Source organism: Streptomyces sp. KR80 (genome assembly GCF_052245555.1).
Classification (GTDB): domain Bacteria; phylum Actinomycetota; class Actinomycetes; order Streptomycetales; family Streptomycetaceae; genus Streptomyces.
Genome location: NZ_JBQQCD010000025.1, coordinates 1 through 81,189, shown reverse-complemented (window position 1 = coordinate 81,189; position 81,189 = coordinate 1). Strand labels below are relative to the sequence as shown.

Below are 81,189 nucleotides of genomic sequence, written 5' to 3'. Positions count from 1 at the left end.
TCCTGGTCCTCCAGATAGCTGCCGGAGGACCACTGGTGGACGCGGACCGCCAGCACATTGCCGCGCGACCGCAGCAGCCTGCCGACCGAGAACTCGTGCGGCAGCCTGCTGCCCTTGAAACTGCCCAGTTCGTGCCCGTTGAGCCAGACCTTGGCGCAGGACTCGACGCCCTCGAAGCGCAGCACGCTCTCGCCCGCTTCCGGCCAGCCGTCCGGGACGTCGAAGGTGTGTAGATGGTCTCCGGTCGGGTTCTCGGTCGGCACCCGCGGCGGGTCGACGGGGAAGGGGTAGACGGTGTTCGTATAGGCGGGCGCACCATGCCCCTGCAGGACCCAGTGACCCGGCACCGCCATCTCGTCCCAGCCCGCCGCGTCGAAGCCGGGCCGGGCAAAGGACTCGTCCTCCGCGGTCGCGGTCGGCGAAAGCCGGAAGCGCCAGATCCCGTTGAGGCTCAACTGCGCGGCGTCGGAGGACGCGTACCAAGCGCGCGGCGAGAGGCCTCCGCTGCCGGGAGTCACATCCTCGTAGTAGGGGAGATCCTCGGGTGCGGAAGAAGCGGCGTCGTGCGTGCTCATCGGTCTCCTTGCTCAGCCCTTGATTCCGGTCTGCGCGACCCCCTGCACCAGCCAGCGCTGGAGGAAGGCGAAGACCAGGAGCAGGGGCAGGATGGATATGGCTGCGGCCATGAAGATCAGGTGGATGTTGATGGTCTGCGCGGTGAGATACGAGGACAACGCCACCTGCACCGTCCAGGACTCCTGGTCCTGTCCGATGACCAGCGGCCACAGGAAGGCGTTCCAGCCGCTGATGAAGGTGATGACCGCGATCGCAGCGATGAAGTTCAGCGAGTTGGGCACCACGATCCGCCAGTACGAGCCCCAGTAGCTCAGTCCGTCCACTCGGGCAGCCTCCTCCAGCTCCCTGGGGAAACCCAGGAAGTACTGGCGGAAGAGGAAAGCGGTGAAGCCGCTGAACAGGCCGGGGATGATCAGCCCGCGCAGGTCGGAGACCCAGCCGAGCGAGGAGACGAGCACAAAGCTGGGGATGAAGGTGACGGCGGCGGGAACCATCAGGGTGCCCAGGATCAGATAGAAGACCTTGTTGGCATGCCGGTACGGGATCCGGGCCAGACCGTAGCCGGCCATCGAGCACAGCAGCAGGGTGCCCACGGTGTGCAGCACACCGACGATCAGTGAGTTCCACAGCGCCCTGCCGAAGGGCACGGCCGGGTCGCCGAACAGCTCGGCGACATTGCCCCACTGCAGGTCCGAGGGGAAGAGCTGCCAGTTCTCGCCCGTGATGTCGGCATCGGTGGACAGGGCATTGCGGAGGATCAGATAGAACGGGACAAGGAACAGCACGGTGGCGACGACGAGGGCGGTGTACAGCCCGGCGTTGCCAAGGGCTTCCCGTACGCCGCGCCGCCGGCCGGCGAACTGCCCGGTGGTGGCGCTCACTCGTCGTCACCCTTTCCGAAACCGAGGATCCTGCCCTGGAGCAGGGTGACCATGCAGATGAGGAGGGCGAGGATCAGCGCGCCCGCGCTGCCGCGCCCGTAGTCCTGGTTCTCGCCCAGTGCCAGGTTCCACAGGTAGACCAGCGGCGGGCGGCCCCAGGTCGCCTTGTCCAGCAGGTTGTAGAACTCGTCGAAGGCCTGGTAAGCGGCAATGAGAAGCAGCAGGATCACCGCGGTGGAGGTGGCGCGCAGCTGCGGCAGGGTGATGTGCCGGAAGGTCTGCCAGCCGGACTTGGCGCCGTCGATGGCGGCGGCCTCGTACAGCTCGCGGGGGATGTTCTGCAGCGCGGCCAGGAACAGGATCATGTAGAAGCCGGACTGCAGCCACAGCCGTACGGTGACGATCACCAGCCAGTACCAGGGCGGGTCGGGCGAGGCCAGCCAGGCGATCTGGTCGACGCCGAACCAGCTCAGCACCGTATTGGCCAGGCCGAAGCGCACTCCGTTGAAGACCGACATTTTCCAGATCAGCGAGGCGGCGACGAAGCTGCACGCGGTCGGCAGGAAGAACACCGACCGGAAGAACCCCTTCATGAAGCGGATGCGGTGCACCATCAGCGCCAGCGCGAGCGAGAGGGCGAAGGTGAGCGGGACGGCGAACGCCGCGAAGACCGTGAAGGTGACCAGGCTGCCGACGAAGTCGCCGTCGGAGAGCATGGCGACGTAGTTCTCGAGGCCGACGAACTCGGTTGGGGTGACCGTGGAGCGTGCCTCGAAGAAGCTGAGCCACAGACTCCAGCCGATTGGTGCGTAGACGAAGATGATCAGGCCCGCGAGGAACGGACCGACGAACAGCCAGAAGTTGAGGGTGCGCCCTCGCACGCCGAGCCGCCGCCGGACGGCTTCCGTCGTGGCGGCGGTGCGGTGAGACACGCTCTGTGTAGTGGTGGCCATGTGAGTGTGTGAGTCCTAGCCGAAGAGCTTCTTGAGCTCGCGCTCGATCTTCTTGTCGGCCTTGTCGAGCTCGGCCTCCGGGTTCGCGGCGCCGCGTACCGCATTGGCCATGACATCGGTCATGGTGGTGATCATCGCCTGGGTCCAGGACGGGTTGTCGAAGATGCCCACGGTGTCGAAGAGCTTGACGCCCTCGGCAGCGAGACCGGACTTGAGCTTGTCGGCCTTGGCGGCCACGGACTTGCGCGGCGGGATGTGGAAGCCGTAGTCGAGGGCCCACTCCTCCTGGAAGTCCTTCTGGTCGATCCACAGCCACTTCACGAACTCCTTGGCCGCGTCGACGTCCTTGGCCTTCGCCGAGACGAAGGTGGACCAGCCGCCGTTGTAGACGACCTGGCGGCCCTTCGCGTCGCCGGACGAGGGCCACGGGATGATCCCCACGTCGTCGCCGTGCGCCTCGAGGATCTGCGGCATGGCCCACATGCCGCACCACTGCATCGCGCACAGCTCCTGGATGAAGGACGACGGGTCCCAGTGCTCGGTGGGGGCGCCCTTCAGCAGGGCCTTGCCCTTGTAGAGCTCGCGCATCTTGCGCAGCGCCTCGACGACCTCGGGGGCGTGATACGCGATCTTGTTGTCCGGAGTGAGCAGTTCGGCGCCGGTGGACCAGATCAGCGGGTTCTGGATCGGCTGCAGGGTCTGCCCGAGGTAGAGGCCCTTGACCTTGCCGGTGGTGAGCTTCTCGGCGGCGTCGATCAGCTCGTCGAGGGTGGTCGGCGGCTTGACCCCGGCCTTCTCCAGCAGGGACTTGCGGTAGTAGAGGAACTGCGGGTCGTCGATCATACGGACGCCGTAGACCTTGCCGTCGATCGTGTGGGACGTGATGTCCGCCTCATTGAAGTCGTCCTTGACGCCTTCGAGGATGTCGTCGAGGGGCACGATCTGCTTCTCGTGGGCCATGTGGATCTGCGGGTGGAACTCGAAGACGTCCGGCCCGTCGGATGACAGCAGTGCGGTGAACAGCTTCTTCTCGTACTCGCCCGGTATCCACTGGGTCGAGACGTTGGCCTTCTTGTACGCCTTGGCGAACTTCTGGGCGGCCTGCTGTGTCCCCGGCTCACCGTAGGCGTGGTACATCTGCTTGATCGTCGTGCTGGAACCGCCGTTCGAGCGGCCCGTGTTGGAGCCGCAGGCAGAGAGCGCGCCCAGGGCGGCCATTCCTCCGGCGGCGCGCAGCACGCTGCGGCGGTCCCACTCTCTCCTCATTGCCGGCATGGTGACTTCCTCATCTCGTTGCGGTCTCAACTCATGTCGTGCAGCGGGACGTTAACCATAGAAAAAGACTTCGGCAATGGATTGGACGAAGTCGCCTGGAGGGGATTTGCCGCGGTTCGAGACCCCGAACGACCAGCGGTTACGGGCCATCTGAAAGGGGCCCGTAACCGCCGGAATCACATGCGGCTAACCGATCACGTAAGTGGTGATCGAGCGGGCCGGCAGCGAGGCGGTGACCCGGTTGCCGTCCACCGAAGGCAGCCCGGCCGCTGCCCAGTTCTCGGTGGCCGAGGTCCGTACCGCCTTCTTGGCGGCGAGGCCGCTGCCGGGCAGGGTCAGCGTCAGCTCGGAGGCGGTGGCGTTGTGGTTGTTGACCACCAGCGTCCACCTGCCCTTGCGCTTGAAGGCGGAGACCTCGACGCCACTGGGCGCGCCCGTCACCTCGTGCAGCACCGCACCGGGCCGTACGAACCTGCTGTACTGGCCGAGCGCGTAATACCGCTTGGTGAGATACAGCTTCTGGTTGCCGTTGGCCGCGTACGTCGGGTCGTAGTAGATCAGCCCGTCGTTCCAGCCCTGGTCGTTCTTGGCCGAGGCTCCGGTCTCCGGGTCGACACCCATCATGTTGGAGAGCGCCACCCACCAGTGGAACGCCGAATCGTGCGCCACGGTGAAGTCCTTGTGCATGATCCGGGACATCAGCAGCGCATTGTCGATGGTGGGGTCGTACTCCTGCTTCCAGCCCGTGCCGCCCCCGCCGAAGCAGCAGATCTCGGTGGACCAGGACTCCTTGCCGAAGGACCTGGCCGTCTCGGCGACCTGGGTGCGCGAGGCGTCACTGGGGTTGTTGTACGTGTGGTGGGCGAGCTTGTCGACGTAACGGGACGTCCCGGGCTGGCTCAGCCACTGCGGGACCTCGCTGTTGAAGCCATCGGTGCTGCTCGACTCGTCGGCGATGATCCCGGTCCGGCGGCCGCGCGCGTCCAGCTCGGCGCCCAGGGTCCTGACGATGTCGTCGCGCTGGCCGACATCGACTAGCATCCCCTCCTGACCGCAGCCGTCGAAGCTGTTCGTCGGCTCGTTGAACGGGCTGATGTAGTCGAATCGGGCGCCCCTTCTCGCGAAGTGGTCCGTCACATCCGCGATGTAGCGGGCGAAGTCCTTCTCGTGGACGGCGTCCAGATGTCCGCCGCAGCTCTTGCCGTTGGTCTTCCACTCGGCCGGTGCGCTGTTGACGAACGCGATCAGGTCCTCGACGCCGTACCTGGCGGCGTACTTGAGGAAGGCCCGACCGCCGGGGTCTTTGGACCAGTCGTACGAGCCGTCGTCCTCGAGGAAGTCCTGCGGGGCGCGCTCTGGGGTGGTCACCCCGGTGCCGCCGCCCCCGATGTTGTAACGGTAGGCGCTCAGGTCGAGCCCGTCGGACCCGAAGAGAAGCCGTGCAACCTCGGCTCGGGCCCTGGGGGAGAAGTTCCCGAGGTCGTTGACCCACCAAGCGCCCGAGGCGCCGATGTTGTCGATGGCCTGTGACCGCCGGTCCGAGACGTGTGCCGCGGAGATCTCCTCGGCCGCCGAGACCGAGGGGGATATGAGGCCGGCCAGCGCGATCGCGGCGGCCCCTCCTGCGAGCAATGCGCGTGCGCGTATCCGTGCCATGGGCAACCCTTCTGTCGTCAAGAGGGTGTGCTGCGTTGCCTTGCGGTGGTACGGCGTGCGGTGTTCTGACCCACAGACGCCAGCGAGCCCTCGAGTGCGAAGGCCGCCGCGCCGAGGCTCACGGGGTTGGAAGGGATCGGGCACAGCACGATCTCGGTGCCGGCCAGCGGGCGGCGCAGCGCATGGCGGGCGACCGCCTCGCGCACCTCGTCGAGCAGCGGCTGCCCGAGCAGCCTCGCGACCCAGCTGCTGAGCACGATCACTTCGGGATTGAGCAGATTGACCAGGTCGGCGACCGCCGCACCCAGATAGCGGGCGGTCTCCTTGACCACCTTCACCGCCACCGGGTCGCCGTCCGCGACGCCGCGGGCGAGTGCCTCGATCGTCGCGGTCTGGTCGTCGGGGTGCAGCAGTGGGCTACCGGGGCTCAACTCGCGGAGGCTCTGCATGATGCCGGGCGCGCCGACGTAGGTCTCCACGCAGCCGTGGTTGCCGCAGTGGCACAGCCGCCCGTCGAGGACGAGCGTGGTGTGCCCCCACTCTCCCGCGCTGTTGGTCACGCCTCGGTACAGAGCGCCGCCGAGCGCGAGGCCTGCGCCCACGCCCGTACCGAGGTTGACCACTACGACGTCGCCGCGGCCGCGCGCTGCGCCGAACCACAGCTCGGCCACCGTGCAGGCGCGCAGCGGATTGTCGAGGTGCAGGGGATACGGAATGCGCTCGCCGAGGAGGCCGAGGAGGGGGACGTCGTGCCAGTCCCAGTTGGGCGCGTACACCGACACCCCGCCCTCGCGGTCCACCTGGCCCGGCATGCTCACCCCGACGCCCAGCACCCGCTCGCTCGCCACCGAGGCCTGTTCCACCACGAAGGCCACCGCGGTGGCGATGTGCGCCACGACCTGAGCGGGTTGGTTCTCGCCTGGGCGCAGCTCCTCCTCGGCCCGGGCGATCACGGTCATTGCGAGGTCGAACAGCTCGACATGGATGTACGTCTCGGCCACATCCACGCCGATGAGGGCGCCGCCTGAAGTGTTGACCGAGACCAGCCCGCGCGGCCGGCCGCCCTCGGAGTCCTCGTAACCGACCTCGACGAGCATGCCCAGCGCGAGGAGCTCGCCGACGAGATTGGCCACGGTCGCCAGGCTCAGACCCGTCGCCGCGGCCAAGTCCTGCCTGGAGACGGGGGATTCGGCCACGATGTGGCGCAGGACTCCGTACCGGTTCGCGGTGCGTATGTCACGGGACGTGCGCTTCACGGCGGTTCCCCCTCCGTGCCTGGGGTCCTCCCTGGCGGCGGCTAGGCTATGGCGTGGCGCGGGTATTCGACAACCCTTAGGAAAACGGCTGTAGGAAGTCGCCGGCGAAAGTCGGAACGCCTTCGTCGCTCAGCACTTCGCCGGATCGCAGGGCAACGAACTGCCCCGGCTCGGCCTGTGCGTGGCCGATGAACGGGAGCGTCTGCCAGGCCAACGAGCCTCTCTCACCAGCGCGTTGACCTTTCAGGAACGGTGACTGTGGGGCAGATCACGCCCCGCCTCTGCATAACCGGCCCGAGGCGAGCGGTGGGCATGACATGATCCCGCTTGCCATTACCCGCGGTAACAGCAGCCGGTAATGGCAGCCACCCCTCCACTCCACATCCCCCGAGGATCAGACGTGCGCAAGATCACCAGGAGCGTCCTGGTACCGGCGCTGACCGCCGCATCCCTCCTCACCGCCGGGTGTTCGGCAGCCGGCCCGTCAGCGCAGTCGGCCGGCGACGCCGGACCGACGACCACCGCCACCTCTCCTGCTCCCCGGCAACTCGACGTCGAGGCGGATCCGGCCGGAGCCGCCACACCGACCGCCGTGGCCCGTGCGGGCGGCGGCAAGCCGGCGGTGAAGTCCTCGCTGAAGGTCGCCTCGTACGACCGCCGCAGCGGACGGGCCGTCATCTCCGGCAAGGGCAGCGAGCCCAAGCCCTCCGAGACCACCCCCGACGGGTCCGACACCACCCCCCGTCCGAGCCCCACCGACTCATCCGGGACGACAAAGGACGTCCCCGTAGCCGCCGGCGACCTCATCGCGAGCGCCCCCGCTCCGGGCGCCCCCGATGGTGTCCTGGCCAAGGTCACCGAGGTGGTGGGGGAGACCGAGAAGGGCACCGAGGTCGCGACGGCGCCGACGACCCTCGGCGCGGTGCTGGGCGAGGACAAGGCCGACGGCACGGTGCCGGTCGACCCTGCGTCCGTCAAGGTCAAGCCGTTGGTCAACGGCGTGAAGGTCTCCTGGGCGAAAACCGGCGACGTGCACTTCGGACCCGAGGGCGCGAAGCTGCCCATGGGCAGCCTGCGCCTCGACGTCGGCGCCTCGGTCGCCACCGCCAAGGGCGCTCCGGCCTCCGCCGCCGCCTCCGTCAAGGGCTTCGTCCAGCTTGCCCCGCAAGTGGAGTTCGGCTACGACGGCAGCGGCTCCGGCAGCGGCACCTCGCCCGGCGCCGCGTTCCTGGGCCTGACCGGTGACTGGTCATCGCAGTGGGCGCTGAAGGGCCGGGCGGCCGGTGCCACCGAGCACGGGAAGCCGCTGCGGGTGCCGTTCGCCGAACTGCACACCGACCCAGTGATCTACGTCGGCCCGGTGCCGGTCGTGGTGAATCTCGACCTCACCTGCTACTTGCAGGTGGACGGCGACGGCCGGATCAGCGTCGACGTCAAGCAGAACGTGAAGGGTGCCTTCCGAGTCGGCGGCAACTTCAGCTGGGCCAAGGGCTGGACTCCGGTCAGCACCTCCACCGTGAAGGGCGTCCCGCTGAAGACGTCCGTGGCAGCCGCGGGCAAGGTGAAGGCCGCGCTGGGCGCCGAGGCGAGTATCGGCCTGTACGGCACGGTCGGCGTCACCGCCGACTTCGCCCCGTACCTGCGGGGTGAGGCCGCAAGCAGCGCCACCGGGAGCTCGGACGGAGGCGGCTCGGCGCTGGGTGCCTGGAAGCTTTTCGGCGGGCTGGACCTCAGGGGCACCCTGCGGATTCAGCTGTCCATCTTCGGCACGCCGATCTTCCGGCATGACATCCCGCTGGGGACACTGCACAGGGAATGGAGGCTCGCGGAGGGCAAGGGTTCGGCGATCACCACCGGGCCCCGCGGCAGCTGACAGCGGTCGTGGCGCGCCCCCATTCGGTGCCGTTCGTACCGCAGAGAACGCGTGGCACCGGCGGCGACCAGCCGCGGCTGCCGAAGCGCTGAGCGGCGCCGGTCCGGAAGGTTTCCGGACCGGCGCCGAGGCCCCGACATACTCGCCGAGCGCCGCGGCGCGTCCTTCGGGATTGCGCGCAATAGTCCACACGAGCCGCGTCATCGTCCACACGGCCCGCTCTAGCATCGTCGGCAGCCAGCCGCGCGGCTCCAGTGCACATACATGCACGCAACTGCTCTCCAAGAACCCCCACGGATGGAGAAACCCATGCGCAGGACGAGCGCAAGGTTCACACTGATGAGTGCCGCTGCCGGGACTGCCGGCCTGCTGGCCGTGACCGCGGCGACCATCGCCAACGGCGCTCCGGCGGAGTCGGCCCAGCCCCAGGCCGCCGCAGCGGCAAGCCCCATCGGCTTCGGTGCCGGAACGACGGGAGGCGCGGGCGGCAGCACCGTCACCGTCAACAGCGCCTCCGCCTTCACGTCGGCCGTTCAGAGCAGCTCGCCGATGATCGTGCGGGTTGCCGGCCCCATCGCGCTGAGCAGCATGACGAAGGTCGCCTCCAACAAGACCATCGTCGGCGTCGGCAAGTCGGCCAGGATCACCGGCAGCGGGCTGAACGTCAGCAAGGTCAGTAACGTGATCATCCAGAACGTCACGTTCACCGGCTCCAACGACGACGCGATCAACGTCGAGTACTCCACGAAGGTCTGGATCGACCACAACGACATCTCGGGCGCCAAGGACGGCGGCGTCGACATCAAGCGGGCCTCCACCAACATCACCGTGTCGTGGAACCACGCGCACAACCAGAACAAGAACATGCTGCTGGGCCACTCCGACGGCAACGCCGGCGAGGACACCGGCAAGCTGAAGGTGACGTACGACCACAACTGGTTCGACGGAACCACCCAGCGCAACCCGCGGGTGCGCTTCGGCAACCCGGTGCACGTGCTGAACAACTACTTCAGCAACATCAAGGACTACGGCGTGGCGTCCACGGAGAACGCGGGCGTGCTGGTCGAGGGGAACTACTTCGAGAACGTCGAGGACACGTACCACCGCGGCGAGGCCTCCTCCGGCCCCGGCGCACTCGCGGCCAAGAACAACCACTTCGTCAACGCCTCGCCGGGCCAGACCGGCGGCAGCGTGGCGAGCATCCCGTACAGCTACACCGCCGACGCCGCCTCCAGCGTGAAGTCGAAGGTCATGGCGGGCGCCGGGGTCGGCAAGATCTGACGGCCGATCAGCAGAACCCGTCAGTCAGCAGGACCTGATCGCGCGCCGCGCGGCGCCCCGCGCCGCGGCGCACGCTCCGGGGCAGGACCGCGGACGGAGTCGAGCCGCAGGTCTTGCCCCGGTAAGCGCTTTCCCCTACCTTCCCCAACTCGGTGGGATGTGCCGGGCGGTAGCCCGGAGCACCCCTGACGAGTGAGGCACGCATGGCGGAACAGGGACCCGCCGGGGCCGCGGGACAGCGCAAGCAGCCGGGCCGGCTCACGATCGGTCTGGTCACGGCGAACATTCATCTAGGCGTCGGGGCCACGCTGTGGTCCGGGGTGCGCAGGGCCGCGGAGCGGGCCGATGTGAACCTCGTGTGCTTCCCGGGAGGCCCGCTGCGGCCCGGCGCGTCGCGCAGCGCACTGTACGAACTGGTGGGCCCAGCACGGCTGGACGGGGTGGTCTGCTGGAGCTCCACCCTGGGGCTGCCGGCGTCCGGTGACCACGCCGAGCGGCTGCTGCGGTCGCTGGAGCATCTGCCGGTGGTCAGTCTCAATCGTGTCCTGGCGGGCCATGAGGCACTGAGGCTGGATTCGTGTGCGGGTATGAGAGAGCTCGTCGGCCATCTGGTCGCACGGCACGGTGTGCGGCGACCGGCATGCATCCGCGGGCCGCTCAACAACCCGGTCTCCTTCGAGCGGTACCGCGCCTACACCGGGGCGCTGGCGCAGTACCGTCTTCCAGCGGAGCGCTCTTTGGTCTGTGCCGCGGGCGAGTTCGGCGCGGGCGTCGGTGCTTCGGCGATGCGCGTGCTGCTGGACGCGCGCGGACTGCGCCCCGGCGCCGACTTCGACGCCGTGGTCGCATGCAGCGACGTCCTGGCGGCGGACGCGCTGCGGCTGCTCGCCGAGCGGGGGATCCACGTGCCCGAGGATGTCGCCGTGGTCGGGTTCAACGACTCCCCCGAGGCGTGGCTCTCCGATCCGCCGTTGACCTCGGTCGCGCTGCCCTTCGCGGAGCTGGGCGAGCTGGCCGTGGACACCCTGGTGGCGAGCCTGCGGGGTACGCGTCCGCCCGACCGTACGGCGGTTGCCGGTGCTGTTGTCGTCCGTCGTTCCTGCGGTTGCCCCTCGCCGCTGGTGGCGCAGGCGGTGCCGGACGGCGGGCCGTCCTCGCACGCCGACGCGTTCCCGCCGCCGGTCGACGCAGGGCAGCGCCGGGCATTGGAGGAGATCTTCGGGGTTCTGCCGTGTGCCGGGCGGGAACTGGCGGCGGCGTTCCGGGCGGACGCCGGTCCCACAAACCGCGCAGGCGCCGGTCACGCGACGGCACGGCGGCCCGCGGAGCCGGCCGGCGTGACCACCGGCGCTGCCGGCAGATCTCCCGGCGGCGTCCGCGGCTTTCTGCCCTTGCTGGAGTACCTGCTGGGCCGTCATGTGCACACCCTGGAGGAGGTGGCGGCGTGGGACCGGGCCCTGCTGGAGATACGCGACAGGGCGGTGTGGTGTCTGCCGGCAGCGGCTCGGGTCCGCGGAGAACGGCTCTTGGCGCAGGCGCGCCTGATGGCGAACGACACCTCCCGGCGGCTTCTGGAGTACGAGCGCTGGGCGGACGGCCGGGAAGCGGACCGACTGCGGGAGTTCGGCACCGAGTTGAGCACGGTGGTGGATCTCGACGGGCTCAGCGAGGTGCTGGAGCGGCACGCGGCAGCGGACGAGCTGCCAGGTTGCCGGTTGGTGCTGTACGAGGATGCCTGGGAGCGCCGCTCCGGTGCGGGCCGTGGTCTGGCACGAGCACTCCCGGCCCCCTCCGAACGCACACCGGGCGGCAGAGGCGAGGGTCCCGAGCCGCGAACGTACCCCGCGGACCTGCTGCTTCCCGATGAACTGATGCCCCGGACGGGCCGATTCACCTTCGTACTCGAACCCCTGCACATCGGTGCGGAGCATGTGGGCTTCGCCGTGTTCGAAGCCAGTGCCGGCCAGGGTTCAGACCGGCGCGGAGCCCTCTACCGGGCACTGGGTGACCAGATCAGCGCAGCATTGAAGGGCATCCGACTGTTCGGCGAGGTGCGCCGGGCCCGGGATGCCGCTGAACAGGCCAGCACGTTCAAGACACGGCTGCTGGCCCAGGTCACCCAGGAGCTGCGCGGACCTCTGGAGGAGATCCGGCGGCATGCGGGTGCCGAACTGGGCGGGTCCGGACCCGAGGTGCTCGTACGGGTCCACCGCGACGCCGGCCGGCTGCTGCGGATGGTCGACGATCTGCTGGACTGGTCCCGAACCGAGAGCGACGATCTCGGCCTGTGCAGGCGGCTGATCGACCCGCGTCCGGTGCTGGCGGAGGCGTTCGGTTCCGTCACCGCCGCGGAGCCGGGCGGAGCGGGCTGGACGCTGGCGCTCCCCCGTCGGCTGCCCGCCGTACTGGCCGACCGCGAGCGTCTGGGGCAGGCCGTCCATCATGTGCTGGCCGCCGCTGCCGCGTGTGCCAGTGTGCCGGAGTGTGTGGTGCTGGCGGCCCGCATGCTGCCCACGTCGGTCCGGATCACGGTCACGGCGCCGACCGATCGGCCAGCGGAGCTGTGGGCGGACGGTGCTGCGGGTGCGGGCATCGGGTCGGTCACGGCGCGTCGTCTGGTGATGCTGCACGGTGGTTCGTTCACTGTCGGCCACGGTCCGCGGCACGCCCGACTGACTGTGGATCTGCCGCTGCCCGCACCACAGGGGCCGCGGGTGCTGCCGGCCCGAGGGGGACGCACCCTGCTGACCGTCGGCGTGGGGCGGCCGGCCGAGGATGTGGCCGCCCTGGCCAGGCACCACGGGTTGCGGCTGTGTCGGCTCGATCCGGGTGCAGGCCCCGCCTCTTTCGCCGGGGAGCGCACGGTGGCCGCGGTCGTGTGGGATGCCGAGGCCGCCGGGCCCGAGGAGTGGCGGGTGGCACAGCGCCTGCACGACCATCCGGCACTGAGCGGCACACCGTTCCTACTGTTCGGGGCTACGGGCGAAGACCTCGCTGGGGCGCTGCGGGCGCTGCGGCCGGCGGAGACCCAGAATCCGGTGATCGTTGTCGACGGCTCGGCGCCGTCGAGGGAACGCCTCCAGAGTGTGGTGGCCACCGCGCTGCCCAGCCACCCGGTCCGTACGGCGGCCGACGGCACCGCGGCGCTCGCCCTGATCGCCGAGGAGGTCCCGCGTCTGGTGATCACGCAGCGCGCTCTCGCGGACATGGACGGGTTCGACCTGGTCGACCGCATACGTGTCGCCCCAGGGCGTCCGCACTGCCCGGTGCTGCTGTTGAGCGCCGAGGGGTTCACGTTCGCCGATGCGCACCGGGCCCGGTGCCATCCCGGTCTGGTCCTCCTGGACCGCGGCATCCTCACCCAAGGCGAGACCGCCCGCCTGGTCGTCGGGATGACGCAGAACAAGACGGCCGCCGCCGGACGGAACCGGATCCTCGTCCATCAGGCTCTGGCCTACCTTCAGGCGCACTACCAGCACCGGATCTCGCGCTGGCAGGTCGCCCAGGCCGTCGGAGTCAGCGCCGATCATCTGGGCAGGCTCTTCCACGAGCAGTTCGGCCTCACGGTGTGGGACTACCTGACGCGTCTTCGGATCCAGCGGGCCGGCGAGCGGCTGCGGAGCAGCGGGGACAACATCCAGAGCGTGGCGCGGGCGGTGGGTTTCAGTGACCGTGCCTATTTCAGCCGGGTGTTCCGCAAGGTGACCGGTGTGGCGCCGCGCGCCTTCCGCGCTGCCGCCGGGGAAGTGGCCGTCATCGATCCGCAGGACGGGGAGGGGGCCCCTGCTGCGGATGGGGGCTTCCAGCAGGCATCGGATGCGCAGCGACCCGCGCTCCCGGGACCGGCATCGGCGTGACGCGCGGCCGGCACCGCGCACGGTATTGACAACGCGGCGGACGCACCCAGCCGGGCTCTTCGCCCGCACCGGCCAGCGCCTCCTCGCCCTGGCCGGTGGCATCCGGCACCGTGTCTCTTCGATCAGACGCTTCGGCCCGGCCACCGTGGGATGGGTGGCCGGGCCTTCTCGTGTCCTGGTTCAGCAGGTGGAGTTGGTCTGCGTCAGCAGGCCCAGCCGCCAGGGCAGCTTGCTGTAGTCGCCGGTGGCAGCGGGGTCCATGCCCTGGTAGAGGTACCGCAGGCGGCACGGGTTGATGGTGAGGGTCTGGTCGATGCCGTCGCGGATCATCTCGCCGTGGCTGATGTCCCGGGTCCAGGCGGCAGTGTCGAAGGTGACATTGTTCGACCGCGCGAAGGGGTTGTTCTCGGTGTCGGCCAGCGGGGTCCAGGTGCCGGTGATGCTGTTCGACGTCCAAGACCTGAAGAACCGCTTACCGTTGCTGCCGATCGCCTCGACGAGCAGCAGGTAGGTGTTGGAGCCCTTGAGCCGGTAGACGTTGGCGGCCTCCCAGAGGCGGTACTTGTTGGCCTCCTGCATCACCATGACCGTGTTGGTGAAGCCGTTCGGGAAGTTCGCGACGGTGGTCTGCGACCGGTACAGGTGCCCGTTGTCGTCGGAGGAGAACAGGTAGCAGTTCGTGGTGTCGCAGATGACCCAGAAGTCGACCCAGTGGCCGTTGCCGATGTTCTGCCGGATGATGTCCGGCATCGACGAGTAGAAGTTCTTCGGCTTGCTCCACGTCTCCGGCCTGCCCGGGTCGTCCGCCGTGGAATAGGACCCGTTGCCGGTCTGGTAGACCAGGTACCACTTCCTCTGCGGGGCGAAGTAGAACATCTGGGGAGCCGCCCGGTAGCCGGTGCCGATGTTGGGGTTGCGGTCGAGGTGGTACTGCGGGGCCGAGGACGCCTGCGACCAGTCGCTGAAGCCCGTGTAAGTCAGGCTGTAGCGACCCGACGAGTTCGTCGTGGTGGCATAGACATGCCACTTGTTGTGGTGGAACACCACCGATGGATCCTTGACCGCGGTGAGCTTGTGGCTCGCGTCCGACTTCGGGGAGATCAGCACCCCGCTCGACTTCCACTGGAAACTGCTCGGCAGAGCGGCCGCCACGGACGACGACGTCGGCGCCCGGCCCTCGTTCTCCGACGCTCCGGCCGGCGCGGCCCCCAAGCCTGGCACCAGGGCACCGAACAACAGGGCGAGCCCGCCGACCATGGCCCCCACACGTCTTGTCACGCGCATCGTGACTCCTTTCGTGAAGCGGAGATGGTGCAACGACGAAGAGCGATGTCGGCCACCGCTATCGCCTCATGGTGTAAGTGACCAGTGACCGGGCCGGAATCGTGGCGGTCAGTGAGCCCGCGTTGACCGCGATGGCGGACTGCCGGGCGGTGTTGTGGGAGCTGTTGGTCAGGTACGGGGTTGCCGTCCCGGTGGTGATCCCGGTGTTCCGCAGGGCGAACGACACCTGGTTGGCGCTGGTCGAGGCGTTGAGCGCCACCACCGTCAGAGATCCGTCGGTGTTGCGGAACGCTGACAGTTTGAGGCTGGCGTCTGGTGTGGTGGCGCCGATGCGGGTGGACCCGGGCCGGATGAAGCGGCTGTAGTTGGCGAGCGCCCACAGCCGCTTGGAGACCCAGTAGTTGTCGCCGTCGAGCTGGATCAGTCCCCGGGTGGCGCCGGTCGAGGCGCCGTACCAGTACAGGTAGCCATTGACGTTGCCCTTGGTGAGGGCCTCGTGGACGGCGGAGGCGACGGTGAACCCGTCGTAGCCGCTGCCGTCGTCCCAGTTCTCGTTCCAGGTGGTGCCGCTGGGTGTCCACTCCGACATCCAGGTCCGGCGCTGGGTCGGCAGGGGCCCGTCGACGGGGCTGGCGTACGTGTGACCGGCGTGGGTGGTGACGAGATTGCGCGCGGTCGGGTCGGCCTCGATCGCCCTGCTGTAGTTCTTCTGCTGGGCCCAGCCGAAGGAGTCGCAGCAGACGACCTTGTATCCGGCCGCGTTCGCGATCGGGCCGAAGACCTTGGTGAACTCGACCGCCTGGGCGGGGGTGAGCCGCATGGAGGCGTAGGGGGCGGTGTAGTCGGGCTCGTTGACGAACCCGAGATCGGTGATCGAGATGCCCTCCTGGGCGTAGAACTTCGCGTACTGGACCAGGAAGTTGGCGTACGCCCTGCGCCAGTCGCCGCTCGCGCAGGATGCGCCCGCCAGGCCGCAGAGGGTCCCTCCGTTGGCATCGGTGCCGTTGGTCTTCATGTAGCCGGGCGCGCTCCACGCGTCGGCGTAGAAGCGGGTCACGCCGTAGGCCTTGGCCTGCTGGGCCAGCCACACCTGACCGTCGTCGTCGCGGTCCCACACGTACTTGGGGGTCGCGTTCGGCCCGCCGGGGTCGGTCGGCTGGATACCTGAGTCGATGCCCAGCCGCAGGATGCTCAGCCCGGCGCCGGTACTGCGGTTGAGCAGCAGGTCCAGCACCTCGCGCTGGCGCTGTGCCGGCAGGCCCTGGGAGCCGCGCATGATGTCGGCCCGCCCGAAGTGCTCGGAGAATCCGAAGCCGTCGATCGGCTGAAATCTGGTCGACCCGTTGATCGTCGCCGAGGTGGCCACCCAGGCGTTCGGGAGGCTGCCCGCGGTGACACCGGCGGCCATCACCAAGACCGCCGCGCACGTCACCGTCCACTTCCTGAGTCTGCGCAGCATGATCCGTCCAATCATGGGAGGACGGCGAACTGCCTGCTGGAGTTCACCGTCACCGTCGTGTTGTTCTGCACGTTGCAGTACGTGCCAGGGTGCTGCCGTTGCGCTCGGTGTCGTGGTTGTCCACGAGGACCCCGGCCACCGAGCTGTTCATGTAGCCCCAGCCCTCGCCGTAGTTCTTCAGGTAGGCGAGGGGCTCGTTGTTGAAGACGCGGCGGAGTCGTAGGCATCGAGCCGGCCGCACATGCCGAGCCTTGGGGCGCGCGGCCGCTGGAGCAGGTGGATGTCGGCCTCCTGTAGATGGTTCCAGTTCCCCTTCTGGAGGAGTTCCAGGTGGTCACCGGTGCGGAGCGCCGCGGCCATTGCGCCGTCCCGCCAACGCCGCTCCCACTCGGGGAAGCTGTCGGCCTTCAGCCGGACGGCGGCGCGGTAGAAGTCGTCCAGGGCCTCCCGGTCGCCGTCTGCGGTGCGCCGCCGCAACTCGGTGAAGCCCTCGACGGCGAGGTCGCGGCGGCACCTTGCGGCGTTCTCGTCGTCGGCGTACACGTGTCGGCCGTCAGTGAGTGCGGCAGCCCGCGCGTACGCGTCGGGGTCGGCGAGCGTGGCCGCAGGGAAGGTGAACACGGCATCACCGGCCTCCGGGAGGCCGCCGTTCTGCATGATGACGACGATCCGCAGGCGGCCGTCGTCGTTGACGAGCCGGTGGATCGTGCCGGGCGTGAACCAGGCGACCGTTCCGGCCCGCAGAGCGGTCTCGGCGAATCCGCGGTGCGTCAGGGTCTGTAGGCGGCCCTCGCCCGCGACGACGACATAGCCTTCCGCGCAGGCTAGGTGCACGTGCGGTGAGCCCCCGCACAGGCCGTCCTCGGCCGGCCAGTCGTAGACGCGCAGTCCGGACAGGCCGACCGCTCCGGGGAACGGTGTCACCACGGGTGGTCCTCCACGTAGGACTCCAGGCGTGCGCGGTCCCACGCCCCGTCCGCGACGACGACGCGGTAGCGCAGCCGCAGCGAGTCTCCGGGGGCCAGCTCGACCTCGTCGGAGAAGGCGATCGAGGGGTTGACCGCGGGGAACGGTGTACTCCGCACGAACCAACGCGTCGGTGCCTGCTTGTCGTTGCCCGGATGATCGAGGAAGAGCAGCGTGGACGAACGGTCGACCTCGTCGTGCTGGCCGGCGTACGCCAGCCAGCGTGCAGCCCTGCCCATCATCTCGGGGCCGCCCTGCCCGTCCGCCGCGATGACCTCGCCGTCGGTGAACGACCGCGTTCCCCGCCAGGACAGTCCGCTGTACCCAGCCAGGGGACGGCCGTTCGTGGTCGGGCTGCCGAACACGAGGGGTTCACCGCGCACGTTCGTCAGCTCGGTGCCGAACTCCAAGGCCCACGACACGTCGTCGACGTCGCGCACACTCAGCTCGCGGTTCTCGTCCACCCAGTGTTCCCCCGCCTGAGTGTGCCAGGTCAGTCGTTCGGCCAGGTGTACGCGGTTGTGGTCCGCCTCGAATGCGGTGAACTCCTCGTGCCGCATCGTGCCGACGTTGGCCAGGTCCACATAGCCCCGGTCGCGGACGTAGCTGCCGCCGCCCCAGAAGTTCTGGCCGGACACATACGATGCGGTCATCTGGATGCCCTTGTGCCAACGGTGGTCGTGCGGCCGGTAGGCAGTGACCACGTCGCCGGCGAGGGTGCGGACCGGATGGAGATACGGCTTCGGCCCCTCGAACGGTGGCATCTCGGGCCGGTGGACGTACCGCAGGATCTCCACGTCGCCGGCGTACACCGACACGGCGTTCCCCGCCGTTTCCTCATCCGCCCTGTCGACGGTGGTGACGAGTCGCAGCGTCATACCGGCACCTCGAGTCCGGGCCCGGACGGCCCTTCGTTCGCTTGTTCCGCGATCGCGATCGGCCGCCTAGGCAGCAGCCACGGAGCACCGGGGCCGTCCATCCGGTGGTAGAAGGGCGAATCCGGGCCGATCTGGCCGCGTTTGATCCGCTCTCCGGTGAAGGCCGATGCGTAGATCGCGGCGATGAGTTCGAGCCTCGCGCGGGACTCGGGCGGTGTCACCGGTGGCGGGGTGCCGGCCTCGACGGCGTTGAAGACGGCCTTGAACTGGGCGGCGTGCCCGCTCGGTTCGCCTTTCGGCCCCTTGTTCCAGGCGGCCGTGACCGCGTCCTCGTGGCCGTCGGCGCCGGTGACGGTCCAGGCCGCGTCGTCGTAGCCGTAGAGGTGCTCCAGCTCGACCGTGGCGTGCTCGAAGTCGAACCGGAGGTAGCTGGTCTGCCGCGGCGAGAGCAGGCTGTTCAGCACGGTGGCCACGGTGCCGTCGGCGAAGGTGACGAGCGCGGCCGACACGTCCTCGGTCGCGGTGGGCCGCGCCCTGCGGTCGGCGACTGCCACGACGTCCCGCCACGGGCCGAGGACCGACAGCAACAGGTCCATCTGGTGGATGCCGTGTCCCATCGTGGGGCCGCCGCCCTCCACCTCCCACCGGCCGCGCCACTGCGGCGCGAAGTAGTCGTCCGGGCGGAACCACAGCGTGTTGCAGACTGCCGCCATCGGACGGCCGAGGACCGGCGTGCCGGTGAGCCCGCGCAGCGTGCGGGCCCCGCTGCTGAACCGCTGCTGGAACACCGTCGCGAAACGGCCGTCGCCCGCGGCCTGTGCGTCGATGATCTCGTCGAACTCCGCGAGGCTCAGTGCGGGCGGTTTCTCGCACACCACCGTCACCCCGGCCGCCAGGCAGGTAAGGGCCTGAGGGTGGTGCAGGCCCGGGGGCGTGCACAGGTTGACCACGTCCGGCCGTGCCGTGGCGAGCATCTAGGCAAGGCCGCCGAAGCGGTGGAGCACGGCCCACCGCTGCGCGAAGGCGTCGAGCCGCGCGGCGTCGACGTCGACCGCGGCGACGATCTGTGCGCGGTCGCCGAGCAGGGTGAGATCCCGGGCGTGGGCCTCCGCGATGGCGCCGGTGCCGACGATCGCGACCCGGATCACGGCCCTACCACCGGGTGTGCGGGGCGCGCGGCCGCGTCCAGGACCACTGTGGTCAGCGAACGTGGCGCGAGCTTTGCGGACAGTTCGTCGCCGTCCGCGCTCACCGCATTCGTCCATGCGAGCGAGCGGGTGGTGTCGGTGACGTAGGCGGTGGGGTTTCCGGGGTCCTTGATGGTGAGGCTGGAGCGGCCCGGCCACGATGAGGGGTGAGCAGCCATGAAGCACCTACTTTCCGCCGACGCCGGCCGGCCCTGCGATGAGCCGGCGGCGTGCGAACAGGTAGCGGGCGAATACGGGAAGTGCCGAGAGCAGCACAGCGGCCATCAGGCCGGCACGTTGGATCCGAACTCGGCAGGTCCCTCGGGCCTGCCGCCCAGCCGGGAGGAAGTGGGCGGCAGGCCGACGCCGGGGGAGGGGGTCAGTGGACCGTGCAGCGCAGAGCGGGGGCGTCGCCCGCGGACTCTCCGGCGACGACATAGCCGAAGGTCGTGGAGGCTCCCGCCGCCAGCTTCCCGTTCCAGTTGGCGTTGTGGACCGTCACTTCCTGGCCGCTGACCGTATGCGTGCCGTTCCACAAGCTGTCGATCCGCTGTCCGGCCGGCAGGGTCCAGTCCGCCATCCAGCCGGGCATCGGCGTGCTACCGGTGTTGGTCACGGTGACCTCCGCCTGGTGGCCGCCATTCCAGGAACTGACGACCTTGTGGGTGGCGGTGCACTCGCCAGTCGGCGGGTCGGTCGGCGGATCGCCGGGGTCACTGCCGCCCGGCACCGTCACCTCGCCGTTGCCACCGTCGAAGACCACATCGGAGCAGCTGTAGAAGGTCTCCGCACTGTCCGAACGCTCCCACACCATGTAGATGATGTGGCGCCCGGTCTTGCCGGACGGCAGATTGCCGGTCCAGGTGTACTTGCCGTCGACCGTGCCCACTTGTCCTGACAGCGGCGGGTGGTCCGCCGTCAGGAAGGGCTGCTCCTCCATGTCGTCCCACGTGAGCGGCTGCGCCGGATCGTAGCCGTCCTTGGTGACGTACAAGTAGAACCAACCGGGGTGTGCGGCCCAGGCGTTGTAGGAGAAGGTCATCGTCGCGCCGGACGTGAGATGGGTGTACGGCCAGTCCTTGCGTTGCAGGTCGAACCCGGTGAAGGTCTGGTTGCCGCCGCTGCACAGCTGCCCGTCGGGGACGAACCCGCGGGTGCGGCCCGCACCGTCCGAGCGCAGGACGGAGAACCAGTTGTAGAACGGATTCGCCCCGCCCTTGTCGAGGGCCGCCTGGCAGGCCGGGTTGGAGGGTTTGATCTCCCCGGTGTCGCTCAGGCTGTACTTCCAGCACAGGAAGGTACGGCTGCCCGGTTGCATCGGCGCTCCGTGCGCGGCGGCAGAGCCGGGGGTGAAGAAGACCAGGGTGAGAGCGGGCAGTACGGCGAGCAGGAGGAGCAGCACCCGTCTGCGGGGCCGGCCCCCAGCGGAGCCGCTTAATCGACGTGTCATCGCGCCGTGTCCCTTCGACGTGATCGAGTGGGGATCGTCGGTCGGAGGAGGGGAGTTGGGAGCGCTCCCACTCCGTGTTTCGGAACGTAGCGCGAGCCGCACGCGCTGTAAACGCTCCAGAAGCGAAACGATTCAAGCGGTCAGGCAGAAACCCGCGACCCCGGCCGAGGCCGCCGCCGCCACGGCATCGCTCTCGACCCCTCGTCGGAGTCTGCGCTGCCGGCCGCACCACCTTGAATATGTCGCAGGCGACATATAGCGTTGTGGTGTGGATGCGCTCTTCAACATCGAGCTCGAGCCCGAGGTGCGGGACTGGCTGGAGACACTACCGGCCAAGCACTTCCTCAAGATCGACGAATATGTCGGGTTGCTCGCGGAACACGCCGCCGCGCTCGGCGAGCCCTACGCCCGCTACCTCGGCGACGGAGTGCGGGAGCTGCGCCCGACCCTCGACGGTGCTGCCATACGCATCACGTACTGGCTCACGCCTAACCGCACCGCGGTCCTGCTGACCGTCTTCCGTAAGACGAGAATGCGGGAGGACGCCGAGGTCAGGCGCGCCAAACTCGCACAAAAGATCTGCGAGGCGGAACATGGCCCTGCCCACGAGGAGTTCATCCGCATCATCGAGGAAGGAGAGGTGGAGCAATGAGCCACAGCCGCTGGAAGACCCTGCGCGAGCGGAAGCTCGTCGAGGGCTTCACCGAGCCGGAGGACGTAGCCGAGGCGCGTCGCGAGATCCGGCTGTCCATGGCTCTGGCGAAAGCCGTGTACGACCGGCGTACCGAGCTCGGGCTCACCCAGAGCGAACTGGCCGACCGCGCGGGCCTCACCCAGGCGAAGATCTCCCGGATTGAAGGCTCCGACACCGTCCCGACGCTGCCGCTCCTCGCCAGGCTGGCCAAGGCTTTGGACGCGACCCTGAATATCGCCCTCGACAACGATGACACCCAGGTGACTTTCACCGCGCACCGTCCCGACGCTGCCTGAGCGGGCCAGGGCATTGCTCCCACGTCCGCAGGTCGAGCACAAAGCCGGCAGGCACAGCAGCGTCGTAGCGCGTAGCCGGTCGTGGACGATCACGCCTTGGGGTCGGACGGGGCCTTGCGCCCCGTCTGCTTGCGCTCCCAGTGGTCGCCGACCTTCTCGTACGTGTGCTTGAGCGCGCTGTAGGCCACCCGGTGCGCACGCTCACCCTCGCCGTACTGTTCCACGGCCGAGTCGTGAGCCTTGATCCATGTGCACTGCGCCTCCTTCGGCGAGCGCTCCAGCGTCGAGGGCAGCTCTTCACGGCCGGGCACGTCATCACCTCCGCGCGGACGCAGGCCGTGTGCCCCTCGGTCCCCCTCTGAAACAGTGCGGATCCGAATCACTGCGGGCGTCACCGCCGGGATCTCGGCTGTTCGCGTGACGGGAGCCGATACGGGTACTCGGTCGTCGGCCGCTTAAGGCCACGGAGAAGACTGACAGCGGCCGCGGCGTCATCGAGGCGTGGCAGTGCCGGCGGTCTCCGGAGGAGACGTTGTCGGCGAGTGCGCCACGGCGGGAGAAGCCGTAACCGGAACTGGGAGGCTTGGATGAGTTCACCAGCCCGCGCCGGAGTGGCGGTGGTCACCGGAGGCTCTGCGGGTGCCGGACGGGCCACGGTCAGACGTCTCGCCGCGGACGGTTACGACATCGGTGTGCTGGCACGAGGCCGGGCGGGTCTGGAGGCCGCCGCCTCCGATGTCGGGGCCGCCGGGCGGAGGGCCGTGGGCGTGCCGACCGACGTCGCCGACGAGCAGGCGGTCGAGGACGCCGCCGAACGCATCGAAAGGGAACTCGGTCCCATCGACGTATGGGTCAACGCGGCCTTCACCGGGTATCTGGCGCCCTTCATGGAGGTCGATCCCAAGGACTTCCGGCGGGTCACCGACGTCACGTACCACGGGCTGGTGCACGGCACCCGGGCCGCGCTGCGGCGCATGCTGCCCCGGGACCATGGAATCGTCATCAACGTGGGCTCGGCCCTGAGCGGGCGCAGTGTCCCCTTGCAGAGCGCGTACTGCGGCGCGAAGCACGCCATCGTCGGCTTCACCGAGTCGGTCGTCACCGAACTCGAGCACCAGGGCAGCCGGGTCAGGGTGTGCATGGTTCAACTACCGGGACTGAACACTCCGCAGTTCACCTGGATCCTCAACCGGATGCCACGGAGTCCTCGTCCCATGCCGCCCGTTTACCAGCCCGAAGTGGCAGCCCGCGCGGTAGCGGAGCTGGTGCGGCGGCCGCGCCGCAACGTGTGGGTGGGGCTCCCCACGGCGTACACCATTCTCGGGAACCGGCTGGCTCCGCGGCTGGCGGACTGGTACCTGGCCCGTACCGGTGTGGATTCCCAGCAGACGGACGAGGCGATTCCGCGCAGGCCGGCGAACCTCTGGGCACCGGCGGACGAGGCCACCGACGCGGGCGCCCATGGTCCGTTCGACGATCAGGCCCACCAGCATGACACCGTGGGGTGGCTCAGTAGGCACCGGCGAGGCGTGGCCTGTGCGAGCGCGGCCCTCCTTGCCGTTGCCTGGGCAACGCCGCCCGCTCGTCTCCGCCGGGGGCGTCACCTCCCGGCCTGATCAGCTGGGGCGCCATGTGTCGCCCCAGCTCCGGTCCGGTGGCAGACCGGCGTTTACTCAGCCGCCGCACTGCGTCAGCATCATCCCCTTGTCCGCAGCCGTCACCGGCATGTCGTACTTCAGGGCGACCTGGGCGAACCGCACTGCGTACGAGCACCGAATCCTTTTGTTCGGGGGCAGCCAGGAGGCGGGACCGGAGTCTCTCTTTGCGCTGTTGGTCGGACCGTCCACGGGCAGGAGATTGAGGGGGTCGTTGGCCAACTGCTCGCGCCTGTCCTCCGTCCAGCGGGAAGAGCCCATCTGCCAGCTGTACGAGAGCGGCACCACGTGGTCGATCTGGACAGCCATCGCGTTCTGCTTCTTCCAGTCGATGTCCTTGCCGGTGTACGGGTCGTGAAGCGTCATCGACATCACCACGCAGTCCGAGCCGGAACGGAAGTGCACGTCCTGACCATCGCGATTCATCAGATCGTTTCGAGTGTCGCAACCATTGCGGGCAAGCGGAACCCCGTCAGCTGTGTCCATCCACGCATAGCCGAACTCGTCCCGCTCGTAGCCGGTCTTGGGGCCGCGTCCCTTCACCGCCAGCTTCTCGATCAGCCTTCGCGCCTCGCCCCGGTCCTCCTCCGACGTCACGGACGCAAGCCCGGGCTCGGTGCCATCCGCGTTCTGCAGCGGGCTCGCAGCTCGCCCCTCCGACACCTCAGGCGCCGCGCCCGAGGAGCCGTCTCCTCCCTCGAATGCATCGCATCCAACGACAAGCGACGCTGCCGCGGCCCATGCCAACATCGAGCGGGACCACGGCTTACGCGTCGCCGGCCTGCGGCTCATGTGCCTCTCGGTGCGCACGGCTCACCGTCCCCTCCACGTGCTGCCCGAACATCCGATCGCCTTGCGAAGCGTAGAGGTAATCCGCGTGATGCAGCCCTCTGGGTCCGCACCCACCCAGTGCCGGACCTCGTCCCGCGTGGAGCGGGGTGACGCGGCACGGAAGGCCTACGGGGATAGACGGGCAGAAACGAGGTAACCGCAGTCGGAGGAGGGACATCCTGATGTCGTCGGAAGGTCCGCTGGTCGTGGGGGTGGACAGCTCCACCCAGTCCACCAAGGTGCTGGTCGTCGACGCCAGGACCGGTACGGTCGTGGCGCGCGGGCAGGCGCCCCACCGGGTGAGCACCGGAGCCGGGCGGGAGAGCGACCCCGAGCAGTGGTGGCGCGCGCTGTGCGAGGCGCTGGCCCAGTGCGGCACCGCCGCTCGCCGCGCTGCGGCGATCTCGGTCGGCGGCCAGCAGCACGGGCTGGTGACCCTCGACGCCGGGGGCCGCCCCGTACGTCCGGCGCTGCTGTGGAACGACGTGCGCTCGGCGCCGCAGCGCGACCGGCTCGTCGCGGAGCTGGGCGGGCCACGGGCCTGGGCGGAGCGGATCGGCAGCGTGCCGGCGCCCGCGTTCACCGTCACCAAGTGGGTGTGGCTGTGCGAGAACGAGCCGAAGGCGGCCCGCGAGGTCGCCGCCGTCCGGCTGCCCCACGACTATCTGACCGAGCGGCTCACCGGGCGCGCCGTCACCGATCGCGGGGACGCGTCCGGCACCGGCTGGTGGTCGGCGGCCACCGAGGCGTACGACGAAGAGGTCCTCGACCGCATCGGGCTGTCAGCCGATCTCCTGCCGGAGGTCGTGCCCCCGGGATCGGCCGTGGGGGTCGTGCGGGACCTGCCGGAGCTGCCGCTTGCCCCGGGTGCCCTCGTCGCACCCGGCACCGGCGACAACATGGCAGCGGCCCTCGGGCTCGGGCTGCGGCCCGAGCGGCCGGTGCTCAGCCTGGGGACCTCGGGCACGGTCTACGCCATCTCGCTCCGTCGCCCCGCCGACCCGACCGGCACCGTCGCGGGCTTCGCGGACGCCCGCGGCGACTGGCTGCCGCTGGCCTGCACGCTCAACTGCACCCAGGCGGTGGACCGGTTCGCGGCCCTGCTGGGCCGGGACCGGGAGGCGGTGGAACCGGGCGGCGGTACGGTGCTGCTGCCGTTCCTCGACGGGGAGCGCACCCCGCATCTGCCCTACGCATCCGGGCTGCTCTACGGGCTGCGGCATGAGACGACAGCGGGTCAGGTACTGCAGGCGGCCTACGACGGTGCGGTGTTCGCCCTGCTGTCCGCCCTCGATCGGGTCCTGGCGGGAGACGCCGCCGCCGACGCGCCGATTCTGCTGATCGGTGGAGGGGCCAGGGGGACGGCGTGGCGGGAGACGGTGCGCCGGCTGTCGGGGCGGCCGGTCGTGGTGCCCGAGGCCTCGGAGCTGGTCGCCCTGGGAGCGGCGGCGCAGGCCGCGGGTCTGCTGTCGGACGAGGACCCCGCAGCGGTGGCGCGCGCCTGGGGTACGGACCGGGGACGCGCGTATGCGCCTGTCGCCCGGGACGAGGGGACGCTGGAGCGCCTCGCCGCGGCACTGGCCGCGGCGGACCCCCTGCTGAGTGCACCGCCCGGCGGTGGCGCGGCGAGCCGCTGACGCGGGGACCGGCGGCCGGACGCTCGAACCGTACCCGCGACCCGGGGCCGGGTGCCGGAGTCGGCTCAGACGTCGTACAGCGACAGCCGGGCCTGTGTGTACGCCTGCCGGATCCGGCGTCCTGCAGCGCCCCCGTCCGAGGGTGCCGGGACCTCCGTCCCGCCGGAGGCCGGCCACGCCGGAGGCTGGAGTGCGCCGCTCAGCGCCCAGGCGGCCTGGCGGGCGGCTCCGAGGGCGACGTACTCGTCGGGCCGTGGCACGGTGACGGCCGTGCCGAAGATCTCTGCCGCGGCCTCGCCGACCACCGGCGCCTTCGCGGCCCCGCCGATGAGCAGCACCCGCTCCACGCGGACGCCCTGGCCGCGCAGTTCGTCCAGCGCGTCGGCCATCCCGCAGAGCATCCCCTCGACGGCGGCGCGGGCGAGGTTGTGCGGATACATGTTGGCCTCGCGCAGGCCCAGCAGACTCCCGGAGGCGTCGGGCAGATTGGGGGTGCGCTCCCCGCCGAGGTAGGGCAGCAGGACCAGCCCTCCGGCACCCGGCTCGGCCTTCCGGGCGAGGGTGTCGATCTCCGCCAGCTCGGTGCCGAGCATCCGGGCGGTGGAGCTGAGGACCCGGGCCGCGTTGAGCGTGCAGACCAGAGGCAGGAACTGCCCGGTGGCGTCGGCGAATCCGGCGACCGCGCCCGAAGGGTCGGCGGTCGGGTACGGCGAGCGGGCGAAGGCCGTACCGCTGGTGCCGAGCGAGATCACGACGTCTCCGGGGTCGATGCCGAGGCCGAGGGCCGCGCCCATGTTGTCCCCGGTGCCGGCGGCGACGAGTGCCCCGGCCGAGGTGCGGCCCGCCGCTGCGCCGGGCGGAAGGACACGGGGCAGTTGGGGGGCGCGACCGCGGAAGGCGAGGCGGAGCAGGTCGTCGCGGTAGCGGCCCTCGGCCGGGGACCAGTAGCCGGTCCCCGAGGCGTCGCCGCGGTCGGTGACCGGCTGCGCACCGCTTGCGGGCCCTCCGCACAGCCGCCAGGTGAGCCAGTCGTGCGGCAGTGTCACCGTCTCCGTACGGTCGGCGCGTTCGGGCTCGTGGTCGGCCAGCCAGCGCAGCTTGGCGGCGGTGATCGCGGCGACCGGTACGGTGCCCACCGCGTTCGCCCACTCCTGCGGCCCCCCGAGGTCGTCGACGAGGTCCACGGCGGACCGGGCAGAGCGGGTGTCGTTCCACAGCAGCGCGTCGCGGACCGGCAGGCCCTCCGCGTCGAGCGCCACCAGGCCGTGCTGCTGGCCGGCGACCGCAATGGCGTCCACCCCGTCCAGCAGGCCCTGCCCGGCCTGGAGCAGCGCCTCCCACCAGGCCTCGGGATCCACTTCGGTGCCTTCGGGATGGGCCGCGCGGCCCCGCGCGAGGACCTCCCCGGTACGGGCGTCGCAGACGATGATCTTGCACGACTGGGTGGAGCTGTCCACCCCGGCGACGGTCGCGTGCATGTGTCTTTGATGGCCTTTCAGGTGAGGCAGGCGGCGGCATCCGCCGGTTCCGAGCCTGCCTGTGCACACACGGACGCGGCCACCTGGGCGCCGAGCGTCAGCACGCGCCGTGCCTGGTCGGCGGTGATGCCGGTCAGTGCTGTGCGGTGGAGCAGGTCCGCCCGGGCGAGGCCGGTCAGCAGCCCGGCGGTGAAGGCGTCCCCCGCGCCGATCGTGTTGACCACACGCACGGGGACCGGTGGCACGGCTACCCGGTGGCCGCGGGGCGTGAACGCGGTGCTCCCCTCCGCTCCGCGGGTGAGGACGACGAGACGGCCTGCGGCCGACAGCCTCCGGCAGGCGGCTTCGGCGGTCTCGCCCGGCCACAGCCGGCTCAGATCCTCGTCACTGGCCTTGACGATGTGGGCCTGTTCGCAGAGCCGGACGAGCCGTTGCCGGCACTCGGCAGGGTCGAGCGCCGGAAGTGTACGCACATTGGGATCGACGACGAGCACGGACTGTTCGGAGGCGGCGTGGGCCGTAGCGGCGACGGCGTCGGCCGCCGGGGCGACCACTGCCGCCAGGCCGCCGACGCAGACGGCCCGGAAGCCGTCCAGGCCGCTCGTCAGTGGGGCGATCCGGAAGGTGGCGGTGCCGTCGAGGTGGAAGTCGTACGCCGTGCCGCACTCGTCGCCGGCCGCCGCCGAGGGCCCTCGAGCGGTGGTCCCCCTGGGCCTGACGGGCGGGGTAAGGATCCCCTGGGAGCGCCCCGACCGGTGGCTGGGGGAGTGCCCCCAGGGGGAGGTAACCGGAGAAGTGCCCCCAGGGGAAGTACGCCCAAGCCCAGGGGGAGTGAGCTGGGGGAGGTGTGCCACTGCCAGAGCCGTGGGCCGGTCGGGGTGTGTGCAGAGCCGGAGGTCCACACCGGCAGCGGAAAGGCGGCGTTCGTTCGCCGCCCCGAAGGCGTCCCGGCCGAGCCCGCCGACGAAGCTCACCGGTACGCCGAGCCGGGCCAGGCCGGCGGCCAGGTTGGCCGGGGCCCCGCCCGGATGCGGGACGTAGCCCGGCAGGTCTCCCACCGCGGCAGGGACCAGATCGACCAGCGCCTCGCCCATCACCAGCACGGGAGCGGCCGTTGCGGTCACGGCTCCACCACGATCTTGCGTCCCTGTCCGGCCTGGAACTTCTCCAGTGCCTGCGGGTATTGCTCCAGCGGCAGTCGGTCGCTGATGAAGACCTCGGGGTCGAGGATGCCGGTGGCGAACAGGTCGGCGGCACGTTCGTAGCTGTGGAGGACCGCCATGGAGCCGGTGATGGTGATCTCCTGGTTGTAGATCTTGTACGGCTCGATGGTGGCGGTCGTGGCGTAGTCCGAGACGCCGAACTGCAGGAACGTGCCCGCCTTCGCCACGCGGCCGAGGCCGTCCTGGATGGCCGCCGCAATACCGGTGGCGTCGATGACCACGTCCCAGCCCTGCGGCCGGTCCAGCTCGTCGGCCGACGCGGCGGCCCGCGAGCAGCCCAGCTGCCGTGCAGTGGCGAGCCGTTCAGGGGCGATGTCGACGACGTCGACGCCGGCGGCCCCCGTGCGCTTGGCCAGTTCCAGCATCATCAGGCCCATCGTTCCCGAGCCGTAGATCAGCACCTGGGCGCCCAGCCGCGAGCCGAGCACGTCGTAGCCGCGGACCGCGCAGGACAGCGGCTCGATCAGTGCCGCGTCCCGGACGTCCACGTGCTCGGGCAGCCGGACGCAGTTGGCCGCGGGGGCGAGGGCGTACTCGGCCGCACCGCCGGCGACGGTGACGCCGATCGCCCCCCAGCGGTCGCAGAGGTTGTTGTGGCCGGTGCGGCAGTAGCGGCACTCGTGGCAGTACAGGGACGGGTCGACGGCCACCCGGTCGCCCACGGCCAGCTCCTTGACCTCCGAGCCGACCCCAACGATCTCACCGGCGAACTCGTGTCCGGGCACGACGGGCAGGGTGGGGGCGAACTCGCCCTGGAGGATGTGCAGATCCGTTCCGCACAGCCCGCAGGCGGCGATGTCGACGACGACCTCCCGCGGTCCTGGAGCCGGGTCGGGCACGGTGGTAACGGTGACCTTGCCGGGGGCTTCGATGAGCGCGGCCCTCATTTGACGGCTCCTAGCGAAAGGCCCTGGACGAGCTTGTCCTGGGCGGCGAAACCGGCGGCGAGCACCGGCAGGGAGATGACGGTCGAAGCGGCGCACAGCTGCGCCAGGAACAGGCCCTGGCTGGTGACGAAGCCGGTCAGAAAGACCGGTGCGGTCTGTGCGGTCACCCCGGTGAGCACCCGGGCGAAGAGCATCTCGTTCCAGCTGAAGATGAAGCAGATCAGTGCGGTGGCGGCGATGCCGGGCCCGGCGATGGGGGCGACGATGCGGGAGAGGATCGTCGGCAGTCGGGCGCCGTCCATCTGGGCGGCCTCGATGATGGAGAGGGGCACGTCCGCGAGGAAAGACTGCATCATCCACACCGCGATCGGCAGGTTCATCGAGGTGTAGAGAACGACGAGCAGCCAGATGTTGTCGAGCAGGCCGGTGTTCTTGGCGAAGAGGTAGACCGGAAGCAGCCCGGCGACCACCGGCAGCATCTTGGTGGACAGGAAGAAGAACAGGACGTCGGTCCACTTGCGGACCGGACGGATGGACAGCGCGTACGCCGCAGGGAGCGCGAGCAGCAGCACCAGCAGCGTCGAAACGACGCTCGCCGTCGTCGAGTTGATGAGCGACGGCCAGGGGCTGGCCCCGCCGCCCGCGCCCAAGAACGCGCGGTAGCCGTCCAGGGTGAGCGAGGCGGCCAGCGAGGGCGGGTTGGTCGCGGCGTCACTCTCCGAGTGCAGGGAGGTCAGCACCATCCACGCCACGGGCAGGAAGAAGGCGATGCCGGTCCCCCAGGCCAGCAGGCCCAGCACGGCCCCGCGGCGCCGCGCCCGGTGGACGGGCCCCGCCGAAGCGGTGAACGTGACCGCGGTCATGCGCGGGACACCTCCTCGCGGAACAGCGACGACACCACGCGCAGGGCGAAGGTCGCGATGACGATCGAGCCGATCACGACCAGCACGCCGGCGGCCGAGGCCAGCCCGTACTCGTGCGCCTGGTAGAACGTCTGGTAGATCGTGTACGGAAGGTTGGCGGTGCCCAGGCCGCCGGATGTGATCGTGAAGACCGCGTCGAAGTTCTGCACGATGTAGATCGAGCCGAGCAGCACGCCGAGCTCCAGGTAGCGCCGCAGGTGCGGCAGCGTGAGGTAGCGGAAGATCTGCAGGCTGGTCGCGCCGTCCAGCCGGGCCGCCTCCACCATGTCCAGCGGACGGCTCTGCAGCCCGGCCAGCAGGATCAGCATCATGAACGGCGTCCACTGCCAGATCAGCGACACCTCGACCGCGATGAGCGGCAGGTCCGAGATCCAGTCCGGCTGGCCGAGACCCAGCCAGTTCAGAACTCCGTTCAGCAGCCCGTACTCCGGGTTGAACAGCGCGTGCTTCCACAGCAGTGCCGCGGCGACCGGTACCAGCAGGAACGGGGCGATCAGCATGGTGCGCACCACGCCCCGCCCGGGGAACGTACGGTCCAGCAGCAGCGCGATCAGCAGTCCGAGGACGACGCTGACGAGGACGACCGTGGCCGTCAGCAGGGCCGTGGTCAGCACCGAGTCGCGCAGCTCCGCGTCACGGGCCACGGTGGCGTAGTTGGACAGCCCCGTGAAGCGGCGGGCGTCGGGAGCCAGGGAGTTCCAGTCGAAGAGGGAGATCACCAAGGTTGCCGCGAACGGCAGTTGGGTGACGACGATCAGGAACACCAGGGCGGGCAAGAGCGGGGCGCGGGTCGCCCAGGCCCGCGCGCCCCGCGGCCTCGGCCGCGGCGGCTGCGGTACGGCGGGTGGGGGAGGTGGGCCGGACCGGCTGCAGGGCAGCGCGGTGGCGGGGGTCGGGGTGGTCATCGATTCTGGTACTCCTTGCCGACCTTCTCGGCGAGCGCTTGCGACTTCTTGAGGGCCGTCTCGACGGACTGCTTGCCCGCGATGGCGGCGCTGATCTCCTGCGAGACCTTCGTGCCGAGGTCGGTGAACTCCGGGATGTCGACGAACTGGATGCCGATCGTCGGCCGCGGCTGCGTGCCCGGGTCACGCGGGTCGACGCTGGAGATGGCCTGCTGGGTGACCGCCTCGAAGGCGGCGGCGGCCTTCTTGTACTCGGGGTTGGAGTATGTGGAGGCGCGCTTGCCGCCGGGCACGTTGGCCCAGCCGAGCTCCTTGCCGACCAGTTCCTCGTACTCTTTGCTGGACGCCCAGGAGATGAACTTCCAGGCCTTGTCCGGGTTCTTGGACGCCTTCTGCAGGCCCCAGGCCCAGGTGTAGAGCCAGCCCGAGCTCTCGGTCTTCTCGACCGGCGCCTGGACGTAGCCGATCTTGCCCTTGACCGGGGATTTCGCGGCCTCGAGCGAACCGGCGGCGGCCGTGGCGTCGTACCACATGGCGGTCTTGCCCTGGGTGACGTTGTTCAGGCACTCGGCGTACCCGGCCTGGGCGGCGCCCGCCTCGCCGTGCTTGCGCACCAGGTCGACATAGAACTTGGTCGCCTTGGTGAACTCGGGGGAGGTGAGCTTGGCCTGCCAGTCCTTGGTGAACCAGGTGCCGCCCATGGTGTTGACGACCGTGGTGAGCGGTGCGATGACCTCGCCCCAGCCGGGCAGGCCGCGCAGACAGATGCCCTTCATGCCGGGCCGCGCGCCGTCGACCTTCGCCGCGAGGTCGGCCACCTGCCGCCAGGTGGGCTTCTCCGGCATCTTGAGCCCGTTCTCCGCGAAGACGTCCTTGCGGTACATGAGGAAGGACGACTCGCCGTAGAACGGCTGGGCGTAGAGCTTGCCGTCCTCGGCGGTCAGGGACTGCTGGATGGGCTTGAGAATGTCGTTCTGGCCGAAGGCTTTGTCGTCCGCGACGTAGTCGTCGAGCTGGTGCAGCCACTGGTTCTTGGCGTAGAAGGGCACCTCGAAGTTGCTGATGGTGGCCACGTCGTACTGGCCCGCCTGGTTGGAGAAGTCCTGACTGATCTTGTCGCGGACATCGTTCTCCGGCAGCACCGTGAAGTTGACCTTGATGCCCGTCTTCTTGGTGAAATGCTCCGCGGTGAGCTTCTGCAACTCGACCATCTGCGGGTTGTTCACCATGAGGACGTTGAGGGTGTCGCCGCCGGAGGGGCCGGTGCCGCCGGCTCCACTGCACGCCGCGAGGAGTGCCCCCGTTGCGGCGACCGCTATAAGGCTGGATATGCCGTTCTTTCGTCCCTGGATCGGCATGTGTGTCTCCGTCTCGATCGAGCTGTGTTTCGGGGGGCGGAGCGCCCGGTTCCGGGTGTGCGGAACCAGCCCCCCCGCGCGGGGTATTGGAAGGGTTGGAGTTGTCAGAAGTGGGTGCGGCTCACACCCGTAGGACCTTGGGGCCCAGGAGCGAGAAGCGATGAGCCTCGGACAGGGAGAGGCCGGTGTCGGTGACGATCGCCTCGAGGTCGGCCACGTCCGCGAACCGGCAGAAACTCACGGCCCCGAACTTGGTGTGCACCCCGGCGAAGACCCGCCGCCGTGCCACCCGCATCGCCTCGGACTTGACGTCGCTGACCGCCGGGTCGGGCGTGGTGAGGCCGTAGGTGCGAGAGATGCCGTTGGCACCGATGTACGCCAGGTCGATGACGAAGCCGGACAGCATGCGGACGACCCAGTGGTCGACGGTCGCCATGGTGCCGCCGCGGACCCGGCCGCCCAGGAGCAGAACGGTGATGTTCTCGCTGCTCGCCAGACCGCTGGCTACCGTGAGGGACGCCGTGACCACGGTCAGTGGCCGGCCCCGGGGCAGAGCCTCGGCGATGAGCTGCGGGGTGAAGCCCTCGTCGACGAAGACGGTCTCGGCGTCGCCGAGCAGCTCCGCAGCCGCGGTGGCGATCCGGGATTTCTCTGGCACATGCATGGTGGTGCGGAAGGCCAGGGTGGTCTCGAAACCCGCGCTTTCCACGGGGTATGCGCCGCCGTGCGTGCGCCGTACGAGCCCGTGCTCCTCCAGGACGCGCAGATCCCGTCGGACCGTCTCCTTGGAGACCCCGACCTCGGCTGCGAGCTTGGCGACATCGACGGATCCGGTGCGTCGGGCCAGCTCGAGCATCCTTCTCCGGCGTTCCTCGGCGTCCACGGCGCACCTCCCTCGCTCCTGGTCCCGTCGATGCCCGTTCGGGCTTGTGAAGTGATTTAACAAGCACCAGGGCGTGGTGACCAGGCTCGTTCCGTCGCAGGTCGTGACCGATTGTGCCCGTTCGGGGAGCGGCATCGCCCCAGTACAGCGCCCGGAGGGGCGGGCCGGGCAGGGTTTTCGGATGCCCGGACGGGGTGTGCGCGGGCCCATTCTCCGCCCGCTCCGGGCTGCCGGACGCGCGGCGTACGACCGACGGCAGCCGATGCGGCGGCCTATCGGTCTTATCGGTGCTCAGGCCGACGGCCGAAGTGCACCGTCTTCGCGGTCAGCAGGAACAGGTCGGCACGCCGGTCGACACCCGCCGGGTCGGCCGGGTCGAGCAGCCGGTCCAGCGTCGCCAGGTCCTCGGCGTCCAGAAGCTCACCGAGCATCTCGCGCTGCCGCTCCAGCGACCGCCGCACCGACTGCCGCGGCCCCTCGGCCAAGGGCGCCGGATGGTCCACGAGGAAGGTCCTGCTCCGCACCTCGGTGAGTCCCGCGGCCCGGAGCATGCCGGGCCAGTTCTCGACTACTGCCTCCGAGCCGGGCAGCTCGGCCCGCATCCGGCTGAACCGGTCCGCCAGTGCCGCATCCAGCCGGGCCTGCAGTCCAGGACGCCCGAAGCCCAGGTCACGCGGCAGCCAGCGGGCCGGCAGACCGCCCTCGACGATGGCCAGCACACCGCCGGGCTCGAGCAGCCCGACCAGCTGGTCCAGCGCGCCCTGCTGGTCGCCGACGTGGTGCACGACCTGTGCCGACCACACCAGGTCCGCCGGACCCAGGTCGGCGAGTCCCTCCGGAAACTCGGCCACCTGGGTCCGCAACCGGACGCCGAGCCGCTCGGCCCGTTCCTCGGCGCGGGCGAGCAGCTCCGGCGCCCCGTCCACCGCGGTGACCTCGGCCCGCGGGAACACCGCCGCCAACCGGCAGGCAGCGACCCCCGGGCCGCTGCCGACGTCCAGGATCCGCCCTGGGGTCAGGTGCTTCAGCTCCTCGAGGGCCTGTCGCACATAGGGGCTGTGCGCCTCACCCTCGAGCTCCAGCATGTCGGCCATCGCGGCCCAGTCGAAGTCGCTCATCGCACCTGCTTCCATGGTTGAAACACCTCCTGACGCCGACCATGCGCCCGGCGATGCCGACTTGACAAACCTTGTTGCCGTTTCTGCAATAGCCGGTATGGAAGACGTGCTCGCCGCTGTTGGACCGAGGCTCAAGCGCATCCGCCAGCAGCGCAAGTGCACCCTTGCGGCGCTGTCGGAGACCACCGGGATCTCGGTCAGCACGCTGTCCCGGCTGGAGTCCGGGCAGCGGAAGCCGAGCCTGGAGCTGCTGCTGCCGATCGCAAACGCCCACCAGGTGCCCCTTGACGAGCTGGTCGGCGCGCCGCGCGTCGGTGACCCGCGGGTCCGGCTGAAGCCGGTCAGGCACGGGGACTCGACGGTGGTGCCGCTGACCCAGCAGCCCGGCGGGTTGCGGGCGTTCAAGATGGTCATCGGCACCTCCCGCAGCGAACCCGATCCGCGTACGCACGAGGGCTACGAGTGGCTGTACGTGCTCAGCGGGAAGCTACGGCTGGTGCTCACCGAGCACGACCTCGTTCTCACGGCGGGGGAGGTCGCCGAGTTCGACACCCGGCTGCCGCACTGGTTCGGCAGCACTGGGGAGTCACCGGTGGAGATCCTCAGCCTGTTCGGACCGCAGGGCGAACGCATGCACGTCCGCGCGAAACCCCGCCGCACGTAGGGCACGGCGCACGGGAGATCCGCCTGTGGCGCGGTGTCAGCCGCTGTGGGCGAACCCCTTGCCCGTACGATCCAGGGGGTCCGGTCCGAGGCCGAGGAAGCGGGAGCGCAGCGCGTCCCAGGCGGCCAGGCGTGAGAAGTCCGGGGTTTCCCTGATGCCCTGACGGTCGGTGAGGAACGGGTTGGGCAGCAGGACCGTCATCATCTGCTCATCGCGGCCGTTGAACAGGCGCAGCCCCCAGGTGGTGGGGGCTCCGTCACGGCCGATGCCACGGTAGAGCTCGGCGCGCGAACAGCGCCGGATGCGTCCGAGTTCCGGCCCGGAGGCGGTGTGCTCCCCGATGCACAGATGGAAGTGCCAGGCGCCGAAGTCGACCGTGACGTAGCCGTCGTTCATCGTGATGGAGGTCGGGGCGCCCGGGGCACCGACCTCCCAGGCGGCTCCTTCAATGATCGGGCCGAAGTGGATCTGCGACCAGAAGTCGGTGAACACTGTGGTGACCAGATCGAGCAGCGTGGCCTCGTCGACGGGCAGCGCCCAGAGGTGCTGGATGCCTGAGCCCGGCGTCTCGACGACAGTCGGTTCGGATGACGGTCCCGCCGAGGGCGCAGGGGTTGCGGACATAAGGGGTCCTCACTTCGGTGTCGTGGAGCCGGTGGTACGCGGATGGCCGTTCCGGCTGCGTGGGCGGTTGCGGAGCACACAGTCACCGCAGGTTCCGGCGCCGGGCACGCGGTAGTACAGGCAGCAGCTGCGCCGGGAGAAGACCGGGAACCCGTCGGGGCCGCACCGGAAGCTGCCGGTCCCGTGCAGCGGTTCGCGGTCGAGAAGCGTGCCGACCAGTTCGAGCGCCGTGGGGACGACGTGCTTTGGGGCCGCTGGGGTGCGGGTGAGCAGGACCCGCAGGGCGCCGACGAGCGCCGAGGCGGCGTTGCCGTGCAGGACCTGATCCGAGACGCCCCCGACTCGGTGCACTGCGCGCCGCAACGGCTCGAGGTTGTGCACGGCGACCGTGGTGTGGACGGCCGCCGCCTGCGGAGTGCGTTCGCTCAGCTGAAGATCGCGGGGGTGCGGCAGCCACAGCTCGACCGGGCCCGCGAGGCTCGGCCGCCAGCTCAGCCGGCCGGGGGAGAGGTCGGGGACGGCCCCGGCCAGGGCGGCAGAGGCCAGGGCGATGGACCACAGTCGGGAGGCGATGCCGAGGTGGACGGTGGACGCGGCGACCCGGGTCTGGTCGGTGCCGAGGCGCTGCCGGACGCGCTCCACGTACTCCACCAGCGGCGCGGGCGGTCGCCCGTCCTCGCTCGCATACAGCTCCGCAAGCGGCCGGAATCCGGCGGCGTCGGCGATCTCACCACCACGCACTGCGAAGTACGGTCCGATCGCCGCCACGTCACGCAGGTACGCCGTGGTCTCCTTCATCGGAGCCCTCCCTTGCCCGCGATGTACCTGCGGACTGCGCGGGTCAGTTCATGGAAGGTGGGTACCCGAACATCCGCGTCACCCCGATGGAGCACCAGGTTCCCATCCCCGTCGACGGTGACGCGCAGTTCGGTGAGCCCGGGCCGCCCCAGACCGCCGCCGGGTTCGCCGAGGGTCAAACCCTCGCGTGCCATGGCTCGTTCCAGCAGCGGAAGCATGTCGCCGGGGGCGTCGAGGACCACCCTGCCCCTGGCCGGGCGGCGCAGGGCGAAACTCCCCGTGGCCGCGTCGAAGGCGAGATGCTCGGCGTCGAAGGCGGCGGCGACCGCCCCGCTACGGATCAGGTCCTCCGGCGCTCCGGTGTGCAGGCGGGCTTCCCGGTCCACCAGCCACACCGCGTCGGCGACCCGCAGGGCGAGCTCCAGATCGTGGGTGCTGACGACGACGGTCAGTCCACGGCTGCGGGCCAGGTCACGCAGCAGGACGGTGAGCGCCACTCGGGAGGCGACGTCGAGGAAGGCCGTGGGCTCGTCGAGCAGCACGACGCGGGGCTCCTGGGCGAGGGCGCGGGCGGTGAGCACCCGCTGGCGTTCGCCGTCGGACAGCTCGGCCGCAGGACGATCGGCCAGATGCCCGGCGGCCACCGCCTTCAGGGCCCACTCCACGGCCGCGTGGTCGGCCGGGGTGAGGCGGCCGAGGAAACCCGTGTGCGGGTGGCGGCCCAGCGCGACGACCTCACGAGCGGACAACAGCCCGGCGTCGATCCGGTCGGTGAGGACGACAGCGAGCCGCCGGGCCAGAACGCCCGGCGGTTCGGCAGCGATGTCGGCACCCCCGATGCGGACCGTCCCCGCCAACGGAGGCAGCAGGCCGCACAGGGTGCGCAACAGGGTGGACTTCCCCGCTCCATTGGGGCCGAGGAGCACAGTCAGTTCACCGGCGCGCGCGGTGAGATGCAGGTCCCGGAGGACCGCCGTCCGACGGTTGCGCCCCCAGGCCGAGCGGGCGCCGTAGCCGACCGTGAGCGCCTGCGTCGCAAGCCCGTCGGGCACGGCAACCTCCGTCCGCGGCATGCCAGGTGACGTAGCGTACGCCGGCCGAGAGGCAGCCTCCCCGGCCACAGCCCCGGCACGCAGCGCAGCGGGCAGCAGCCCTTCCTGCGTACGGTCGGCCATCACCCCACCCCCTGCATACCGCGGCGGCTGCGGACCAGGATGGTGATGACGACCGGAGCCCCGAACAGGGACGTGATCGCGTTCAGCGGCAGTACCGCGTCCGTGCCCGGAGGCTGACTGAGCAGCGCACAGGCCAGAGCCAGACACGCCCCCGCGAACATGGCCCCGGGCACCAGCACCCGATGGTCCGAGGTGCCCAGCGCGATGCGCGTCAGATGCGGCACCGCCAGTCCGAGAAAGGCCACCGGACCGCAGAACGCGGTGGCGGCCCCGGTCAGCAGCGACGTGCCCAGCAGGGCCAGGTCCCGGCTGCGCCGCACGTTCAGTCCCATGGTGCGGGCGTAGCCCTCACCCAGCATCAGGGCATTGAGCCGCTTGGTGATCAGCAGGGCCGCGGCCAGGCCGGCGCCGACCACCGGCAGCATCACCTGCAGGTCGGGCCAGGTGGTGGCGCTGAAGCTGCCCAGGCCCCACATCACGAACTGCTGGGCGTGCTCGGGGCGTGCGTAGACGAGCATGACGCTCACCACCGCAGTCGCGGCCGAACCGATCATCACGCCGATGACCAGGAGCGTGACCGCCGAGCGCACCCAGCGCGAGAGCACCAGCACCAGCGCAAGTACGCAGGCGGCCCCGAAGGCCGCCGCCACGACGACGCCGACGCGTCCGGCACCCGCCAGGTTCCCGGTGAAGCTCCCGGCGACGCCGCCGGTGCTCACCACGACCGCGGCGACACCCATGCTGGCGCCGGAGCTGACGCCGAGGGAGAACGGGTCCGCGAGGGCGTTGCGGAAGAGCGTCTGCATCTGCACGCCGGCCACGGCGAGTGCGGCGCCCACGGCGACCGCGGTCACCGCGCGGGGCAGCCGCACCTCTTCGACGATGACCCGCCAGCGAGGGTCGGCTCCGGCATCGCCCAGCAGGACCCGTACCACCTCGGTGAGCGGGACACGGTACGAGCCGAGCGCGATCGCGAGGACGAACAGGACCACGGTGCCCGCGGCCAGCCCGCCCAGAACCAGCGCGCGCCGCCGCCCCGTTGCCGACGCCGCCCGTGCTGCGGCGGCCCCGGCGCCGTCGCCGACCGCCGGGACCGGCGGGTGCGGAGCAGTGGTCCTCACGCTTTGGGCACCTTCTTGTAGAACGTGAAGGTGTGGCCCGGGGCCGCGTCCGGGTGCAGGATCGCGAACAGGTCGGCGAGTACCAGGTCGGGGCGGATGACGCCGCGCTCGTAGAAGTCGTTGCCGCCCTCGGGGCTCAGGGCTTTGGTGTTGGACCACACCTGTCCGTCGCGGGCGGCGGTCAGCTTGCCGTAACGGCGGTCCGCCTTGGTGGCGTCAGTAGTCGACTTCCACGACTGGTCCACCAGCCACGTCGGCGCGTCACCGCCCTTGGCGAAGACCGCTTCGAAACCGAGTTGCAGGTTGCCCGTCCCCTTGGTGCCCGCCCACGGGTAGGTGCCACCCGCATCCTTGATCAGCTTGCCGACGTAGGAGCCACCGGAGGCCATGTTCCACGTGCCCTGATACATGGTGCCCGGCAGCACCTTCGCCGCCTTTCCGGCCTTCGCGGCCTTGGCGGCGACCTTGGTGTAGTCCGTCTCGATGGCGTCGAAGACCGCACCGGCGCGCCGCTCGGCGCCGGTGAGGGCGGCCATGGCCTTGATCCACTCTGCCCTGCCCAGGGGAGTGGACTCCAGCCACTCCGCGTTGGCGACAACGGAGATGCCCGCCTGCCGCAGCTTGGGGTACTGCGGATCGTCCGTGCCCTGGGTCATCAGCACATCCGGCTGGGCCGCGATGACCTTCTCCGTCGCGATCGTGCGCTCCGGCGCGTACTCACTCACCCGGCCCGACTTCACGCGCTTGCGTACCTCGGCGGAGGTGACGAACGAGCCGTCGGCAACGCCGGTGAGAACGTCCAGGGTTCCCGTCTCGGTGAGCAGGGGCAGATGCGTGGTGGACGCGGAGTACAGGCTCTTGATCGGCGTGGTGATCTGTTGCGCCTTCGCCAGGTCGCCGCTGAGTTTCGGCTTGGGCGCACCGCACTTGACCAGGACGTACGACTCGGGCTTCCCCTTGGGGTAGGGCTCCTTGACCGTGAGGACCTGGTAGCTCTTCTCGTATCGGAGGGTGAAGTTCTTCGCGTGCCGCACCTTGGACTTGACGGGGAAGTAGTCCTTCGCCGGGTCGAAATCGTCAGTGCAACCCCGGCCCTTCCCGTGAGCCGTGGTATCCGCTGAGCGGGGTGCCGTGTCGTCACCGCAGGCGGTGAGGGCGAGGCCGACGACGACAACGGTCACCGCAGCCAGCGTGCGGCGACGAGGCATGACTGGTCTTGTGGGCATGACTGCTCCTGGCAGGAAGGAAACCGCACGGGCCGTCCCGGCGCGGGCAAAGGGCAAGGCGCCCCGACGGGCCGTAGGGCTGAGAAGGAGATCCGTCGGCGGTGAATCAGCGGGCGGATCAGAGTCTGCGGAGGCGCGACGCGCCCGCCCCGGGGCGGGCGTCGCACGGCGCAGTGGCCGCGTTGTGCGGACAGCCTTGCGGACAGCCAACAGCAGATCGCTGCGCGGAGATGGCGGACATACGGATGCCACCGGCCTCTCTCGGGGAGTTCCGCCCCGGACGTCGAGGTGCGACGGCGTGAGTCTCCTGACTCGGGGTCAACGCTTCCCCGGCCTTCCCGCCCGCTACGGGGCCGTGGCCGTGTCGGGGTCGCTCCCCACTCACAGTGGCGGTACCGTGCCGGAATCCCACCGGCTTCCTCGTTCCGCCGTCGCCTAACGAGGCCAAGAATCGCAGACGCACGGGCCGCCCCGCCAGACGCCCTGCCTGTGCGGAACGGCACACGCGGCGCGACGTGAGTGTCAGCGTCGGGCGGGCGGGGCGGTCGGCGTCTCCCACGCGCGTGAATAACGGCGGGCATCCGGGCCCTTCGGGTCCCGGCTGCGGTACACCACGTACGGCCGGACCAGATAGCCCAGCGGTGCGCTGAACACGTGCACCAGGCGGGTGTACGGCCAGATCGCCAGCAGGGCGAGTACGACGAGATTGTGCACCTGGAAGCTGATCGGGACGCCCGTCATCAGTTCCGGCTGCGGGTTCAGCGAGAACAGGCTGCGGAACCACGGCGCGACGGTGGCGCGATAGTCGTAGCCGCCGCCGATGAGGTTGTCGCCGACGGTGTTCAGCATCCCGGTCGCGATGGCGGCGGTCAGCAGCGTGTACATGATCTTGTCGTTGGTCGTGGTGGCTTTGCGCACGGCGGGCACGGTGATCCGGCGGTAGAGCAGAATCGCCAGGCCCGCGACCGTGGCCAGCCCGGACAGCGTGCCCGCTGACACCGAGAGGACGTGGTACGCCCCTTCCGAGACGCCGACGAACTCGGTCCAGCTCGCCGGGATCAGGATGCCCATCGCGTGCCCGCCGATCACCGCCAGCAGTCCGAAGTGGAACAGCGGGCTGCCCAGCCGCAGCAGCCTGCTCTCGTAGAGCTGCGAGGACCGCGTGGTCCAGCCGAACTGGTCGTGCCGGTAGCGCCAGATGTGCCCGAGGACGAAGGAGGTGAGGGCCACGTACGGTATGGCGAGCCAGAGCAGGGTGATCACCGGCGTCCTCCCAGCTCGGGCTGCGTCATGGGATCCATGGCGAACGGCTCCAGACCGACTTCTTCCTCGGGCGGGCCCTGTGCGGCCAGTTCGGCGATCCGGCGCCGGTCGGCCGTGCCCAGCTCGGGCAAGGTCGCACACACCGCCTCGAGTACGTACGTATATGGCGACCCGCCGTCCACCAGGGACAGCCGGAGCAGTTCCACGACGGCTCGGTGCTCGACGAGCAGCCGCCGACCGGACGTGGGGTCGACGGTCGCGGCGAACTCCAGCACCACGGCGAGATGGTCGGGGAGTTCGTGGTCGCCAAGCGTGACACCTGCCGTCTTGTAGGCGTGCTTGAACCGCAGCAGCGCCATGCCACGCTTGCGGGTGTCGCCGTAGGCGTAGTAGGTCAGATGCAGGCAGCTGCGACGGCGCAGGTCGAAGGTCTCCACATAGTGCGCGGCCAGGTCCATCGGCGACATCCGGCGAGCACTCTCGACGAACGACACTAGCGCCGGACCAGCCGGCGCGGGCACGGACCCTGCCGCTGCCGCCATCTCCTCCAGCAGGTTCAGCCTCTGGCCGGTCGGATAGTCCAGCAGCAGACCGGCGATCCGCCACACGATCCGCCGCTGCCGCTCGGACAGGTGCTGGGCTGCCGCGTTCCCGGTCCCTCGCTTGCCCACCCGGAGCGGGCTCATCGGACGCCCTCCGTCGCGGGGGCCTGCTCGGTCTGCTGACCGTCGTCAGGGGAGCCGCCCCGTTCCTGTTGGGCCGGGAACAGGCCGTCGGTGCGCTCGCCGTCCCAGTTCAGCAGGTTGATGCGGGTCCGCTTGTCCTCGGGCGCCGCGCCGTTGGTGTCGGTGAGGTGGAACTTCTCCGCCATCGCATCGAACGCGGTCATGCCAGGACCGCCGTCGCCGTCCAGGCTGCACCCCGTGGCGATCGCGTCCAGCCGGTGCGCGTCCGCGCCCGCGCCGCTGGGGATCACGTACCGCTCCTCGTACTTGGCGATCGCCAGCAGCCGGTACATGGCCTCGACCTCGTCGGGCGTGAGCCGCACCGACTCGGCGATCTCCGGCGTGGTCGGCTCGCCCAGGTTGATCCGGCGCATGTGCGCGCGCATCGCGGCAAGGCGTTGCAGCGAGGCACGCACCGGCCCGACGTCGCCCGCGGTGAACAGCTCCGCCAGGTACTCCACCGGGATGCGCAGCGCGTCGATCGCGCCGAAGAGGTTGCCCGCGTCCTCGCCGTCATGTCCGGTCTCGGCGAGCACGTCCACCACCGGCGAGAGCGGCGGCACGTACCAGACCATCGGCATCGTGCGGTACTCCGGGTGCAGCGGCAACGCGACCTGATAGTCGACGATCAACCGGTAGACCGGTGAGTTCTGTGCCGCCTCGATCCACTCGCTCGAGATGCCCGCCCGCTCGGCCTCCGCGACCACCCGCGGGTCGTGCGGGTTGAGGAACACGCCCAACTGGGCCGGGTAGAGGTCCTTGTCGTTCTCGACCGAGGCCGCGTCCAGCACCGCGTCGGCGTCGTAGAGCAGCACGCCGATGTAGCGCAGCCGCCCGACGCAGGTCTCCGAGCAGACAGTCGGGATGCCGACCTCGACGCGCGGATAGCAGAAGGTGCACTTCTCGGCCTTGCCGGTCTTGTGGTTGAAGTAGATCTTCTTGTACGGGCACCCGGTGACGCACTGCCGCCAGCCGCGGCAGCGGTCCTGGTCGACCAGGACGATGCCGTCCTCGCTGCGCTTGTAGATCGCACCGGACGGGCAGGACGCCGCGCAGGACGGGTTGAGGCAGTGCTCGCAGATCCGCGGCAGGTAGAACATGTACGTCTGCTCGAACTCGAGCTTCACCTGCTCGGACACCTTGGCCAGCAGCGGGTCCCGGCCGATCTGCTCCGGACCGCCGCCCAGGTCGTCGTCCCAGTTGGCTCCCCAGGTGACCTTGGTGTCCTCGCCGGTGATCAGCGACTTGGGCCGGGCCACCGGCGTGGTGTCCGACGGCGGCGCGGACAGCAGGTTCTCGTAGTCGTACGTCCACGGCTCGTAGTAGTCCGACACGGTGGGCAGGTCCGGGTTGGCGAAGATGTTCAGCAGTCGCTTCAGCCGGGATCCCGTGCGCAGCCGGAGCTTGCCGCGCTTGGACAGCTCCCAGCCGCCCCGCCACTTGTCCTGGTTCTCGTACTGGCGCGGATATCCCTGCCCCGGCCGGGTCTCCACGTTGTTGAACCAGACGTACTCGACACCGCCGCGGTTGGTCCACGCCTGCTTGCAGGTGACGCTGCAGGTGTGGCAGCCGATGCACTTGTCCAGGTTCATCACCATGGCCAGCTGTGCCATGACCTTCATCAGTACCGCACCTCCTGGCCCCTGCGCCGGATGGTCGTGACCTCATCGCGCTGATTGCCGGTCGGGCCGTGGTAGTTGATCGCGTACGACTGCTGGGCATAGCCGCCGATCAGGTGCGACGGCTTGATCATCAACCGGGTGAGCGCGTTGTGGATGCCGCCGCGTTTGCCGGTCTTCTCGGTGCGCGGCACATCGACCGCGCGGTCCTGGGCGTGGTACATGAACACCGTTCCCTCGGGCATCCGGTGGCTGACGATCGCCCGCGCGACCACGACCCCGTTGCGGTTGACGGCCTCGATCCAGTCGTTGTCCTTGACGCCGATCTTCGCCGCGTCCACATCGGACATCCAGATCGCCTGCCCGCCCCGGGACAGCGTCAGCATGTGCAGGTTGTCCTGGTAGGCGGAGTGGATCGACCATTTCGAGTGCGGAGTGAGGTAGCGGACGGTCACCCCGGCGTCCCCTGTGGCGCCGACGACGGGTTCGGCGAACAGCGCCGTCATGTCCAGCGGCGGCCGGAAGACCGGCAGTTGCTCACCGAGTTCGAACATCCAGTCGTGATCGAGGAAGAAGTGCTGCCTGCCCGTCAGCGTGTGCCACGGCTTGAGCCGCTCGGTGTTGATGGTGAACGGGGCGTAGCGCCGGCCGCCGGTCTCGCTGCCGGACCACTCCGGTGAGGTGATCACCGGCACCGGGCGGGACTGGGTGTCCGCGAAGGTGATCCGCTTGCCCTCGTTCTCGGCCGCGAGGTCGGCGAGCTTCGTGCCGGTGCGCCGCTCGAGAGCGTGGAAGCCTTCGGTGGCGAGCCTGCCGTTGGTGGTGCCGGACAGCGCCAGGATCGCCTCGGCCGCATGGGTGTCCTTGGCGAGCTTCGGCCTGCCCGCGGCGACCCCGGACGGGACGGCACCGTTGACGCCCTTGAGGTGGTCGACCTCCGCGTCCGGGTGCACCGTCACGCCCTTCGTGGTCAGACCGAGAGTGTCCACCAGCGGGCCGAGCGCTGCCATCTTCTCAGCCACAGCCGCGTAGTCACGTTCGACCACGACCAGCCGGGGCATCGTCCTGCCCGGTATCGGCTCGCACTCGCCCGCCTTCCAGTCGCGCACGCGGCCGCCCGGCTGCGCGGTGGCGTCGGCGGTGTCGTGTGTCAGCGGTACCGCGACGATGTCCTTGCGCGTGCCCAGGTGCTTCTCGGCGAGCCAGGAGAAGCCGCGGGCGATCCGGTGGAAGGCCTCGAAGTCGGTCTTGGCCTCCCAGGGCGGCGAGATCGCCGGGGAGAAGGCGTGCACGTACGGGTGCATGTCCGTGCTGGACAGGTCGTGCTTCTCGTACCAGGTGGCGGCGGGCAGCACCACGTCGGAGAACAGCGTGGTGCTGGTCATCCGGAAGTCCAGCGACAGCAGCAGATCCAGCTTGCCGACCGGTGCCTCCTCCCGCCAGGTGACCTCCTCGGGCCGGACCCCTTCGCGGTCGGTCGCCTGCAGGTTGGAGTCGGTGCCGAGTAGATGGCGCAGGAAGTACTCGTTGCCCTTGGCGGAGGAGCCGAGGAGGTTTGCGCGCCACACGGTGAGCACGCGCGGGAAGTTCTCCGGCGCGTCCGGATCCTCACAGGCGAAGCGCAGGTGTCCGGACTTCAGGCCGTCCACGACGTGCTGCGCACCGTCCTTGCCCAGCCGCTCCGCTTCGTCGGCCAGGTCCAGCGGGTTGCGGTTGAACGTCGGGTAGCTCGGCATCCAGCCCAAGCGGCTGGCCAGCGCGATGTTGTCGGCCGCGGTGCGTCCTGCGAAGCGCCCGGTGGCCAGCGGCGATGCCATCGCCTCGGAGGTGAACGGGTCGTAGCGCCACTGGTCGGTGGCCAGGTACCAGTACACCGTGCCCTGCATCTGGCGCGGTGGCCGCTGCCAGTCAAGACCGAAGGCGAGCGTCGCCCAGCCCGTGATCGGCCGGCACTTCTCCTGGCCGACATAGTGGGCCCAGCCGCCGCCGTTGACGCCCTGGCAGCCGGTGAGCATCGTGAGCGCCAGGAACGAGCGGTAGATCTGGTCGGAGTGGAACCAGTGATTGGTGCCCGCTCCCATGAGGATCATCGAACGACCGCCGGAACGCTCGGCGTTGTCGGCGAACTCGCGGGCGATCCGCTCGGCGGCCTTCGCGGGCACTCCGGTGATCGGCTCCTGCCAGGCTGGCGTGTACGGCTGTGACGCATCGTCATAGTCGGCGGGCCAGTCGCCGGGAAGCCCCGGGCGGTGCACGCCGTACTGGGCCAGCAGCAGGTCGAACACGGTGGTCACCCGATGCCCGTCGACGATCCGCGTGGGCACGCCGCGGTGCAGCACGCCCGGGTCGGCGGTGTCGACCGCGTCGAACCGGGGCAGGGCGACGGTCACCGCGTCGGTGTCGTCGCTGTGCAGCGACAACAGCGGGTCGACCGCACCGAGATCCAGATTCCAGTTGCCCTGCCCGGAATCGGTGAACCGGTGACCGAGCGAGCCACCGGGGACCACGGGGGCGCCGTCGGCGTCCAGCAGGACCGTCTTGAACTCGGCGCCCTCGCCCGTCTCGCCCAGGTCGGTGGCGGTGAGGAACTTGCCGGGAACGTAACCGTCATCGCGTTCGGTGAGAGTGACCAGGAACGGCAGGTCGGTGTAGCGCTTGACGTAGTCGGCGAACCGCGGAGTCGTCTTGTCGACGAAGAACTCTTTGAGGATCACATGCCCCATGGACATGGCCAGCGCCCCGTCGGTGCCCGGCCGCGCGGGCAGCCATTCGTCGGCGAACTTGGTGTTGTCCGCGTAATCAGGGGAGACCACCACGACCTTCTGGCCTCGGTAACGTGCCTCGGTCATGTAGTGGGCGTCGGGCGTACGGGTCACCGGGACGTTGGATCCCCACATGATCAAGTAGCCGGCGTCGAACCAGTCGGCGGACTCCGGAACGTCGGTCTGGTCGCCGAACACCTGAGGCGAGGCCACCGGCAGGTCGGCGTACCAGTCGTAGAAGGAGAGCATCGAGCCGCCGATGAGCGAGATGAAGCGGGCGCCGGCAGCGTGGCTCACCATCGACATCGCGGGAATCGGCGAGAACCCTGCGACCCGGTCGGGCCCGTGCCGCCTGATCGTGTGCACGTGCGCGGCGGCGACGATCTCGGCGGCCTCCCACCACTCGGCGCGCACGAACCCGCCCTTGCCGCGTGCGGACTTGTACCTGCGGGCCTTCTCCGGGTCCTCGACGATGTCTGCCCAGGCCAGCACCGGATCCTCGAGCCGCTGTTTGGCCTCGCGGTAGAGCTCGAGCAGCGTCGCGCGCACATACGGGTAACGGACCCGGGCGGGGGAGTAGGTGTACCAGGAGAACGAGGCGCCCCGCGGACAGCCGCGGGGTTCGTACTCGGGCTTGTCCGGGCCGATCGACGGGTAGTCGGTCTGCTGCGCCTCCCAGGTGATGATCCCGTCCTTGACGTAGACCTTCCAGGAGCAGGATCCGGTGCAGTTCACCCCGTGGGTGGACCGTACGACCTTGTCGTAGGCCCATCGGTCCCGGTAGAAGACATCGGCGGACCTGCCGCCGATCTTGTGCACCGTCCGGAGGTCCGCCGAGGTCTCGCCTCGTTGAAAGTGCCCGCCGATGCGGAGTAGGGAATCTTCGAAATCGGTGTCCGACCTGGCCCGTTGTACGCCGGCCGGGCCATTCGAGGAATCGGACACGAGTCCCACCTCTCCCAATATTCTAGAATTCGGGGCACCCGCCCTGGGCTGCGCAGGCCCAGTCACCGTAAGCGGCGTGTTTATGCCCTACAAGACCCCGCTCGACAGATCTGAGCATGCACACATAACGGCGACGATGCTGGTGCGGACGCTGTAACCCGGCGTTTACAACGCCGGGTTACGCGGCCGCCCCGTATAGGCCTCCCACCTCACGTTTTACCCGGGAGAACGCGCATCGGGCGGATGGGTCCTCGTGCCCTGAGCCATCGACTGTCGACAGTGGGCTGCGAAATTCCCCCGGATTTCGTCGGCGGTCCTGGTCCAGACAAATCGCCTGGGGGTCATTCTTGATGGGCGGGGGTTTTGTGGTGACCTGGTCGTGCAAGATCAGGTGGACCTCCGGGCCGGTTGGGACCTCGCCGTCGAGCTTGGGCCAGAATTTTCTGAACCCACGGCACGGTGTCGGCGGTGCAGCGCGCCGATGCCTGGGCCTAATGGGAGGCCATGGGCGGGACGACCTCGCCGGAGAGCGGCAGGCCCAGCTTGGCCACGGCCTCCGAGACCAGGCGGGCCATCTGGATGGCGCCCTTCTCCTGGAAGTGAGTGTTGTCCTGGACGCCGTTCGGGAAGTTCGGATACTCCCCCCGATCCAGCCACAGGAAGATCTCTTTGGACGCCTCCACGCCGATCGAGTTCAGATAGGCACGGCTGAGCGCCGACAGGTCGACCAGCGGCGCATTCTCCTCCGCCGCCACCGCCTTGGCCGCGTCCACATACGCGGGGAAGGACACGTTGAACCGGCCCGTGGACGGGTTGTAGTCGCGCCGCGAGACCGGGGTGACGACAACCGGCGTGGCACCGCGGGACCGGGTGGCCCGTATGTAGTCCCGGCGCAGGTACTCCTTGTAGTCCGCGGGCGGCGTGTAGCGGTCCGGCCTGCTCGCGCTGGCGTCGTTGTGGCCGAACTGAACGAACAGATAGTCGCCCGGCCGGATCACCTGGTGGATGGCGGCCAGCCGCCCCTGCTCGATGAACGTCCGTGAGCTGCGGCCGCCGATGGCGTGGTTGGCGACCGTGATGTTCCGGGTGAAATAGCGGGGGATCATCTGTCCCCAGCCCGCCTCCGGGTAGAACCTCGAGGCGTACGTCTGCGCCGTGGAGTCGCTCGCGATGTACACGGTGGCGGTGACCAGCTGGCCCGAGGCGTGTTGCGTGCCGGGCCCGGCACCGCGCGGAGCGGCGGCAGCGGAGCCGGGAAGACTCAGGGCGGTGGCGGCACCGGCGCCCAGCGCGGCGGCGGCGCCGGCGAGAACGCGCCTGCGGCTCGTGACGGTGGGGGTCATCAGGGGCGGTGCGGTACGGCTGCTCGTTCTGCGGCTCATCCGGCACTCCTGAAAGCGTGGGGGTGGAGTCGTCACCCTGGTGTTGCCGCCAGCGACGGAATGGTTGCAGGGGGTGTCGACGGCTCCGCTCGTAGGGTACGAGCGGCCGTCGGGATCGATACGCGGCGCGCCGCGGGAGATCACCGGTCGCCGGGCGACATGCTCCCGTTCGTCAGCCTCTGATCCATTTCTGGTTGTTCGCGCCGCTGCAGGACCACAGCTGAACGGCTGTGCCGTTCGCGGTGCCCTGGCCGGACACATCGAGGCACAGTCCCGACGGGACATGGGTGATCGATCCGTTGGAGTGGAGAACCCACTGCTGGTTGCCGGCGCCTGAGCAACTCCAGATCCGGGCCCTGCTTCCCTTGGTGGTTCCGGCGGCGTCCAGGCACTTGTTGCCGTAGACCGTCAGTTGTCTGCCGGAGGTGTACGACCACTGCTGGTTGGAACGGCCGCTGCAGTCCCAGATCTGCAGCTGCGTACCGTCGGCCGTGCTGGAGTTCGGCACGTCCACGCAGCGGTGGGAACCGACCCCGCGCAGCTGTGCGGTGATGCCCCCGAGCGCGACCCAGATCGAGCTGTACGCCAGCTTCTTCTCGAAGTTCTCGTCGTAAGGCAACGCCGCGCCCTGGCCGGGGAAGACGTCAGGGATCCAGGAGTGCTTGTCGGTGAAGTCCCACACGGTGATCCCGGTACAGCGGCTGATCGCCAGGCAGGCGTTGACCACGGTGGCGTAGTCGGCTGCCTGCTGGCTGTCCTTGTCGATCGTGCGCGGCAGGGTCATCCGAATGTCCAGCTCGGTGATCTGCACATCGACGCCCAGGTTGGCGAAGCGCTGGAGGTTCGACCTCATGTCGCCGGGTATCCGGCCGACGATCAGGTGTGCCTGTAAGCCGACACAGTCGATCAGGCCCTGTGAGCGCAGCGAGGAGACCAGGTGGTAGAGCGCGTTGCTCTTGGCGTTCACCCCTTCGACGTTGTAGTCGTTGAGGCACAGCTTCGCGGACGGGTCGGCGGCGCGGGCGGTGCGGAACGCCTCGGCGATGTAGGAGCCGCCCATCGCGTTGTAGAAGGGGCTGTTCCGGTAGGTCCCGTCCTCATTGAACGGCTCGTTGACCACGTCCCATGAGTGGATCTTGCCCTTGAAGTGGGTGACTTCCCTGGTGATGTGGTTGTTCATCGCGGCCTGCACCTGACTGGGCGGCAGGCTGCTCACCCAGCTCGGGAGCTGGGAGTGCCAGACGAGCGTGTGACCCCGCACGATCTGGTCATGATCGCCGGCGAAGTTCACGACCGTATCGGCCTCGCCGAAGCTGAACTGGTTCTGGCGTGGCTCGGTGAACTGCCACTTCATCCGGTTGCCAGGGGTGATCTGGGTGAACTCGCTGCCCAGAATCGACGAGTAGGGCTCATCGAACATGTGCGGGTTGTCGGTGGCAGAGCCGAAGTATCTGCCCTTGAACTTGGCCAGGCTGCCGAGCGAGCCGGGCGCTGCGGCGTGCACGGACGGGCTCGCGGCGAGGCCGGCTGCCAGCATCGCACCGATGCCCAGCAGCACACCGGCCAGGCGGAAGCGTTGACGACGATGTGCCATGCGGGGCTCCTCCTCTTCCAGACCCTTCTGCTGGGGGTGGTTTCCCGGTCGGTGAATGGTTGCCGCACGCGCCCAAGACGGCCCGCGCCACGGGCAGGGGCCCCCACCGAGGCGGTTTGCGTCGCGGACGTCGAGGTGTTCCCGGTGTGAGAGGACGATCACGTCCCCCTGTTCGAACCGGATGACCAGGGTGCAGGCTGTGCGCTGTACAGCAGGGGCGTCGCCGACAAGGTTGGTGTTCGTACCGGGCAGGCAGAAGGGATCGGGCATGTTCCGCAAGGTGCTGGTCGCCAACCGGGGGGAGATCGCGATTCGCGCGTTCCGCGCCGGCTATGAGCTGGGCGCGAGAACCGTTGCGGTCTTCCCGCATGAAGATCGCAACTCGTTGCACCGGCTGAAGGCCGATGAGGCCTATGAGATCGGTGAACCGGGGCACCCGGTGCGGGCCTATCTCTCCGTCCAGGAGATCGTTCGCGCGGCACGGAAGGCGGGTGCGGACGCGGTCTACCCCGGGTACGGCTTCCTGTCCGAAAACCCCGACCTTGCGCGCGCGTGCGAGGAGGCGGGTGTCACGTTCGTCGGCCCGAGCGCGGAGATCCTGGAGCTGACCGGAAACAAGGCTCGCGCGGTGGCCGCGGCGCGCGAGGCCGGCGTCCCGGTGCTCGGTTCCTCGGCGCCCTCCACCGATGTGGACGAGCTGATCCGGGCCGCGGAGGAGATCGGCTTCCCCGTGTTCGTCAAGGCGGTCGCCGGTGGTGGCGGGCGCGGTATGCGGCGGGTCGCGGATCCCGGAATGCTGCGTGAGTCCATCGAGGCGGCGGCCCGTGAGGCCGAGTCCGCATTCGGTGACCCGACGGTCTTCCTGGAGAAGGCCGTCGTCGACCCCCGGCACATCGAGGTGCAGATCCTCGCCGACGCCGAGGGCGATGTCATCCACCTCTTTGAGCGCGACTGTTCGGTGCAGCGGCGCCACCAGAAGGTGATCGAGCTTGCGCCCGCGCCCAACCTCGATCCGGAGCTGCGCGAGCGGATCTGCCACGACGCCGTGAAGTTCGCCCGGCAGATCGGCTACCGCAACGCGGGGACCGTGGAGTTCCTGCTCGATCGCGAGGGTCGGCACGTGTTCATCGAAATGAACCCGCGCATCCAGGTCGAGCACACGGTGACCGAGGAGGTCACCGATGTCGATCTCGTACAGGCGCAGCTGCGCATCGCCGGTGGTGAGACGCTGGCCGACCTTGGGTTGACGCAGGAGACCGTCTACCTGCGTGGTGCCGCGCTGCAGTGCCGGATCACCACCGAGGACCCGGCCAACGGGTTCCGCCCGGACACCGGCATGATCAGCGCCTACCGCTCGCCGGGCGGCTCGGGTATCCGGCTCGACGGCGGTACCGCCCACTCCGGCACGGAGATCAGCGCGCACTTCGACTCGATGCTGGTCAAGCTGACCTGCCGGGGCCGGGACTTCAAAACTGCGATTGGCCGGGCCCGGCGCGCTGTGGCCGAGTTCCGTATCCGCGGTGTGTCCACGAACATTCCGTTTCTGCAGGCCGTGCTGGACGATCCGGCCTTCGGGGCAGGCGAGGTCACCACGTCGTTCATCGAGCAACGGCCGCACCTGCTGACCGCACGGCACTCCGCCGACCGCGGCACAAAACTGCTCACCTACCTCGCCGATGTCACGGTCAACAAGCCCCACGGCGAGCGGCCCCGGCTGATCGAGCCGACCACCAAGCTGCCGCGGCTTCCCGAAGCCGAGCCGCCTGCCGGCTCCAAGCAGCAGCTCACCGCGCTCGGGCCGGAGGGTTTCGCGCGGTGGTTGCGCGAGTCGCCGACGATCGGCGTCACCGACACCACCTTCCGAGACGCGCATCAGTCGCTGCTCGCCACCCGGGTCCGAACGAAAGACCTGCTCGCCGTGGCTCCGGTGGTGGCGCAGACCGTGCCGCAGCTGCTGTCCCTGGAATGCTGGGGCGGCGCCACCTACGACGTCGCGCTGCGCTTCCTCGCCGAGGACCCCTGGGAGCGCCTCGCCGCCCTGCGTGAAGCGGTACCGAACGTCTGCCTGCAGATGCTGCTGCGCGGACGTAACACGGTGGGCTACACGCCCTACCCGACCGAGGTGGCAAGCGCCTTCGTGCAAGAGGCCACGGCCACCGGCATCGACATCTTCCGGATCTTCGACGCGCTCAACGACGTCGGACAGATGCGGCCCGCCATCGAGGCCGTGCGGGAGACCGGTTCCGCGATCGCCGAGGTCGCGCTCTGCTACACCTCCGACCTGTCCGACCCGTCGGAGCAGCTGTACACCCTGGACTACTACCTCAGGCTGGCCGAGCAGATCGTGACCGCGGGCGCGCACGTGCTGGCGGTCAAGGACATGGCAGGGTTGCTGCGCGCCCCGGCCGCGGCGAAGCTCGTATCCGCGCTGCGCAGGGAATTCGATCTACCGGTGCACATCCACACCCACGACACCGCGGGCGGCCAGCTTGCCACCTATCTCGCGGCGATCCAGGCCGGTGCGGACGCGGTGGACGGGGCGGTGGCCTCCATGGCGGGCACCACCTCGCAGCCGTCGCTGTCGGCGATCGTGGCCGCCACCGACCACTCCGACCGGCCGACCGGGCTGGATCTCCAAGCGATCGGTGATCTGGAGCCGTACTGGGAGAGCGTACGCAAGATCTACGCGCCCTTCGAGGCGGGCCTCGCCTCGCCGACCGGGCGCGTGTACCACCACGAGATCCCTGGCGGGCAGCTGTCCAACCTGCGCACGCAGGCCATCGCACTGGGCCTCGGCGACCGCTTCGAGGAGATCGAGGCGATGTACGCCGCCGCCGACAAGGTCCTCGGCCGCCTGGTGAAGGTCACCCCGTCATCGAAGGTTGTCGGCGACCTCGCGCTGCACCTGGTCGGAGCCGGGGTGCCGGCAGCGGACTTCGAGGCCCGGCCGAACGGGTTCGACATCCCCGACTCGGTCATCGGGTTCCTCCGCGGTGAGCTGGGCAACCCGCCGGGCGGGTGGCCAGAGCCGTTCCGCAGCAAGGCGCTGGAAGGCCGCGCCGACCCCAAGCCGACACAGGAGCTCTTCGAGGAGGACCGTGAACGGCTGGAGAAGGACCGGCGGGCGACGCTGAACCGGTTGCTGTTCCCCGGGCCGACGAAGGACTTCGAGACACATCGTCAGGCTTACGGCGACACCAGCGTGCTGGACAGCAAGGACTTCTTCTACGGGCTGCGCCCGGGGAAGGAGTACACGGTGGACCTTGAGCCGGGCGTCCGGCTGCTCATTGAGCTGGAAGCCATCGGCGAGGCCGACGAACGCGGCATTCGCACGGTGATGTCCACGTTGAACGGTCAACTGCGACCGATCCAGGTGCGGGACACCTCGGTGGCGTCCGATGTGCCGGCGACAGAGAAGGCCGACAAGACCAATCCTGGTCATGTCGCCGCCCCGTTCGCCGGCGTGGTGACGCTGACGGTCGTCGAGGGCGACGAGGTTGAGGCCGGTGCCACCGTGGCCACCATCGAAGCGATGAAGATGGAAGCGACCATCACTGCCCCGAAGGGCGGGACCGTCTCCCGGGTCGCCATCAACTCGATCCAGCAGGTGGAAGGCGGCGATCTCCTCGTCGAGCTTGCCTAGAGTTCGGGCCGACCGTCCCAGCCGGTAGATGCTCCAGGGCCGCCGAATGGCGCTCCGCATCGATTGATCACTTTGCCAGTGTTGGGGGAAGACTTTATTGAACTCTTAGAGGAGGACCCGTACGGTGGCGCACCATGGCTACTGAGAGCACCAAGATCACCGATGCCACCGATGGCAACACCGAGAACGAGGAGGAGACCCCGGATCCGGTCCAGCCCCGGGAGCCCTCCCTCGACAAGACCACGGACGAGGAGGGAGCGGACACCGGCGCCTCCGACGAGGTGAACGACGATCTCCTGGATGCCCCTGCCGACATCGCCCCCGCCGGCGGTCTCGTGGCGGGTGCAGCCGCCGTCGTCAGCGCCGGGCTGGGGCTCTGTTCCCTCACCGGTACGGCCCTCAGCGACATGCTGCGCTCCCGCACGGAGCTGATCGGCCAGATCAAGGCCAGCACCGGCGGTGGTGGCGACCAGATCAATGCCTTCTACAGTGCCCCCTGGCACACCGCGGCCCTCCTGAACGGCATCTTCGCCCTGCTCGCCGTCGTCATCGGCGGTGTGCTGCTGGCCCTATACGCCCGGCGGGCCGACACCCGGCCCTGGGTGAAGGCCGTCGCCCTCGGCGGCGGCATTCTCGGCGTGATCGGGCTGCTCGTAGCGGGCGGTATGTACCTCGATCTCTTCGCAAACGCGCCCGAGCTGCCACGTTCCTGAGGCACCGCCGCTCGCGAGCGGTGCGAACCCGCTACAGCAGCTGCTGGAGTACCGCGGGGGCGCTCATCCCGTTCGCGCTGGACCTGGATCTGGGCCTGATCCTGGCGCGGCTACACGTCGCGCCGCGGATGGCGTTCGCGGGCGGCGCTCAGGTAGGTGGCGAGGTGCTTCATCCTGGTGTCGTCGGCTCCGGCCACGGCCTCCAGAATCTCCGGTTGGAGCGCGATGGGGTGGCCGAGCCGGTCGAGTGCGTCCTGTGCCCGCTGGCGCCGCACACCGATGATCGGCTCGGTGTCGAGGAAGTACGGGAGACGGAGTCCGAACTCGACTGATGTGTCGACCCATTCGCTGGTGTACCGCTCGAGCGCCGTTGCGGGGGCCGTCGTCTCGATCGGTGCGCGGCCGGGTGTGAAGAGTGCCCAGGGCGACTCTTCCGACTCCGGCTCGGGGGTGGACCCCGTGATCAGGTCGGCGAGATGTCGGGCGATCACCGGCGAACCGTGGAAGCCGTCCCGGTACGTGGCGGTGGCGAAGAGCAGGCCCGGCAGCGGCGACCGGCCGATGAGCGGGAACGTGTCGAGGCTGATGGGCCGGCTGCCGTAGTGCCAACGACGTACCGACGAGGAGGCGAGGCGCTGGTCGAACTGCTCGACGGCGAACCGCATCAGGGACTGGGCAATGCCGAGCCGGGGGCCCTCCGGTGGGTCGAGCAGCACGATGTTGGTCGCCCCGATGTACTCGTGGCCCCCGGCCAAGGGAACGAGGTGGAGGCCGCAGCCTCCCGATCGGGTGGGGGTACGCACGACATGCCCGAATCCGGGGCCATCCCCGCGTCGGGTCTCCACCGCGAAGCCGGTGCCGTGCAGCATCGGCTGGACCATGCCGGCGGGCAGGTCCTCGATGAGCCGCTGGGTCGCGGAGCCCGCCGCGAGCACCACGGTGCCGGCCGGAACCGTCTCCCCTGAGGCCAGCCGTACCCCGGCCACGCCCTCGCCTGCGATCACCAGGCTCGTCACCTCGCCCGGAACGGCCTCGACCCCGTGGCGATCGGCCGCGGTCTCCAGCGCTGCGAGCACGGCCCGAGCGTTGACCGACCCTTCACGTTCCAGATACAGGGCACGCACGGGCCGCTCCTGGGGGAGCGGGGACAGGCCCTCGATGTCCTGCGGGTCCACGTCTTGGTGCGGCTCGCCAAGCGCGGCCGCGGCGGCACGGACGGCCTCGAAGTTCGTGGCCGTCGTCGGCGTGGACTGGAATGCCAGGAGAACGAAGGTGCCGGCTGTCCAGGTGTCCTGCAGGGCGGGGCCGTCCGCGCTCTCCGCCAGCCGGCCGAGCCATTCCGGCCAGGCGTCGAGCGCCTTGCGGGCGAGCGCGAACTTGGCGCGGCAGGCTGGATGCCGGTCGGTGAAGCCGGTGACTTCGGCGAAGCAGTTCAGCATGGCTCCGGCCGCCACCGTGGCGGAACCCGGCCGTGCCGGCGGACCGACCACGGCGATCCGCACGCTGGGCGAACGGACAGCCGTTTCGAAGGCGATCGACAGTCCCAGGACCCCGTTTCCCACGATCACCACGTCGTGCGACGCCCGCTCTGACACCCTCACACCACCTCGCCCGCGACACCGTCCTGCCTTCGATGCCCATGCGTACCCCGTCCGGGGTGACGGTCCTGCCCGGCAAACAGGTGACAGGCCTGCGGACACCGCGCTTCGGCGGCACCGCAGCCTTGCCTGCCAGTTTCGATACCGTTTGTGCAATGTTGTCGGTATATGCGGGTCAGTTGGGTGCAGCCCCCTGCCTCGGCCGCAGTCCGGATCGGACCTACTACGCGGCGAGCATGATGAAGGTGGCGGTGCTCGCCGCCCTGCACCGCAACGGTCACAACCTCGACGTACAGGTCCCGCTGCGCAATGCGTTCGTCTCGGCCGTTCCGGGGCCACGTTTCGCCATCACACCGGACTGGGAAGTCGATCCCGAAACGTGGGGACGGTTGGGGAAGCGCGCGTCATTGCGCTGGCTCGCGCGGCGGATGATTGCCCACTCATCGGATCTGGCCGCGAATACCCTGCTGGAGCAGGTGGGCATCGATGCCGTCAACGAGATCTGGAGTCTGGCCGGAGCCCAGCACAGCATCACTCGGCGTGGAATCCAGGATGCCGCTGCTCGTGCTGCGGGCGTCACCAATCTGGTGACCGCCGCTGATCTCGCTCGGCTGCTGTGCTGGCTGCCGAGTGAGCTCCTGGACCTGCTGGCCGCGAACGTACACCGCGTCGACCTGGCCGCCGGGCTGCCGGCGGGGACGCGGGTCGCTTTCAAGAACGGGTGGGTCCAGGGCCTTCGGCACAGTGCCGGGATCGTCTTCCCCCACGACGCCCCTCCGTATGTCCTCGCCATCTGCTACTCCGGTTCGCTCGCCCGGGGGCGCGCGGTCGGCGATCCGGCTGCGCGCCTGCTCGCCCGGATCTCCGCCGACATCTGGTCACGCCGCCATTCACTGGCCCGGCATTCGCTGGCACCCGACGGGCATTCCTAGCCGCGTCGGCTCGGGCGCACAGCCTGGGGTGGGCTGGTGCGGAAGCCGGGCGCAAGGAGCCGGATCCGGGGGTACCGGATCCGGCTCCGCACTCTGTGGAACAACCCGTCAGCAGGCGGACCGATGGCGGGTCCGGTGCCTATTCGCCGGTGAACAGCAGGCGATTCGGGGAGCCGGCACCGGGGTTCCTGACCTTCTCGGTCGACGCCTTACCGGTGAGGGCCTCGGCCACCTGCGCCGGAGTGGCCTCGGGGTGCTGGGCCAAGTAGAGAGCGGCGGCGCCGGTGACAGCCGGGGCCGACATGGACGTTCCGTCCAGGGTCGCGCTCGCGGTGTCGGAATCCAGACCGGCGGAAACGATGTCGACGCCGGGAGCGAAGATGTCGACGCACTTCCCATAGTTGGAGCCGTTGGGACGCCGGTCGACCTGGTCGCTCGCGGCGACGGTGATCGCCGAGGGCTCCCGGGCCGGGGACTGGCCGCAGGCGTCCGCGCCGTCGTTGCCGGCGGAGGTGACGACAGTGACGCCCTTGTCCACCAGGGTCCTGATGGCTGCGTCTATCGCGTCGCTCGGCTTGAAACCGCTACTGATGTTCACCACGGACGGGCCCTTGGCCGTGTCCGCGATCCAGTCCAGCGCCGCAAGGAAATCGCTGAGCTGGATGCTGCCGACGTCCTCACAGTTGCCCACCCGGACCGGGACCAGCTTCACGCCCTTGGCGACACCGTAAGTCTTCCCGCCGACGGTTCCCGCGACATGCGTGCCGTGCCCATTGCAGTCGTCGGGCGATGAGTCGTCGTCGACGAAGTCGCGACCCGAGCCGGCCCTGCTCTCGAATTCAGTGTGGCTGCCCCTGATGCCCGAGTCCACGACGTACGCGGTGACACCGTCGGCTGTCGTGGCGTACTGATAGCGCTTGTTGAGGGGCAGATCGGGCTGGTCTATTCGGTCCAGGTTCCAGGGGGCGTCGAACTGCTCGGCGTCGAGCCGGCCCAGCTGGTTCTGCTCGACGAACGCCACCGCCGGGTCTGCGGCCAGCCGTTGCGCCTCCGCCTTGTCGGCGTTGATCGTGAAGCCGTTGAGCGCGGAGCCGAAGGTATGGTCCAGCTTGGTGCCGAAGCGGGAGCTGAGGGTACGGGCCGCGGTGCGGATGCCCTTGTCACTCAGTAACGATCCCTGGTCCTTCAGCACGACGATGTAGCTCCCGTCGACCGCGTCGGGGCTGCCCGCGCCGCGGATCTCGCCGGTCTGCACGGGATCCCCCGCGAACGCGGAATTGACCGTAATTCCGCCGGCGAGCAATCCCGCTGCGGCAACGGAAGCCATGAGTATTCGTGCGCGTTTCAATGAACGGTTCCTTGAATTACGGGTCGGCGGGAGACCCACCGACGGTGCGGCAGGCTGACACGAGTGACAGCCACTCTGACGGGAGAGAGTTCTAATGGCCGCGCCCGTCCCCCCGGGGCACTTCTGTGCCGTCGGCACCAGAATGCCGAGGCTCGGGCAGCCCGGCCGGGTGGGTCTATGCCGCGCGGAGGCGTCAGAGCCAGCTGCGGCGTTGCGCCTCTATGGCGAGTTGGAACCGCGTCGACACACCCGCTCGCGCCATGAGCAGTTCCATCCGCCGGAAGAACGTGCGCCTGCTGATCCCCAACTCCCGGACGATCTGGGTGTCGGCCGCCCCAGCGGCGAGCATGACCAGGATCTGCCGCTCGCACGGCCGTAGACGGTGCGGCACGCCCTTGCCCGACGGTTGCAGGGGGAGCGCTGCATCCCAGCACAACGCGAACAGCGCCGAGAGCGCCGACAGCAGCCCACACGGTCGTACGACGAGCAGGCTGTGGTTCACATCCGCTTCCGCGAGCGACATCCCGAGCAGCGCCACATCGTCGTCCACGAGGGTCAGTTTGACCGGTACCGACTCCAGTAGCCGCGCCTCTTCACCCGCTGCCCGGCAGGGATCGATGTGGTCGGCGAAGTTTCCCGGGTGCTCCAGCGAGGCCCGCGAGTACACGGTCCGGTACCGCACCCCCCGGTTCAGCAGAGCCTCTCCCTCGGCGGTTCCCCGAGTGCTCGAGCGGAAGTAGGGCGGGGTGTCCAACCAGCGGACTTCCCGCCGAGCCCCGGCCACTGCCTGGCGGATCCGCACCTCGATGGCGTCGCCACTCACCACTTCCACGACGTCCGCTGACGGGTCTCCGGTCGGTCGGCGCCGGCGGTAGCAGTCGAAGGCGCTCGAGACCGCCACTCGGGCCCGTTCGAGATCCGCGGAGCGTGAGCGGGCCAGGATTTCCAAACCGCTGCCCGGCGGGGCGGGGGAAACCGGGTCGTCATCGCCGAATCGAGCGGCCACGAGCCCCGTTTCGGCCAGTACCCGACAGGCGGTTTCGAGCCGCTCGCCGCCGAAGCCGACGCGGTCCGCCAAGCTGTCCAGCGGGGCCGGATCCGCGTTGAGCAGTGCAAGGTACAGCGCTGTCGCGTCAGGCCCGAGACCGAGAGCACGGAGATGCTCGCCGAGCCCGCTGCGGCCGGCTCCCCGGCCGTACGTCGATGCGGCTCCTGCTTCTTGGCACAGCACGTTGGCGTTCCCTTCTCCCAGGCGTCGAGGAATACCTCCCAGTTGGGAACACGGCCGCAGGGGCGGAGGCGGATCACTCGGCCCACCGGCACGAGCAACACGTGGTGCCTGGCATCTTGGTGCCGACGGCACAGCCGTGCCCCCGCTCAGCGAGCGCGGCCGCTAGAACTGCGGCCTTGAGGGCGGCTGCCCCTGTGCAGGCCGTTCCCCCCACTGTCGGCGGCGCTCGTTCTGCCGACCTGTACCTCAAGGAACACGTGATGAGCCAACACCGGGAATCCGGACTGATTCCCCAACTCACAAAGAACCGGCGGTTACTCGCGGTCGTGGTCGCGCTCTGCGTACTGCTGGCCGGCTTCGTGGCGCTGCGCGGGCCCGGGGCCGTGGCCGACGAGCCGGACCCTGAGTTGAACCTGACCAGCGCCTCGGCGCAGGACTACCGCCGCTTGATCAACGACATCCGCCGACGCGTCTCGGTGGGTCCGGTCTACGACAACATCGCCCGGACCGACCCGTCCAGGAACAACCGTTACTCGCCCATCATCCTGCGCAACGGAGACCGCGAGGTCCGTTTGATCATGCGGGAGAGCGATCTGTACCTGATGGGCTGGTGGGACTCGGGCCGCAACACCTACTTCCGGTTCAGGGCGGACGACGGGGCGGACTTCCGCTACACCGCGGACGACAACACCCGTCTCCAGGACGTGGACTACTTCCCGACCTACCGGTCACTGGAAAGCCGGTCCCCCACGAGCCGGGTGCAGATGCGCCACGGCCTGGACCCGATGCGCAATGCGGTCGAGGTACTCGCCACCGCCGATCCGGGCAGCAACAACGCGGCCGAGGCGTTCCTGCAGATGGCGCAGGCCCTCTCGGAGGCGGCACGGTTCCGGCCGACCGAGGACACCGTCGCGGACAACTGGGGCAACCCCGCGCGGCTCGCCCCCGAGCTGGTGGATGCTCAGACGAAATGGGGCACCATCTCCTCGCTGTTGCTCTCCCGGCTGGGCACGGCGGAGCACTCCTCGCACACCTACGGCGGAGTCGTCCTGAACACGCTGCAGGCCTTCACCCGGCTGATCGCGGTGGCCCTCATCAGCACCCGGCACAACCAGTGCGGGCCCGGCTCCGGGCATTCCAAGCGGTCCGAGAGCGCGGAGTTCTGCGGCGTGGACGGCAGGGCGAGGCTCGCCGCGCTGCCGAATCCCCACAACGACACGGACCACGACGGCCACCCCACGCACGACAAGGACGAGGTGTACTTCTTCAGCGGCGACCAGAACGTACTGATCGACGTCGCACCGGGGAGCACCGACGACAAGATCGTGAACGGCCCGAAGCCGACCGCCGAGAACTGGCCTGGGCTCAAGGACAACGTCGCGCCCTGGGTCGACGCGGTCCTGCCGCACCCGACCAACAAGAAGCGGGCCTACTTCTTCAGCGGTGACCAGTACCTCCAGATCGAGTTCACTCCGGGGAGCACGGACGACAAGATCATCAATGGGCCTTCCCCGATCGAGGAGCACTGGCCCTCGCTGAAGGAGGCGGGCTTTGCCCGCTCCGGCGTGGACGCGATCCTGCCGAACCCCGCCAACAGGGACGAGGCCTACTTCTTCTCCGGCGGCCAGTACGCGCTGATCGACATCGCGCCGGGGGGCAACGGCGACACCATCGTGAACGGCCCGAAGCCGATCGTTGAGAACTGGCCGTCCCTGAAGGAGGCGAGCGACAAGGCCGCGGACTCCGGCAGCCGGGCGGACTTCACGAGCGGGATCACCGGCGCCGTGCTGAACCCGGGCGACGGCAAGCAGGCCTACTTCTTCTCCCAGGACCAGTATGTGAGGGTCACGGTGTCACCGGGTTCTCGGGACGACAGCATCGTCAACGGCCCCTCCCCGGTCACGGACCACTGGCCCTCGCTGAAGGAGGCCGGCTTCTTCTGATCCGGTGAGCCGTCCACCCACCCGGACGTGCCGCCCCGCGCCCCCTGCCTGGCCTTCGCGCCTGGCAGGGGGTCGTTCGCCCAACTGCCGCCTCACCTTCCCCCAGCTAACGCGGTGCGGGTGCCCCCGGCGTCAGCCGGGGGAGTGCCCCCAGCCGCGCGGCGTGAGGCGCCGGCGCTGCGGCAGGACCACGTACTTCGGATCCTGGGCGGAGACGAGGCCCGCTTCGAAGACGGCGAAGCGGGTGGACAGGCCCGCGGCGAGGTACGCCGCTCCGCCCAGCATCCGTGCCGGCCCGCCGCGCCGCCCGAGGAGCGAGAGTCCGGCTCCGACCGAGGCCAGGACCTTGCTCAGCGTCAGCAGACGGCCGGGCCGGTCACGGACGTACGGTTCGCCGACCAGCCCGAGCCGCTGCTCCATGCGGCGCATCGCGGCGAGTTCCATGGCCGCGCCGAGCAGGCCCATCCGGGTCGACTGCCGCGGGTCCGCGCCGGGGGCACACACCATCGCCGCGCCCGCGGCGCTGGTCAGCGCGCTGCCCGCGAAGAGATACGGCAGTTCGGGGTACGCCTCGTGCCATGCCGGCACCGCGGTGTCGGAGAGCAGCACCGCCGTGTAGGTGGACATCGCCGGGCCGAGCAGACCGGAGCCGAGTCCGGCGAGCCGCCCCAGCGCCGGCAGCCGTCCGGTCGCCTGCGCGGCGGCCGAGACGGCCGTCAGCGCGGAGAACGGCGCGAGAATCCACGAGCCCACCGACAGCGGCGAGGTCGGTTTGAAGACGCGCAGCATGTTGAGGAAGCGCTCCGGACGGCCCAGGTCATGGACCAGGGCACCAACGCCGGTCAGCGACCCCGCGGCGGCCACCCACCTGCCCGCCCTGGCCAGCTCCCGGTGTCCGGTCAGCTCCGCCACAGCCGCCATGGTCGCCGAGGCACCCGCCGTGCCGCCAAGGAACAAGTACCCGGGCACGTTCGGCACTTTCCAGGTGGGCCGCTTGAGGATCGGCCGGCCGTAGTACGACCGGAATGCAGCGCGCTCACCCGCGGGCCGCTCCCGCTTCCCTTCGCGCTCGCCGCTGACCGTCACCATCTCCTCCTCCTCGCCGTCGCCGGTCCCGGCCGCCCCAGAAAGGACAGCGCAACACTCGCGGCCACACCGAGCGCGGCTGCGGCTGCGTGCCGCCACATCGACGGCACGTCACGGGTGGTGACCACCGGGTCCGGCGGCAGCCCGTACACCTCGGGCTCGTCCAGCAGCAGGAAGAACGCGCCGTCTCCGCCGACACCGTCCTGCGGATCCCGGCCGTAGAGCCGCGCCTCTCCCACCCCTCGCTCGTGAAGCTCCGTCACCCGACGGTCGGCCCGCACCCGGAGCTCATCCAGCGGGCCGAACTGGATCGAGTCGGTCGGACAGGCCTGGGAGCAGGCCGGTTCCCGGCCCGCTCCCAGGCGGTCGTAGCACAGAGTGCACTTGAAGGCCCGGCCGTCGCCCGGCCGGATGTCGATCACGCCGTACGGGCAGGCCGGCACGCAGTATCCGCAGCCGTTGCAGATGTCCTGCTGCACCACCACGGTCCCGAACTCGGTGCGGAACAACGAGCCGGTCGGGCACACGTCCAGGCAGGCGGCATGAGTGCAGTGCTTGCACACGTCACTGGACATCAGCCAGCGCACACCGGGCTCCCCGGCGCCCGTGCCCTGCCCCGGCGGACTGGCGCCCGGCATTCCCAGATCCACCGTCGGCCGGTCCGGCGCGACCTTCTGTTCGACGAACGCCACGTGCCGCCAGTTGTTGGCGCTCAAGGCGCCCGTGTTGTCGAACGACTGCCCCAGTAGGTCCAGTTCCTCGGTCTCGGCCGGGACGTGGTTCCACTCCTTGCAGGCCACCTGGCACGCCTTGCACCCGATGCAGAGCGAGGTGTCCGTGAAGAAGCCCATCCGGGGTGGGTGGGAGTCCGGGTAGCCGGCGTCCGCGCTGGGATCGGCCAGCGGGCCGTACAACCTGTTGCGGTCGGCCGTCATGCCCCTGCCTCCCCTGCACTCGGCGGCCTGTCGTCAGGGAGTCCGGCGCGCCGCCGGTACTCCGCCACGTGAGCCGGCAGCGCCGGGCCGCGGGGACGCCTCCCCGGACGGATGTCACAGGTCGCCGCCTTCGACTCCTGGATCCGCACGTTCGGATCGAGCACCACGGACAGCAGCTCGTTCGCCGCGTCCCCCGTGGAGAGCCCGTTCGGACCCCAGTGGTAAGGCAGGCCCACCTGGTGGATGGTGCGGCCCCGCACCCGCAGCGGCTCCATCCGGTCGGTCACCAGCACCTTGGCCTCGACCGCCGCCCGTGCCGTGGTGATGGTCGCCCAGCCCAGGTGCTGCAGGCCGCGCTCCGCGGCCAGTTCGGGGGAGACCTCGCAGAAGAACTCCGGCTGCAGCTCGGACAGATAGGGGACGCTACGGCTCATGCCGCCGGCCGTGTGGTGCTCGGTGAGCCGGTAGGTGGTGAACACATACGGATACACCTCGCTGCCGACTGGGTGGTACCGGTTGCCGGGGCGGTCGTACGCCTGGAGCGCGGGGTTCACCTGCTGCCCGTACAGCGGGTTGACCACCGGCGACTCCTGCGGCTCGTAGTGCGCGGGCAGCGGACCGTCGGCCAGACCCGCCGGGGCGAACAGCCAGGCGCGGCCGTCGCTCTGCATGATGAACGGGTCGGTGCCCGACAGCGCGTCCTGCGCGCGAGCGCCCGGCGGCGGCTCGTAGCCGGGCGGTTTGTGCGCCTCGAAGTCCGGCACGTCCTCCCCGGTCCACCGGCCCTGCTCGGCGTCCCACCACACATACCGCTTGCGCTCGCTCCACGGCCTTCCCTCAGGGTCGGCCGACGCCCGGTTGTAGAGGATGCGGCGGTTCGCCGGCCACGCCCAGCCCCAGTCGGGGGCGACCCAGCTCTGCTCGTCACGCGGCCGGCGGTCGGCAGCGTGGTTGTGGCCGTCGGCGCGGACCCCGCAGTAGATCCAGACGCCGCAGGCGGTGGAGCCGTCGTCCCGCAGCTGGGTGGACGCCGACAACGGCCCGTCCGGCCCGTACCCGTTGATCTCGGCCAGTACGGCCTCGGCGCTCGGCTCGGCCAGCGGGCCTTCGGTCGCGTAGTCCCAGGTGAGGTCCAGCAGGGGGCGGTCGCGCGGGTCGGTCGAGGAGGCGAGCTTGTCCCGGATGATCCGGCCGAGGTGGTAGAAGAACCACAGGTCGCTGCGGGCGTCCTCCGGCGGGGCGACCGCCGCGTGATGCCACTGCAACAGCCGCTGAGTGTTGGTGAAGCTGCCGTCCTTCTCCGTGTGCGCCGCGGCGGGAAGGAAGAACACCTCCGTCGGGATCTCCTCGGTGCGCAGCTCCCCGGTCTCGATCTCCGGCCCGTCCTTCCAGAAGGTCGCGCTCTCGATGAGCCGCAGATCCCGTACCACCAGCCAGTCGAGATGCGCCAGGCCCAGCCGCTGGAGCTTGGCGTTGGCCGAGCCGACCGCCGGGTTCTCCCCGACCAGGAAGTAGCCCTTGCACTCGCCGGAGATCTGGTTCAGCACCGTCTGGTAGGTGCCGTGGTCGCCGGTGATCCGGGGCAGCCAGTCGAAGCGGTAGTCGTTCTCCGCGGTCGCGGCCTCGCCCCACCACGCCTTGAGCAGACTCACCACGTACGCGCGCATGTTGCCCCAGAAGCCGGTCGTGCCCGCGTCGGCGGCCACGAACGCGTCCAGATCCTCGTGCTGGTGGGCGTGCGGCATGGGGATGTAGCCCGGCAGCAGGTCGAACAGCGTCGGCACGTCCGTCGAACCCTGGATGCTGGCGTGCCCGCGCAGCGCGAGGATGCCGCCCCCCGGCCGCCCGATGTTGCCCAGCAGCGACTGGAGGATGGAGGCGGTGCGGATGTACTGCACGCCCACGGTGTGCTGGGTCCAGCCGACCGAGTAGCACAGCGCCGTGGTGCGGTCGGGACCTGAGTTGGCGGTGATCGCCTCGGCCGCCTGGGCGAACAGCTCGCGCGGAATGCCGCAGACCTCCTCGACCAACTCCGGCGTGTAGCGGGAGAAATGCCGTCTGAGCACCTGATACACGCACCGCGGATGGCGCAGCGTCGGATCCATGGCGGGCTTCGCGCCGATACCCGGGCCGCCCGCGCCGTAGGCTTCCGCGCGGGCGGTCTCACGCAACTCCCTGCCTCCGTGCTGTCGGGCCGTCGCATCCGCGCCGCCCGGCGCCGGCCACCGGTCACGCTCCCCGGCGGCCGCCGCGGCCTGAGCGCCCTCGTACATCCACGTGGCGGTCTCGTAACGGCCGCCCTCGGGGTCGAAGCCGGAGAACAGCCCGTCCAGGTCCTCGGTGTCGGCGAACTCCTCCCGCAGGATGGCCGGCGCGTTGGTGTACGCCACCACGTACTCACGGAAGTCCTTCCCCGTGCTGAGCACATGGTTGACCAGCGCGCCGAGGAAGGCGATGTCGGTCCCGGCCCGCAGCGGCACATGCAGGTCCGCCAGCGCGCTGGTGCGGGTGAACCGGGGATCGACGTGGATGATGACCGCTCCCCGCTCCTTGGCCTCCATCACCCACTGGAACCCGACCGGATGGCACTCGGCCATGTTGGATCCCTGAATGACGATGCAGTCCGCGTTGGCCAGGTCCTGCTGGAAGGTGGTGGCGCCGCCACGGCCGAACGAGGTTCCCAGACCGGGAACCGTGGCGGAGTGTCAAATCCGCGCCTGGTTCTCGATCTGGATCGCGCCCAGGGCCGTGTAGAGCTTCTTCATCAGGTAGTTCTCTTCGTTGTCCAGCGTCGCTCCGCCGAGAGAGGCGATGCCGAGCGTGCGCCGGACGGGGATGCCTCGATGCGTTGCCTGCCAGGTCCGCCGGCGGGTCTCGATCACCCGGTCCGCGATCATGTCCATGGCCCGGTCGAGCGGGATCCGCTCCCAGTCGGCGCCGTGCGGGCGCCGGTACAGCACGGTGTCGATCCGGCTCGGGTCGGTCACCAGCTGCTTGCTCGCCGAACCCTTCGGACACAGCCGGCCGCGCGAGACGGGCGAGTCCGGGTCGCCCTCGATCTGGGTGACCTGCTCGTCCTGGACGTAGACCGTCTGGCCGCAGCCCACGGCGCAGTACGGGCACACCGACCGTACGACCCTGTCGGCCTGCTCCGTACGGGCGCGCAGCCGCTCGGTGCCGCGCGAGCGCGCCGCAGTTCCCCTGCCCAGCACATCGTCGCCGGTGAGCTGCCGGTACACCGGCCAGCCGTCGAGCCACTGCCGCAGGCCCATGGCGATCTCCCGCCTCGCGACCTCCTGCTGTCCCGGCCACCGTAAGTCGCAGCACGTACCCGGGCATGTCGGGGAAGATGGACTCCCTCCTCCGAACGGGTCCTCGGGCGTGCCTCGCCCCGGGGCGACCTGCCACCGGGAGGTCAGGGCGATCGGGGGATACGGCGGGTGCTGTCCGGCAGCCGCTCGGTGACACCCCGGCGGTCCAGCAGCTCCAGCAGCGGCACGGCGACCCGGCGGGTGGTGCCCAGAGCCTGCCGCGCCTGGCTGAGGGTGAACGGCTGGGGCAGTCCGGCCAGCAGCTGCCCGGCCCACCTATCGGAACCGGTCAGCAGGAAGACACCGTCGGCCACCTTCAGTAGGCGGCCAGCGCGCACCGCCGCCGCCAGCTCCCTCGGCCCCAGCCGCAGGGCCGCCATCCGGGCAGCGTCCGGCGCGGCGAAGGGAGCATCGCGCAGCTCGGCGGTCAGCTCGGCCACGGCCGCTTCCACGGGGCCGGGAAGGGCCGTCCGCCGACCGGGCGCGCACACCCGCCCGTCCACCACCTGGAGCGAGGCGGCCGCAGCCAGCCGTTCCACCACACCCGTGGCGGGCAGCCGCAGCCGCTGCCGCACCGCGTCGACGGGCACCCCCGGCTCCAGCGGCTGCTCGTCGCACCACTGCTCGACCAACTCCCTTAAATCATCGAGGAGTTCGTGCCACACCGCCGGGTGCACCAGGTATCCGTCGCCCACCGGCTCACCGACGACCGGCAGCCCCATGGTGCGCAGCTCGCTCGCAGTCGCGAAGCGCCGACGGCGCAGCACCGCCTCGGCCACCATGTGCGGCGCCGCGCCGGTCAGGGCGGCCAGCTCCGCGCCGTGCCGGCGTGCCGCGCCGCGCCGGCGCAGCTGGGGTGGCCGTACGTCGAGTACGTCGACTCCGGCGGCCATCCGGCGCCGTCCCGGATCACGCAGCAACGCGCGGTCGCCCACGCGCAGCGGCAGCGGCCGGGCCAGTCGCAGCCGGGCGCTGCCCGGCCCCAGCGGCCGTACGCGGGTCGCGACGGCCGCGGATCCCACGTGCAGCACGAGTTCGCGGGGGAGACCACCGGTGTCGGCACCGTGCAGTGCCACGTCGACCTCGTCCGTGGTCAGCCACGCGCCCGGGGTCAGCAGCGCGTCGCCGCGGACGACCGCCTCGCGCTCGACACCGCGCAGGTTCACCGCCACCCGGGCCACTGCGCACACCGCGGAGGCGTCCCGGCCCAGCGACTGCAGGCCGCGTACCCGCAACCCCGCCCCCGTGGACGCCAAGCGCAGTTCGTCGCCCGCTCGCAAGGTGCCCCCCGCGAGCGTTCCGGTGACCACCGTGCCCGCGCCGGCGATGGTGAACGAGCGGTCTACCCACAGCCGGACGTCGGCGCCCGGATCGCCGGGCGGTAGGGCGTCGACCAGTCGGACCAGCGCCGCGCGCAGCCGGTCCAGGCCCTCGCCGGTCCGCCCACTCACCGCCACCGAACCGACCGACCGCAGACCGGTGTCGGTCATCCGGTCCCGTGCCTGCTGCATGGCCGGCCCGGGGTCGGCGAGGTCGCAGCGGGTGACGGCGAGCAGCCCGTGCCGCACGCCCAAGGCGTCGAGCGCCTGCAGATGCTCGGTCGACTGCGGCATCCAGCCCTCGTCCGCCGCCACCACGAACAGCACGGCCGGGACCGGACCCACACCGGCGAGCATGTTGGGCACGAACCGCTCGTGGCCGGGGACGTCGACGAATGCCACCTCCTCCCCGCCGGGCAGAGTCGTCCAGCCGAAACCCAGGTCGATCGTCAGGCCGCGTTTGCGCTCCTGCTCCCAGCGGTCCGGCTGCATGCCGGTCAGCAGCCGCACCAGTGTCGATTTGCCGTGGTCCACGTGGCCGGCGGTCGCGATCACCTGCACGGCCGCTCACGCCCCGGACCCCCGGCACCGCTCCCGCGGTCGTCCCCGCTGCCGCCGTCCGTCCTGCCACCACTCCCGTCGTCCCCCCCGTCGTCGCACTCGGCCCCACCTCCTGACGCCACGTCGGTGGCGACGCCGCCCGCGTCGCCGGCGCTGCCGATCTGCGCGCCGCCGCCGCTGCGGAACCGGAGGGCGGCTCGTACGGCCGAAAACACCCACTCGTCCTCGGTTACCTGGACCGTCCGCAGATCCAGCAGGCAGCGGCCGCGTTCCACGCGACCGACCACCGGGATGCGTCCCGTGCGCAGCAGCGCGCCGTACTCCGGCGGCAGGCCGACGGCCGCGCTGGACAGCGTCACCCCGGGCGCCCCGCCACCGCCCACGGCCGCCGCCGTGGGCACCACCTCCGCCCGGACGCCCTCGGCGCGCAGCCGCTCGACCAGCGCGGCGGCGCGTGCGCGCAACACCGCCACGTCGGCGGTCAGCGCGGTGCGGACCGGCGGCTCCGGACCGCGCAGCGTCGCCTCCAACGCGGCGAGGGTCAGCTTGTCCACCCGCAGTGCCCGCGCGGCGGGATGCCGCCGCAGCCGCTGAACCAGCCCGGCCTCCCCGAGCAGCAGCCCCGCCTGCGGACCGCCGAGCAGCTTGTCGCCGCTGGCGGTCACCAGCGCGGCCCCGGCGCGGAGCGCTGTGGCGGCGTCCGGTTCACCGGGCAGCAGCGGATGCGGGGCGAGTAGCCCGGAACCGATGTCCACCACCACCGGCGGTCCGAGCGCTGCCAGCTCCGCCACCTCCACGGCCGCGGTGAATCCTTCGGTCCGGAAGTTGGACGGGTGGACCTTGAGCAGGAAGCCGGTGTCCGGGCCGATGGCCTCCGCATAGTCCTTGAGGCTGGTGCGGTTCGTCGTGCCGACCTCGCGCAACCGCGCACCCGTGGAGGCCAGCAGCTCCGGGATACGGAACCCGTCGCCGATCTCGACCAGCTCACCCCGGCTGATCACGATCTCCCGTCCCCGGGCCATCACCAGGGCACAGAGCAGCAGCGCCGCCGCGTTGTTGTTCACCACATGCACCGCCCCGGCGTCGGGCACCGCCTCGGCCAGGGCGGCGAGAGCGCCGCGCCCGCGGCGGGCCCGGCTCCCTTCCGCGAGGTCGAACTCGACGTCCGTGCAGCCCGCCGCGGCCAGTACGGCATCCCGGGCGGCCGCCGACAGCGGTGCGCGCCCGAGGTTGGTGTGCACGAGCACGCCGGTGGCATTGATCAACGGCCGCAGGACCGTGGCCCGTTCCGGAAGATGCCCGACCGCCGCGTCGACCACGTCCTCCGGCGCGATCTCACCCGTCCGCGCGCGGCGCTGGGCCTCCGCGACGGCCGCCTTCACGAGAGGACGGCCCAACGTCCGTACCGCCGAGGCCAGACGCGGCTCGGCGAGCACGGAATGAGTGCCGGGAACTCGCTGCCGCGGATCGCTCATGGCACCTCTTCTTCTGCGCCGTGGCGGAGGCGGACGGGAATCGAACCCGCCAACGACAGTTCCTGCCGTTCAACGGTTTTGAAGACCGCGCCGGTCACCAGGCCGGATACGCCTCCCTCGCACCACGCCGCCCCTCTCCGCAAAGGCGGCATGCGTAGCTGTGCGTATCAGTCACCTTACGGAATGATGGTCCACATGACGGCCGTGACGTCCCGTGAATCGATCCGCCTCACCCAGTACGCGCACGGCGGCGGCTGCGCCTGCAAGATCCCGCCCGGTGAACTGGAGGAGGTCCTGCGGGGCCTGGGGACCGCCGTACCGGTCCGCCACCCCGCAGGTGAACTGCTCGTCGGCCTGGACGCCGGCGACGACGCCACCGTCGTACGGCTGCCGAGCGGCATCGGGGTGCTGGCCACCACCGACTTCTTCACGCCCGTGGTCGACGATCCCTACGACTGGGGCCGGATCGCCGCGGCGAACGCCTTGTCGGACGTGTACGCCACCGGCGGACGCCCGCTGCTCGCCGTGAACCTGCTGGCCTGGCCGCGCGGAGTGCTCCCCTTCGACCTGGCCCGCGAGGTGCTGCGCGGCGGCTTGGCGGTGGCCGCGGACGCCGGCTGCCACGTCGCCGGCGGGCACAGCGTCGACGACCCCGAGCCCAAGTACGGCCTGGCCGTCACCGGTTTGGTCGATCCGGACCGCCTGCTGCGCAACGACGCGGGAACGCCCGGCGCACCGCTGTCGCTGACCAAGCCGCTCGGCATCGGCGTGCTCAACAGCAGGCACAATGCCACCGGCGCGGCCTTCCCCCAGGCGGTCGAGGCGATGACCCGGCTCAACCGGGAGGCGGCCGAAGCGGCGCTCGCCGCCGGGATCACCTGCGCGACCGACGTCACCGGATTCGGACTGCTCGGACACGCCTACAAGCTCGCGCGGGCGAGCGGAGTCACCGCGCTCATCGACTCCACCGCGGTGCCGTACCTCGACGGCGCCCGTCAGGCGCTGCGCGAGGGATACGTCAGCGGAGGCACCCGGCGGAATCTGCAATGGGTACGCCCGCACAGCGATCTGTCGGCGGTGGACGAGAACGAGGCGCTGCTGCTGGCCGACGCGCAGACCTCCGGCGGGCTGCTGGTGGCCGGCGAGATCCCCGGCGCGCCGGTGGTGGGCGAACTGCTGCCCCGCGGCGATCACGCCCTGGTGGTCCGCTGATCCCTCGTGCAGAAGCTGCCCCGGAGACTTGGGTGATGCCGCACTGAACGACAACACCATGTTCTGACCAAGGTTGACCTTGAGAGCGGAGAGGTCAGGAGGCGCGCGGAGCGAACCCCGTCGTCGTGAAGGACGCCGTGTCCCGGGACGTCGTGCCGTCGGTGATCCACCAGTGCGTTGGGTGCTCACCGTACAGACCGAACAGCGTGCCGGACGCCCAGTGCAGGATCAACTCGTCCTTGCCGTCACCGTCGAAGTCGGCGGCCCCCGCGGGCCGGGCGTGCCGCCATTTCGCGGGGGTCTTCCTGCCGTCCGCCCTCGCAGGCCCTTCACGCAGGACTGGGGTGCGCTCGTCGCCGTCGATGAGCGTGGCACCTTCGTACGTGGCGACCAGGATGCCGTCGCGGCCGTCGCCGTCCGGGTCGGCGGCCACGAACCCGCCGGGCCCGTAGTCGGTGCCCGCGCCCTTGGGCACCTCGGGCAGCCGGTACGTGACCGGTGCGCCGCCACTGCCGGGGTACACGGCGAGCGATCCGTCGACGTCGGGCGCCTCCGTCTCGTAGCCGGGCTCGTCGTTGCGGCCGCCATCGTCCCCGACGGCCACATCGCGCAGCCCGTCGCCGTCGAAGTCGCCGAACGCGTGGGCGTTCCCGAGGCGCAGCCGCCTGCCGTTCGCCGACAGGCCGGTGCCGCGGCGGGCCGGGTAGAGGGTGTTGCCGGACTGCTCACCGTCGCTCATGCCGTGGAGCAGCAGGGAGGTCGCGCGCGGCTTGCCGGACGGGTCGATGGCGTCCACGACGAGTTGGCCCTCCGACAACGGCAGGCCGGTATCGGTGCGCGCCGGTGCACCGGACCGCGTGAAAGGTCCGTACAACAGCACCAGGGACGAGTGGTTCTGCGCGGGTGCCGCGAGGTCGTGGTGCCCGTCCCCGTCGAAGTCGCCGCGCACAACGGACTCCAGGCCCAGCTTCGACGCGCTCTGCGGCAGCCGCACCGGTGTAGCCCCGGCCCCCGCCGTGGGCCCGCCAGGTCCGCCCCAGGTCACGTACGGAACGGTGCGCGCCGCGGAGATCTGCCCGTCCTCCACGCGCTCGCCCGCGACGGTCGTGACGAAGTCCGGGAAGCCGTCGCCGTCCAGATCGGCGGTGACCACCCCGTCCGTCGCGACGCTTTCGCGCCCGGCCGAACCCTCCGCCGGATCGGGCAGGCCCAGGTCGCGGCGCCCGTAGACCGTGCGCGTCGAGGGGTCGAGCCCCTTGGCCGAGCCGTAGACCACACCAACCCGCTCGTCGCCGTGGGGGTTGTCCGGCTCGCCGCTGACGAAGACCGGCACCACGAGGTCGCGGTGCCCGTCGCCGTTGATGTCGTCGGGGTCCTTCGACCCCTTCCCAGGGGTTGGCGCCCGGGACTCGGCGGGCGCGCCGGGCACCCCGACGGCCGAACCTCCGCCACCTGAGGGGGACGGCTCGTGGCCCGTTCCGCCGCTGCCGCATCCGGTGAGCGGGGCGAGCACAACGCAGACGGCGCACACAGCGAGGGCCGACGGGCCGGTGCGAGACTTCATGCGCCTCACCCTCACATCCAGCGCCGTGCCGACTCCAGCGGGGTGGGACGACTGTTGCCCAATTGTCGATCAGCGGGACGGCCCGTCCGATCGGCGGGACGCCCTAAAAGGCCGGTGGGCCTTGTTCGATGCGGCGTAGCACCGGCGCGAGCTGGTCGAGCTCATCGCTGGTCTGGAGCTGTCGTTCGTCCCACCAGGTGGCGCCGGCGTCGATCAGTGGCCCGATCAGGTCGCGTGCCTTGGCGGTGTCGGCGGGACTGACACCGCCGAGGACGATCTCAAAGGGGCTGTCGTCCCGGTCGTCGCGGTGCTGGTGGACGTAGCTGACCAGGTCGCGGACCTGGTCGACGGGCGGAACGTGCCCATGCCTGGCTGAGGTGAACATCGGGACTGCGCCGTCCCAGCGGGCGGCTCGACGCATCGGTGGGCGGTTCGGCCAGAATCCGGCGACCCAGACCGGCGGACGGGGGCGTTGCACCGTGGCGGGCAGCAAGGTCACGTCCCTGACCTGGTAGTGCCGCCCGTCATGGTTCAACGGCTCGCCCGACCAGAAGCGCTGCAGCAGGTCCAAGCCCTCGTCCAGGCGCTCGGCGAGCACGACCGGGTCGGTCGTCTCGCCGAAGCTGCCGTACTCGTCCTCGATCGGCCCGCCCAGGCCCGCACCGAAGATCACCCGCCCGCCACTGAGAGCGTCCAGGGTAGCCACCTGGCGGGCGAGCTGCTGCGGGCGCCGCCGGGCGACCGGGGTGACCAGCGTGCCCAGCTGATCCGGGAGGTCGCCAAGGCCGCCGCGGTCAGCAGCATCCAAGGATCCCCGTACGGCCGGCGGTGGCGTCTGTGCACGACGTGATCCCAGACGAACAGCCCGTCCCAGCCCGCCTGCTCCGCTGCTGCGGCCGTTGTCGCCACCGTCCTGGGATCGGCGAAGTCTCCGAAATTCGGAATGTTGATGGAACAGCGCATCCGGGCATAGTGCCCCGCCGCGACAGGCGCGGCAATCGGATATGGGCCCCTGGTAAGCCTGGTCAGGGTCGCATTCCGGGATTCCGGTCACGATTCCGCCGTGCCGGTGCCGCGCGACGCTCGGCGTCGGCCGTACACGATCAGTGCGATCAGTGCGGCGAGCACCGGCCCGACCGTGACCGCGACCTCCGGCCAGGAGCCGGCTGCGTCCTGTCCCGCACCGGCGGGGAGCAGCGGCACCGCGGCCGTTGTCCGGCCGGAGGCGGGCAGGTCGACGGTGAAGACATCGAGACCGCGGATGAGGTCAGCGGTGTAGACGATATTGGTCTTGTGGCCGGTGGCGACGCCGTTCGCGGTGCGCTCGGGCACCCAGTAGGCGTCCCAGACCTCGGACAGACCGCTGGCGAAGTAGCCGTATTCGGTGAGGTTCTCGGGGTCTCGTACGTCGATCAGCCGCAGACCGCCCTGGTAGTAGCCCTGCGCGACGATGCCGCTGGGGTGGTGGTCGAACCAGTGCGCGGAGCAGAAGGCTTCATGTGGCAGCGCGACGCCCTCGCCCGCATCGACGGGGTTGATCCGGTCGAGCGGGCGGATGGCGTCCGGGGTGCCGTCGAGTTTCTGGACGTGCCAGGTCTGGAAGGAGCCGGCTGTCGCGCAGTCGGTGTTCTCGTAGTCCTCTTCGGTGACCAGGAGGACGTTGCCGTTGCCGACCGCAGGTGCCGCGCCGGGGGTGAACTGTGCGGCGTTGGGCCGGTCGGAGTTGTGGTGGATGAAGTCGTTCCAGCCGGGTGCGGTTCCCTCGGGGCCTGTGGTGGTGACGAGCTTGGGGTTGACCGGGTCGCGTACGTCGAAGATCGCCGTGCCTCCGGCGGCGGTGTGGATGCCGTATCCGGCGTTGTCGAAGTTCCACTTGTGGCCGGCCCAGCCCAGCACCGGTGAGGAGAAGGTCTTCAGTTCCTTCGGCGCGTCGAGATCCCGCAGATCGACGATCGACACCTTGCCGTCACCGCCGGCGGTGTAGGCGTACTGGCAGGCGGTGTCACGCACGCAGGCCACGGTGTGCGTCGAGGAACTGGTCTTCGTCCGGGAACGGATGGAGGGTTTGGCGGGGTCGGTGACGTCCACGACCATGAGCTCGTCGAACCCGACCGGTCGTACATGGGCGATGTCGTCGCTGGACGCCTGGGTCAGGTCGATGCCGACCAATACGAAGCGGCGGGTGACGCCGTCCTCTTCCTTCTCGCCGCAGTTGACGGCCTCGTTCTCGAAAACCAGGTTGTCCAGGACGCCGGTGAGTTTCGGCGCCAGCGGCTTGGAGACGTCGAACACGCTCACCGAATCGAGGCTGGAGACATAGAAATACGGCGCGGTCTTCGCGAAACAGCCGGAGATCGCGGCGGTGTCGGGGAGGTTGGTCACGAGGTGGACGTTGGGCGTGGACACCAGCGGCACCGAGACCCCGGCGGTGTATTGCTTGCGCTTGTCCTTCCACCGCGCATCGTCGTCGCCGTCATGGGCCACAGCCGGACCAGCGGCCCATAGCGCAGCGGCAACGGCCAGCAGCCCCGCGACCAGGGCGTGAACGGGTCTCCCACACAAGCGCGGACCGGGCATGTGAGCCTCCTGCGGCAACGTCGGCGGCACCCGGCCGGGGATCTGCCCGCCGGCACCAGAACCGAACGTATGGACGTGTGGACCGGAACCTAGAAGCTGCACTGCTTCCTGCCAAGAGGAACGGCCAAGACCGATCCTCCCGGTCCCGCACTACGCATCGCGGAGTTCGGCCCGCACACCGAGCAGCCGTACGGGCCGGTTGTGCTCGAACAGCTCCAGCGCTGCCAGCGCCACGCGCTCGAGCTCGGCGGGGTCGCTGGTCGGCGTGGGCAGGGCGATGCCGTGGGTCTGCGTGAGAAACGGCGCGAACCGCACCTTCACCGTGACGCGCGTGGCCGGGCGGCCTTCGGCGGCGACATCTCGTGCCACGCGTCTGGCCAACGTGGCGATATGCGCGTCGATCTCCGAGCGGTCGGTCAGATCGTGCTGGAAGGTGGTCTCCCGGCTGCGCGAGCGCGGAACGTAGGGAGCGCCGCTGACCTCGGTGTCACCTACGCCCAGCGCGAGGATCCGGTACCAGGGTCCCAGCACCGGGCCGAACCGCTCGGCGAGCTCGGCCGGGTCGGCGCTGGCCAGCTGGGCAACGGTGACCAGGCCCGCCTCGGCCAGCTTCCTCGCGGTCTTACGGCCGATACCCCACAGCGCGTCGGTTGGCCGGTCGGCCATGACGGCTGCCCAGTTGTCCCGGGTGAGGCGGTACGTACCGGCCGGCTTGGCGAATCCGGTGGCCAGCTTGGCGCGCAGTTTGTTGTCGCCGATGCCCACGGAGCATGACAACCCGGTCGCGGACCGTACCGCCTCCTGGATGCCGACGGCCAGGTCTTCGGGATGGTCGGTGTGGGCTCCGAGAAATGCCTCGTCCCAGCCGAGGACCTCGACGACCACCGGGAACTGGCGCAGCGTGGCCGTGAACCGGTCGGAAACTCGTTGGTAGGTTGGCGGGTCCGAGGGGAGGAACACCGCTTCCGGGCAGCGCTTGGCGGCCAGGCGCAGTGCCATGCCGGAGTGGATGCCGAATGCGCGCGCCTCGTAGGAGGCCGTGGCGACCACCCCTCGCTGGGTAGGGTCACCTGAGCCGCCGACCACCACCGGTCGTCCACGCAACTCCGGCCGGCGAGCCACCTCGACCGCGGCGATGAATTGGTCGAGGTCGACGTGCAGCACCCAGTCCCTGAAGGACACGCGGTCCAGTATGCGTCTTTCATCCGCCTCGCGCCCACCACGGCATCGTCCGCTCGTGGCAGCGTTGCGGCCGACGGCGGTGCTGTGGGTTGCGGCGCGGTTGCCCACACACCGTCGATGATCGCCTTCACCAAGTCGTCGCCCCAGCCAGCGTCGCCTGAATCAGGTGACGGCGCGGCGATAGACCTGCCACGACCATCGGACCGAACCAGTGCTCGACCTGGGCTGCCAAGCCAAGGAAGCCAGGGACGTCTTGCTCTCCCGCGAGTCTGACGATCACCCGAGCGGAGGAAGCGCCACCACATCGCCGCACGCATGCCCGAAGCACACCCAGGAAGCCGCCGTGCACGAGCGCTCACCCCGCGCGGAGCGCCGAGCGCAGGCGGGGTGACGAAGTACAGCGTCTTCCCTCTGGGCAGGTGTCCATTGCCTCGGTGGCAGGCCACCGGCCCGGGTCGTATCGTGAGGCGACGAGCGATGAGTTCGGCGGCCGACGGAGGTCATACCGGCATGAGTTCCATCACCTGTCAGATCTCCATGTCCCTGGACGGCTTCGTTGCCGGGCCCAACCAGAGCGTCGAAAACCCGCTCGGTGAAGGCGGGGAGCGACTGCACGAGTGGGTGATCAGCACCGCCAGCTGGCGTGAGCAGCACGGTTTGAAGGGTGGCGACCGGACGCCCGATTCCGAGGTCGTCGACGAGGTCGTACGGGATGTCGGCGCGTACATCATGGGTCGCAAGATGTTCGGCGGCGGCGAGGGGCCGTGGGACGAGACATGGACGGGTTGGTGGGGTGAGAATCCACCCTTCCACGCGCCGGTCTTCGTGCTGACTCACCACCCGCGGAAGGTCCTGCAGATGCAGGGCGGCACGACGTTCACGTTCGTCACCGACGGGATCGAGTCCGCGCTGGAGCAGGCTCGGGCGGCGGCCGGTGACAGGAACGTCGCGATCGCCGGCGGCGCGAGTGCTGTGCAGCAGTACCTCGCGGCCGGGCTCCTCGACGAGTTGTATCTCCACATTGTCCCGGTCATTCTCGGGTCAGGAGAGCGGCTCCTCGAAGGCGTCGGCCACCCCACTCTTGAACCCGTCAAGGTGGTCGCCTCGCCAGCAGTCACGCATGTCAAGTACCACGTGGTCCACTAGACAACGGCCCCGCCGGTGCTCGGCTCCGGCTCCGGCTCCGGCTCCCCAGGCCAGCTCGCCTTGGTTCCCGATTCCCCACCGCTGGTCCCGACGCCCGCAGAGTATGGTGCCCGGCCATGGCGGATCCGCACGGTGATCCAGAACAGAAGCCCTAGGTCCTGTCCGATGGGTCGTGGCCGTCAGCTCCTGAGATAGGCGAGAACGGCCAGCACTCTGCGGTTGTCGTCGTCTCCGGCGCGAACCTCCACGAGACGCCCCTCCGTGCCCCCGCTGGGGCGCGCTGGCGCCCCCCATGTGGGGGATGTGCTCCGAGATCGAGCGGCGAGACGCTGCCCACGCGTCCGCGCGGGTGCGGCGGTGCCGGCGGAGGCAGAACGGGCATCGGAGGCCGGCTCGTGCGGGCCCATGCCAAGCGGCCTACGGCAGGTGCGTGCGCTCGGCCGACCCCAGTCGCCGTGTCGGCGACGTGCAGCGGGGTGGACGGGGCCGCCGGTCGCGGTGTGACCGGGTGCCTCCCGGTAAGGAAGGACGGTTCCCTCATGGCAAGAATCGCTCGCCTCGTGCTCTGTGCCGTTGCGTTTTCGCTTGTCCTCGCACCCATCGGCGTGGGGCACGCAGGGCCGGCAACCGACCGTCACATCGGCATTGATACGGCTCCGAACACCACGGAGCAGGACACGCTTACGTTCAATGCGGCGACGTGGGTGGATCTGCAGCGCGTGACGGGAGCAGACCCCGGCGTCGACGTGGACACGCGGGGCAATGGCCGCGTCTTCGTCGACTTCCCCTGGGGAAGGGTCACCACACCCACGCTCCCCAATATCGTGGCACGTTCGCTCGACCACGGTGACACGTTCCGGACGCTCTTCGACGAGAGCTGCCCGACCAGCAACTCACAGCCGCACTGCGGCGATCCGGGCATGGGCAACAGCGCCCTTGCGCTCTCCCCTGACAATGACAACGTCTACCTGTCCGGAATCGTGCCCGGATTCGGCTCCCTGACGGCGTCTGCGTCCTCCGATGCCGGCGACACCTGGCCCAAGTTCAACCCGGTGACTACGCCGGGGGGCATGGACCGGCCATGGTTGCTCTCCCCGGGTGGTCAGACGGCGTACCTCACGTGGAACAACTTTGCGCTGTCGCAAACGGGGGGCCCGAGCGTGCAGTACGCGACCACGCAGAACGGCGGGGCCTCGTGGAACGTCGATCCGGAGCCCAAGTACGCCGCGGCCACTGCGACACGATTGGTGATGGACCGGTCCGCCCAGAGCCCCGCGCGCGGCGCCATCTACCAAGTCTTCGCCGAAGTAGACGCCCAAGGGTTCCGCAATCAGGAGGTCGGCATCGCCGTTTCCACCGACGGCACCAAGACCTTCCAGACCCACGACGTCGGGGACGACCTGGCATGCGGCGACTGTAAGGGTGGCTACCACGGAGTCTCTTTTCCGTGGGTGACCGTCGATACCGCCGGAAATCTCTATGCGGTGTGGGGGACAGCGAGCGGTTCCGACGTCGTCATGAGTACGTCGAAGATCTCCGACCCTGCCAATGATCCGACGCAAGGCGGTAAGCCCGGCAGCACCTGGAGTACCCCCGTCCGCGTATCCACCGGGGCCGCGGAAACCGCCGTCGTCAGCAACGTCGTGGCCGGCTCACCGGGCAATGTCGCCATCGTCTATTACGGGACCAAGGGCTCCGGGATCCCCGACACTCAGCCGGATAATGCCGAGTGGCACCCGTTCGTCGCGCACTCGGCCAACGCCCTCGACGCAAGCCCGGTGTTCACGCAATCGCTGATCGACGACCGTGTGGTTCACAGGGGCGGGTTCTGCACCGTTGGGTTGGGTCCGTGTCCCGAGGGCGGTAGCCGAGGTCTGCGCAACTGGATGAGGGTGGGCATGGATCCCGACGGCCGTCTGTACACCGCGTGGAGCGATGACAACAACGACGGCCACCGGACCGGAATTCGCTTCGCGAAACAACTCACCGGTCCGAGCCTGATCGCCGGGAAACCCCCGTTCACCGACCCGGTGCCGTCGAGTCCGATGGCCGATCCCCCAGGCGACGCCACATGGCCCAATCGCCTCACCGGCGGCACCAACCTGCCCGGGGCCGACCTCACTCGCGTCGAATTGGACAAGGTCGGTACGAACATCCGCTTCAAGCTGTCGGTCGGCGATGCGAAGCGATTTGAGCAGGCGGTCAACGCGGTACCTTCGGCCGAACGACTGCTCTTCGTCGTGCGGTTCGAAACCGCGGATCAGGAGTACTTCGCGGCGTACGAGTACTCGAAGGGCGGAGCGACCCGCGCCTATACCGGGCAGATCAAAGCCGGCGATGGTGTCGAGAACGGCGCCTTCCCGAACGCGATTGCTTTCGTCGCCCATGATCAGGCGATGGCTACGGTCAGCGGGAACACCGTCACGATCAGGCAGAAGCTCTCGGCCTTCGGTAACCCCCAGAGGTTCCTCAGTGTCGTCGGAGCGTCGCTGATCGGCCCATCCGAGAGCAACGAGACCCGGATCAAATTGCTGAACACCATCGATGCGGCACGCGCCTTCGACCACGGGCTGTGATCCTCACCGAGGACGACGGTTCGGCGCATGGCGGCTCACCGCACATCCATCCAGAGTCTCGTCACGGGCGTATTTATCGTCGCCGAAGGTGACTAGGGACTGTCCGGCAGGTCCCTACCGGAGCCAGAGCCGGATCGCGGCGAGGGTGACCGTGCCCTGGAAGACGTACGCTCTCTTGTCGTATCTGGTGGCGACGGCCCGGAAGCCCTTGAGGGCGTT

At 69.8% G+C, this 81,189-nt stretch carries 58 protein-coding genes, 1 tRNA gene, 6 pseudogenes and 1 riboswitch; of the genes and pseudogenes, 15 read left to right on the top strand and 50 right to left on the bottom strand.

Annotated elements, in window-relative coordinates; all coding sequences use genetic code 11:
* The 6 genes from ACTWQI_RS26615 to ACTWQI_RS26590 all read right to left on the bottom strand — a co-directional run.
* Positions 1–575: sugar-binding domain-containing protein (locus tag ACTWQI_RS26615; RefSeq protein WP_443274291.1), on the bottom strand; the 575-nt coding region annotated here is incomplete at its 3' end.
* 12 nt (positions 576–587) lie between these two features.
* Positions 588–1,457, bottom strand: coding sequence for a carbohydrate ABC transporter permease (locus ACTWQI_RS26610; protein WP_443274290.1), 870 nt, complete (start codon positions 1,455–1,457; stop codon positions 588–590).
* The gene (locus ACTWQI_RS26605) at positions 1,454–2,410 is read right to left on the bottom strand and encodes a carbohydrate ABC transporter permease (RefSeq protein ID WP_443274289.1); all 957 of its coding nucleotides are present in this window, start codon (positions 2,408–2,410) and stop codon (positions 1,454–1,456) included. Before ACTWQI_RS26605 ends, ACTWQI_RS26610 begins: the two co-directional genes overlap by 4 nt.
* A 15-nt stretch (positions 2,411–2,425) precedes the next feature.
* The gene (locus tag ACTWQI_RS26600) at positions 2,426–3,685 is read right to left on the bottom strand and encodes an ABC transporter substrate-binding protein (protein WP_443274288.1); all 1,260 of its coding nucleotides are present in this window, start codon (positions 3,683–3,685) and stop codon (positions 2,426–2,428) included.
* Between the two features lie 186 nt (positions 3,686–3,871).
* Entirely contained in the window at positions 3,872–5,341 is a 1,470-nt protein-coding gene (locus ACTWQI_RS26595) for a glycoside hydrolase family 30 protein (protein WP_443274287.1), read from the bottom strand.
* A 17-nt stretch (positions 5,342–5,358) separates the two neighbouring features.
* Complete coding sequence (locus ACTWQI_RS26590; protein ID WP_443274286.1) at positions 5,359–6,597, bottom strand: ROK family protein; 1,239 nt, start codon at positions 6,595–6,597, stop codon at positions 5,359–5,361.
* A gap of 400 nt (positions 6,598–6,997) precedes the next feature.
* Between ACTWQI_RS26590 and ACTWQI_RS26585 the strand changes: the two genes are divergently transcribed.
* From ACTWQI_RS26585 to ACTWQI_RS26575, 3 genes are all read left to right on the top strand, one after another.
* Entirely contained in the window at positions 6,998–8,470 is a 1,473-nt protein-coding gene (locus ACTWQI_RS26585; RefSeq protein ID WP_443274285.1) for a hypothetical protein, read from the top strand.
* A 339-nt stretch (positions 8,471–8,809) separates the two neighbouring features.
* On the top strand, positions 8,810–9,751 hold the full coding sequence (locus tag ACTWQI_RS26580) for a pectate lyase family protein (protein WP_443274284.1): 942 nt from the start codon (positions 8,810–8,812) through the stop codon (positions 9,749–9,751).
* 203 nt (positions 9,752–9,954) lie between these two features.
* Positions 9,955–13,608 (top strand): substrate-binding domain-containing protein, encoded by a 3,654-nt coding sequence (locus ACTWQI_RS26575; protein WP_443274283.1) that lies wholly within the window; start codon positions 9,955–9,957, stop codon positions 13,606–13,608.
* 180 nt (positions 13,609–13,788) lie between these two features.
* On the opposite strand, the pseudogene ACTWQI_RS26570 reads toward ACTWQI_RS26575, so the two are convergent.
* The 8 genes and pseudogenes from ACTWQI_RS26570 to ACTWQI_RS26535 form a co-directional block, all read right to left on the bottom strand.
* A pseudogene (locus ACTWQI_RS26570) lies at positions 13,789–14,841 on the bottom strand (non-reducing end alpha-L-arabinofuranosidase family hydrolase); the annotation flags it as partial.
* 109 nt (positions 14,842–14,950) lie between these two features.
* Positions 14,951–16,351 (bottom strand): glycoside hydrolase family 30 protein, encoded by a 1,401-nt coding sequence (locus ACTWQI_RS26565; RefSeq protein WP_443274282.1) that lies wholly within the window; start codon positions 16,349–16,351, stop codon positions 14,951–14,953.
* Between the two features lie 177 nt (positions 16,352–16,528).
* The gene (locus ACTWQI_RS26560) at positions 16,529–17,278 is read right to left on the bottom strand and encodes a cupin domain-containing protein (RefSeq protein ID WP_443274281.1); all 750 of its coding nucleotides are present in this window, start codon (positions 17,276–17,278) and stop codon (positions 16,529–16,531) included.
* Positions 17,272–18,195 carry a PmoA family protein gene (locus ACTWQI_RS26555; protein ID WP_443274280.1) on the bottom strand — a complete coding sequence of 308 codons (924 nt, stop codon included), beginning with the start codon at positions 18,193–18,195 and terminating at the stop codon, positions 17,272–17,274. Before ACTWQI_RS26555 ends, ACTWQI_RS26560 begins: the two co-directional genes overlap by 7 nt.
* On the bottom strand, positions 18,192–18,983 hold the full coding sequence (locus ACTWQI_RS26550) for a Gfo/Idh/MocA family protein (protein ID WP_443274292.1): 792 nt from the start codon (positions 18,981–18,983) through the stop codon (positions 18,192–18,194). The genes ACTWQI_RS26555 and ACTWQI_RS26550 overlap by 4 nt, the downstream gene beginning before the upstream one ends.
* A gap of 36 nt (positions 18,984–19,019) precedes the next feature.
* Positions 19,020–19,343 (bottom strand): annotated as a pseudogene (locus ACTWQI_RS26545) (Gfo/Idh/MocA family protein); the annotation flags it as partial.
* Positions 19,340–19,561 (bottom strand): hypothetical protein, encoded by a 222-nt coding sequence (locus ACTWQI_RS26540; protein ID WP_443274279.1) that lies wholly within the window; start codon positions 19,559–19,561, stop codon positions 19,340–19,342. The gene ACTWQI_RS26540 and the pseudogene ACTWQI_RS26545, both read right to left, overlap by 4 nt.
* 200 nt (positions 19,562–19,761) lie before the next feature.
* Positions 19,762–20,832 carry a lytic polysaccharide monooxygenase auxiliary activity family 9 protein gene (locus ACTWQI_RS26535; RefSeq protein WP_443274278.1) on the bottom strand — a complete coding sequence of 357 codons (1,071 nt, stop codon included), beginning with the start codon at positions 20,830–20,832 and terminating at the stop codon, positions 19,762–19,764.
* A gap of 268 nt (positions 20,833–21,100) precedes the next feature.
* Between ACTWQI_RS26535 and ACTWQI_RS26530 the strand changes: the two genes are divergently transcribed.
* Positions 21,101–21,484, top strand: coding sequence for a type II toxin-antitoxin system RelE/ParE family toxin (locus ACTWQI_RS26530; RefSeq protein ID WP_443274277.1), 384 nt, complete (start codon positions 21,101–21,103; stop codon positions 21,482–21,484).
* The gene (locus tag ACTWQI_RS26525; protein WP_443274276.1) at positions 21,481–21,822 is read left to right on the top strand and encodes a helix-turn-helix domain-containing protein; all 342 of its coding nucleotides are present in this window, start codon (positions 21,481–21,483) and stop codon (positions 21,820–21,822) included. The genes ACTWQI_RS26530 and ACTWQI_RS26525 overlap by 4 nt, the downstream gene beginning before the upstream one ends.
* 92 nt (positions 21,823–21,914) lie before the next feature.
* On the opposite strand, the pseudogene ACTWQI_RS26520 reads toward ACTWQI_RS26525, so the two are convergent.
* Positions 21,915–22,133: pseudogene (locus ACTWQI_RS26520) on the bottom strand (ChaB family protein); the annotation flags it as partial.
* A 276-nt stretch (positions 22,134–22,409) separates the two neighbouring features.
* Between ACTWQI_RS26520 and ACTWQI_RS26515 the strand changes: the two are divergent.
* Positions 22,410–23,438, top strand: coding sequence for an SDR family oxidoreductase (locus ACTWQI_RS26515; protein WP_443274275.1), 1,029 nt, complete (start codon positions 22,410–22,412; stop codon positions 23,436–23,438).
* A gap of 57 nt (positions 23,439–23,495) precedes the next feature.
* Here ACTWQI_RS26515 and ACTWQI_RS26510 read toward each other — a convergent pair whose 3' ends face one another.
* Complete coding sequence (locus ACTWQI_RS26510) at positions 23,496–24,269, bottom strand: HNH endonuclease family protein (RefSeq protein ID WP_443274274.1); 774 nt, start codon at positions 24,267–24,269, stop codon at positions 23,496–23,498.
* Between the two features lie 221 nt (positions 24,270–24,490).
* On the opposite strand from ACTWQI_RS26510, the gene xylB (ACTWQI_RS26505) reads away from it, so the two are divergent.
* Positions 24,491–25,945, top strand: coding sequence for a xylulokinase (gene xylB / locus ACTWQI_RS26505; RefSeq protein ID WP_443274273.1), 1,455 nt, complete (start codon positions 24,491–24,493; stop codon positions 25,943–25,945).
* 65 nt (positions 25,946–26,010) lie between these two features.
* Here the strand turns inward: xylB (ACTWQI_RS26505) and xylB (ACTWQI_RS26500) are convergent, their stop codons facing one another.
* From xylB (ACTWQI_RS26500) to ACTWQI_RS26465, 8 genes are all read right to left on the bottom strand, one after another.
* Entirely contained in the window at positions 26,011–27,423 is a 1,413-nt protein-coding gene (gene xylB / locus ACTWQI_RS26500) for a xylulokinase (RefSeq protein WP_443274272.1), read from the bottom strand.
* A 17-nt stretch (positions 27,424–27,440) separates the two neighbouring features.
* Positions 27,441–28,547: a PfkB family carbohydrate kinase gene (locus ACTWQI_RS26495; RefSeq protein WP_443274271.1), complete on the bottom strand. Its 1,107-nt coding sequence runs from the start codon at positions 28,545–28,547 to the stop codon at positions 27,441–27,443.
* A complete protein-coding gene (locus tag ACTWQI_RS26490) occupies positions 28,544–29,533 on the bottom strand; it encodes a zinc-dependent alcohol dehydrogenase family protein (protein ID WP_443274270.1) in 990 nt (329 codons plus the stop codon). The genes ACTWQI_RS26495 and ACTWQI_RS26490 overlap by 4 nt, the downstream gene beginning before the upstream one ends.
* On the bottom strand, positions 29,530–30,396 hold the full coding sequence (locus tag ACTWQI_RS26485; protein WP_443274269.1) for a carbohydrate ABC transporter permease: 867 nt from the start codon (positions 30,394–30,396) through the stop codon (positions 29,530–29,532). Before ACTWQI_RS26485 ends, ACTWQI_RS26490 begins: the two co-directional genes overlap by 4 nt.
* Positions 30,393–31,361, bottom strand: coding sequence for a carbohydrate ABC transporter permease (locus ACTWQI_RS26480; protein WP_443274268.1), 969 nt, complete (start codon positions 31,359–31,361; stop codon positions 30,393–30,395). The genes ACTWQI_RS26485 and ACTWQI_RS26480 overlap by 4 nt, the downstream gene beginning before the upstream one ends.
* A complete protein-coding gene (locus ACTWQI_RS26475; protein ID WP_443274267.1) occupies positions 31,358–32,719 on the bottom strand; it encodes an ABC transporter substrate-binding protein in 1,362 nt (453 codons plus the stop codon). Before ACTWQI_RS26475 ends, ACTWQI_RS26480 begins: the two co-directional genes overlap by 4 nt.
* A 121-nt stretch (positions 32,720–32,840) precedes the next feature.
* Entirely contained in the window at positions 32,841–33,602 is a 762-nt protein-coding gene (locus ACTWQI_RS26470) for a DeoR/GlpR family DNA-binding transcription regulator (protein ID WP_443274266.1), read from the bottom strand.
* 281 nt (positions 33,603–33,883) lie between these two features.
* On the bottom strand, positions 33,884–34,735 hold the full coding sequence (locus tag ACTWQI_RS26465) for a class I SAM-dependent methyltransferase (protein WP_443274265.1): 852 nt from the start codon (positions 34,733–34,735) through the stop codon (positions 33,884–33,886).
* Between the two features lie 82 nt (positions 34,736–34,817).
* Between ACTWQI_RS26465 and ACTWQI_RS26460 the strand changes: the two genes are divergently transcribed.
* Positions 34,818–35,384 carry a helix-turn-helix domain-containing protein gene (locus ACTWQI_RS26460; RefSeq protein ID WP_443274264.1) on the top strand — a complete coding sequence of 189 codons (567 nt, stop codon included), beginning with the start codon at positions 34,818–34,820 and terminating at the stop codon, positions 35,382–35,384.
* A 36-nt stretch (positions 35,385–35,420) separates the two neighbouring features.
* Here ACTWQI_RS26460 and ACTWQI_RS26455 read toward each other — a convergent pair whose 3' ends face one another.
* From ACTWQI_RS26455 to ACTWQI_RS26405, 11 genes are all read right to left on the bottom strand, one after another.
* Positions 35,421–36,008 (bottom strand): DUF7676 family protein, encoded by a 588-nt coding sequence (locus ACTWQI_RS26455; protein WP_443274263.1) that lies wholly within the window; start codon positions 36,006–36,008, stop codon positions 35,421–35,423.
* Positions 36,009–36,017: 9 nt separating this feature from the next.
* Entirely contained in the window at positions 36,018–36,806 is a 789-nt protein-coding gene (locus tag ACTWQI_RS26450) for a (2Fe-2S)-binding protein (protein ID WP_443274262.1), read from the bottom strand.
* A complete protein-coding gene (locus tag ACTWQI_RS26445; RefSeq protein ID WP_443274261.1) occupies positions 36,803–37,879 on the bottom strand; it encodes an ABC transporter ATP-binding protein in 1,077 nt (358 codons plus the stop codon). The genes ACTWQI_RS26450 and ACTWQI_RS26445 overlap by 4 nt, the downstream gene beginning before the upstream one ends.
* Before the next feature lie 101 nt (positions 37,880–37,980).
* Positions 37,981–39,102 (bottom strand): iron chelate uptake ABC transporter family permease subunit, encoded by a 1,122-nt coding sequence (locus ACTWQI_RS26440; protein WP_443274260.1) that lies wholly within the window; start codon positions 39,100–39,102, stop codon positions 37,981–37,983.
* Entirely contained in the window at positions 39,099–40,328 is a 1,230-nt protein-coding gene (locus ACTWQI_RS26435) for an ABC transporter substrate-binding protein (protein ID WP_443274259.1), read from the bottom strand. Before ACTWQI_RS26435 ends, ACTWQI_RS26440 begins: the two co-directional genes overlap by 4 nt.
* Before the next feature lie 285 nt (positions 40,329–40,613).
* A riboswitch (cobalamin riboswitch) is annotated at positions 40,614–40,782 on the bottom strand.
* 68 nt (positions 40,783–40,850) lie between these two features.
* Positions 40,851–41,591: a respiratory nitrate reductase subunit gamma gene (gene narI, locus ACTWQI_RS26430; protein WP_443274258.1), complete on the bottom strand. Its 741-nt coding sequence runs from the start codon at positions 41,589–41,591 to the stop codon at positions 40,851–40,853.
* Entirely contained in the window at positions 41,588–42,277 is a 690-nt protein-coding gene (gene narJ, locus ACTWQI_RS26425) for a nitrate reductase molybdenum cofactor assembly chaperone (protein ID WP_443274257.1), read from the bottom strand. The genes narI and narJ overlap by 4 nt, the downstream gene beginning before the upstream one ends.
* On the bottom strand, positions 42,274–43,938 hold the full coding sequence (gene narH / locus ACTWQI_RS26420; RefSeq protein ID WP_443274256.1) for a nitrate reductase subunit beta: 1,665 nt from the start codon (positions 43,936–43,938) through the stop codon (positions 42,274–42,276). Before narH ends, narJ begins: the two co-directional genes overlap by 4 nt.
* Positions 43,938–47,651: a nitrate reductase subunit alpha gene (locus ACTWQI_RS26415; protein WP_443274255.1), complete on the bottom strand. Its 3,714-nt coding sequence runs from the start codon at positions 47,649–47,651 to the stop codon at positions 43,938–43,940. Before ACTWQI_RS26415 ends, narH begins: the two co-directional genes overlap by 1 nt.
* Positions 47,652–48,133: 482 nt before the next feature.
* Complete coding sequence (locus tag ACTWQI_RS26410; RefSeq protein ID WP_443274254.1) at positions 48,134–49,024, bottom strand: rhamnogalacturonan acetylesterase; 891 nt, start codon at positions 49,022–49,024, stop codon at positions 48,134–48,136.
* Between the two features lie 172 nt (positions 49,025–49,196).
* Complete coding sequence (locus ACTWQI_RS26405; protein ID WP_443274253.1) at positions 49,197–50,618, bottom strand: endo-1,4-beta-xylanase; 1,422 nt, start codon at positions 50,616–50,618, stop codon at positions 49,197–49,199.
* Between the two features lie 268 nt (positions 50,619–50,886).
* On the opposite strand from ACTWQI_RS26405, the gene ACTWQI_RS26400 reads away from it, so the two are divergent.
* Together ACTWQI_RS26400 and ACTWQI_RS26395 are read left to right on the top strand one after the other, a co-directional pair.
* Positions 50,887–54,261, top strand: coding sequence for a pyruvate carboxylase (locus tag ACTWQI_RS26400; protein ID WP_443274252.1), 3,375 nt, complete (start codon positions 50,887–50,889; stop codon positions 54,259–54,261).
* A 134-nt stretch (positions 54,262–54,395) separates the two neighbouring features.
* Positions 54,396–54,974 (top strand): hypothetical protein, encoded by a 579-nt coding sequence (locus tag ACTWQI_RS26395; RefSeq protein ID WP_443274251.1) that lies wholly within the window; start codon positions 54,396–54,398, stop codon positions 54,972–54,974.
* A 110-nt stretch (positions 54,975–55,084) separates the two neighbouring features.
* Here ACTWQI_RS26395 and ACTWQI_RS26390 read toward each other — a convergent pair whose 3' ends face one another.
* Positions 55,085–56,569 (bottom strand): NAD(P)/FAD-dependent oxidoreductase, encoded by a 1,485-nt coding sequence (locus ACTWQI_RS26390; RefSeq protein ID WP_443274250.1) that lies wholly within the window; start codon positions 56,567–56,569, stop codon positions 55,085–55,087.
* A 62-nt stretch (positions 56,570–56,631) separates the two neighbouring features.
* Here ACTWQI_RS26390 and ACTWQI_RS26385 point away from each other — a divergent pair, with 62 nt between their 5' ends.
* On the top strand, positions 56,632–57,504 hold the full coding sequence (locus ACTWQI_RS26385; RefSeq protein ID WP_443274249.1) for a serine hydrolase: 873 nt from the start codon (positions 56,632–56,634) through the stop codon (positions 57,502–57,504).
* Positions 57,505–57,643: 139 nt separating this feature from the next.
* On the opposite strand, the gene ACTWQI_RS26380 is transcribed toward ACTWQI_RS26385, so the two are convergent.
* Positions 57,644–58,831 carry a S8 family peptidase gene (locus ACTWQI_RS26380; RefSeq protein ID WP_443274248.1) on the bottom strand — a complete coding sequence of 396 codons (1,188 nt, stop codon included), beginning with the start codon at positions 58,829–58,831 and terminating at the stop codon, positions 57,644–57,646.
* 214 nt (positions 58,832–59,045) lie between these two features.
* Positions 59,046–60,083, bottom strand: a complete 1,038-nt coding sequence (locus tag ACTWQI_RS26375; protein WP_443274247.1) for a LuxR family transcriptional regulator — start codon at positions 60,081–60,083, stop codon at positions 59,046–59,048.
* A 260-nt stretch (positions 60,084–60,343) separates the two neighbouring features.
* Here ACTWQI_RS26375 and ACTWQI_RS26370 point away from each other — a divergent pair, with 260 nt between their 5' ends.
* Positions 60,344–62,026 (top strand): ribosome-inactivating family protein, encoded by a 1,683-nt coding sequence (locus ACTWQI_RS26370; RefSeq protein WP_443274246.1) that lies wholly within the window; start codon positions 60,344–60,346, stop codon positions 62,024–62,026.
* 132 nt (positions 62,027–62,158) lie between these two features.
* Here the strand turns inward: ACTWQI_RS26370 and nrfD are convergent, their stop codons facing one another.
* From nrfD to ACTWQI_RS26340, 6 genes are all read right to left on the bottom strand, one after another.
* The gene (nrfD, locus tag ACTWQI_RS26365; RefSeq protein WP_443274245.1) at positions 62,159–63,115 is read right to left on the bottom strand and encodes an NrfD/PsrC family molybdoenzyme membrane anchor subunit; all 957 of its coding nucleotides are present in this window, start codon (positions 63,113–63,115) and stop codon (positions 62,159–62,161) included.
* Positions 63,109–64,047 (bottom strand): 4Fe-4S dicluster domain-containing protein, encoded by a 939-nt coding sequence (locus ACTWQI_RS26360; RefSeq protein WP_443274244.1) that lies wholly within the window; start codon positions 64,045–64,047, stop codon positions 63,109–63,111. Before ACTWQI_RS26360 ends, nrfD begins: the two co-directional genes overlap by 7 nt.
* Positions 64,044–67,319 (bottom strand): formate dehydrogenase, encoded by a 3,276-nt coding sequence (gene fdh / locus ACTWQI_RS26355; protein ID WP_443274243.1) that lies wholly within the window; start codon positions 67,317–67,319, stop codon positions 64,044–64,046. The genes ACTWQI_RS26360 and fdh overlap by 4 nt, the downstream gene beginning before the upstream one ends.
* Before the next feature lie 143 nt (positions 67,320–67,462).
* The gene (gene selB / locus ACTWQI_RS26350) at positions 67,463–69,238 is read right to left on the bottom strand and encodes a selenocysteine-specific translation elongation factor (RefSeq protein WP_443274242.1); all 1,776 of its coding nucleotides are present in this window, start codon (positions 69,236–69,238) and stop codon (positions 67,463–67,465) included.
* Entirely contained in the window at positions 69,229–70,713 is a 1,485-nt protein-coding gene (gene selA, locus ACTWQI_RS26345; RefSeq protein ID WP_443274241.1) for an L-seryl-tRNA(Sec) selenium transferase, read from the bottom strand. The genes selB and selA overlap by 10 nt, the downstream gene beginning before the upstream one ends.
* A 21-nt stretch (positions 70,714–70,734) precedes the next feature.
* Positions 70,735–70,829 (bottom strand) — tRNA-Sec (locus ACTWQI_RS26340).
* A 79-nt stretch (positions 70,830–70,908) separates the two neighbouring features.
* Here ACTWQI_RS26340 and selD point away from each other — a divergent pair.
* Positions 70,909–71,925, top strand: a complete 1,017-nt coding sequence (selD, locus tag ACTWQI_RS26335) for a selenide, water dikinase SelD (RefSeq protein WP_443274240.1) — start codon at positions 70,909–70,911, stop codon at positions 71,923–71,925.
* A 94-nt stretch (positions 71,926–72,019) separates the two neighbouring features.
* Here selD and ACTWQI_RS26330 read toward each other — a convergent pair whose 3' ends face one another.
* The 5 genes and pseudogenes from ACTWQI_RS26330 to ACTWQI_RS26310 all read right to left on the bottom strand — a co-directional run.
* On the bottom strand, positions 72,020–73,489 hold the full coding sequence (locus ACTWQI_RS26330) for a hypothetical protein (RefSeq protein WP_443274239.1): 1,470 nt from the start codon (positions 73,487–73,489) through the stop codon (positions 72,020–72,022).
* Between the two features lie 103 nt (positions 73,490–73,592).
* Positions 73,593–74,452 (bottom strand): annotated as a pseudogene (locus ACTWQI_RS26325) (LLM class flavin-dependent oxidoreductase).
* 87 nt (positions 74,453–74,539) lie between these two features.
* The gene (locus ACTWQI_RS26320; RefSeq protein ID WP_443274238.1) at positions 74,540–76,066 is read right to left on the bottom strand and encodes an LVIVD repeat-containing protein; all 1,527 of its coding nucleotides are present in this window, start codon (positions 76,064–76,066) and stop codon (positions 74,540–74,542) included.
* 150 nt (positions 76,067–76,216) lie between these two features.
* Positions 76,217–77,248 (bottom strand): DNA polymerase IV, encoded by a 1,032-nt coding sequence (locus ACTWQI_RS26315; RefSeq protein ID WP_443274237.1) that lies wholly within the window; start codon positions 77,246–77,248, stop codon positions 76,217–76,219.
* Positions 77,249–77,441: 193 nt separating this feature from the next.
* Positions 77,442–77,528: pseudogene (locus ACTWQI_RS26310) on the bottom strand (GNAT family N-acetyltransferase); the annotation flags it as partial.
* A gap of 230 nt (positions 77,529–77,758) precedes the next feature.
* On the opposite strand from ACTWQI_RS26310, the gene ACTWQI_RS26305 reads away from it, so the two are divergent.
* Positions 77,759–78,394: a dihydrofolate reductase family protein gene (locus tag ACTWQI_RS26305; RefSeq protein ID WP_443274236.1), complete on the top strand. Its 636-nt coding sequence runs from the start codon at positions 77,759–77,761 to the stop codon at positions 78,392–78,394.
* A gap of 539 nt (positions 78,395–78,933) precedes the next feature.
* Positions 78,934–80,970 carry a hypothetical protein gene (locus ACTWQI_RS26300; RefSeq protein WP_443274235.1) on the top strand — a complete coding sequence of 679 codons (2,037 nt, stop codon included), beginning with the start codon at positions 78,934–78,936 and terminating at the stop codon, positions 80,968–80,970.
* A 114-nt stretch (positions 80,971–81,084) separates the two neighbouring features.
* Here the strand turns inward: ACTWQI_RS26300 and ACTWQI_RS26295 are convergent.
* Positions 81,085–81,189 (bottom strand): annotated as a pseudogene (locus ACTWQI_RS26295) (IS5/IS1182 family transposase); the annotation flags it as partial.

Excerpts from the sequence above, each read along its gene's own strand:
- ACTWQI_RS26605 (WP_443274289.1), bottom strand. The coding sequence starts at position 2,410 with ATGGCCACCACTACACAGAGCGTGTCTCACCGCACCGCCGCCACGACG.
- ACTWQI_RS26600 (WP_443274288.1), bottom strand. The coding sequence starts at position 3,685 with ATGCCGGCAATGAGGAGAGAGTGGGACCGCCGCAGCGTGCTGCGCGCC.
- ACTWQI_RS26595 (WP_443274287.1), bottom strand. The coding sequence starts at position 5,341 with ATGGCACGGATACGCGCACGCGCATTGCTCGCAGGAGGGGCCGCCGCG.
- ACTWQI_RS26580 (WP_443274284.1), top strand. The coding sequence starts at position 8,810 with ATGAGTGCCGCTGCCGGGACTGCCGGCCTGCTGGCCGTGACCGCGGCG.
- ACTWQI_RS26575 (WP_443274283.1), top strand. The coding sequence starts at position 9,955 with ATGGCGGAACAGGGACCCGCCGGGGCCGCGGGACAGCGCAAGCAGCCG.
- ACTWQI_RS26565 (WP_443274282.1), bottom strand. The coding sequence starts at position 16,351 with ATGCTGCGCAGACTCAGGAAGTGGACGGTGACGTGCGCGGCGGTCTTG.
- ACTWQI_RS26555 (WP_443274280.1), bottom strand. The coding sequence starts at position 18,195 with ATGACGCTGCGACTCGTCACCACCGTCGACAGGGCGGATGAGGAAACG.
- ACTWQI_RS26540 (WP_443274279.1), bottom strand. The coding sequence starts at position 19,561 with ATGGCTGCTCACCCCTCATCGTGGCCGGGCCGCTCCAGCCTCACCATC.
- ACTWQI_RS26535 (WP_443274278.1), bottom strand. The coding sequence starts at position 20,832 with ATGACACGTCGATTAAGCGGCTCCGCTGGGGGCCGGCCCCGCAGACGG.
- ACTWQI_RS26525 (WP_443274276.1), top strand. The coding sequence starts at position 21,481 with ATGAGCCACAGCCGCTGGAAGACCCTGCGCGAGCGGAAGCTCGTCGAG.
- ACTWQI_RS26515 (WP_443274275.1), top strand. The coding sequence starts at position 22,410 with ATGAGTTCACCAGCCCGCGCCGGAGTGGCGGTGGTCACCGGAGGCTCT.
- ACTWQI_RS26510 (WP_443274274.1), bottom strand. The coding sequence starts at position 24,269 with ATGAGCCGCAGGCCGGCGACGCGTAAGCCGTGGTCCCGCTCGATGTTG.
- xylB (WP_443274273.1), top strand. The coding sequence starts at position 24,491 with ATGTCGTCGGAAGGTCCGCTGGTCGTGGGGGTGGACAGCTCCACCCAG.
- xylB (WP_443274272.1), bottom strand. The coding sequence starts at position 27,423 with ATGCACGCGACCGTCGCCGGGGTGGACAGCTCCACCCAGTCGTGCAAG.
- ACTWQI_RS26490 (WP_443274270.1), bottom strand. The coding sequence starts at position 29,533 with ATGAGGGCCGCGCTCATCGAAGCCCCCGGCAAGGTCACCGTTACCACC.
- ACTWQI_RS26485 (WP_443274269.1), bottom strand. The coding sequence starts at position 30,396 with ATGACCGCGGTCACGTTCACCGCTTCGGCGGGGCCCGTCCACCGGGCG.
- ACTWQI_RS26480 (WP_443274268.1), bottom strand. The coding sequence starts at position 31,361 with ATGACCACCCCGACCCCCGCCACCGCGCTGCCCTGCAGCCGGTCCGGC.
- ACTWQI_RS26475 (WP_443274267.1), bottom strand. The coding sequence starts at position 32,719 with ATGCCGATCCAGGGACGAAAGAACGGCATATCCAGCCTTATAGCGGTC.
- ACTWQI_RS26465 (WP_443274265.1), bottom strand. The coding sequence starts at position 34,735 with ATGGAAGCAGGTGCGATGAGCGACTTCGACTGGGCCGCGATGGCCGAC.
- ACTWQI_RS26460 (WP_443274264.1), top strand. The coding sequence starts at position 34,818 with ATGGAAGACGTGCTCGCCGCTGTTGGACCGAGGCTCAAGCGCATCCGC.
- ACTWQI_RS26455 (WP_443274263.1), bottom strand. The coding sequence starts at position 36,008 with ATGTCCGCAACCCCTGCGCCCTCGGCGGGACCGTCATCCGAACCGACT.
- ACTWQI_RS26450 (WP_443274262.1), bottom strand. The coding sequence starts at position 36,806 with ATGAAGGAGACCACGGCGTACCTGCGTGACGTGGCGGCGATCGGACCG.
- ACTWQI_RS26445 (WP_443274261.1), bottom strand. The coding sequence starts at position 37,879 with ATGCCGCGGACGGAGGTTGCCGTGCCCGACGGGCTTGCGACGCAGGCG.
- ACTWQI_RS26435 (WP_443274259.1), bottom strand. The coding sequence starts at position 40,328 with ATGCCCACAAGACCAGTCATGCCTCGTCGCCGCACGCTGGCTGCGGTG.
- narJ (WP_443274257.1), bottom strand. The coding sequence starts at position 42,277 with ATGAGCCCGCTCCGGGTGGGCAAGCGAGGGACCGGGAACGCGGCAGCC.
- narH (WP_443274256.1), bottom strand. The coding sequence starts at position 43,938 with ATGAAGGTCATGGCACAGCTGGCCATGGTGATGAACCTGGACAAGTGC.
- ACTWQI_RS26410 (WP_443274254.1), bottom strand. The coding sequence starts at position 49,024 with ATGAGCCGCAGAACGAGCAGCCGTACCGCACCGCCCCTGATGACCCCC.
- ACTWQI_RS26405 (WP_443274253.1), bottom strand. The coding sequence starts at position 50,618 with ATGGCACATCGTCGTCAACGCTTCCGCCTGGCCGGTGTGCTGCTGGGC.
- ACTWQI_RS26400 (WP_443274252.1), top strand. The coding sequence starts at position 50,887 with ATGTTCCGCAAGGTGCTGGTCGCCAACCGGGGGGAGATCGCGATTCGC.
- ACTWQI_RS26395 (WP_443274251.1), top strand. The coding sequence starts at position 54,396 with ATGGCTACTGAGAGCACCAAGATCACCGATGCCACCGATGGCAACACC.
- ACTWQI_RS26380 (WP_443274248.1), bottom strand. The coding sequence starts at position 58,831 with ATGGCTTCCGTTGCCGCAGCGGGATTGCTCGCCGGCGGAATTACGGTC.
- ACTWQI_RS26370 (WP_443274246.1), top strand. The coding sequence starts at position 60,344 with ATGAGCCAACACCGGGAATCCGGACTGATTCCCCAACTCACAAAGAAC.
- nrfD (WP_443274245.1), bottom strand. The coding sequence starts at position 63,115 with ATGGTGACGGTCAGCGGCGAGCGCGAAGGGAAGCGGGAGCGGCCCGCG.
- ACTWQI_RS26360 (WP_443274244.1), bottom strand. The coding sequence starts at position 64,047 with ATGACGGCCGACCGCAACAGGTTGTACGGCCCGCTGGCCGATCCCAGC.
- selA (WP_443274241.1), bottom strand. The coding sequence starts at position 70,713 with ATGAGCGATCCGCGGCAGCGAGTTCCCGGCACTCATTCCGTGCTCGCC.
- selD (WP_443274240.1), top strand. The coding sequence starts at position 70,909 with ATGACGGCCGTGACGTCCCGTGAATCGATCCGCCTCACCCAGTACGCG.
- ACTWQI_RS26330 (WP_443274239.1), bottom strand. The coding sequence starts at position 73,489 with ATGAAGTCTCGCACCGGCCCGTCGGCCCTCGCTGTGTGCGCCGTCTGC.
- ACTWQI_RS26320 (WP_443274238.1), bottom strand. The coding sequence starts at position 76,066 with ATGCCCGGTCCGCGCTTGTGTGGGAGACCCGTTCACGCCCTGGTCGCG.
- ACTWQI_RS26305 (WP_443274236.1), top strand. The coding sequence starts at position 77,759 with ATGAGTTCCATCACCTGTCAGATCTCCATGTCCCTGGACGGCTTCGTT.
- ACTWQI_RS26300 (WP_443274235.1), top strand. The coding sequence starts at position 78,934 with ATGGCAAGAATCGCTCGCCTCGTGCTCTGTGCCGTTGCGTTTTCGCTT.